The organism is Jannaschia helgolandensis (assembly GCF_900109285.1).
GTDB classification, from domain to species: domain Bacteria; phylum Pseudomonadota; class Alphaproteobacteria; order Rhodobacterales; family Rhodobacteraceae; genus Jannaschia; species Jannaschia helgolandensis.
Genome location: NZ_FNZQ01000002.1, coordinates 228,166 through 340,724 on the forward strand (window position 1 = coordinate 228,166; position 112,559 = coordinate 340,724).

The window sequence follows — 112,559 nt, forward strand, 5'->3', positions numbered from 1 at the left end:
TCAGCTGTGTCTCAAGGAAGGGCTGACGGTGTTTCGCGATCAACAGTTCAGTCAGGACGCGCGCGGTTTTGCGACGCAGCGTATCGGCGATGTGCTGAACCTGCGCGCACGCCAATTTCGCGAAGATGCCGGGCCGCTGGCCCATCCTGTCCGGCCTGAAAGCTTTGTCGAGATCAATAATTTCTACACCGCCACCATCTATGAGAAAGGTGCCGAGCTTATCGGCATGCTGCGCACGCTGGTGGGGGCCGAAGGATATGCTGCCGGATGCGCGCTTTATTTCGAACGGCACGACGGGCAGGCTTGCACCATCGAAGACTGGCTGGCCTGTTTCGAGGCGGCGACGGGTCGTGATCTGACACAGTTCAAGCTGTGGTATACGCAGGCTGGAACACCAGTCGTGAAGGTGACAGAACACTTTAACGACGGCACGTATCGTATTGACCTGGAACAGGTCATCCCCGACACACCGGGTCAGGCAAACAAGAAACCGATGCCGATTCCACTGGCCTTCGGACTACTGGCTCAGGACGGGTCGGAAGTTGTCGGAACGCAGATCCACGAGCTGACGTCCGAGACCGACCACCTGTCGTTCGATTTGGACGCAAAGCCGGTTCTGTCAATTCTGCGGGGCTTCTCCGCGCCCGTCATCCTCGACTTCGTCCAACCCGACGCGGAGCGGCTTACCCTGCTTGCGCATGATACCGATCCGTTCAACCGATGGGAGGCCGGTCGGGCGCTGGCCAAGGACCGGCTGATGCGTGCGGTAACGGACGATGCTGACTTCGACGCGCCATGGCTGGACGCGATGACAACCCTTGCGACTGATACCGATGCCGATCCGGCGTTCCGGGCACTGGCGCTTGCCCTTCCGTCCGAAGACGATCTGGCACAGTCGCTGCACAATGCCGATGTCGTCCCCGACCCGGATCGGATCTATGCCGTCCGCCGCGCCGCACAGCTTGCGATGGCCGAGCATCTCCGAGACGACCTGTCCGACCTGCGTGAGAGCAATGCCACCCCCGGCAGTTACGACCCGAAAGCCGAGGACGCCGGCAAACGGGCGCTTTCCGCTACCCTGCTGCGGTTGCAGACGATGCTCGATGGCGGCAAGGCGGCGCGTGCGGCTTATGACGTGGCCAACAACATGACCGATCGCATGGCGGCCTTCGCCTGCCTTCTGGATGCAGGCGACGAGACGGTCGCCCACAGCTTCGAACAGGATTGGCAGGATGATCGCCTGGTGATGGACAAGTGGTTCATGGCGCAGGTCGCCCATGCCGCGCCGCGCGATGCGGTGGGTGTGGCCGATCGCTTGACCCGACACAGGGATTTCGACGCGTCGAACCCCAACAGATTCCGGTCCCTGATCGCGGGGCTGACGGGCGGCAATCCGGCAGGATTTCATAATCCCGATGGTACAGGCTATGAATTCCTGGCGTCATGGCTGTTGCACCTTGATAAATCGAACCCCCAGACTTCGGCTCGCCTGTCGACGGCATTCGACGGCTGGACCCGCTACGATGCCGACCGTCAAGCCATGATGAAGGCACAACTGGAGCGAATTTTGGGAACAACAGGTCTCAGCCGTGACCTGTCGGAGATGGTGATCCGGATGCTGAAAGCATGACACGTCCGGATTATCGGGTATCGTCGGGCAATGGGGATCATGCCGACGCGGCTGATTGATTTAGGTGGGTGTTACGGCGCGGCTCATGAGGTCACGCAAGCCATCATTCGGGTGCAGAGCGGGCAGGCTTCTTATTTCACCGATATAATGATTAGCGTGCCGCAGGAGCGATGCGTGAAACCCCACGACAGCGGGTTTTTGCGTTCACCACCAATACGCAGTGGAATTGCTGGCCACGCAGGACTATTTGTCTCATAATCTGACAGGGCTATCATGGACCTGACACTTAGAATGCTGAGGAAGCGCCATGCGCGACCGTCTAGATCCAATGATTGCTGAACGGGCCCCATGGTTGTTCGAACCGGGTGTTTCCTCCCGAGCCGCGCGCGGCATCCTTGACCGTCTTCTGGCCTATGAACGCTCGGTCGAAATCGGCACACATTATATCGATTTGCCCGTCCCCGACATCATGGCGGACCTTGCCCGCCGCATCGCCCGTCGCGTCACCGCAACGGGCATTGAAAACGTCCCGACGACCGGTCCCGCCCTTGTCGTGACGAACCATCCCACCGGCATCGCCGACGGCATCATCCTGCACGATCAGCTGATGCAGCGGCGGTCCGATGCATTCTACTATGCCAACAGCGATATCCTTCGCGTCTTACCGCAGTTTTCGGACATCATCGTTCCCGTCGAATGGCGCGAGGACAAGCGCACTGTCAGCAAGACACGTGAAACGATGCAACTGACGCGTAAGGCGCTGGAAGCCGGGCGTCTGGGCGTTATCTTTCCCAGCGGACGACTGGCCAAGCGGCGCGGCCTTCGCCTGCACGAACGTCCGTGGATGGCCTCGGCCGCCATGATCGCGCGCAAGTTCGAATTGCCGGTCATTCCTCTGCACATCCGGGCGCGCAATTCGGCGATGTTCTATGCCTTCGATGCAATCCACCCGACATTGCGCGATATAACCTTGTTTCATGAAACGCTTAACAAGGACGTGCAGCCGTATCACCTGACGTTCGGACGGCCACTGGACGGTGCATTGCTGCCAAAGGATGCGAATGTCGGTATCGAAATTCTGCGCGAAGCGACGCTGCGCCTGGGGTCCGAGCGTCACGGCGAGATCAGTTTGACCGACACCCGCCCGGCATGGCGCGGCTGGGGCACACGGACGGCCTGACCTGCCCCGGTTCACGTGCGTTTCGAAATGCAAAAACGCCGACCCGATGAAGGGACGGCGTTTTGGCATTTCTGGCTGGTGCGGTCGGGGGGACTCGAACCCCCACGAGTGTTACCTCACAGCGACCTCAACGCTGCGCGTCTACCAATTCCGCCACGACCGCAAAGCCAGTTCAGCGTGGCGCGGGGATAGCCGCGCCGTACGGGAAAGGAAAGAGGGTTTGTCGGGCGATAGCGCGAAAAGCGCCGTGTCGCGAATGGCCTTTGGGTCGGACCCCAGACCGTGGGCGCGACTTGCGGCGCGGCGGTCTCCGACCTAGTCACCGATCATGCAACCCGACTGGATCACTTCGGACGCGCCCGTCCCTTATCCCGACGCCCTGACCGCGATGCAGGACCGGGTCGCGTCGATCCGCAACGGCACGGCGAACGAGGCGATCTGGTTGCTGGAACATCCAGCGCTGTACACGGCAGGAACCTCGGCCAGACCGGCGGACCTGACCGACCCGGCCCGGTTTCCCGTCTACGAGGCCCGGCGCGGCGGACAATATACCTACCACGGGCCGGGGCAGCGGGTCGTCTATACGATGCTGGACGTCGGGGCGCGGGGTCGCGACGTGCGCGCCTTCGTGCAGACGCTGGAAACCTGGGTCATCGCCGCACTGGCCGAATTCGGACTGACCGGGCATATCCGCGAAGGTCGGGTCGGCGTCTGGATCGAACGGCCCGATAAACCGCCCCTGCCCGACGGCACCCCGCGCGAAGACAAGATCGCCGCCATCGGCATCCGCCTGTCGAAATGGGTCAGCTTTCATGGCCTGTCGATCAACGTTGAGCCAAATCTGTCGCATTTCAATGGTATCGTGCCCTGTGGCATCACCGGACATGGAATCACGTCGCTGGTCGACCTGGGGCTGCCGGTGACGATGGACGATCTGGACGCGGCTTTGAAGCGGACGTTCGGGCATGCTTTTCCGAATGTCAGCGACGCATAGGCGGCATCAAACCGGGTTCGTCAAACTGACGTATCCAGCCCTTCGACACAGACCAGTCGAGCAGAACTGCAGGCATCCCTGATCGTTTTGAGTCCTTGGTAGGTTGGTCCGTTGTAGAACCCCTCCCACGCGGCGACGGATGGGAACTCGATCAAGACGATCCGTCGCGGTTCCCAATCGCCCTCGTGCACCCTGTGCGGGCCGCCGCGCGCCAGATATTTCGCCCCTGCCTCGGCCAGGGCTGGCTTCACGCGCGTCATGAAGATCTGATACTCATCCGCATCGCGGATATCGACGTCGAAGATTACGTAAGCCTTCATATCGATTGGCCTCCTGATATTCGGCAGATACGTCGTCCCACCGCTCAGGCGAATCTACAGGCTGTCGTGACGTGGCGTAAACGGTCGAATGCCGATTTTGTGTTCGATGAGCGTTTGACGCGACTCTGCGGCGATCCATGTTGTCGCGAACGGCGGTCTTAATCCGCTCTCGGGATAATTGGCCCATGACTGTTATGCTTCACGGGCTGGCGACCGTATTGCCGCCACACGACCTGCCACAGGATCTGGTTCAGGCCCGTGCCGAAAAGATCCTTGGTCCGCGGTATCCTCAATTCGCCCGTCTCCTGACAACCTTTTCGCAGTCCGGCATCGAACGCAGACGCTCGGTCGCACCGCTGGAATGGTTCGACGATGCCGCCCATGGGTGGGAAGAGCGCAACCGCATCTGGCACGATGGCTGCGCCGCGATGGTCCGCGATGCCGCTTCGGCCGCATTGGATGACGCGGGTTGGACCGCGAAAACGGTTGACGTGGTCGTGACCGTCACGTCAACAGGCATCGCCACACCGACGCTGGAGGCAGTGGTCTGGAGCGATATGGGATTCCGCCAGGATGTGATGCGAGTGCCGGTTTTCGGGCTGGGGTGTGCGGGCGGCGCCTCCGGTCTGTCGATCGCCGCACAGCTTGCCAAGGGGCGTCCCGGCGCGCGTGTCCTGCTGATCGTAGTCGAGGCCTGCACCCCATCGTTCCGCACGGATCGGCTGCAAAAGTCAGATATCATCGCCACCGTTCTGTTCGGTGACGGCGCTGCGGCGGCCTGTCTGTCGACCAATGGCGCGGCTGCCATCACGCTGGACGCGGGCGTTCAGCACATCTGGCCCGACACATTGGAGATCATGGGCTGGGACGTGGACGATTCCGGCCTTGGCGTGATCTTCGACAGGTCCATTCCCGCCTTTGCCATGGCGCATATGGCAGGGGCGGTCGACGCGGCCCTGACCGCCATGGGTCGGACGCGGGCCGAATTCGATGGCATGATCTGTCACCCCGGAGGAGCAAAGGTCATCACCGCGCTGGAAACCGCGCTGGACCTGCCCGACGGCACGCTCGACCTGGAGCGCGAAGTGCTCCGCGACCATGGCAACATGAGCGCGCCGACCGTCCTGTTCGTGCTGGATGCCGCCCGAAAAGCCGGGCGCACGGGCCGGTTCCTGATGATGGCGCTCGGCCCGGGCTTCACCGCGTCCTTCGTTCCGCTGGAGATTTCCGCATGATCGGCCCGGTCCTGTTCCTGACCTTCGTGATCGTGCAGCGATTGGTCGAACTGGCGATCGCGCGGCACAATACCGCCCGCTTGCTCGCACGCGGGGCAGTGGAACATGGCGCGGCGCACTATCCGGCCATCGTCGTCCTGCACATTGCGTGGATCGGGGCGATGGTCGTCTGGGGCTGGGATGAGCCGCTTCGCCTGCCCTGGTTAGCGGCCTTCGTCATCTTGCAAGTCCTGCGGGTCTGGGTTCTGGTCACGCTGGGCGAGCGATGGACCACCCGCATCATCGTCCTGAACGAACCGCTGGAGTCACGCGGGCCGTTCCGCATAATCCCCCATCCGAATTATGCGGTCGTCATTGCAGAAATCGCCGTGACGCCCATGGTTCTGGGACTGACCTGGGTTGCGCTCCTTTTCACGGCCCTGAACGCCGCATTGCTGTTCGGCGTTCGCATTCCTGCGGAAAACCGGGCTCTGGCGCAGTACCGAACCTGAGACAGGACCGATAAAACAACCCCTGCGGCAATTTTCCCGCCCTCCGCGACCTCTTGTGCCGTTGCCCCAGCGGGATACGAGGGCTAGAACGCCCTGTATCACGGAAGGGTGTCCGCATCCCGCCGCAGAATCGATTTTCACGTCACGGGAGCGACCGCATGGCCGACGCCGCACAGACCGGACACGACACGCACGAGAAGCCGGGCTTCTTCACGCGCTGGTTCATGTCTACAAATCACAAGGATATCGGGATCCTTTACCTGTTCGTTTCCGGACTTGCGGGTTTCATCTCGGTGTCGTTCACCATCTACATGCGGCTCGAACTTATGGAGCCGGGTGTTCAGTTCATGTGCCTCGAAGGGGCGCGGCTGTTTGCGAACGCCGCGGAAACCTGCACGCCGAACGGTCACCTGTGGAACGTGCTGATTACCGGCCACGGCATCCTTATGATGTTCTTCGTGGTGATCCCGGCCCTGTTCGGCGGTTTCGGCAATTATTTCATGCCCCTGCACATCGGTGCGCCGGACATGGCCTTTCCGCGCCTCAACAACCTGTCTTTCTGGCTGTTCGTGGCAGGCACTTCGCTGGCCATCCTGTCGGTGCTGGTGCCCGGTGGCAACGGTCAGAACGGGTCCGGCATCGGGTGGGTGCTGTATCCGCCGCTGTCCACGACCGAAGCGGGCATGTCGACCGATATCGCCATCTTCGCCGTCCACGTATCGGGCGCGTCGTCCATTCTGGGCGCGATCAACATCATCACGACCTTTCTGAACATGCGCGCACCGGGCATGACGCTGCACAAGGTGCCGCTGTTCGCGTGGTCGATCTTCGTGACGGCCTGGCTGATCCTGCTGGCACTGCCGGTTCTGGCCGGAGCGATCACCATGTTGCTGACGGACCGGAACTTCGGAACGACGTTCTTCGATCCGGCAGGAGGCGGTGACCCGGTGCTCTATCAGAACATCCTGTGGTTCTTCGGTCACCCCGAGGTCTACATCGTGATTCTGCCCGCATTCGGCATCGTGTCTCATGTCATCAGCACCTTTTCAAAAAAACCGATCTTCGGTTACCTGCCCATGGTCTATGCGATGGTCGCAATCGGCGGTCTGGGCTTCGTCGTCTGGGCGCACCACATGTACACGGTCGGCATGTCGCTGACACAGCAGTCCTACTTCATGGTCGCGACGATGATCATCGCGGTTCCGACGGGGGTGAAGATCTTCTCCTGGATCGCGACGATGTGGGGCGGCTCGGTCAGCTTCGAGACCCCGATGCTGTTCGCGGTCGGGTTTATCTTCCTCTTCACCGTCGGCGGCGTGACCGGCATCGTGCTAAGCCAGGCCGGGATCGACCGGGTCTATCACGATACCTATTACGTGGTCGCGCACTTCCACTATGTGATGTCTCTGGGTGCGGTATTCGGCATCTTTGCGGGCATATATTACTGGATCGGCAAGATGTCCGGTCGCCAATATCCCGAATGGGCCGGAAAGCTGCACTTCTGGACCTTCTTCATCGGCGCGAACCTGACGTTCTTCCCGCAGCACTTCCTGGGCCGCCAGGGCATGCCACGCCGCTACATCGACTATCCGGATGCCTTCGCGCTCTGGAACTATGTGTCGAGCTGGGGTGCCTTCCTGTCCTTCGCCTCGTTCCTGTTCTTCATCGGTGTGGTGTTCTACACCATCCTCGCGGGTCGCAAGGTCACCGAACCGGCCTATTGGGGCGAGCATGCGGACACGCTGGAATGGACCCTGTCAAACCCGCCGCCGGCGCACACGTTCGAACAGCTTCCCACGCGCGACATGTGGGACAAGCAACCGGGACACTGATGCCCTACGAGGTCACCGTAGACCGACAGCAGGCCCCGGCATCGTCCGGGGCCTTGTTGTATGAAGTGCGGCTCTGGCCGCATCAGTCACTAACCGGGACCGGCTTTGTCTGGATCATGGGCGGCACCTCCGTCATGGCGATGTTGCCGCTGGTCGCGCTTCTGGGAACAGTCGCCCTCTGGGGTATCCTGCCCTTTGCGATGTTATCGGTCGTCGCTCTGTGGTGGTCGCTAAATCGCAGCTGGAAAGACCGCGATATTCTGGAAGTGTTTTCCGTGACGGCAGATACCGCTACCCTGACCCGGACAGACCCCGATGGTTCCACCCGCGACTGGCTGGCGAATTCGCATTGGGCGCGCGTGAAATGGCACGCGAAAGTGGGCCGGGTCGAGGATTACCTGACACTGGAAGGCGGTCCGCGCGCGGTCGAGATCGGATCGTTCCTGACACCGGGCGAAAGACGCGCGTTGCTGCCGGGCCTCGAAGCCGCGTTGCATCGCGCGCGCTAACTTCCGCCCCCCACGTCCGATCGCGCCACGCCGCTGGTCTTGAGGACGGCCCAGACCTTCTGCCCCACGCCCAACCCCAGCCTGTCGAACGACCGTCGGGTCAGCCTTGCCAGCAATACCCCATCTCCGGCCTGTAACCGCAGCATGACGCCCGGCCCCTGCCCGGCCTGCACTGCTTCGATCACGGCAGGCAGGGTATTGAGCGCGGACAAGCCCTGCGGCTCCTGGGTAGCGACGATAACGTCTTCGGCCCGGATGCGGATGCGCACGCGGCCCCCGGTCACGCCCGCGACGTGCAAGACGCCCGCCGGGGTCCGGATTGCGGCCAAGCCATCGGCGACCTCGATCACATCACCCTCCAGCACCGCGCCCGCCTGGCTCGGTCCCATCAGCGCGGCAGCCTCGGGGTCGGAGAGGATTTCGGTCAACGGCCCGGCCCGCACCACGCGCCCCTCCCGCAGCAGAACCAGGGTGTCCGCCAATCGCGCGACCTCCTCGATGGCGTGCGAAATATAGAGGATCGGCACGCCAGCCCCCCTCAACCGCTCCAGCCATGGAAGGATCGTCTCGCGCCGCCGGGCATCCAGCGCCGCCAACGGCTCGTCCATGATCAACAGTTTCGGCTGCCGCAGCAGGGCGCGTCCGATAGCGACCCGTGCCCCCTCGCCACCCGAGAGACCGCCGGGGCGCCGGTCCAGCAGATCGGCAATACCCAGCATATTTGCCACATCGGTCGGGTCCATGTCGCGCCGCGCGCCATACATCAGGTTGGCCCGGACGCTCAGATGCGGGAACAACCGCGCCTCCTGAAACACATATCCTATGTCGCGCCGATGCGGCGGCAGGTCCGTATCGCCATCGAACACGACCCGCCCGTCCACTGCGATCCGCCCGGTATCCGGTCGCGTCAAACCGGCGACGCAACGTGCCAGCGTGGTCTTGCCCGCACCCGACGGGCCGAAGACCGCCGTGACGCCGGATGCGGTCTGCAAATCGACGTCCAGCGTGAACGCCCCGACCCGGTGCTGAACTGACACGTCCAACATCAGCGACCCGCCACGCGGGCAGCGATGCGCGGCGCCAGCCAGTTCGAAACCAGGACTGCTCCCACTGCGACCACAACCGCAATCGCCACCAGTCCGCGCAGGCCCGCCCCGCCATCCGGGACTTGCAAAAAGGCATAGATCGCCGAGGGCAAGGTCCGCGTCTCGCCGGGGATGGAGGCGACGAAGGTGATCGTCGCGCCGAATTCGCCGAAGGCCTTGGCGAAGCCCAGCGTCGCCCCCGCCAAAACGCCCGGTGCGGCCAGCGGCAACGTGACCGTCCGCCAGACCCGCCAGGGCGATGCACCAAGTGTTGCCGCCGCCTCCTCCAGTTTGGGATCGACCGCTTCGAACGCCAGCCGGATCGCGCGTACGATCAAGGGGAATCCCATAATCGCCGCTGCCAGCGCAGCCCCCGTCCAGCGGAAGGCAAGGCCGAGGCCTAACGGCTCCAGCACCGCGCCCAGAGGCCCGGAGCGCGAGAACAGCAAAAGCAGGGCGTATCCGGTTACGACCGGCGGCAGCACCAGTGGCAGGTGGACAAGGGCATCCAGCAAACCCCGACCGCGAAATCGGCCCCGCGCCAGAATGTGCGCCACCCAGATCGCCACGGGCAGCGACAGGACGGTCGCCACGATGGATACCTTCAGAGACAGGCGCAGCGCCTCCCATGCCTCGGGCGGCAGCTCAATCATTCGGTCGGTGCGGCGGTGAAGCCGTAAGCCGCGAGGATGTCACCGGAGGCGCGGAGATGCGACAGGAACTCCGCCGCCTCGGGCCGGGCCGTCACGCAGGCGGCCAGATAGAGGATCGGCGCATGGCTGTCCGCAGGAAAGGTTGCCGCGACCTCTACTCCGGTGCCGACAGCATCGGACTTGTAGACCACACCCAAAGGCACATCGCCGCGCGCAACATAGGCCAGCGCGGCGCGCACATCGGTGGTCAGCAGCAGACGATCCGAGAGACCGGTCCACAGGCCCAGCGTCTCCAGCGCCTGTTGGGCATAGCGCCCTGCGGGCACCGACATCGGATCGCCCATTGCCAGCCGTCCTGGCCCGAGCGCCGCCGATATGCCCCTTCCAGAAAGCATGACGCGACCGACACCGGCGGGTCCCACCAGAACAAGCCGGTTGCCCGCCACAGGGACCGGATCGCCGACCAGCACATTCTGTCCGGCCAGCCAGTTCATCCAGTCCGTCGCCGCAAGCAACACGACATCGGCTGGCGCGCCGGCAGCGACCTGACGTGCAAGGGTGCCGCTTCCCGCATATGATAGCGTCACGTCCCACCCCGCAGCGATTTCATCCAGAGCGGGCTTGAGGCTGGCGGCTGCGAAGACGGACACCTGTGCATTGGCCAACACCGGCCCTGTAAAAGCCAGCGCCGCACCCGAGGCCAGAGCGGCCCGTCTGGTGATATCAGACAGGATGAGGCGTCCCATCATAGGTTTCGAATGCACCGGTCTGTGCAAGGGTCAACGCCTCGAATCGATCCCATAATCCATTGGCCGAGGTCTCGACCGAGATCGCAGCCGAGTTGCCACCCATATCGGTTCGGACCCAACCCGGATGATAGATACCGACCGCGATGCCCCGCTCCCGCAGGGCATCCGCCAGGCCGAGTCCCAGATTGATCGCCGCCGCCTTGGACGCGCGATAGGCGAAACTGTTGCCGCTGGCCTGTGACGAAGACCCCATCTGCGATGAGATAATGGCAATCCGGCCCCCTTCGGACAGATTTTCAAGCTGCGCCTGCACGGTCAGGAACACGCCGGTCGCATTGGTCGCGAAACTGTCGTTCAGCGCCTCGGCGGTCAGGGTCTCCAGCGTCGCGCCTCGATCGAGGAAGACGCCTGCATTGCAGACAAGCAGGTCAATCGCGCCGATTTCTGCCGCGACACGGGCCTGCGCACTCGTATCAGTTACGTCAAGGGTCGGCGCATCGCCCGAACGGGTCGTACCGATCACTTCGTGCCCGCGCGCGCGGCCCTCGTCGACCAATGCAGCACCTATGCCGCGCGACGTGCCGGTAATCAGGGCACGCATGTCAGTTCGCCTTCGATTTCGGCAAAAACGGCAACGGCGCGATGGGCACGCCATCTTCCAGCAGCGACTTCACTTCTGCCGCATTCGCTTCGCCGTAGATCGCCTTGTCGCCTTGTGTGCCATGGATCGCCCGCGCTTCTTCGGCGAAGCGACCGCCGACATAGGTGGCTTCGGATTCAACCTTGCGACGCAGGGCCGCGATTTTCTTCTCGATGTCAGACGCGGGTACGGCAAGGCTTCCGACCTTGGGCGCCATGAGCGCCTTTTCCACGCGATCACTACCGCATGCGGCACAGGTCACCAGCCCCTTGGCCGCCAAAGCGTCGAAGGCGTCGGCGGACTGGAACCAGCTGTCGAAGGCATGGCCATCCGTGCATTTCAGCGAATAGCGGATCATAGGATCCCCGATGTCGTTACCCCTTTCAATCTAGGAGGTTTTGCGTCCCGCGCAAGCCGTAGCCCCTTGATTGCAGGCGCGGTCCGGCTAGCCTCGGGGGGATGTACCATGACATCGCCCCCCCATGCTGACCCATACCGACATCGGGTTCGTGTTCGGCGCGCGCGAAGGCGGAACCATCGGCCTCGACACCCAGAAGGATTGCATGGTTTTGATGGTGCGCACCGCATCGCTGTGCGGGTTCACCGATCAATACGCGGATCGGCGGACCTTGCAGAAGATATATGGCGAAAGGCCTGACTGGAACTTCAACAAGATGCGGCTGAATCCATCGGGCGGGATTGACGCTGCCGGGCGGGTGGGCACCCGATCGATGTCGCCGCAGATGACGCGCGCCATCGAAGCCATCCTGCCGAAAAAGAGCCCAATCCCGTGACACCGCTTCTGCTCGGGTCGGACATCTATCGCGGGTCGAGTTATGGCACGTGGCACCCTCTGCGCGTACCCCGCGTTTCGACGGTGCTGGACCTGACGCGCGCAATGGGATGGCTGCCTGCATCGCAATTCCGAACCTCGCCCCGCGCCAAACCCGCCGCCCTGTCCGTCTGGCATACGCCTGCCTATCTTGCTGCCTTGCAACATGCCGAGGTCTCCGGCGCAGTGGACAAAGATGCCCGCGCGCGACATGGCCTCGGCACAGTTTCGAACCCGGTCTTCCCCGAGATGTTTCGCCGTCCCGCAACCGGAGCGGGCGCATCTTTGCTGGCCGGAGAACTGCTGCGCGACGGCGGCCGCATCCATAACCCCGGCGGTGGGACGCACCATGGGATGCCGGATCGGGCGAACGGGTTCTGCTATCTGAATGATGCCGTGCTGGGCATCCTGTCGCTGAAACGCGCGGGTGCTGTCCGCGTGGCCTATGTCGATATCGACGCGCATCACATGGATGGGGTCGAATACGCCTTCGCCGATGACCCCGACACGCTGCTGATTTCGACGCACGAGGAAAAACGCTGGCCGTTTACCGGACTGATCGGGGATGCGGGCGTCGGCCAGACCTTCAACCTGCCCCTGCCGCGCGGTTTGAACGACAGCGAGATGGCGCTGGCCCGAGATCGCCTGATGCTGCCGGCAGTCGAACTTTTCGCGCCCGACGCCATCGTCCTGCAATGCGGGGCCGATGCGGTCGACGAAGATCCGCTGTCCCGGCTTGCCCTGTCGAACAATGCGCATTGGGATCTGCTGGCGGCACTGATACAACTGGCCCCGCGATTCCTGCTGCTGGGGGGCGGAGGGTATAATCCCTGGTCGGTCGGGCGGCTCTGGTCGGGGAACTGGGCGGTGCTGTCGGGTCAGGACATACCGGACCGCCTGCCCCCCGAAGCCGAAGCCGTGCTGCGGGGCCTGCGTTTTGACGGCAATTCGCGCGGGCGCAACCCGCCGGAGCACTGGTTTACCACCCTGCGCGATGCGCCGCATATCGGCCCGGTGCGGACCGAAGTGTCGGATCGGGTGACCTATCTGGCGGGGCGGATCGTTGACATGCCGGGCCTTAGCGTCTGAGGGCGGAGCTAGGGACTTCCCTTCGCGCCCCCGGAGTATTTACAGAGCAAAGAAAGAGCGGCCCTGCATGAAGCCGCCCTGATCTTCGTCAAAGATCACGACACTCCGGCACCGGGGTCTTGACCGTGCCGTCCTTGAGCCATTGCGTCAGATTTCCCACTGCAAGATCGCCCATCGCCTGCCGCGTCTCGTGGGTGCCGGACGCGACATGAGGGGTCAGCACGACGTTGTCCATCGACTTGAGTGCATCGGGGATTTTCGGCTCCTCCGCGAACACGTCGAGGCCTGCACCTGCGATCACGCCATCCTGCAAGGCCTTCACCAAGGCCCGCTCATCCACGACGGACCCGCGCGCGACGTTGAAGAACAGACCGTCGGAGCCAAGCGCCTGCAACACTTCGGCATTGACCATGTGCTGCGTCGACGGGCCGCCGGGTGTGATGGCGACCAGAACCTCGACCGCTTCGGCGCAGGATTTCGCCGTATCATGGTAAGTGTAGGCCACGTCCTTTTTCGACCGGGAGTGATAGTGGATCTCGGCCCCGAAGGCCTCGCACCGGTCGGCGATGGTCTGGCCGATGCGACCCAGGCCGAGAATACCCACACGCCGGTTCTGCACGGTGCGGGTCAATGGATAATTCCCCTCCGTCTCCCATTTGCCCGAACGCGCATGACGATCCGACGGGATCAGCGACCGTGAGACCGCCAGCCAGAGCATGACGAAAGTATCCGCTACCTCGTCATTCAAAACGTCGGGTGTGTGCGCGACCTTCACGCCACGGCGCGCATAGGCGTCGGCGTCGATGGCATCATAGCCCACGCCATAGCTGCTGACGACCTTGAGATTCGGGGTCGCAGCGGCGACGTCGTCGGGCACCCCCCAGTGCCCGTTGGTCAGAATCGCCGGGTATTCAGCGCCGTTTTTCGTCAGAAATACTGCGCGGTCGTCCTGATCGAATAGAACGTCAATGTCGAAATGCTCTGACAGGGCATCGCGCATCCGGTCGGTAATGTCCCCGATCTGGAGGAGGCGCGTCTTAGTCATCGATCTTTACCTCCTGACGCTGCGATCCCAGCTTGTCGATCGACAGCTCCATCACATCGCCGACTTTCAGATAGACCGGGTTCGGCTTGATCCCCATTCCGACGCCCGGAGGGGTGCCTGTGGTGATGACGTCGCCCGGATGCAGGGTCATCAGCCCGCTCAGGTGGCTGATACATTGCGCGACCGTGAAGATCATGGTGTTTGTGTTGCCGGTCTGCATCCGCTTGCCATTCACTTCGCAGGACATGGCCAGATTCTGCGGATCGCCCAACTCGTCCCGTGTGACCAGCCATGGGCCGATCGGCCCGAAGGTGTCGCAGGATTTACCCTTGGTCCACTGCCCGGACAGCTGCGTCTGGAAATGCCGTTCGGACACGTCGTTGACGATGCAATAGCCCGCAACGTGGTTCAGCGCGTCATCTTCGCTGACGTATTTGGCGGTCGTGCCAATCACTACACCCAGCTCCACCTCCCAGTCGGAACGGGTCGATCCGCGCGGCATGACGACATCGTCGTTCGCGCCGATGATCGAGCTGGTGGCCTTGTGGAACACAATCGGATGTTCGGGAATTGCCGCGCCGGTTTCGGCGGCATGATCGGAAAAGTTGAGGCCGATGCAGAGGAACTTGCCCACGTTGGCGACACAGGGGCCGTATCGGACCGGGCCTTCGACCAGCGGCAGTTGCATCGCATCGACCTTGGACAGGATGTCGAGCGACATGTCCGACAGGGCTTCGTTCCCGATATCGGCGACTTCGTTCGACAGATCGCGCAGATCGCCATTGTGGTCGATCAGACCGGGCTTTTCGGCACCCGGTTCCCCAAAGCGGCACAGTTTCATGTTGTATCTCCTAGAAAAGTATTAATATTTTATGACTCAGTGGTTGTCGCGAGCGACACCCTTTTGCGCCGTTCCACGATAGGCATCTGCTCCGCGCAGGGTCATGCCTTCGGACAGCGGGCCTACGCGGTCGCGGAATATCTCCTGCCACGGCGTCTCGCTGTCGGGTGTGAAAGGATGCGGCGGCAAGGCGGCACGACGTTTGGCCAGCGTTTCCTCGTCCACCAGCATGTCTGCGGTCCCTTTTCCAAGATCGATGCGCAGGCGATCACCCGTCGCGACCAGTGCAAGACCTCCGCCGACTGCCGCTTCGGGACTGGCGTTCAGAATCGAGGGACTTCCCGATGTGCCGGATTGTCGGCCGTCCCCGATGCAGGGCAGCGTATGAATGTCGCGTTTCAGCAGATACGAAGGGGGACGCATGTTCACGACCTCGGCCGCTCCGGGATAACCGATTGGCCCAACTCCACGCATGATAAGGATGCAGTCTTCATCTATTTCAAGGGCTTCGTCGTCGATCTTCAAGTGATAGTCTTCAGGTCCGTCGAATACGATGGCCCGACCCTCGAAGGCCTCCGGATCATCGGGATTGGACAAGTAGCGTTTACGGAACTCCGGCGAAATGACCGAGGTTTTCATGATTGCACTGTCGAACAGATTGCCCTTCAGATTGAGAAACCCTGCATCCTTCAGCATCGGCGCGTCGATAGGCAGAATCACGTCCGGCAGTTCAGAGGTATGCCCTCCGCAATTATCCTGCATCGTCTTGCCGTTCGCGGTAAGCGCATCCGGATAGGGCAACATTCCTGCGGCCAGAAGCTGTCCGATCACGGCTGGGACGCCGCCTGCATGATAGTAATCCTCGCCAAGATATTTCCCGGCAGGCTGGAGATTTACCAGCAGGGGAACCTTGTGCCCGATGTCTTGCCAGTCGTCGTTGTCCAGCGGCACACCAAGATGTCGCGCGATGGCATTCAGATGGATCGGCGCATTGGTCGACCCACCGATGGCGGAGTTGACGACGACAGCGTTTTCAAAGGCATCGCGCGTCATGATGTCTGACGGTTTCAGATCGTCATGGACCATCTGCACGATGCGCTGGCCAGTTTCATAGCTGATTTGGCCCCGCTGACGATAGGGCGCTGGAATCGCCGCGGCTCCGGGCAGCTGCATTCCAAGGGCTTCGGCCAGCGAATTCATCGTCGTGGCGGTGCCCATCGTGTTGCAGTACCCGACGGACGGCGTTGACGAAGCGACAATCTCCATGAACCCGGCGTCGTCGATCTCGCCCGCGGCATGCATCTCCCGCGCTTTCCAGACAATGGTACCAGACCCTGTGCGAGTGCCCTTGAACCAGCCGTTCAGCATGGGGCCGACGGACAGGGCGATGGCGGGAATGTTGACCGTCGCGGCCGCCATCAGAAGCGCGGGCGTCGTCTTGTCGCAGCCGATCATCAGGACCACGCCGTCGAGGGGATAGCCGTTCAGCGTTTCGGACAGCGAAAGATAGGCGAGGTTGCGGTCCAGCGACGCGGTGGGGCGTTTTCCGGTTTCCTGAATGGGATGGACCGGCACCTCCAGCGGCACCCCCCCGGCAGAGATGATGCCGTCGCGGACCCGTTTGGCCAGTTCGATATGGTGGCGATTGCAGGGGCTGAGATCACTGCCGGTCTGGGCGATGGCGATGATCGGTTTGTTGCCCTGCAACTCTTCCCGCGTCAGACCGTAGTTGAGATAGCGCTCAAGATAGAGGGCGGTCATCTCGCGGTTGTCGGGGTTGTTGAACCACAGGCGTGAGCGAAGTTTCGACATGAAGGTCGCCTCGTAAGATATTGTTATTGTCCGGACCAGCCGCCGTCGATGACATGCGGATGGCCCGTCGTGAACCCGGATTCGTCGGACGCCAGATAAGTTACAAGCGAAGCGATTTCCCTGGCGGTCGCGACACGCCCCATCGGCTGGCGAGAGACGAATTGTTCCAGCGCCGTGTCGTAGCTGCCCAATTCTTCGCCCAAGGCTTTCACCCGGTCGTGCCAGGATGGCGATTCCACGGTGCCGGGGCAGATCGCGTTACAGCGGATGCCCTGCTTGATGTAATCGACCGCGACCGATTTCGTCAGGCCGATCACGGCGGCCTTTGTGGTGCCGTAGATGAAGCGGTTCGGCGCGCCGATGACCGATGAACAGGCCGATGACATGTTGACGATCGACCCGCCGCCCCGTTCGATCATGCCCGGCAAGGCGGTCCGTATGGTGCGGAACATGCTGCGGACGTTCAGATCGAAGCCAAAGTCCCAGTCCGCGTCTGTCGCGTCGAGGGCATTGCCGTGATGCACGAAGCCCGCGCAGTTGAACAATACGTCCGGTTTCGCTGTCGCGACCCCGGCCTGGACACTTGAATCATTGCGGGCGTCGATCATCAGGGTTTCGCAATCGAGGCCCGCCAGAAGATCGGTATTCACATCCGAGGCGAAGACCTCTGCCCCTTCCGCAATGAACATCTCGGCGGTGGCGCGGCCAATGCCTTGTCCGGCCGCGGTGATCAGGGCGCGTTTGCCCTTGAGACGGTCCGTCATGTGAATCTCCTGATTGTAAATTGGGCTAGTGAGTTTCTAGTGTAAGCGCAAACAGGGGACCTGATATGACCAAGCTCACCCTTCTGGGAACCGGCCTGATGGGCGGCCCGATGGCCCGTAACCTCTTGGCGAAAAAGCACGATCTTACGGTTTGGAACCGATCCGCCGACAAGGCTGCGCCGCTGGCCGGTCTGGGTGCAACGGTGGCCGAAACGCCCGAAGACGCGGTTGCGGGTGCCGGTATCGTGATCTCGATGCTGTCCGACGGACCGGCCTCGAACGCCGTGCAGCAGGCTGTCTGGGACAGCTTTGCCATAGGCACGACCTGGGTCGAAATGGCGTCGATCAGACCCGAGGAAGCCCGCGCCCACGCCGCGCGGTTTGCAGGCATTGGAATGGGATACATCGACGCGCCGGTGTCCGGCGGCACCAAGGGGGCGCAGGGCGCGACCCTGGCAATCATGGCAGGCGGCGACGCCGATACTTTCGCGAAAATCCAGCCGGTCCTGTCCGCAATGGGCCGCCCGGTGCATGTCGGGCCGGTGGGTGCGGGACAACTGGCGAAACTGGCCAACCAGGCCATTGTCGCCTGCACTATCGGTGCCGTGGCCGAGGCGATGCTTCTGCTGGAACAGGGGGGCGCCGACCCCGCCGCCGTGCGCGACGCGCTGAAGGGCGGGTTCGCAGACAGTGTGATCCTGCAGCAGCATGGTGCACGAATGACAAATCGCGATTTCGTTCCGGGCGGGCTGACCAAGTTCCAGATCAAGGATCTGGACAACGTGCTGAGCGAGGCTGATTCGCTCAACCTGACGCTGCCCACGGTGAGCGCCGTCAACGACCGGTTCAAGCACTTGCGCGACGCGATGGACGGCGGCGAAATGGATCATTCCGCCCTGTATCTGGAACTGAGGGCGCGCAACGGACTCTGATTGAGTGGAATGGTGCATCATCCAAAGTGCCGCCGTTGATGATGGCGAATTGCGGCACGCAGGGCATCTTCGTCGCGCGACAGTGCGGCGTCGAGAATCGCCTGGTGTTCAGCGACGATGTGATGAAGGAATTCGGGCGAATAAGCCTCTTCCAGCCCGGTGATCTGCTGGCGGAACTGTTTGTAGATTGACGCGAACGTCTCGATCAGTACAGGCATTTCACACGCCGAGATCAGCGTTTCATGGAACGTCAGTTCGGCATCCGACCACAGGCCCAGAAGCGATCCCATCTTGCCCTGCCGCTCGATCTCACGCTCGATATGGCTCAGGGAATGATGCGCGGCTGTCAGGCGCGCTTCCCATGCAAGTCCCCCCTGGCGCATTGACCCGACCGCCCCCTCCTGTTCCAGCAGGATGCGAAAACGGGCGATATCGCTGCGCCGCGCAGCCGAAATCCGGCGCGCACGAAAGCCGCGCTGCATCTCGAAATCGACCAGCCCGACCTTGGACAGCTGCAACAGCACGTCGCGCACGGTATTGGCTGAACAGCCATACTCATGCTGCAGCGCCGATGGCATCAGCTTGGCCCCTGACGCAAAGCCCGCCGTCATCAGACGACGCTCCAGATCGGCATAGATATCGGGCGTTCCGGTTCGTTCGGCAGGCATTCGTGTCCCTCCCGAACTCGATTGCATGGAATTTTGATATTCCAGAAAATAATGCAATGTCCATATATTTTCATTTTCCTTGTTGCGCCACGCAAAATCCCCGCTAGGCTTTGGCGGCGCCCCGAGGGAGGCCCGCTGCGGGCACGGGGATAGCCATCGAAAACCGGGAGGATAAAAATGAAAACGTTCACGCTGGCCGCGCTCGCTGCTGCCACCACTGCTCTGACAGGTACCGCCGCACTGGCCGACGCCCATGCCACCACGACGCTTCGTATCCAGACGCACTATGCACCAGAGACCGAATCGGGACGCCTTGCAGCGGCGTTCGTTGACAACGTTCAGACCATGTCCAACGGCGAAATCGCGATCGAGATGTTTTATTCGGCATCCGTGGTGAAACCGACGGAAACTTTCGACGCCGCCGCGTCCGGCATCCTTGACTGCGACATGACGGGCGGAGCCTATCAGACCGGCAAGAACCCTGCGTTCCAGTTCGTTGGCGACATCATGGGTGGCTATGCAACCCCGTACCAGCAGCTGTCCTGGCTGTATTACGGGGGGGGGCTTGAAGCCGCGCAGAAGCTTTACAATGCCTATGACATGCAGCTGGTCGGCTGGTGGATCTACGGTCAGGAGAGCTTTGCCTCGACCAAGCCGATCGCCCAGATCAGCGACTTGCAGAACTGGAAGTTCCGCTCGCCTCCGGGGATGGAAACCAAGATTTTCGAAAAGCTTGGCGCGACACCGATTGTGATGGATTTCACCGAGATCTTCACCGCGCTGGAAACCGGCATCATCGACGGGGCCGACGCATCCGGTTTGGCCAACAATGTCGGTCTGGGTCTGTATGATATCGCCAAATTCGCAAACTACCCCGGCTTCCACTCGATGCCGTCGGATCACCTGGCGTGCAACAAGTCGGTCTGGGACGGCATGCCCGAAGCCCATCAGCGGATCATGTCCGTGTCGATGGAAAGCCTTGCGCTTCGGACGGCCCTGACGTTCGAGAAGAAAAACGCCGAGGCCGCAGCGCAACTGCGCGAAGAAGGTGTCACCCTGTCGGAATGGTCTGCGGCGGACCTGCAGGAATTCCGCAACGCCGCGCAGTCCACCTGGCCCGAGTTCGCAACGACGCCGGAAGCCGAGGCGCTGGTGGAATCGCACCTGGCGTATCTGAAGCAGCTGGGCCTCGTGCAGGAGTGATCCGCACCTGACCCGACCCGGATGCGGCCCGCTTGCAGGGCCGCATCCCACCCTTGACCATGCACCATTCCCGAAAGAACGGTGCAATCCCTTTTCGACAGCCCAAGGCCCGCGCCCGGCGCGCCGTGCCCGAGGACCGACTCTCATGGCCACACCACGCAACATCACACCGATCGAAACCAGCGCGGACGCCGGAAGCGTGATCTACAAGCCCCGCGCCATCGAGGTGTTCGTGCCGCTGTTGTTTGTAGGCAGCATGGCCTGGACGATCTGGAATTTCCCCGGCTTCATTATACTCCTGCGTGAACCCGGTCCTGAAGTGGACCGTTTGGCACGCGAGTGGTCCGTGCTTGGGCCGATAGACTGGGGCATGGCACTGGCCGTGATCGTGTTGTTCGTCATCGGCGTCATGACGGTGCGCCGCGCTCCGATGGAATGGCAGGACTGGGGCCTGTTCGACCGAATTTCCTGTTTCCTGGGCCGCGCAACGATGGCGCTGATCGCGATCCTGGTCTGTGTGATGCTATTCGAGGTTCTGGCGCGATACGTGTTCGAGAAACCGACGCTCTGGGCCAACGAAGTGTCGCTCTGGCTGGCGGGATTCACGTTCCTGCTGTCGGGCCTCTACGCGATGCAGCAGCGCAGCCATATCCGCATCTACATCCTGTATGACCTGTTCCCGCGCTGGTTGCAGCGGGTCTGTGACGTTATCTCGACTGTGCTGATCGTAACCTTCGCATTCTTTCTGTTCTACGGCGCATACGGCGAAGCCACGCAGAAATTCCTGCGGTGGGAGCTCTATGGCACGGCCTTCAATCCACCGATCCCGGCGACGATCAAGCCGATGATCATCGTGGTGGTCATTCTGGTCGCGGCTCAGGCCATCGCCAATCTGTTCCGGGACTGGAACATGGTGCCGGTGATCCATACCGCCGCCGATGACATCGACGAAGACGAGCTGGAGCGGTTGCGCCGCGCGGTTTCCGACGACTGACGCCCACAGGGGGCTGGTAAATACGGCACCCGAAAACGGGGCCACAAGGGGGAAGACATGGACGTCGGAACGATTTCTCTGGTTCTGTTGATCGGCCTGATGCTGTTGCTGGCTATAGGGATGCCACTGGGCCTCGCGTCGGCGGTGCTTGCGGTTTTGGTGCTTGTCATGAAGTTCGAGCCTGCGCTGCTGACCGCGCCGTGGGACTTCGGCGAAGGCCTGCTGACGGGCCGGTTCGGATCGGGGCCGTTGAACATTCTCAGTCAGAAGATCTTCGGATTGCTGACGGATTACGTGCTTATCTCGATCCCGCTGTTCATTTTCATGGCCTCGCTGCTGGAACGCTCCGGCATCGCCAAGTCGATGTATTCCTCGCTCAATGTCTGGCTGTCGCGCACACGCGGCGGCATTGCCATCGTCACGTCGATCATGGCGGTTATCATGGCGGCGATGTCGGGCATCATCGGCGGAGAAGTCGTGTTGCTGGGCCTGATCGCGCTGCCGCAGATGTTGCGGCTGGGCTATGACCAGAACCTTGCCATCGGTACGATCTGCGCGTCCGGCAGCCTGGGCACGATGATCCCGCCGTCGATCGTGCTGATCATTTTCGGCCTGATCACGGAAACGTCCATCAAGGCGCTGTTCACCGCGGCCTTCCTGCCCGGTTTCATGCTGGCGTCGTTCATTATCATCTACATCATCATCCGCACGCAGATGAACCCGGCGCTGGCCCCCCTGCCCGCCGATGACCCGAACGATCCGAGAGGCGCCGAAAAAGCCAAGCTCTTCGGCGCATTCCTTGCAATTCTGGCGGCCGGGTTCTCGACCGCGTTGTTCTTGCGGGCGCTGTTCTTCACCGTTACCGGCCAGAATGCGGTCATCGCAAACGTCGATCCGATCACCATGGGACAGCCGCAACACGTCTGGATCACGGCCATCGCGGTCGCCATATCGCTGGCGCTGATCTTCTTCGTTTTCAAGACCCACCGGGCCAAGCGAGGCTGGGCGATGGGCAAGGGACTGGTCGCGCCCATCGTGGTCATCGGCGTGGTGCTGGGGTCGATCTACGGTGGCATTTCGGGCATTACCGAGGCGGCGGCAATGGGCGTCATCGCGGTGTTCCTGATCTCGCTGTTCCGGGGTGAGGCCTCGGTCGAGCTGGTCTGGGACAGCCTGATGCGCACCCTGAAATCGACGGGCACGATCATCTGGGTCACCATCGGCGCGGCAACGCTGGCCGGTGCATACACCATCGCGGGCGGCCCGACCTATGTGGCGAACCTGATCGTGTCCGCAGACCTGCCGACAATGGGCATCTTGCTGGTAATGATGCTGATCCTTTTGTTCATGGGTGCTTTCATGGATTGGGTCGGCATCGTCCTGCTGATCATTCCGGTGTTCCTGCCCATCGTTCAGCGTCTGCCCATCGAAGAGATCGGCCTGTTCGGCACGCTGCAGCCGAAATATCTGTCGGTCTGGTTCGGTGTATTGTTTACCATGAACATGCAGGTCAGTTTCCTGTCGCCACCGTTCGGTCCCGCCGCGTTCTATCTGAAATCGGTCGCGCCTCCGCACATCAGCCTGACCGACATCTTCAAGGGCTTCCTGCCGTTCATCTGCATTCAGCTTGCGGCGCTGTCGGTCCTTTTGATCTATCCTCCGATCGTCGAGATCCTGTTGGAGTGATCGCCCGACTTCGACCCTATCAGGGTCGACAGGTCTTCCATCTGGTCGCATGGCGCGGCCCAGCCTTTTCGTGAGTCCCATGCATACTACCATCCGCCTGCACACCAGCGACACCGTCGTCACCGCAACCCGCGCGCTGGAGGTCGGCGCCCCGGTCGAGGAGACAGTGACCGCAGACCTTATCCCTTCGGGTCACAAGATTGCCACCGCCGCGATGGACGTCGGCGAGCCGATTCGCAAATATGGCCAGATTATCGGTTATGCCAGCCAAGCCATCGCACCGGGCGATCACGTCCATACCCATAACTGCGCCTTCGCCGCGACCGATCACGCCTATGAATTCGGGACTGACCTGCAACCGGTCGCGCCTGCCACCGGCGATACATTCATGGGCTATCGACGCGAAAATGGTGGCATTGGCACCCGGAATTACATTGCCATCGTCACCTCGGTGAATTGCTCGGCCACGGCGGCACGGCGGATCGCCGATTCTTTCGGGCCGGAGGAACTGGCCGACTATCCGAACGTCGACGGTGTCTGCGCCTTCGTCCACGGCACAGGCTGCGGCATGGCGTCAGACGGCGACGGGTTCGAAGCGTTGCAGCGCGTAATGTGGGGATACGCCAAGCATCCGAACCATGCGGGCGTCGTAATGGTGGGCCTGGGGTGCGAGATGAACCAGATCGACTGGCTGTTGGAAGCCTGGGGGCTGAAGCACACACCGACATTCCAGACGATGAACATTCAGAATGTCGCGGGCCTGCGTCGGACGGTCGAACTTGGGGTCGCAAAGGTGCGTGCGATGCTGCCCATCGCGAACCAGGCGCGGCGCACGCCCTGCCCTGCGTCCGAATTGAAGGTGGCACTGCAATGCGGCGGATCGGACGCATGGTCGGGGATCACGGCGAACCCCGCCTTGGGACATGCCTGCGACTTGCTGGTGGCGCAGGGCGGCACTGGCGTGCTGGCCGAGACGCCGGAAATCTATGGTGCCGAACACCTTCTGACCCGCCGGGCCGTGACACGGGCGGTGGGTGACCGGCTGGTCGGCCTGATCGACTGGTGGGAAGATTATACCGCCCGCAACAAGGGTTCGATGGACAACAACCCCAGCCCCGGCAACAAGAAGGGCGGCTTGACGACCATTCTCGAAAAGTCACTGGGCGCGGCGGCCAAGGGCGGGACGACGCCGCTGACGGGTGTCTACAAATATGCGGAGCAGGTAACGGCCAAGGGGTTCACCTTCATGGACAGCCCTGGATACGACCCTGCGTCGGTCACCGGCCAGATCGCGGGTGGATGCCAGTTGGTATGCTTTACCACCGGACGCGGATCGGCCTTCGGGTCGAAACCAGCGCCGACGATCAAGGTGGCGACGAACCAGTCGCTGTTCGACCGGATGCCCGAGGACATGGACATCAACGCGGGCGACATTCTGGACGGGCGGTCGTCGGTCGAAGCCAAGGGGCGCGAGATCTATGAGATGTTCCTGCGCGTGGCCAGCGGAGAGGCCAGCAAATCCGAGACGCAGGGTTTGGGCGATTATGAATTCGTGCCATGGCAGATCGGGGCGGTGATGTGACCCGACTTCTGCTGGCCGGAACGGGGCTGATAGGCGCACGGCATCTGGCGCATATCGAAGCGCATCCCGATCTGATATTAGCAGGCATCATCGACCCTGACGTGGCACGGCGGGCGCATGCCACTGCCCCCGGTTTCGCAAACATCGACGCCGTAGATGTCGCCGCCGACGGCATCGTCATTGCGACCCCGACCTGCAGCCATGCGCCCCTGACGATCGCTGCCGTAAAACGAGGCTGGCACGTACTGGTCGAAAAGCCGGTGGCGGACACGCTTGGAAACGCCGACGCCATGATCGCGGCGGCCGATGCCGCAGGTGTCAAGATACTGGTCGGGCATCACCGGCGGCACCATCCTCGCGTTGCCAAGCTGCACGAGATCATCACGTCAGGCAGGCTGGGCCATCCGGTCGCGGCGAACATGATGTGGCTGATGCGCAAGCCGGACGAATACTTCGACGCAGACTGGCGCGCAGGAATCGACGGTGCGCCGATCAAGCAGAACCTGATCCACGACGTCGACATCTTGCGGTGGCTCTTCGGTGAGGTCACGGATGTCTTGGGACTTGCATCAAATGCGATCCGGGGTGCCAAGCGGCCCGAATCCGGTGGCGCGGTCTTGCGGTTCAACAGCGGCGTGATCGCGACATTGACCTATTCCGACACTACGCCGACGCCCTGGGGCTTCGAGGCCGGAACCGGCGAAAACCCCCACATTCCCTGTACCGCTCAAGACAGTTTGCGGATCGCCTGCACCGGCGGTGGAGTGGAGTTCCCCTCCCTACGCGTCTGGTCCGGGTCCACGCATTGGAATGAGAAGCCGCGCCCGTCCGAAACCCCGGTGGACGAAGGCGTTCCCCTGATCCGTCAGTTGGAGCATTTCGCAAAGGTGATCGCCGGTCGGGTCAAACCTTTGGTCGATGCCGCCTCGGCCCGTGCCACCCTGGATGTCATCTTGCGGATCGAACGGACAGCGAGCGTGACATGACCCTGCTCTGTGGCCTGATCGGTGAGAATATCGGCAACTCGCGTCTGTCTAAAGCCCTGGACATCATGGCTGCGGACGTCGGGATCGAGGTCGCCTTCACCTCGATAGACACCCTGGAGATCGAGGGTTTCGATTTCGATGACCAGATCGATCTGTTGCGTTCGGATGGCTGGACCGGCGTAACCGTGACCCACCCGTGGAAAACCCATGCCGCGACGTGGGCGGACGGCGCGATGGTGCCCGGCACTGCGCACCTCGGCGCGGCAAACACGCTGATTTTCGACCCGGTGACAGGGCACAATACCGATTATACCGGCTTTCTGTCAGCCTTTCCCAATGTCCTGAACCGTTCCCCCGGAAGCGTTGCAGTCGCCGGGGCGGGCGGCGTCGCGCGGGCCGTGGTTCCGGCGCTGATCGCTTTGGGCGCGGGGCCGGTGCATATCTGGGACCTGGACGCCGACATGGCCCACGAACTGGCGGCGCGCACCGGGGCCATTGCTGTCGACATCGCGGACTCTACGGATGCCATTCGCGATGCAGACGGACTGGCGAATTGCACGCCCTTGGGCATGGCCCCCTATGGCGGCACGGCCTTCGATCCGTTACTTCTGGGCCACCAGAAATGGGCATTTGACGCAGTCTATACCCCGACCGACACACCGTTCGCATTGGCGGCGAAATCGGCCGGGCTGGATGTTCTGACCGGGTTCGACCTGTTCCGCTTCATGGCCATGCAGAGCTTCGAAGCCTATACCGGGATCACGCCCGACCCGGTCATGACCCTGCCGAAACTGGCCGCGCTGAGACCACGGGAGTGATGCGATGGAAGTCCTGACCCAAGACCAGAAAGCCGCCTATGACCGGGACGGATACCTTGTGCTGGAACGTCGGCTGACCACGGATCAGCTGTCCATTCTGCATGCCGAGATCGACCGCTACACCGCCAAGGCGCGGGGCCTGACCGAAGGCACAGAGGAACTGGACCTGGAGGACAGCCATACGCCGGACGCGCCCCGCCTGCGGCGGATCAAGCTGCCGCACAGGCATTCCGACGTATTCCGCGACCTGATGTTCTCGGACACGATTCTGGCCCCGGCCCGCGACCTGATCGGCCCGGACCTGCGGTTGCACACAACCAAGCTGAACATGAAGGAGGCCGGATACGGCGCGGCCGTCGAATGGCATCAGGACTTCGCCTTCTACCCGCATACCAACGATGCCGTGCTGGCCGTTGGCGTCATTCTGGACGACATGGGGCCGGAAAACGGGCCGCTGATGGTCTTTCCCGGCAGCCACAAGGGCCCGATCAACGACCACCATGCGGGCGGATATTTCGTCGGTGCAATGGATCTGGAGCGCGACGGATTCGACATGGCCGATGCGGTGCCGTTGATGGGACCGGCCGGTTCGATATCGCTGCATCACGGGCGGATCGTGCATGGATCGGCGCTGAACACATCGACCAGATCGCGGCGCATTCTGTTCTACGAAATGATGGCGGCGGACGCCTGGCCGATCATGGGGTCGATGACGAAGTTCTCGGACCTCGCGGATTATGACGCTCGGATGCTGTGTGGCACATCGCGGCAGCCCAGATTGGCCGACACACCCGTCCGCATCCCCCTGCCCGCTCCGCCTATCGGCAAAACGATCTACGAGATTCAAAAGGGATTGCAGACGCGATCCTTCGCGACAGCAAGGGACTGACTGACATGGCAAAAATCGGATTTATCGGGCTTGGCCTCATGGGCTCCGCAATGGTGCAGCGGCTTTTGGACCAGGGTCACGACCTGATTGTGCTGGGAAACCGAGACCGCACAGGCCTTGATGCGGCGACTTCTCGCGGCGCTCAGGAGGCCAGAACGGCCCGCGCTGTGGCCGAAGAATCCGATATCGTGATGCTCTGCATGGGCACGTCGGATCACGTCGAAGGCCGGATGCGCGGCGACGACGGTGTGATCGCCGGGTTGACCAAGGGCGCGGTGGTTATCGATTTCGGCACATCGCTGCCCGGCTCAACCAAGACGCTGGGCGCGGAGGTCGCGGCGGCGGGCGGAACCTATCTGGATGCCCCCATCGGGCGGACCCCCAGCCACGGCCGCGACGGCAAACTGAACCTGATGTGTTCGGGCGACAAGGCAGCCTTCGACAAAGTGCGCCCGGTGCTGGACGATCTGGGCGAGAATGTCTTTCACCTGGGCGATCTGGGCAACGGACATACGATCAAGCTGATCAACAACTTCTTCGCCATGACCACCGCCAACGCAATGGCCGAAGCCTTTGCCATGGCCGATCGCGCCGGGGTAGCGCGCAAGGATGTCTACGACGTCATGGCGGCAGGCCCGTTACGGTCGGGAATGATGGATTTCATCAAGGCTTACGCAGTGGACGACAATGCTGAAATGCTGGCCTTTTCGGTGCGCAATGCGGCCAAGGACGTCGGATACTACAAGCAGATGGCGGACGATCTGGGTGCGGCCACAGTGATGTCGAACTGCGCCCGCGAAGCGCTGACCATGGCGGTCGAGCAGGGGCGCGGCGAAGACCTGGTGCCGCAGATGGTCGATTTCTACGTTGACCGGTTCAGGGGCTAGACCTGCGTGGCTTCGCCCGCCCCGGTCTCGCATCTGGCCCGCGCCCGGCAAGACGATCCGGGTCGTGGCATCGCATTGATGTTGCTGGCGTATGTTTTGTTCGCCTTCACCGACACCTCGGTCAAATGGCTGTCGCTGGCGAGTATCCCGGCGATGCAATTGGCATTCATGCGGTTCGGGGTGCATCTGGCCTTGTCGACTGGTCCGATGCTGGGGGCGGATCATTCCGGCTGGACCGCGCCGCGCGCACAGGCCCTGGCCATGCTGGCGCGTGGCGGGCTGTTGCTGATATCGACGACAACGAACTTCGTTGCACTCCGTTATCTGGATCTGACGGTGTCGGCGGCAATCATGTTCTCCTCCCCTATACTGGTATCGGCATTGTCGGTACCGCTTCTGGGTGAAAGGGTCGGGCCATGGCGGTGGGGCGCGATCCTGCTGGGGTTTGTGGGCGTGCTGATCGTTGTGCGCCCCTGGTCTGCGGAGTTTCACTGGGCCGTCATATTCAGCCTGATCTCGGCGACGTCGCTGGCGTTGTTCTCGATCCTGACCCGCAGGCTGGCGGGAGTTGCAGCGCCCCGAACGATGCAGCTGTATGCCGGACTGGTCGGCACGGTCGTCCTGCTACCGGTCGCGATCTGGGTCTGGAGCAGCCCGACAACCCCGCTTGACTGGATACTACTGTTCGCCATTGGCGGCTTTGCCTGGACCGGGCATCATTTTTTCAGCCAGGCGCACGGTTATGCCCCCGCCAGCGTGTTGATGCCGTTCAGCTATTCCTTTCTGATCTACCTCGCGATCAGCGGATATATCGTCTTCGGCACGGTGCCCGACGTGATGACCATGTCGGGGGCAGCGGTCATCGCCGTTGCCGGATTGGTCATCTGGTGGCGCGAACGCGTGGCGCGGGGTGAATGACTTGCTGACCTACGCCCTGGCCGTCTTCTTCCTGATAGTAACGCCTGGACCTGGCGTTCTGTCGACGGCCGGTGTCGGATCGGCTTTCGGCGCGCGCGCGGGCCTGCGCTACGTGACGGGCCTTTTTATCGGAACCAACCTTGTGTCGTTCGCAGTGATTTCGGGCGTTGCGGCGACGCTGCTGGCGTGGCCGCCGTTGCGTGTCATGCTGTTTCTGGCGTCAACAGGATATCTTCTGTATCTGGCGTTCCGCATCGCCACCGCCGGCTCGAAAATCGCCATCATCCCTGCAATACGCCAACCGGGCATCCGCGACGGCCTCGCCCTGCAAGCCATCAATCCCAAGGCATACGCGGTCAACACGGCGCTGTTTTCAGGTTTCGCTTTCCTGCCTGACTCGCCGCTGGTCGAGGTCACGGCAAAACTGCTGATAATGAACGCCATCTGGCTGCCGCTGCATTTCGCCTGGCTGGGTCTGGGGGTCTGGCTGCGACGTCTGGATCTGAGCGGCCCGGCCCAACGCGCCATCAACATTGCGATGGCAGCATCCATGCTGCTGGTCGTCGGTCTGGCCTTGCTGAGCCTGCGCTAGATCTTGGAGGCGAGTACCGGAATCGAACCGGTGTACACGGATTTGCAATCCGCTGCGTAACCACTCCGCCAACTCGCCGCAGTGCCTTGTTTCCTTACGTCTGCCGATGCAGGGCCGCAAGCCTTGATCAGCTTTTTACACATCGTTTTACAGGTTTTCTGTTCGTTCATGGTCCGTCTCGCTGAGACAAAGCCCCGTGGATGAGACCACGATTTTCGTGTTCTTCAGTCTCACAACTGTCCACACACCGTTCGGCTTGAAAAGCAGAAAACGGAAGTATCGACTCCAATCTTTCAGCTTTTCTCGATGTTGAAATATCCCCGTCTTTGTCGCGAAACGCCAACGTGGCCCTCCCTAGTGACAGTTCGACAACTCCTTGGTTCCAAAGCTGAAAGTTGCGGCTCGTACAGCGGAGTAGTCGCTGGCTGACAAGACCTAGGCCAAAAACGGTCGTTTTTGACCTTAACGATGTTGACCGCACTTTGAGAGCGAAAGAGAAAGGGCAGCCAAAAGCCGCCCTAACTCACTTGGTCTAACCCTGATGCATGCGCATCAGGTGAGGTCGAACTCACCGTCTTTAGCGCCAATCAGAAAGGCACCCCATTCGCTGTGCGTGAAGCTCAGCGTGGGGCCGCCCTTGTCTTTGGAATCGCGAACAAGGATGCCGTTAGGGGCCCGCTTGATCTCGACGCAGGCGGTGGTGTTCAAGAGGCTGGATGCCGAGGACTTCAAGAAGTCCTGGTCAGTCTTTGTCTTCATATTTTTAGTCCTTTCGGGATTTGCCACAGACAGCTTGGCATTGAGCCATACGGATCAGGTGAGGTCGAACTCACCGCCCTTGGCGGCAGCTAGGAAGGCACCCCATTCGCTGTGCGTGAAGCTCAGCGTCGGGCCGCCCTTATCTTTGGAATCGCGAACAAAGATGCCTTCAGGGCCTCGCTTGATCTCAACGCACCAAGGTGAGTCAGCCGGGGACAGCGACGACTTGAAGAAGTCTTGATCGATCTTTAAACTCATGTTTTCATTCCTTTTTCCATCGTTTTCAAGTAGGGGCAGATTTTGACGAGCGGGACATCTCATGACACCCCGATCCAGAATGTTTGAACCGTTCTTACTTGCTACGCTCGGTACGCGTGATCTGGCTGTGTGGCGCAGACTGACGTAGCCTGCACCACACGATTGCTTACTTAGGATTGTTACTTACTTCTGGCTGTTCGCGTGATCGCGCCCAAACTGATAGTCACTGAGCTTTTCATTGACCTCTTTGAGGCCGTCTGAGGTCCACGTGAAAGCTTCTTCAGTGTGGCTGACAGGTCGATTGTGCTCGCCATTCGACGCATCCGTCTGGCCGTTGTTATGGTCTTTCTGGCTCATCGTACTCTCCCTTTGTGCATATGAGCTACACTGACCTGATTTATTTCAAGTCTTCGAATAGCTCCTGTTTAAGTTCATCACCACAAGCGGTGACATCACCTTTATACACGGCACATTTCCACAAAGCATCGAAGCCGGATCGAGACGTTCATTCATACAAGCGATTTACAAGTTGATTTTACGGCAACACCTGCGATGCTGAAAGCCAACAGTACATCGAGAGGGCGCCATGAATTCAAGGTTTTCTGCAGCAATAAGGGGAGGGCTTTCTTTCCGGAGTGTCTCTCAGGCTACTTTCGCTGAAGATATTGACGTCTCAAATAATACAGTAACATCTTGGGTTACGGACAAGACACTTCCCAATAAAAGATCTATGCCCTTGGTCCAAACATACTTTGAGTGGTCAGATGCAAAACTTCTCATGTTGTTAGAAGACTGGCATCTTAACGTCCGCAGTGAGAAGGCCTGCCACATTGCTGGAACAGATTTCGTTACGTGGAAATATGGGGGGGATTATGTCCGCTTCTTAGAAGAACTGATTGCTCTTGATCAAGAGACTATCGATGGTGCCGTTGGAGAGCATGAAGGAACGCCTGATCAATGGGCACCTATATTCAAAAACAACCCTGACACTTGGAAATTACTTGTAAAAGGGGATAAGGTTGTCGGTTACTGGCAGTTCCATTGTCTCAAAAGAGAAGCTTATGACTTAGTTGTCAATGGTGATATTACCGATGCCGATATCACTTTAGACATGGTAACTTACCCAGAAATAGCGGGGAACTATTTTGCACATTTGCCAGTTATTACCACCCGCAAAGAAATACGAGGTATCAGAACAATCAAACTTATTATAGATTCACTCTGCGCAAGCATAAGGCAGTTCGCATCGGATGATGTCTATTTTGAGTCGTTTGCAGCAGTTGCATTCACAGACCAAGGCAAGCAATTATGTGAGCGACTTGGCTTAAGGTATAAAATTGACCACCCGAGAACGAACATAAGCGGGATTTCAAAGATCTACGAAATAAACGGTATTGATGTGCCTGCATCATATTTTGGTAGAGACCCACTAATCAGGGAAAAGTATATCAAAGCCTTCCAATGACATGGAATGAATTACAGTTCATATATACTGACCTAAAAGTTGATCAGATCTTCTCTGCATTTCCTTGCCAGTGTTAGGTTCTGCCCAGGGTTTGTGGCCAAGACACAAGCGGCCGTTATCGCCGTCCCGCCCTGCCCCACACCAGATCAATCGCTTAGGTTGGACAAAAACCTACGGCAAAACCTTTGCGGTTTTGGCAGGTTTTTGGCACAGTGAGGCATGATCATTGGATATGCTCGCGTCAGCACTGACGACCAGAACCTTGACGCACAGACTGACGCGCTGACAGCGGCTGGAGCTGGCAGACTCTTTGCCGACAAGATCAGTGGGTCGAAGCGCGAGCGGCCCGAGCTGGACAGGATGCTGGACCAGCTCCGCGACGGCGACGTTGTAATCGTCACCAAGTACGACCGCCTCGCCCGATCACTGAAAGACCTCCTAGAAATCGTGGAGGCGATCCGTGAGCGCGGTGCCGGGTTCCGGTCCCTGGCCGAGGACATCGACACAACCACGCCAGCTGGCCGGCTTGTGTTTCACGTCTTTGCATCCATCGCACAGTTCGAGCGGGAGCGGATTTCCGAGCGGACAAAAGAAGGGCTCGCATCAGCGCGCAAACGCGGGCGCATCGGAGGCAGGCCCCCTGCCCTGTCAACCGCCCAGAAGGACGAAGTGCGGCGTATGAGGGACCAGGAACTTCGCGCGATCCCAGAGATCGCGCGCCTGTTTAAAGTCAGTGAGCGGACGGTTCGCAGAGCGTAACATATAGCTTATACTTGACACATTCAATATATGTTACTACCTGATGCGAAATATTTGGCGGAATGTGATGCGGGACAAACATGCGAAATTCAAGAAGCTGGCGGAATCGCGTGTAAATCGCGCGATCAAGGACCTGCGTCTGATCGGCAATCTCTCCAACAAGAGTGCCTATGCCTTTGAGGATGACGACATCCGAAAGATTTTCAGAGTGCTTCACAAAGAGCTTGAAGACGCCAAAGGCCGTTTCGGTGGTGCCCGTAACGCCAAAGAAGAGGATTTTCGTCTGTGATGAATATTGCAAGCGCTCAAACCTGGAACTGGATTTGGCCACACGTTGGGGCCACGCCGATCAATCAGGGGCTGGATTCGGAGATGTTCGACCGAACAGACTATCCGTATTCCGAGACCTTTGTCCGGGAAGCCATACAAAATAGTCTTGATGCACGGCTGGACCCTACAAAGCCGGTGGTAATGAACTTTACCTTTCATTCTACGGGGATAGGGCCGAGACGAGCTTTTCTTGAACCGGTCATGACCCATCGTAAGAAGGCAGAGCTGGAGGTTCCCGAAGAATGGGCAAATGGCCATGTCAGGTGGCTTGTTGTGGAGGACTTCAACACTAAAGGCCTCAGTGGAAGCCTTACCAGCCGCACGAGTGATTTCTGGAACTATTGGCTCAGCCTGACCGTCAGATTGGCTTTGACAATTCCTTCGTCGTCGTCTCGCTGAAGTCCTACACCGATGTTCTCCAGAGCCTTTGGAAGGCTTTGTAATTGGCGAACTTGTTCAGGTGACTTCAGCTTTCCCGCCAGGGTTCTGAGACCCATTATCTGATCCGGCGCTAACTTGATGTTAGAACAAAAAGCGAACAATTGCCATAAACAGGGTTCCCAAAACTTCTGTGACGGATTATGACATGTTGTCAATAATCAACACAGAGCAGGGGCAGGTACATGAACGCGCATCCACGGACGGAATTTGCGGAACTGATGGAGCGTGCCGGTCTCGACATCGACACCGCAGCCGAGCTTCTGGGGGTCAGTGACCGCACGGTCCGACGCAACATGAAGGGCGAGGGCAAGCGGATCGACCGGCTGCGGCTGGAGAAGCTGCGCCATACAGCGGATGCGCGCTGCACGGGCGAGCGACCCGAGGGCTTCCGGTTCATTGACCTCTTCGCGGGGATCGGCGGATTGCGCCTGCCCTTCGAGGCCATCGGCGGACGTTGCGTTTTCACTGCGGAGTGGGACCGGTTCAGCCGGGAGACCTACAGTGCCAATTTCCCCGAGCCTGCCGACAGCGAACATATCTTTGCCGAGGACGTGCGCCCCTATGCGAACGCACCGGAGACAATCCCGGCCCATGACGTGCTTCTGGCCGGGTTTCCCTGTCAGCCGTTCTCGATCGCGGGTGTGAGCAAGAAGAACGCCCTTGGCCGTCCGCATGGTTTCCTCTGCGACACGCAGGGAACGCTTTTCTACGATCTGGCCAAAATCATCGACCATCACAAACCGCCCGCGTTCCTTCTGGAGAACGTGAAAAACCTTGAGCGCCATGACGGTGGCAAGACCTTCGCCACGATCATCCACGTGCTGGAGAAGGAGCTTGGCTATCGCGTCTTTCACAGGGTCATCAGCTCGACTCCGTGGGTGCCGCAGAAGCGCGAGCGTATCTTCATCGTCGGTTTCAAGGATCACAGCGTGGAGTTCGACTTCGACCGGCTCGCCGTGCCGGAAGGCGACGGGCCAAAGCTGGGCTCGATCCTCGATAAGGACGTCGATTCGAAATACACGCTTACGGAACACATGTGGAATTACCTTCAGGGCTACAAGGAGAAGCACCGCAGCGCCGGTAACGGGTTCGGGTTTTCCCTTTTCGGCCCGAAGGACGTGGCCCGCACCCTGTCCGCCCGCTACTACAAGGACGGCTCCGAAATCCTGATCGAGCAGAAAGGCGACCGCCCGCGCCGCCTGACACCGCGTGAGTGCGCGCGCCTGATGGGGTTCGAGAAGCCCGGAAGGACGGACTGGAAGATCCCCGTGTCCGACACGCAGGGCTATCGCCAGTTCGGCAACGCGGTTGTCGTGCCGGTTGTGAACGCGGTCGCGCAGCTCATGCAGCCGCGCATCATCGAGGCGATGGAGCTGGACGGGCGGCAGGTGCCTGCCACTGTGCAGGTCCAGCTTCCCCTGCCCGAGCCCGGTATCGCAGCGGAGTAATGCCTGCGGATACCGTCACGCCCGCAACCCGAAGCCGGATGATGGCAGGCATCAAGGGCAAGAACACCAGACCGGAGCTGATAATCAGGTCAGCGCTGCACAGGCGCGGTTTCCGGTTTCGACTGCACCGCAAGGACCTGCCCGGCAAACCCGACCTTGTGTTCGCGGGACGGGGCGCGGTGATCTTCGTTCATGGCTGTTTCTGGCACGGGCACGACTGCCATCTATTTCGCTGGCCGAAGAGCCGCGAGGAGTTCTGGCGCGACAAGATCGGCAGGAACATCGAGCGCGACCGGCAGCAGTATCAGGCCCTGACCGAGGCGGGCTGGCGCATCGGAACGGTCCGGGAGTGCGCCCTGAAGGGCAAGACCCGCCTGCCCTTCGACAGCGTTGTCGATCAATGCGCCATATGGTTGAAATCCGATACAAAAACGCTGGAGGTGAGCGGTGATACAACGCGGGCAACTGTCTGACTATTTCGAGGGTGTCGGGGTCAAGCGCCTGTCCGCCGTCGATGCCGAGCCTAAACGGTCCAACCAGCACGAAGTGAATACGACGCCCCAAATGCGGGACGAATTTCTGGGGGACACACAGCACCAGAAGTTTCCCGCAATCTACATCTGGCTTGGCGGCGATCAGGAGGGTTTCACCGAGGAGAGCTGGGCCACGCACTACGACACCCGCCTCAATAATCCGGATCGCTCGCCTGAATGGCGGCTCTACTACCCCTCCAACCCCGTCACGGAGGCCATGAAGGCCGGGGACACCCTGTTCCTCGCCAAGGACCAGGGCGGCGTCCTGTGGTTTATCGTTGCCCCCGAGGGGTCCACCAGTGAGCAGCAGCTCTTCTGGCTGTTCGGTCTGCGCCCCGAAGGCAAATCCTTCGTGTCGCGCGAGTTCTCCGACGAGGAACCGGAGCTGGACTTCGCCGCGCGCTTCATCCTGGACGAGATCGGCGTTGAGTTCGAGGAACCCGAAGCCGACAAGCTGGACAGCATCATCGAGAGGTTCGGCACCACGTTCCCGAAGACGGCCGAGTTCTCCCATCTGGCCCGTCTCACGCTGCCCGAGGTCCGCGCCGAGGACGACCCGGACGCGGCGCTCATTGCTTGGCTGGATCACGAAGAGGCCCTGTTCCGGCGGCTGGAGCGCAAGGTCGTATCGTCGCGGATCGAGGCCGGGTTCGTGGACGACAGCGGCACGGACGTTGACGGCTTCATCAGCTTTTCGCTGAGCGTCCAGAACCGGCGCAAGTCCCGCATGGGGCATTCGCTGGAAAACCACCTTGCCGCCGTTCTCGGGGCGCATGACATCCGGCATGTCCGGGGCGCGGTTACGGAACACAACCACAAGCCCGACTTCCTCTTTCCCGATCTGGAGACCTACCAGGCTGCCCCGGCCGGGGGAGACCCCCGCCTGACAATGCTGGGGGCCAAGTCCACCTGCAAGGATCGCTGGCGACAGGTTCTGGCCGAGGCCGAGAAGATCAGCCGCAAGCACCTGCTGACGCTGGAGCCGGGGATTTCCGAGCCGCAGACCAACCAGATGGAGGCGTCCAGTCTTCAGCTCGTCGTCCCTGCCCCGGTTCACGGCAGCTACACCGATGCGCAGCGCGGCTGGCTCTGGTCGGTCGGTGATTTTATTAAGAAAGTTCGTGCGCGCCAAGCCTGAAGCACTTTCTAATGACGCAAAACTATCCGAGAGTTTGACGAAGTGACCGTCAAGCTAGCGGATTATTTTCCGCCCTGTCGATGCTTTTACGACTCAGTATCGACTGCGGCAGATACCTCGTGGATGGACGATAGAACATGTGTTGCCTACCCTAGCTAGGGACGCGCAGATCCTGCTGCACAAAATTAGCTCTGGTGCTGATAAACGCGCGGGGAACCTTCCTGCGGGTCGGCGGTGACGAGGTTATTGGGGGTGGCCCCTCCCAGTCAACGTCGATGCCGCAGCGCAAGCCGAATTCTAAATGACTAACGCCTATATCAAGCACCCGCCGTCCGGGCAGAGAGAAGCCGTAGCGGGAACGTGACACAAGGGTATTCAAGAAAGCGCCACGTTGACGAGGATCATGATCGAAGCAATGGTCTGCCAAAGCGAAATGCAGTCAGCAATGGCCACATCACGCGGCCCGAAATCAAACACGCCCGCAAGATCCCATTTTACAGATTCACCCCCTGTTCCGGGTCTGTCCGGTAAAATATTTGGGGTTATGCGATTGACTACAAACGCGAAATCCACGGATTTGCAATCCGCTGCGTAACCACTCCGCCAACTCGCCGCAGGGTGCGCCTGCATTAGCGCTCCTGATCCCGGCCTGCAAGCGCCTGTGGCGAACCCAAAGGGGCTTTCACGTTGCAGCGAACTGGAAGACATGCTTTTTGGGCGTGAGACGAAATCATACCCGTGGGCTTAGATTATGATTGCCGCAACGCAGACACTCCGAACGATCATGGTTGATACGCAGGTTCGCCCGTCGGATGTGACCAAGTTTCCGATCATCTCCGCCATGCTCGACGTCGAACGCGAGGCCTTCGTTCCACAAGCTGCGCAGCCCGTCGCCTATATGGACGGCCCCGTGCAGCTGGCCGACGGGCGCGAGATGCCGGAAGCCCGCGTCTTTGCCAAGATGCTGGATGCGCTGGACATTCAGGCGTCCGATCAGGTTCTGATCATTGGCGGAGGCCTGGGTTATTCCGCCGCCGTTCTGGCCCGGATGGCCGAGTCGGTTGTCATGGTCGAAGAGGATGTCCAGCTTGCGACGGATGCCGAAGCCGCATTGGCCCAGGCCGAAGTCGACAACGCTGTCGTGCTCCAGGGCGCGCTGTCCGAAGGGGCCGCAAAACCCGGTCCTTTCGACGTCATTCTGATCGAAGGCGCAGTTCAGAAAATCCCCGACGCCATACTGGGGCAATTGGGCGAAGGCGGACGGATTGCTGCCATCTTCATGGACGGGGCCAATGGCGAAGTCCGCGTCGGACGCTTGGTGGACGGTCATCTGGGGTGGCGGTTCGCCTTTAATGCGGGGGGCCCGATCCTGCCTGGCTTCGCAGAAGCCGCGGAGTTCGTTCTGTGATGCTGCGACGCCCGGATCGGGCGTTTCGCGGGGCGGTAGCCACGGCGCTGGCGATTCTTCTGACGCTTCCTGCCGCTGCCGATACGTTGAGCGATGCCCTGATTGAAGCCTATCGCAACTCGCCCCTGCTGGAGCAGCAGCGCTACCTGTTGCGCGCCACCGACGAGGATGTTGCAATTGCCGTTTCGGCCCTTCGCCCGGTTGTGAATTTTCAGGCAAGTTACGGGAAAACTGCGACATTTTCTGATTTCGGTGGTCAACTGACGTCGACGAGCGGATCGTTGTCGCTGGTCCTTGAATATACGCTCGCCGATGGCGGGCAGCGGAACCTGCGGATCGGGGCGGCCAAGGAAGCTGTTCTGAGTGCGCGCTATGGTCTGATCCAGACAGAACAGGGCGTTTTGCTGGATGCCATCAATGCCTATCTGAACCTTCGACTGGCTGCGCGGATTGTCGACGTTCGTGAAAGCAACGTCGGCTTGATCACGCAGCAGTTGCGCGCAGCACAGGACCGGTTCGAGGTCGGTGAAGTGACACGGACTGACGTGGCCATCGCGCAATCGCGCCTCGCGGCATCGCAATCTCAGCTGGCTGCATCCCGGGGCCAGGTCGACGTTGCGCGGGAACAATATCGCCTGACGGTCGGGCGCCTGCCTGTCGGTGCCCTGCAATCCCCGCCGACGCCCCCGACCCTGCCCCCCTCGGTCGAGCGTGCGCAGGCTCTGGCGCTGCAGGTCCATCCTCTGATCGCCGCCGCTCAGTATGACATCACGGCCCTGACTCTCCTGGCGGACGCACGGGCAGCGGACCGTCGTCCGTCCGTCGGCCTTCAGGCCAGCGCCGGGCGGACACGTCTGAACACTGACAGTGTAAGCATAGGTGTGACAGGCAATATCCCGATCTATACCGGTGGTCGCCTGCCCGCGCTGCAACGGCAGGCTATAGCACAGGCGCAGGCTTCACGGTCCAATCTTGGTCAGGTTAGCCGCACGATCGTCGACGGGGTGGGTCAGGCATGGGCCGGGCTAGAGGTCGCACGGGCGCAGATCACGGCAAGCCGGCAAGGCGTACGATCGGCGCAACTGGCCTTCGACGGCTTCCGCGAGGAGGCTCAACTGGGTGCGCGAACGACGCTGGACGTTCTGAACTCCGAGCAGGAACTCCTCGACGCCCGCACCTCACTGATCACGGCAGAGACGGATGCGCAATTCGCCGTCTACAACGTGCTGGCCGCGATTGGTCTTTTGACGACCGAGCATCTGGGCCTGTCTGTCGAACGCTATGACCCGACGGATTATTACAACACAGTGTCCAACGCGCCGCGCGCGGTCCCGGGCGCGCGCCCATCGACACAAGGCAATCGACTGGATTCGGTGTTGCGGCGTTTCGGTCGCAACTGACGGCGCAATTAACACTTTAAGGCAGTTGTTCGTGGACGGCCCCCCTGCGGCGCGTGCTACGATTGCCGGACCAGCAGAACGGGACGAGGGCAATGGCACAGACACATGATATCGAAGACGTGTTGTCGTCCATTCGGCGACTGGTCGCGAATGAACCAGGCGCTGCACGAACATCGGCACCCGATGGCCCGACCCTCGTCCTGGACGCCTCGCAACGTGTAACGGAACCCGAAGACCCGTTTCAGATGATCCGCACACTCGCACAGGAAGAACGGGACGGGCGAGACGCGGAACATCTGACGGACGCGCTGCCGGATGATGTGGCGGCGATCACCGGCGATCTGGTGAATGTGCCCGACGACGATGCCCAGACGCCCGACGCGGGTCGGACCGTGATCTGGGCCGACGACGAAACCCCGCCGGAAGCGGTAGACCCCATTGCATTTGTTCACACCAAATCCGCCGTCGAAGCGCAGGTTGAGGATGGTTCCGCAACAGTGGATCTGTCTGATGACTATGCCGAAGACACGGATTACGAGGTCGAAATGCCGACCGATGCGAGCCCTGTCGAGCGGGACATGGACATCGCATCCCCCGAGACGGAGGCGAATACCGCCCCTGATCGGGACGCGCTAGCCGATCTGTCATCGGCGTTGAACGGGGACGATGCCCTGCGTGACCTGATTTCCGAGATCGTCCGGCAGGAATTATCCGGCGAACTGGGCGAGCGCATCACCCGCAACGTTCGCAAGCTGGTCCGTCGCGAAATACGACAGTTGCTGGCGTCCGAAGAATTCGATTGAATGTCGTCTCGTAACAGGCTGGCAAACAACAAAAAGACGTCGGATATATCCGACGTCTTTTCCAATTTCAGACGGTGATTTTCAGGCGGCTTCGGCGGCCTCGGCCAGTTCGGCGGCCTGACGACGTTCGCTTTCTTCGCGCGAGAGGGCGACGGACGTACGAACACCCCGGCTGACAAATTCCATCAGACCCGAAACCACACGCTCGTTCGGGTCTATGCCAGCGCAGGACAGCACTTCGCGACCATCGCGGGAGCGGGCCCAGCGAGCAATCTGCTCAGGGCCGTTGCCGAATTTCTTGTCGTCGGAGATGGCGTCATCCAACGCGGCCAGCACCACCGCGGCAAACAACTTGCGTGCCCGTTGTCCCTGTTCGAAATTGAACGCTGTCGCGTCGACAAAGTCAGTCATCCCGCTCTCTCCATATTGTTCTTGCATCTTCCCCGGTGCGTCGTCCTAGCACAGCAACTTGATTCGAGCTATGCGATATCAGAATACCTCGCATGCGAAATACTCATGGCAATCGCGGCCCGATACCAAGTTTTGGTCCTGCACATGGTGTATTCGAACAATATATGGCCCTTGCCGTTAATCAATCAAGGTTTTGTCACTTTTCTGACGCATTCGACTGAGGCATCGGGATTCGTCCCTCTCGACATTTCGAAACTACCGTGTGACCGGCACTGCAGGCCCACGCCGTCGCTTGTCTGCACCCGCTCCGGCGGATAAGGACGCCGGTGACACAAGGTCCAACCGAAAGCGCGTCCCATGCCCAAGATCAACGGCAACGAAATCCGTCCCGGCAACATTCTCGAACATGACGGACACCTGTGGTCGGCGGTCAAGGTCGATCATGTAAAGCCCGGCAAGGGCGGCGCCTTCGCGCAGGTCGAGATGCGTAATTTGCGCAACGGGTCCAAGCTGAATGAACGGTTTCGCAGCGCCGACAAGGTGGAGCGGGTGCGGCTGGAGCAGAAGGACCAGCAGTTTCTGTACGAGACCGATGGTCGCCTCGTCTTCATGGATACCACGACCTACGATCAGGTCGAAATCGATGCCGATATTCTGGGCGAACGCCGCCCGTTCCTGCAGGATGGCATGATGGTGAAGGTCGAATACTACGACGATGAGCCGCTGTCCGCCGAAGTGCCGCAAAAAGTGACATGCAAGATCGTCGAGACCGAGCCTGTGGTCAAAGGTCAGACCGCCGCCAATAGCTTCAAGCCCGCGCTTCTGGACAATGGCGTCCGCGTCATGGTTCCGCCCTTCGTCGGCCAGGACGAGGACATCATCGTGAACACAGAGACGATGGAATATTCGGAACGCGCCTGAGGCGATCAGCCAACGCCGACCATGCCGCGCGCCATATTGGCATAGATTTCCTCGACGGCGGTGCGGTCCAAACGCCCGCCGTCGCGATACCATGTATTCACGCCGGTCAGCATCGCAATCAACGCCATTGCGCCCAGCTTGACGTCACCGACCTGCATTCTGCCAGCTGCAACACCATCGCGCAAAATCCCTTCGGGAACGGCTTCATATCTGCGACGCAGAGTTTCCACTGCGGCGAAAGATCCGGGCTCCAGCGACCGCAACTCCATATAGGCGATGAAAACGGCATCCGGGCGGTCCAGGTGAAATCGGATATGAAACCGCGCGAAGGCCTCCAACCGCGCGACAGTGTCGCCGCCGGGGTCCACCGCGTCCCATGCATCTAAAAGCTCCTCCAGGTGATCGCGCATCAGGCGGCTCAGCAGGGTCTGCTTGTCGGGCGTATAATGATACAGCGCGCCGGCCCCGATCCCGACGTCGGCGGCGATCTGGCGCATAGACACGGCGGCATATCCGAACTTTGCGAACAATCGTTCCGCCGCCGCGCGCACGCGGGGTCCGGTCACGCCTGCATCTGATCCGCTGGGTCTGGCCATGCCAAGGAATAAACCGAACGGGCGTTCAATTCCAAGCCATCTTGTCGCTTCCATCCGACCGTCCTAGGGTCGCGGCGATGATACGCACCCTGCCCCTGATGCTGCTGCTGGCGGCCTGCGACCCGAACCTGCCGCCCGTTGACGCCGCCATCTCGGCCAAGGCGCGGGCGCAGACCTTTCCGGTTCTCGTGCCGCTGGACGCGATTCTGGCCGAGGGCAGCCGCGCTTCGCGAGCCGCCGCGGCACAGTCTGAATTGCAGGGCCGCGCTGCCGCTCTGTCGCGTACCACGATTGCATCGCCCGGCACCGGAGATCTGGCCGCCCGCGGCAGGCGCCTGCGGGAACGGGCCGAGAGGTTGCGCGCAATTCCCCTCTGACCTCGGAGCCGATCCGGTCAGACCTCCTCCGGTCGCCGGACCGTTGCACCCCCTGCCCTCAGCCGCTACCCAAAGCGAATTCTACACATTTTCCCGGAGCAATGCGCATGACGATCCAACCCCTTCGCCTCGGCATAGCAGGGCTCGGCACCGTAGGCGTGGGCGTCGTACGGATCGTACAGGAACATGCAGCTTTGCTGACCGCACGCACGGGACGCGCTGTTTCGATCACCGCGGTATCGGCCCGGTCACGCAACAGGGATCGTGGCGTCGATCTGTCGGGATATGGCTGGGAAGACGACCCCGTGACGTTGGCTCGGCGCGAAGATGTGGACCTGTTTGTCGAATTGATGGGCGGATCGGATGGTCCGGCGAAAGCCGCGACCGAGGCGGCGCTGGCAGCAGGCAAACCGGTCGTCACGGCCAACAAGGCGATGCTGGCACTGCACGGTCAGGCGCTGGCTGAACTGGCCGAGGCGAATGACGCCGCCCTGCGGTTCGAAGCCGCGGTCGCAGGCGGCATTCCGGTCGTGAAGACGCTTGTCGAAGGACTGGCGGGCAATGCAATCACCCGCGTGTCGGGCGTGATGAACGGCACCTGCAATTATATCCTGACGCGCATGGAATCGTCCGGCCTTCCCTATGCCGACGTGTTCAAGGAAGCGGACGCCCTGGGCTATCTGGAAGCCGACCCGAACCTCGATGTCGGCGGTATCGACGCCGGGCACAAGCTGGCGATCCTGTCGGCCATTGCCTTCGGCACACAGGTCGATTTCGACGGCGTGCAGTTGCAGGGGATCGAACGGGTCAGCATCGACGACATCCACCGTGCCCGCGACATGGGTTATCGCATCAAGCTGCTGGGCGAGGCGAGGATCACCGCCGCCGGGGTCGAACAGTCGATGCGACCGACACTGGTGCCCGCCGATAGTCCATTAGGTCAGTTAGAGGGCGGTACAAACATGGTCGTCATAGAAGGCGACGCCGTGGGGCAGATTGTCCTGCGTGGCGCGGGCGCGGGCGAGGGCCCAACGGCAAGCGCGGTGATGGGCGACGTCTGCGACATTGCGCGTGGATTCACCCTGCCCCCTTTCGGGCAGCCCGCCGCCACGCTGACCAAGCCCGTCCGTGCCAATGCCGCAACCGAATGTGCGCATTACCTGCGCATGTCGCTGCGGGACGAGCCCGGAGCACTCGCCCGTGTTGCGACAGTGTTGGGCCAATCCGGCATTTCCATCGACCGGATGCGCCAATACGATCATCCCGGCGACGACGCCCCTGTCCTGATCGTCACGCATCCCTGCGCGCCGTCGGACCTGAGTGCGGCGTTGCAAGGCGTCGTGGCCACGGGCGTCGTGAATGGCGACCCCATCGCCCTGCAAATCCAGATCCCCTGAGGTATCCGACATGACTTATACACCCTCCGACACACGTTACGATACGATGTCCTATCGCCGCTGCGGCAAGTCCGGGCTGAAGCTGCCTGCCGTATCGCTGGGCCTGTGGCACAACTTCGGCGACGACACACCGCATCAGGTCAAGCGCGACATCTGCCGTACGGCCTTCGACCAGGGCATCACGCACTTCGATCTTGCAAATAACTACGGCCCGATGCCCGGCAGCGCGGAACTGGCCTTCGGTCAGATCCTACGGGAAGATTTCACGGGCTATCGGGACGAGTTGATTATTTCCTCCAAGGCCGGATACCTGATGTGGCCTGGCCCCTATGGACAGTGGGGTAGCCGCAAGTACCTGATTGCCTCCTGCGACCAATCGCTGAAGCGGCTGGGCTTGGATTACGTCGATATTTTCTATTCGCATCGTTTCGACCCCGACACTCCGATGGAAGAAACCATGGGCGCACTGGATCACATCGTCCGCTCGGGTCGCGCGCTTTATGCCGGGATCAGCAGCTATAACTCAGAGCGCACGCGCGAGGCGGCAGCGATCCTGCGCGACCTCGGCACACCCTGCCTGATTCACCAGCCCAGCTATAACATGTTGAACCGCTGGGTCGAACGCGACGGGTTGCTTGAGACGCTGGACGAGGAAGGCATCGCCTTCACGCCGCTGGCGCAGGGCCTGCTGACGCGCAAGTACCTGTCCGGCGTCCCCGAAGGCAGCCGTGCGACACAAGGCAAATCGCTGAACCCCGATGCCGTTACACCCGAAATGGTGAAGGCGCTGAACGGTCTGAACGACATCGCGCAATCACGCGGTCAGACCCTGGCGCAAATGGCCATCGCCTGGGTGCTGCGCGGTGGCGTAACGACGGCCCTGATCGGCGCGTCAAAGCCGGAGCAGGTGGTCGACTGCGCGGGTGCCGTGGACAATCTGGCGTTCACCGACGACGAACTCTCGCGCATCGATGAGCTGTCAGGCGAAAAGGGGCTGAACCTCTGGGCCGCGTCTTCCGAGGGTGTCTGACGCGCGTTTCCGCATGTTAGCGCCCACAGTCCAGTCCGCTTGCCTTGCCCCGGTGAACAAGGCGACCTAAGCCGGTCGCGACATCAAATTCAGGATATTTCCCATGGCCCAGCCCGATTTCAACGACCGGATGCTCTCCCTCGGGCTTGCCCGTGTGTCCGAGGCGGCAGCTCTTGCTTCGGCGCGCCTGATCGGGCGCGGCGATGAAAAGGCCGCCGATCAGGCCGCCGTCAATGCCATGCGCGATCAGCTGAACCTGCTTGATATCGCTGGCACCGTCGTCATCGGCGAAGGTGAGCGGGATGAAGCACCCATGCTCTATATCGGGGAAGAGGTGGGCACCGGCAAAGGGCCCGAAGTGGATATCGCCCTGGATCCGTTGGAAGGCACCACGCTGACCGCCAAGGACATGCCCAACGCCCTGACAGTCATTGCGATGGGCCCGCGCGGGTCGATGCTACACGCACCCGACGTCTATATGGACAAGCTGGCGATCGGTCCAGGCTACCGCACCGGCGTCGTGACGATGGATATGTCACCTGCCGAACGCGTCAATGCGCTGGCCGCCGCCAAGGGGTGTTCGACCGAGGATATCACCGTCTGCGTTCTGGAACGTCCCCGGCACGAAGACATGATCGCGGAACTGCGTTCGACCGGTTGCGCCATCAGTCTGATCACCGATGGCGACGTTGCTGGCATCATCCACTGCGCCGAAGCCGACAAGACCGGCATCGACATGTATATGGGATCGGGGGGCGCGCCCGAGGGCGTTCTGGCGGCAGCCGCCCTGAAATGCATGGGCGGGCAGATGTTCGGCCGCCTGACCTTCCGCAACGACGACGAACGGGCGCGCGCGGCGAAGGCCGGCATCACCAACCTCGACCGGGTCTATACACGCGACGATCTGGTGACCAAGGACGTTATCTTCGCCGCGACCGGCGTCACCGACGGATCGATCGTCGCAGGCATCAAGCGGGAGGTCGGGTATCTTACCGCCGAGACGATCCTGATGCGGTCCAAAACCGGCTCGGTCCGGCGCATGATCTATCGGAACCCGGTCTGACCGGCCATTTCACGTGGGCTGGCTTGGCGTCACCTCCTCGGCCACAGGCCGTCGCTGGGTCGGCCTGACGCCCGAACAGGAGCGTTTTGCCGAAGCCATAGCCCAGACCGGCCAGCCCCTTGCCCTGTCGCGCCATCTTGCGCGGCGCGGTGTGCCGCCCGATGAGGTCGCCAGCTTTCTTGAACCACGGCTGCGCGACCTGCTGCCCGACCCGCTGACATTGCGCGATATGGGAACCGCTGCCGACCGCATACTGGTTGCCGTTGAAAATCGTCAGCGGATTGCGATTTTCGCCGACTACGATGTAGACGGTGGGACATCTGCGGCCCTTCTGGTCTGGTGGTTGCGCGGCCTGGGGCGGGTGGCCACAACCTATGTCCCTGACCGCATCGACGAAGGATATGGCCCCAACGCACCCGCCATCGCCGCCTTGGCCCGTGACCACGATCTGATCATATGCGTCGATTGCGGCACCCTGTCCCACGAGGCGCTGGCCGCCGCCGACGGCCTGGCCGACGTTATCGTCCTGGACCACCATCTGGGCGGCGAGACCCTGCCCCCCGCAGTGGCCGTTGTGAACCCGAACCGGCAGGACGAGGATGGCACGCTTGCCCATCTCTGTGCTGCCGCCGTCGTTTTTCTGTGCCTGGTCGAGGCGAACCGACGCCTGAAAGCCGACGGCACAACCGGGCCGGACCTGATGGCTATGCTCGATCTCGTAGGCCTTGCCACCGTGGCCGATGTCGCGCCGCTGGTCGGGGTGAATCGCGCCTTGGTGCAGCAGGGGCTGAAGGTGCTGCGCGACCGCCGTCGACCCGGCCTGCGTGCCTTGGCCGACGTCGCCCGCATGGACGGCCCGCCGACGCCCTACCACCTTGGCTATCTGCTGGGGCCGCGTATCAACGCGGGCGGGCGTGTCGGCGCGTCGGATCTGGGCGCGCGCCTTCTGTCGACCGACGACGATGCCGAGGCGGCAGCTCTGGCCGAACGGCTGGACGCTTTGAATGGCGAACGCCGCGCGATCGAGGCGCGGGTGACCGAGACCGCGCTGGAACAGGCGCTGGACCGACTGGCCGATGGCGGCGCGCTGGCCTGGGCCTCGGGCGACGGCTGGCATCCCGGCGTTGTGGGCATTGTGGCGTCTCGTCTGAAGGAGGCGAGCAACCGCCCCTCTGTCGTGATCGGCATCCGCGAGGACGGCTTCGGTCAAGGTTCGGCCCGGTCCATCGCGGGCGTCGACATCGGTGCAGCCGTGCAGCGACTGGCCGCCGAGGGCCTGTTGGTGAAAGGCGGGGGCCACCGCATGGCGGCCGGGTTGACGGTGGCTGGCGACAAGATCGACGCAGCGATGGCCCGCCTGTCGGACCTGCTGGCGCGTCAGGGGGCCGACCGCACCGGCCCCCGTGACCTGATCATCGACGCGACCCTGATGCCCGGAGCCGCGACCCGCGATCTGATCGCGAAGCTGGAACAGGCCGGGCCATTCGGCCAGGGCGCATCGGCACCACGTTTCGCCTTCCCGGACCTGCGCGTGGCCCACGCCCGACCTGTGGGTGACGGGCATCTAAAGATTACCTTCACCGGTGGCGGACCGGGCCGTCTGGACGCCATCGCCTTCCGTGCCAGTGCCAGTGGAATCGCCGCCGCAATCGACCGCGCCGCCGGTGCGCCGCTTCATGTCGCCGGTCGATTGGAAGTGAACCGTTGGCAGGGCCGCGAGGACGTGCAGCTGAAGCTGGAGGATGTGGCTTTGGTCGCGGAAACAGACCGTTGAAGACACCCGTACCTCGGACGCAAATTCCGTCGACCAGACTGCCAAAAACCGCTTGCAGGCTCAGGACCCCTCGCCTAAGAACCCCTCACGCCAGAGAATGGCCCGTTCGTCTATCGGTTAGGACGCCAGGTTTTCAACCTGGAAAGAGGGGTTCGATTCCCCTACGGGCTGCCACTTATTCTTACAGGTAATTGATTTTACTTCGGACCGGCGTTTTTTCACAACTTTGACTTTGGACGCTTCATGTCGTGAATTCATGCGGGTGCATGAACAATTATGACCAGAGCCTCGTCCGCAGAAAGCGCGGACCGACCCGGCCCAGCCATAGCGCAGCGTTGCGTTAACGCGGCGTACGGCTGAACTGGGTGGACAATGGAAGGACATGGCACGCACCGCATCAAGGTCGTCCCGACCTCCGCCGGTCCTCTCGGATGCTGCCCCTTCAGGTCCGCCTATCGCTCAAAGTGCTATCCTGAGCTTTCTTGTGGCAGATTGCTTCGACTGGAAGGCTGCACCACAGAACAGGTTGGCGTGATGATGTCTCCTTGCCGAGCCCGCCTCATACAAACAATTGAAATAAAGTAATTATTTCAAAATCTCTTTGATATCAGGTCGTGACTGCGGTGGCTTGTTGTTGTCAGGTCGCACGACACCTGTTTAAGTCGATGCAGTCACTGGGGGGGTGCTCGCAAAGATATGAAAGACACTGGACCGGAAACCTTCCTGCGTTTCGACAACGTCAAGAAAAGCTATGACCAGAAAAACCTCGTGGTTAAGGGCTTTGACATGGACGTACGAGATGGTGAGTTTATCACGCTTCTCGGGCCGTCGGGGTCAGGCAAAACCACCGTATTGATGATGCTTGCCGGGTTCGAAAGCGTCACTTCGGGCGATATCGCCATTGCCGGCAAGTCGATCAACAAGACAGCGCCGAACAAGCGCAACATCGGCATGGTCTTTCAGAACTATGCCTTGTTTCCACATATGACAGTGGCCGAAAACCTGGCCTATCCGCTGAAGGTGCGCAAATTGCCCAAGGCCCAGGTTAGGGACAGGGTGGCGGAATACCTCGATCTGGTTGAGTTATCGGAGTTTGGAGACCGGCGTCCGGGGCAACTGTCGGGGGGGCAACGGCAGCGCGTGGCCCTGGCGCGGGCGATGATATTCGAGCCGACGTTGATCCTGATGGACGAACCGCTTGGCGCGCTGGACAAGAACCTGCGTGAACAGATGCAGTTCGAGATTACCCGTCTGCACAAACAAATGGGATTCACTGTAATCTACGTGACCCACGATCAGACCGAGGCTCTGTCGATGTCCAGTCGGATCGCTGTCTTCAACGATGGGATTGTACAACAATGCGCCCCACCGGCCGAGCTTTACGAGCATCCGGCGAACGCTTTTGTTGCGGAATTTATCGGTGAGAACAATTTTATCCCCGGCACGGTCATTACGCGCGATGCAACGAGCGCGAAGGTCCAGACTGACGGCGGCACGATTGTCGCGCAGGCAGCGGAAGGCTTGACCGAGGGCAGCGCATGCCGGGTGTCGATCCGGCCTGAAAAGCTGTTCATCCCGCCCACAAACCACGACTATGACAACGCCCTGACTGTACGGTTCAATACCCGAATCTACGTCGGCGATTTCATACGTTATTACTTCAAGCTGACTGACGGCACAGATATTATCGTCAAGGTTTTGAATGACTTATCCGCGCCAGATTTCGACAATGGCGCAGAGGCCCAGCTGCTTTGGCTGGCATCCGATTGCATCGCCTTCCCTGCCGGGTAGGTGACACAGGACAAACCGGGGTCCTGCAAAACGCCCGGACTGACAAGGAGAAACCGATGAAAAAACATCTAACGTTACTTGCCACCTTGGCGCTGACTGCCAGCCCCGTCGTGGCACAGGATCTGACAGTGACCTCCTTCGGCGGGGCCTATGGCGCCGCACAGAAGGAGCATATGATCGATCCTTTCGTGGCCGAGACCGGCACGAATATCCTGTTTGAAGATTATGGCGGCGGCATCGCCGAGATGAAGGCGCAGGTCGAAGCCGGCAATATCCAATGGGACGTCGTTGATATCGAGGTGATCGACCTCGAACGTGCGTGCGCCGAGGGATATCTCGAGGTCATCGATCAAAGCACCCTGCCCGACGGTGACGACGGCACCCCTGCGGCGGACGATTTCATTGAAGACGCTTTGGCCAATGAATGCGGCGTCGGTAATATCGTCTGGTCGGTCGTCTTTGCGGTGAACACCGAAAACGGTCCCGGTCCGCAAACCATTGCAGAGTTCTTTGACACCGAAGCCTTCCCCGGCAAGCGAGGCCTGCGCAAGCGTCCGCAGGTCAACATGGAATGGGCCCTGATCGCCGATGGCGTCGCTCGCGAAGATGTCTATGATCTGCTGTCGACCGAAGAAGGGCAGGCTCGGGCCTTCGAAAAGCTGGATACGATCAAGGAAGACATCGTCTGGTACGATAGCTGGTCGCAGGCTCCCGTTCTGCTGAACGATGGCGGTGCGCAGATGGTGCAATCCGCCAACGGTCGCATCTTCGCGGCCATTCAGGACGACGGCGCGCCGTTCAGCATCGTCTGGGACAGCCACGTCTACGACCTTGACGTCTGGGCGATCATGAAGGGCACACCCAACAAGGACAAGGCGATGGAGTTCATCCAGTTCGCCACCCGGACTGTGCCGCTGTCGGGGATGCAGGATGTTGCCTATGGCCCCACACGTCGCTCGGCCCAGGCGCTCCTGCCCGAAAGCGTAAAGCAGGATTTGCCGACGGCCCACCTTGAGGAAGGTCTGAAAGCCGACGGTATCTTCTGGGCCGACTTCGGCGAAAGCCTTGGCGAGAAGTTCAACGAATGGCTGCTGCAATGAGCCGCTGCCCCCTGCGCCGTCCTGAGGTGCGGGGGGCGTCAGAAATTATATCATGACCACAGCACCACACCGATTGGATCCCGCCGACGCCCGCAATGCGGCGCGCGAAGTGCGCAAGCGCAGGCTACAGGCGTTCCTGTTCGTGGTGCCTTTGCTGATTTTTATCGTCTTTGCCTTTGTGGCCCCGATCACGACGATGCTGTTCCGCAGTGTGCACAATCCGACCGTCGCAAATCTCGTGCCCGACACATTGGCCGCACTTGACGACTGGTCTGGCGAAACCACACCGGACGAGACTGTTCTGATCCAGTTCGCGTCAGACATGAAACGGATGGCGAACGATCGCACGTCCGGTCAGCTTGCAGATGAAATCAACCGGGCGCTGCCTGGTATGTCGAGCGTCGTCAAATCCACAGCGCGAAGTCTGCGCCGGGTGGAGGATACCGAGATCGCCGCAAACGGTGCATCCCTTCTGCTGGAGGCCAACGACCGCTGGGCAGATCCGGCCACATGGCATGCCTTGAGATCCGCAGGGCAGGTCTATTCCTCAAGCTATTACCTGACATCTGTCGACCTTGAACGAAAGGCTGACGGCAGCATCGCCCAACGCGATACGCAGATTTACGTGAAACTCTATATCAAGACTTTGCGTATGGCCCTCATCATCACGGTCCTGACAATTGTGCTGGGCTATCCGCTTGCCTTCTTCATGGCGCAGGCGTCGGACGGGCTGGCTAATTTCCTGATGGTCTTTGTACTTCTTCCATTCTGGACCTCGCTATTGGTACGGACCACGGCATGGATCGCACTGCTGCAAACAAACGGCGTCGTGAACTCCACATTGATGGCTATAGGGGTCATCGATCAACCGCTCGAATTACTTTACACCGAATTTTCGACCATCATTGCAATGACGCATATCCTTCTGCCGTTCATGGTCCTCCCGCTTTATGCGGTCATGCGCGGGATTGATCAGAGTTTCATGCGGGCTGCCATTTCGATGGGAAGCCGACCGCTTGGAGCCTGGTATCGGATCTTTCTGCCCATGAGCCTGCCAGGCTTATCGGCAGGGGCGCTTTTGGTGTTCATCATATCGGTGGGCTACTACATCACGCCTGCTTTGGTTGGCGGGACCGACGGGCAGATGATTTCCAACATTATTGCATTCCATATGCAGCAATCCAACAATTGGGAGCTGGCCGCCGCACTGGGGTCGCTCCTGCTGGTGCTCATCTTGTTGCTCTACTGGTTGTTTGATCGCCTTGTCGGTGCCGATAACATCAAACTGGGATAGATAATGAAACGGTTTCCCGAATATTACTCTTTCTGGCATTATTCAGGCCACTACGCGTTGCGGGTGGTCGCGTTTCTGGTGCTGGTCTTCCTGATGCTGCCGATCCTCGTGATCATGCCACTGTCTTTCAACTCCGAGCCATTCTTCACCTTCACCGAAGGCATGTTGTCGCTGGACCCCGATGCCTATTCGCTGCGCTGGTATCAGGAGATCCTGGACGATCAGAAATGGCAGTTGGCGATCCGGAACAGCTTTGCGGTCGGGATCGCGGCGGCGTTGATCGCCACGACCCTTGGAACACTGGCCGCAGTCGGCTTGTCCTCGCCCTGGATGCCATACAAGCGCTTGATCACAGCGCTTTTGCTGTCCCCTATGATCGTGCCTCTGATCATCATCGCAGCGGGCATGTTCTTTTTCTATACCAGGTTCAATCTGGTCGGCACCTTTACGGGCTTGATCATCGCCCATGCCGCCCTGGGGGTCCCTTTTGTCATCATCACTGTCACGGCCACGCTGAGCGGGTTTGACAGGTCCCTGTTCAGTGCGGGCCTGAGCCTTGGTGCACAACCGGTCAAGGTATTCTGGGACATCGTCATCCCGTTGATCCGGCCCGGCGTCATCGCGGGCGGACTGTTTGCCTTTGTGACGTCATTCGATGAGGTCGTACTGGTGCTGTTTCTGGCAGGACCAGAACAGCGCACAATTCCAAGGCAGATGTTTTCGGGTCTGCGAGAACAGATCAATCCGACAATTCTTGCCGTGGCGACCCTGCTTGTCGTCCTGTCCGCTACATTGCTTTTCACGCTTGAAGCCCTGCGCAGGCGATCGGCGCGTCTGAGCGGGTCAGCCTGACCTTCAGGCCCATCCATTTCGGATTTTGCAGTCTAGGGTCAGGACCCATTGATACTGGCTCGAACTTCTGACTCACTGCTCCGAAAAAGGAGTGGTGACATGAGTGATCTCTATTGGCTTACCAACGCGCAGATGGCGCGGCTTGAGACCTTCTTTCCGAAGTCACACGGCAAGGAGCGGCATCAAATCGCGACAGTTCCAGATCCCCTTCTTGCGAGATGCGACGATCTTGTCGTGGATGCGCCCGCCGATGCCCGAGATTCGAACCGGCCTCTTCCACATGACGCGATCAGGTAGAGTGTGGCGGTTCGGGTTCGGGGTTTCCTCATTCGTCGGCGGCATCGATTGACAGCTCCCGCTTGCGCCGCGATGGTTCCGATATTGATGGAACCATGGATCGTCGCCATGCCGCTCCCCCGAACTCCCCTGCAAGCGCTGGAGGCCTTCGAGAAGGTCGCCCTGTCAGGGTCGATGCGACAGGCGGCGCTCGAAATGAAGCTGTCGATATCCTCGGTATCGCATCACGTCGCGCGGCTGGAGGAGCAGCTCGGCACGGCTCTGCTCGATCGCTCGTCACGGCCGCTCGTCCTCACCCGCGAGGGCCGGGAAGTCCTCCACCACCTGTCCCAGGGCTTGGGCCATCTCCGACGGGCGACGAGCGCCACGGCCATCGGCGGGTTGCTGGGCGCGCGCGCCCTTCGCATCGGCATCATCGAGGATTTCGAGGCCCGCGTGACCCCAGGACTGGCCACGGCGCTCGCGGGCCAAATGCCGAACGCGAAGCTCTCGATCCGGAGTATCCTGAGCCATGACGTGCCTGGCCTTCTGAACCAAGACGAACTGGACGTCGCCATCGCATCCGAACCGGAGAGCCGGGCCGAGAGTCTTATCTGCGATCCGCTGCTGCGCGATCCGTTCGTTCTGGTTATGCAAAAGAACGCCGGTTTCGATCCGGTCGCCCTGCTCGATGGCAGCGATGCGCTACCGTTCCTGCGGTTCAATCGCGAACACCTGATCGGGATGCAGGTCGAGGCCCATCTCGCCCGCAACCGGATCACGTTGCCCGACCGCTATGCATTCGACAGCGTGCAGTCGATCCTGGCGATCGTCGCGGACGGGAACGGTTGGTCCATCATCACACCCCTCGGATTCGCGCGCGCGCAGCGCTTCGCCGAGCGCGTTGCCCTGCATCCGCTTCCGCTCCCCGTCTTCGCGCGGCGGATCTCGCTGATGTCGCGGAGCGATTCCGATCGGCCCGTCGCACATGCGATCGCCGCACTTCTACGCAGCATCGTCGCCCAGAGCGAGGTCGGCCCCATCATCGCCGCGTATCCCTGGCTCGCTGGCGTGTTCGCAACACTCGACCCGTCGGACTGAGACAGCACCGCTCCGGCAGGCAGTCGGTCTCGGAACAGAGTTCGCATCATTTCGAAACTGTCCGTTGGGACTTGCCTCGATTGAATTCCGGTCCTTGATGGATCTGAGACGGGGTCGTGGCCAATCGAGGAGCAAGGTACGCATGCGGGATCAAGCTAGGGTTGTGGTCATCGGTGGCGGGATCGCGGGGTGTTCGACGCTCTATCACCTCACTCAGGAAGGCTGGACGGACGTCATGCTGATCGAGCGCGACGAGCTGACCTCCGGGACAACCTGGCACTCGGCGGCGCAGGTCACGAACTTTGGCATGACGCAGACGATGGTGGGGCTGAAGAGTCATTCCATCGCGCTCTACAAGGAGTTGCGCGACGATCCGGATTATCCCGTCGGCTATAATCACGGCGATGGCGGTATCCGGCTTGCAAACACGCAGACGCAGATGGACGGGTATCGGCATTTCGCGTCGATGGCCGCCGGGATGGGTGTGGAACTCGAGGTCATCGACGCTATCGAGTGCGGCCGCCGCCACCCGCTGATCTCGACCGACAACCTGCTGGGCGGCCTCTGGGATCCGACCGACGGCCATATCGACCCGGCGCAACTCTGCCAGGCACTGGCCCGTCGCGCGCGTCTGGCCGGTGCCGAGGTCAACCGCCATACACCCGTCACCGGCCTGACGCAGCATCCCGACCACAGCTGGACCGTCCATACCGCCAAGGGCGATGTCCGGGCGGAAATCGTGGTGAACGCCGGCGGCTATCGCTGCAACGAGATTGGCGCGATGATGGGCGTGAGCCACCCGGTCGCCTCGATGGAGCACCAGTACTTCCTGACCGAGGACATCCCGGCCATCACCGACGCCCGCCATCGGATGCCGCTGCTGCGCTGCCCGATCAGCGACTATTATTGCCGCCAAGAGAAGGGCGGCCTGCTCATCGGCTTCTACGAGCAGGAGTGCCGGACCTGGGGCATGGACGGGATCGACCCGCATTTCTCGAACGCGCTCTGCCCCGACGACCTCGACCGTGTGACCGACGTGTTGGAAGGTGCCTTCGCGCGGATGCCCGCGCTAATGGAGACGGGGATCCGCGAGGTGGTCAACGGCCCGATCACCTACACGATCGACGGCGCGCCGCTGGTCGGGCCGATCCCCGGCAAGCGCAACGCGTTCTGCATCGTCGGCCTTCGTGCCGGATTGGGCGAGGGCGGCGGTCACGGCTGGCTCCTCGCGCAGCAGATCGTTCACGGCGAGGCGGAGTACGACACCTGGGTCATCGACCCACGCCGTTTCACCGGCCACGCAACGGTTGAACTGACGGCGCTGAAGGCGGTCGAGGATTACCAGAACGAATTCCGTTTCCACCTGCCCCACGAGCACCGCCCGGCGGGGCGTCCCATGAAGACGACGTCCCTGACGACCTTTCTGGCATCCGAGGGGGCGGAATTCGGCACTGTCAACGGGTGGGAACGCATCGACTACATCAAGCCATCGCCGGATTTCGAAGAAACGTTGAGCTTCCGGTTCAACGAGGTCCATGCCGTCGTCGCGAAAGAGGTGGAGGCCGTCGCGACAGGCGTCGGTCTCACCGAAGTGTCCGGCTTCAACCGGTTCGAGCTGACCGGTGCCGACACCCACGCCTTTCTCGACCGGATGGTCTGCGGCGCGGTCCCGCGCAAGCCGGGCCGCGTCGGGCTGGGCTATCTGCTGAACCACCACGGCCTGCTGAAGGCCGAGGCGACGCTGGCCAACATCCCCGCGTCCGACCGCGGGCCGGACCGGGTCTGGTACGGCTCGGCTGCGGCGTCGGAATATCACGACATGGACTGGCTGGTCTCGCACCTGCGTCCGGACGACGACGTCCGCATACGCTCCCTGACCAACGCTCAGACGATCCTTGTACTGGCCGGGCCGCGGGCGCGGGACGTCCTTTCCGCGGCTGCGCGCGGAGACTGGACGCGGGAGGCGTTTCCGTGGCTGTCCATAAGGGAAGCATATGTCGGCATCGCTCCGGCGACGGTCCTCGGCGTCAGCTTCTCGGGCGAACTCGCCTACGAGATCCATGTGCCCAACGAAAGCCTGCACGCGGCCTTTGCCGCGCTGCGCCGCGCCGGCGAGCCGCACGGCCTGCGCCTTTTCGGATCGCGCGCCATCGAATCTATGCGCCTTGAGAAGGGGTTTCTGCACTGGAAGGCCGATATCCTGACGGAGTTCGACCCGTTCGAGACGGGGCTGGATCGGTTCGTCCGGCTCCAGAAGCCCGATTTCGTCGGCAAACCGGCCTTGCTCGCGCGCTCCGAGACCGGACCGCGGCGGAAGCTCATCACGCTCGTCGTCGATACCAACGACGCCCCGGCACATGCAGGAACGTCGGTCCGGGCGGGCGCGGACATCGTCGGCACGGTGACATCCGGGGACTGGGGCCACCGGACCGGGCTCAACCTCGCCTACGCCTTCATCGAGCCGACCCTGGCCGCGACCGGCACATCCCTTGCCGTCGACATCCTCGGTCGAAGCGTGGCCGCAACGGTCATCGACTCCGGCCCTTACGATCCCTCCTTCGCGCGGATGCGATCGTGAGCCGTAGCGGTGTCGTGCCGCCGGCCTCAGATTGACGATATGCGTCGCGGTCGTCTTCACCCCTCGTTCGATGGGTAAAGATTGTCCGGCGGGCAAAGACGGTGCGGTAAATTGGCCCTGCAGCGGGCCAGTTCAGTGCACGCGGAACGGAACCGACGTTCCATTCAGACGGAAGCGAAGGCAATACGTATCTTCATGCGCTTCGATACGGCACCGAAGATAAGTTCATGACGGCCTTCAAGGTTTATCAGATGGTCAGCACCGTCGACCTTTTCGTGTCGAACCTATTCGACCCCGGAAAGTTACCACTGTCCGATTTAATCAGGCCGAAGCAGCCCCATAACCTGCGCGCCGCCCGAATACGGCGCCGGATGTCAGACCGGAGCCGCCCGGATAACCTGCGAAAAAGACACCGCCCACAATCTCACCACAAGCGAAGAGTCCGTCTATCGGATGCCCGGTCTCAGCAAGGACATTCCCAGAGTCGTCCACTTTCAACCCGCCATAGGTGAAGGTGATCCCCCCCGTGACAGGAAACGCGCGAAACGGGCCATGGTCGATGCGCTGTGCCCAGTGTGATTTGGCAAGCGAAAGCCCCTTCGTGCTTTTGCCATCGAGAATTGTCGGGTCGAAAGGCACGGCGTCGTCCACAGCGGCATTGTAGGCATGGAGTGTTTCGAGCGCGGCGGCCGCATCCACTCCTTTCAATTGTGTGACCAGTTGCTCCAGCGTATCGGCCTGAACGAAATGCGCATCGTGGAACCGGTATTCCGCATAAAGCAGATCGAAAACCTTGCTGTCGAAGACCTGCCACGCGAATTGTCCAGGCTCATTCAGAATTGCGGCACCGTATTGCGCATAGGTATAATTGCGAAAATTTGCGCCCTCGTCCACGAAGCGTTTGCCGTTCGCGTTCAGCATCACACCCAGGAAATACGAAATCTTGCGGTAATTCTTGCGCTCGCCCGGCGGCAAATCCAAACCTCCGAAATCCGCCATGTAAAGGTCCATCGGTGTGGCGTGGCATCCTGCATACAGACCGTATTCAGCCGCGCCCGCCGCGACGGCCATGCTCAGCCCATCGCCGGTATTGTGCGGGGTGCCGCGCACTTTCGCAGCCTTCCAGTTCGGTCCCATGTGCTTGACGCGTAACGCTTCATCAGCTTCGAAACCGCCGGATGCCAGGATCACCGCATCGGCGCGTATCTCTTCCTTACCCACTTTCACGCCTGTCACACGGTTCCCATCCTGGATCAGCCCTGTGACTGCGCTGTTGTAGCGCACGGTACCCCCCATTCGCCTGACCGCCGCCAATTCCATGTCGAACAGGCCAACCCCTTCATTCTGTGCAGCCAGCGTCAGCCCTCCCCAGAATATGTGACGCCCGTCCTTCTCGAAGCTTTGCCGGGTATAGATCGGTTCAAACCGAACGTCGTGCGACGCCAGCCATTGCATCGTTTCACCTGACAGGCACACAAGGCTTTGCTGCTCGGGCGAGAGCGGGCGACCGTCATTGAACCCCAAAAGGTCCTCCGAGAATTTGTCGACCGTATAGCTGCCGAAATCGGTTTGCGGCAGGCGCGGGTCATCCATGTCGCGCAACAGCGGCATGAGGTCGGCTTTGCCGTCATATGCAAAGCGCATGGCCCCCGCGGTATATTTCGTGTTGCCGCCAGCCAGCGCCTCATCGGCTTTTTCCAAAAGCAAAACCTCTGCCCCCTTTTCCAAAGCTGCGATGGCGGCGCACAGGGCGGCGTTTCCGGTTCCGACAACAATCACAGATCTGGGCATTGGCATTCCTTCATTTCGAACGTATTGTATCCGAGTGGATACAATACTTGGACTATTAGAATGACCAGCCTGGACCCGCAAGACCTTTCACAGGGAGAAGCCGCTTATCGGAGCCTGCACGCAGCCATCCGAAAAGGTCTCTACCAGCCCGGCGACCGGTTGAGAGAAGTGGAGGTGGCCGACCGATTGACGCTGTCGCGGACCCCCATCCGAGAGGCGCTGCGCAAATTGGAAAGCGACGGTATCGTCGAACATCGCGCCCGGATCGGCGCTGTCGTCCGGACCTTGTCCCAGACCGAAGTCGTCGAACTATACGAGATGCGCGTCGTTCTGGAACGCACAGCGGCCGAAATGGCCGCCAAGCATGCCAGCGACGCGGAAATCGATGCTTTGGAAGAGGTAAACCAGCAGATCAAAGCCGCCGGGGATGACGCGTTGGTAGCATCGGCCTTCAATCAGGATTTTCACCGCTGCGTCTATCTGGCGACGCGCAATCGCTTCTTGCTGGAATCCGCCCGCGCATTGAACAACGCGCTCATCTTGTTGGGCCCGACGACTTTGGCGGACGAGGCGCGGATCAAAGTCGTCTGCCAGCAGCACAATGACATCATCACAGCCATCCGCGCGGGTGAACCGGAAGCGGCCGGCGCCGCCGCCGAGACACATCTACAGACTTCGCTGCGCCAAAGGCTGAAGGTCATGCGCGCGTGATCGGATACGCATCGTCTCTTGCCATAGCGGCCCTGGGAGTGACTGCATTCAAGCTTTTGCAACTCCCCCTGCCCTTTCTGCTGGGCCCCATCGTGGCCTGTCTTGTGGCCGCGCTGATTGGAATGCCGATGCGGGGCAACAAGCTGATCGGGGACGCGATGCGAACCATCTTGGGGGTAGCGGTCGGTGCGACTTTCACGATCCCCCTTCTGATCTCGATGACCTCAATGTGGCCCACGCTGCTGATGATCCCCGTTATGGTCATCGTCATCGGAGCGATTGGTGTGCCGTATTTTCAACGCCTCTGGGGTTTTGACTTTCAAACCAGTTACTATGCATCCATGCCCGGCGGATTTCAGGACATGGTTTTGTTCGGGGAAGAGGCCGGTGCCAATCTGCGGATATTGTCGCTGGTCCATGCGACCCGGATCATGGTGGTGGTCGTGGTGCTGCCCTTTCTGCTGAGTTGGGTCTGGAACGCCGATCTCAGCAATGCACCCGGCGCGCCTGCGTCTACTATCGGCCTGCCCCAGTTGGCGCTGATGGCGTTCTGCGGGATCGCCGGTTGGCAGGTTGCACTGCGGCTGGGAATGTTCGGTGCCTCGATCCTGGGTCCCCTTCTGCTGGCTGCGATCTTCAGCCTTGCCGGCATTCTTCAGTATCGCCCCCCCGCCGAGGCGATCTGGGCCGCACAATTCTTCATCGGGATGAGTGTCGGCATCAAATACGCGGGCGTCACGATGTCCGAAATTCGCACATGCATTACCGCAGCCCTGGGATTTTGCGTCATCCTGTTGCTGCTTACAGTTGTGTTTGCCGAAGTGATCTTTTGGTTCGGGCTTGCCCCGGCAATGGAAACCATACTGGCATTCGCCCCCGGAGGTCAGGCGGAATTGACAGTATTGGCGCTGATCGTCGGGGCGGATATGGCGTTCGTCGTTGCCCATCATGTGCTAAGAATTTTCGTGGTCATTCTTGGTGCGCCGCTGTTTGCGCGGTTTTTCCGGAACCGGGCCGCAAAACGGCCCTGAAATGGAAATCGCGGCAGTCCAGAGCATCAGGGAAAGTGAGGCAGAAAGACATGGAATTGAAAGCACTGGCGCATGATGGCGTGCTGCGCACCGCCATCAATACCGGAAACCGCGCGCTGGTTCAGGGCGATGCGAACACTCTTGCGGGGATCAGCCCGGCGCTGGCGAGGAGACTGGCCGATGAGATCGGCGCAACGATGATGCCGGTCGTTTATCCAGGCGCGGGGCGGGTTTTCGCAGATGCGCAGCAAGATAAATGGGACGTCGGCTTTCTGGCGATCGACCCGCAACGCGCCCGCGCCATAGCCTTTACCCGCCCTTATCTGACAATCGAGGCGACATATGCCGTGCGGGCGGATTCAGACTTTCATGATGTGGACGACGTGGACCGTTCTGGTGTGCAGGTTCTGACCTCGGCCGGATCGGCGTATGACATGCACCTGACGTCTAGCCTGCAACACGCGAGGCTCCAGCGGTCGGGCACCCCGCCAGAAAGTTTCGCGGCGTTTCGCGATGGCCAATGCGACGCCGTGGCCGGTGTGAGGGCTTCGCTTGTCGAGGACTTCGAAAATGACCCCGCTATTCGCATCCTGCCGGGCGTCCTGACCTCGGTCAGACAAGCGATGGTCCTGCCGGATCCACAGGCTCCTCTGATCGCGGCCCTGGACGATTTTGTCGCAAGGGCGATCGGCGACGGATTCGTCGCGTCCATCATGGCTGAAACTGGGCACGACTGAATCACTACCCACAGTGTTCAGGCATCACCCTCTGCCCTGCTCCAGACGGATGGATTGATCATGTGGATCGGCTTGCCCTCAGAATAGGCATTGATCTGGTCGAAGATGTCAGAGAACTGCAGGTCGAATTCATCTTCCGTCACATATCCGATGTGCGGCGTCGCCAATACGTTCGGATGGGTCAGCAAGGGGTTCCGAATGTCGGTCAGGGGTTCCTGATCGAAAACATCGACCGCCGCATGGATACGTCCCCTAGCGATTTCGGCTTCCAAAGCACCTGGCTCGACCAGTCCCGAACGTGACGTGTTCACGAACAATGCGCGTGATTGCATCGCAGCCAGATCTTTCGCCGTAATGAGACCACGGGTTGCAGGCTTGAGACGCACATGAAGGCTGATGATATCCGAGGTCGCAAAGAACGCCTCGCGCGAGGGTGCAACGGTTTCGCCTGCCGCTTCGGCCCGCGCACGCCCGTCCGGCGACAACCACCATTGCACCTTCATCCCTATGGCCCTGGCGTAATCTGCCACGGCTCCGGCGATCCGACCATAACCATAAAGCCCCAATGTCCTGCCGCGCAATGTGCGCCCGACGCCAGACTGCCAGCTGCCCGCCTGCAACGACGCCGTCTGTTGCGGGATCTGGCGATAGCTGGCCAGTATCAGCGCAAGCGTATGCTCGGCCGCCGCATAGGATGGCGCATCGGAATGCATGTTCGAACAGAGCAACACGCCGTTGGCCGTGCAGGCTTCAACGTCGACATGCGGATAAACGCTGCGTTGCGAGATCAGTCTGAGGCTCGGCAAGCGCTCCAGAAGTTCCGCGCCGATCCTGGTGCGTTCGCGAAACAGAACGAGCGCTTCGGCGGTCTGCACCCGCGTGGCCAAGGCGGTGGGGTCGGGTTGGTGATCCGTCCAGACGGTGACATCGTGATCCGCAAGTTTGCCAAAACAGGGCAGACTGCGAAGCGTATCGAACCAGTCGTCGAGAATATGGACCTTCATGCATTCATTTCCCGGCCCAGACAGACCTCGGCACGAAGACATCACCCGCCGCCAATTTACGCGACGTGCGAACCAAACCGGCCGATTTGATGTCGAGGCCCTTTGCCGTTTTGTCGAAATCGACGACGACGTCGATTGTTCCGGAAGGATGTTCAAGCGTGATCCGGGCTGGCGATTTTTCCGGCTGCGAGGCCAAACCCTCGGCGACCGTTCCCGGTGTCAGCAGGCAGGACGACAGGCATTGCGCCCCTGTGACCGCCATCGTGGGGTGGCATTTCCACGGCATGAAATATCGAGCTGCGGCCGTGCCGCCTTGCGATGACGGGGCAAACAGTCCGAATTTTGGCATCACCGATTTGGAAACATCACCCATACCCATCAGTTCTCCGGCTTTCAGGCGGACAGCTTCCAGTCTGGCGAAAAACGCAGCATTATCGTCCAGTTCGGCGGCCGTCTCGTATCCCGTCAGACCGAAACTGTCTGCCCGCGCAATCACCATGGGCATGGCGACGTCCATGCAGGTCACCTCGATACCGTCAATGACGTCCTTCGCATTTCCCGTCGGAAGCAGCGATCCGGTCGCCCCGCCGATCGTATCCATGAATTTCAGGGCCACAGGGGCGGACGTGCCCGGCACGCCATCAATCTGCGTCCCGCCATCGTAACTGACCACCTTATCCGGTGTCTGAACCACGGCGGAGATCTTCGCCCCGGTGTTGACGGCGAGAATGTTGACAGTCGTCACGCCGTCATGCGGGTCGACCAGACCCATCTCGATGGCGGCAGGCCCCACACCAGACAGGATGTTTCCGCAGGTCGGTTTGAAGTCGACCAACCGGTCTTCAACGCTGACTTGCGCAAAGAAATAATCCACGTCGGCCCAAGCGTCATCCGAGCGTGACAGCATGGCAACCTTGGTGGTAACCGCCACGCCGCCCCCAATTCCATCGATATTCAGCGGATGGCCTGACCCGACAATGGCAATCAGCACATTCGCCAATGTTTCAAGGTCATCCGGCAGATCGGCGCGGTTCATATAGGGACCGCGTGAACTGCCCCCGCGCATAAAAAGAAATGGTATAGCCGTTTGGGTCATGTCGAATTCCTCAATTGAACGGCCAGGGCAGCTGGGTATATTCCTGCAACAGGCCAGGCGGGAAATCCCGGTTCAAAAGCCATGCCATCGTGCTCATGAAGGCGATGCCAAAACCAGTATAGACCAGTGCATAGACCGCGCTGATCCGGGCGCGCAGCTTCATGAAACTGAACAGGAACAGTCCCAGGGCCAGGATGAAGCCAAGCAATGCGGTCAGCCCAAGAAGTGCTGCGAACCATGCCAATGTGGGCCACAATCCATGAGTGGCGTCGGCGTCTTCGCCAACCAGCTCGCGGTCGGCAAAAATCGTATCCGTTTCCGGTTTGAGCATCATGCGGACAATCAGGGCGAGGCAGCCAAGTAGGCTCACCCCTGCGACGAACATCGGAAAATCTCGATCGCGGCTGAACGCGGGGATCGAGGCCGCGTCGTAAAATGCATAGGCGATGTAGCCGGTGATGATGAGTAGAAAAACGAAGGGCGCGCGTTTCGATCCCGATTTCACGTCGCCCTCGGCAAGTATGTTCTTGGCTTGCCGCAGCCCCACCACCACCGAGATGACAGTGATGACAAGCAGGATGATGACGATCGGAGTGAAGATGTAGTCGATCCCCTCGCCGACTCCCTTGCGGAACCGCGACTGCGCGATCTGCAGCGCTTGGTTCGCGTAAGTCTCGGCCGGATTAGACAGCACGAAACCAATCAGGAATGCGGGACGGGACCAGTCGAACCTGCGCATCATGATGCCCAAGAAGCCGATCCCGAGCAGAGCCGCAAGGTCCATCAGGTTCTGACCCGACTGGAAGGCCGCGAAACTGATGATCATGAAAAGAAATGGGGCCAGCAATGCGAACCGGATCGTGGTCAGCTTGGCGATCCCCCCAGACGCGGCGATGCAGATGATCGTTCCGACTACATTCGCAAGCGCCAGAAGCCAGACGATGGAATATGTGATGTCGAGGTTGTTTTTCAGCATTGCCGGTCCAACCTCGATCTGTCCGGACCCCAGAAGCGCGATTGCACCGATGAAAATCGCCATGGACCCCGAGCCGGGAATGCCGAACAGGAGGGTCGGAACAAGTCCCCCCCCTTCCTTGGCATTGTTCGAGCTTTCCGGCCCGATCACGCCGCGCACTTCACCCTTGCCGAAATTGGACTTGTCCCTGGTGGTCTGCACGGCGTGGCCGTAGGCAATCCAGTCGACGACCGATCCACCGAGACCGGGAATGACACCGACGATCACCCCGATGATGGAGCAGCGGACCGAAAGCCAGATATTGTCGAACCAGTCCTTGACGCCTTCCAGCCACCCCCCGCCGATCTGCGGCTCGGCCGAGATGGCGCGGTCCTGTCGCAGAAGAGAAATGATCTCGGGGATGGCGAATATGCCAAGTCCGACAATGACCAGTTTCAGTCCATCCGTAAGGTAGGGAAAATCATAGGACGACATGCGCAGATCGCCCGAAGACGCGCCTTCGCCGATCGTCCCGACCAGCATGCCCAGACCAGCGGCGACAACACCCTTTATGGCGATACGCCCCGCAAGAATGCCAACCATGGACAGACCGAAGATGGTAATCATCAGCAGTTCTGGCGTGCGGAATTCCAGAACAATTGGCCTGGCAACCAGAATGAACACGGTCAGAAAGCTGGCGCCGACAAGCCCACCGAACAGGGAAGAGGCGAAGGCCGCCGAAAGTGCGCGTGCGGCCTGACCCTTCTTGGCCATGGGGAAGCCGTCCAGCACGGTAGCCTGGCTGGCCGAAGACCCAGGTATTCCCATCAAGACCGATGCAAAGGTGTCTGATGTAGGAACAACCGCGACCATGCCTACCATAAGCGCAAGCCCGAGGATCGGGTCCATGCCGAACATGAATGGCAGAAGCAGAGATAGTCCCGCGATGCCACCCAGGCCCGGAAACACTCCGATACATAGACCCATCAGGACGCCCAGGACGAGATAGCCCAGGACGACAGGCTGCAATATCAAGCCCCACGCGCTGCCCAGTGCCGGCAGTGCCTCCATGATCACATCCATGAACTTCCCCCGCCTTGCTTGACGGAACGCCCCGCCACGATGGCGGGGCGTTCAAAAAGCAAGGCTCAGTTCAGCGACACGCCGTACTTTTCCTGCAGCCAGTTCACCACGAATTCCTTAGCTTCGGGCGAAACGCTGGTACCGCTTTCAAGCGCTTTTTGCGCCGCGGGCCCGGTCATTTGCGGATATTTCCCCAGACGGTTTTCGGAGATCTCCACAAAGTCGGGGCGCGCCTTGATGGCCTCGAAGGCATCCGTGAAGGTGGCGATTGCCGCATCGGATGCACCGTTGGGCAGGAACACCATCTTCTGGGCCGGGAATCCTGCGATGAAGAAGGCTTTCCATGCGTCCCACTTTTCGCCCGACGTCTCGCAGCCTTCGGTGGCTTCGCAGACTTCCTTGAAGGTCGGAATATCCGGGAATGTCGGATCGCGTACGATGTTGCCATCATCGTCAAGCGCACCCCAGGTCATCATCGGTACGGCAGTGCCCGCTTCGACCAGAGGCGTGACGCCCGACAGGTAGGATGATGACGTCTGATAATCGATATTCGCCTCGCCCCGCTCGAACATCAGCCGTCCGTCGCCGCGGCCCTTGATGCCCATGACGCTTTCGACGTTCAGGCCCAGCATTTCCCATGCCAGCGTAGGAACCAGATCAAGCCGGGTTGCGCCCTGATTACCGTAAATGAAATCGACGTCCTGCAAGGCGCTGGCGTCCATTCCATCCATTTGCGCAGCCAGTTCGGGCGGCAAATAGGCGACGCCACCTGTGCCGGACGCCAGAACCACATTCCAGTCGGCATAATCGTACTTTACCCGGGGATCACCCAGCAAAAACGGAAACTGGGTAGAGCCGCTGGACCCGAAAATCGTGGTGCCGTCCTCGAATTGCTGATCCTGGAAGAAATTCGCCCCCTTGGTCGATCCTGCACCGGGCATGAATTTCACGACGACCGTTGGCTGACCCGGCAAGGCTTCGGACAGAAGCGGAGCGTAAAAATTCGCCCATTTGGCCGAACCGCCGGTTTCCGAGAACGGAATGATCCATTCGACGGTCTTGCCTGCCATGTCCATGGCATGGCTTTCGGCCTGCGCCTGAAGCGAGAACGTCGCTGCGGCTGCGGCCACAAGGCCGACGGCCACGCGACGCGTGGTTTTCAAAGTGGACATATATTCCTCCCTAAAGCTCGGCCCTGACGTTAAGGGCCAAAATCGAATCGCCGGGGGGTGTCCGCCCCCTGTTGATGTCGCTTGTCTGACCTGCGAACCTTGCGTGAAACTTGCATGTCCGAGAAATCCTGCCGTGCGTATTACTCTGGTCGAAGACAATATCAGCCTCGCCAAGGGCATCTGCTATCGTCTGGAAGACGCAGGTCACGCTGTGACTGTACTTGGAAACGGAAGCGATGCGGAAAGCCATCTGACGGGCGACGGCGCGGACCTTATCATTCTGGACGTCAACCTGCCCGGAACGGACGGGCTGACGCTTCTCAAACGGATGCGCAAGCGTGGCGACACCCGCCCCGTGATCCTGTTGACGGCGCGCGCCCAAACCGAAGATCGCGTTCTGGGTTTGGACGCGGGCGCAGACGATTATTTGATCAAGCCCTTCGAAATGGCCGAGCTTGAGGCACGCGTCAGGGCGTTGTTGCGTCGGCGCGCGACACCGCAGCAGCAGATTCTCCGGATCGGTGCGCTCAACTATGATGCAGTCTCCCGGCAGTTATTTGCGGACGGGGTCGAAATTGACATTCCCCGCCGGGAGTTTTCCGTATTCGAATGCCTGTTCGCCGCGGCTGGTCGCCTGGTGTCGAAAAGCGTGGTCCTCGACCATGTCTACGGGGTGGGTGCGGATGTCGAAGACACTGTCGTAGAAGTCTATGTCTCGCGTTTGCGCCGCCGTCTCAGCCCCTACGGCTTGCAAATCAAGTCGCAGCGCGGTCTTGGCTACCAATTGCTGGCCGATGCATCGCAATGAGGTCCCATTCGCTCAGATCCCGGTTGATCCTGATTATCCTCGCACCCCTGCTGGTCATCTCGCTCGTGGCTGGCGCATGGCAATTTCGAACCACAACCCTTCGCGCGGAAAGCATATTTGATCGCGGCCTTCTGTCTGCGGCGTTGGCCATCTCGCGCGACATTGCGGTTTCTGACGGCGACGCACTAAGTCCCGCGACGCGGCGATTGATCAACGACACCTCGGGCGGGGAACTGTTCTACCATGTCTTCGCCCCGGACGGAGTTTTCGTGACCGGTTATTCGACCCCGCCCATATTGCCGAAAGCTGCACCCCTGCGACAGACAGAGCCTTACTACTTCAATGCACGGTATCAGGGTCAGGATGTTCGCGTGCTGCGCTTTCAGGATGGCACTACCGTCAGCGGCATTGCCGGCATCTTCAACATTACCGTCTGGCAGAACGCCGATGTCCGCAGCAGTTTCGTCCGCGAAGTGGTTTCACGATCGTTCGCGGTGATTGCCCTTCTGATCCTATCGGTTGCCTTGGTTGTGTGGTTCGGTGTGGGACTGGGTTTGCGGCCCCTGCTTGATCTGGAAAAGGCGATCGCGAAAAGATCTCCGACCGAGTTGGAACCTATTCGCCGTGCCGTCCCTATCGAGGCGCGGGGACTGGTCGACACGTTGAACCGGCTTCTTGATCGGATTTCGCGGCGGATCAGTTCCAAGGACGAATTCATATCGAACGCCGCGCATCAGCTCAGGAATCCTGTGGCGGGCGTCCTTGCCCTTGCCGAGGCGGTTCACAACGCGCCGAATGTCCAAGCCGCCAAACAACGCAGTGCTGAACTGGTACAAGCGGCGCGGCAGACCAGTATTTTGACCAACCAGCTGCTTTCCTTCGAGAGGGCTGGAGGAAAGGAACTCGATCAATCCGGTGAGCCACTGGACCTGAAAGCTTTGGTCGAGCAGGTCGTCGACAGCTTTCGCCAACAGAACTCCGATACGAAGATCGAGATTTTTTTGGGTCTGCCAGAGGCGGATGTGCGCATTCAGGGCGATGCCGTCATGCTACAGGAAGCAATCCTGAATATTCTGACCAATTCGGTCGTTCACGGCGGATCGCGTGTGTCAAAGATCAGCCTCGACCTGTCTTGCGCCCGCGGACAAGCTGTTCTTTCAATTCGGGATGATGGCGTCGGTATCCCCGCCAAGGATCATGTTGAAGCTGTAAGCCGCTTTGGACAGACGCGAGGCGGACCTGGCAGCGGGTTGGGTCTGCCGATTGCTGCCCGTGTCATGAAAAACCATGGTGGCGCGCTACGGATTGAAGACGTTTCCAGCGGTACGATGATTGTCCTTATATTTCCGATAGAAGGTGATTGATCACCCGTTGAATTGATTGCACCTGATAGCGTGGGCCGTCCCTACTGGCCTTTCAGACAGCCATCATCGACGTTGGTTCTCCTATGCCCACGGGCTTCGAGAGGTTGCCTGAGGCTCAGTGGCCCTTTTTTGAATGTTAATTGCTTCAATCGCCACTGTTGGGCGCAGCAGCAACGACTTCCGCTACATTTTGTATGTAAATCCACTTAACTTTTTCGCCCCAAGCCCTTGCAGTACGTGTTTCGCCTCCCCATTTCTGATCATGTGAAAGACATTCACATCGTAATGATCCACAAGGAGTGACCCTGATGAATACCGCTGCCGCATATGCCACCTCCGCCGCACAGGGCGGCTGGTTCACCCGAACGACCGATTGGCTCGATGCCCGCGGCAAGGGTGCCTGGATCGCATTGATGATCCTGGGTTTCATCTTATTCTGGCCCGTTGGCCTTGCCATTCTGGCCTACACGATCTGGAGCAAACGCATGTTCAACGGCAACAAATCCATCTCATCCTGCAAGTCTCGCCGTATGGCACCGACCCGCTTCCGCAACACCGGAAACCAGGCCTTCGACAGCTATAAGGCCGATATGCTGCGCCGTCTCGAGGACGAACAGGAAGCGTTCGAGACCTTCCTTCAGCGTCTGCGTGAAGCCAAGGACAAGGCCGAGTTCGACCAGTTCATGGAAGATCGCGCCAAGCCCTCGACCGCCGACAATGGTGATACCGCAGAGGCCTGATCTCCCCTTCCCTGCGCCTCCTCCCGGCGCGGGGATTGTCCATTCCCATCCAAGCGGAGCCCCATAAAGTGACCCATTGGACCGATATGACCAATCGAGACAACAGCGGCTTGCCCGACCCGGACCAAACGCCGGAATTCTATGAAGGCGTACTGACCAAACGCGCTCTGGCGTGGGTTGTCGACATGGCGGTCATTACCGCGCTGACCCTTGTCGCAGCCATCGTCACATTGACCGTAGGCTTTTTTCTCTGGCCGCTGTTCTTCCTCGCCATCGGTGCCCTCTACCGCGTGACGACACTGGCGCGCGGCTCGGCGACATGGGGCATGCGACTGATGGGAGTCGAACTGCGCAGCCACGGCGGCGACCGTTTCGATACACCGCAGGCCATTTTGCATGTCTCGGGTTACTATGTTTCGATGATGTTCGTACTGCCTGCGCTGGTGTCGATCGGTGCCATGCTGCTCACCGACCGGCGACAGGGTCTGACCGATCTGATCCTGGGATCGGCTGCGATCAATCGTCCGTCCTGATCAAATCGCAGCGTCCCCAACCTTGCCGGCAGGTCTTTTTAATTGACCTGCCGGGTCTTGCGTCTAGGCTGCGCCATGGAACCAACGCCTTACTTGCATTATCGGGAAACCCTGTCTTCATGCGCCACAGCCTACCGCTGACGCCGCAGTTCTATGTGACGGCACCGCAGTCCTGCCCCTATATCGATGGGCGCCGGGAGCGGAAGCTCTTCACTGCACTACAGGGCTCCGGCGCGGCCGAGCTGAACGACAAGCTGTCCAAACAGGGTTTCCGGCGGTCGCAAAACGTCCTCTACCGGCCCAGTTGCGCCGATTGCACGGCCTGTCTTTCGGCGCGCATCCGCATCGCCGATTTCAAGGCATCCCGGTCCCAACGCAGGACCATGGCCCGCAATGCCCACCTGCGACGCGAGGTAACGTCGCCTTGGGCCACCGAAGAACAATATACCTTGTTCCGCCGTTATCTGACCGCGCGCCACGCCGACGGTGGCATGGCCGATATGGATATCTTCGAGTTTGCCGCGATGATCGAGGAAACCCCGATCCGCACCCGCGTCATCGAATATTGGGACGATCGGCCCAAAGCCTGCGGAGGGCAGCCCGCCTTGCGCGCTGTCTGCCTTACGGATGTCCTCGATGACGGGCTGTCGATGGTCTATTCCTTCTACGACCCCGATTGCCCGCAGGATTCGCTGGGCACACAGATCATCCTCGACCACATCGACATCGCCCATGACGGCAAACTGCCTTATGTCTATCTCGGATATTGGGTGCCTGGTTCACCCAAGATGGGCTACAAAGCACATTTCTCGGCTCTGGAAATCTTCAAGAACCGCGAATGGCAGGCCATCGGCGATGCCCTTGATCACGCTGACGAAACACATCCGCTGTCGGTCGAACCCATCGCGGAACAGGTGGCGCAGATCGACCTGCCGGGGGCGGCCTTCGGCTGACCACCATTCCCGGTCGGATCGGATGCAGCTCAATTTGCCGGAACAGTCAGCAACAGCACGGCCGACAAAGGCGCTGGCAGGATCTGGTCCGACCGATTGCCTGATCGCCATGAATACAATGCCGCAATGGTCTCGGGCGATGTCCGGCCGACCACCACGGCCATCCCTGTGGACGCCGCCTCAAAGGTCGCGCGGTCCAGATATCGGCTTATAACGGCGGCACGTTCGCCCTCTGCGTCCAGCACACGATACAGCGTCGCCGCCGGAATCCCGCCGCGCAAGGCCGCACTCACGCCACTGTTCAACCCGCCGGGATAGGCGACGAAACCCATGCCGGCCTCGGACAATGCGGGCAGCAGCGCCTCCAATGCGGTGCGATTGTCGGCAAATCCATTATCGGACAGATCCAGTACACCAATGGCCTGGGGTACTGCCATTCGCGCTCCGGTCATTGCCACCTCGATATCCTGCGGGGTCCCGTTCGGGGACAGGGCATCCGCCAGCCAGATGACTTCATGACCGGCCTGGCGATAGGCTGTGGCGGCTTCAGCCGATCCAGCGCGCGAGGGGTCAACGGCAAATGTGACCGGAAAGTCTATGCCGATCAGGCTTTCGCGATCAACGCCCGCATCCGGATCGTCGATCAGGACGACAGACAAAAGCGGCAATTCTTCCGGGTTCCGGAACCTCGCCGCGTTCGCCAGCAGCGCGCCACGGGCGGGAGATTCGACGACAGCGTCCTCCCCTGTCTCGTCGGCGCGTTCGCTGTCCAGAACCAGACGACGCGGCATGACGACGGGGGTATCCTCCTCCGGTTCCGGTTCCACGCGTTCGGGAACGATCGGGTCCAGCACTTCGGTAATGGGAGACGACGGGGCCTGCACCACATCGACGTCCCGCCCATCAACGGCGGCCTGTTCGGCTGCCGCATTCGTTGGATCGGTTGCCACCGTATCGCTGTCGGATGGCGCGGGCGTCTGGATGATGGCGGTCTGGGTCCCCTCGGGCATAGCGGTTTCATTCACGGGTTCGACGATCTCCACCGACCCGAACGTCTGCGGCGCGTTTTCGACCGGAACATTCGGTAAATTCGGCGCATCCCCGGCTTCGGGCGCGGCGGACAGACCAGCGATCGTTGTCGGTTGCGGCTGTGCGGCACTTTCGGTTCGCAAGTCCGGTGCGTCGACCCGAACCGCGCCGGCGTCGGGCCGGGTCGCAGAAATGACAGCACGCGTTGCGATATCCGCCTGCGGCGTGATCGCATCGCCGTCTTCGGGCGGACGGTTGAACTGGCTGCCCGCTGGCAGATCGACCGCAGGCCGGACGGTGGTCGTGACCGTCGCAGTCTGCGTCGTGGTTCGCGTGACACTTTGGGGCGTGCCCGTTTCGGCCGGAGAGGGCTGCGGCGTGATCTCCGCCGGGATGATCGGCACCGTGTCGACCGGCGGCTCGGGCACGCGGACGGCGACTTCTGATTGGTCGCGCAGGACAGGCGCGTCGGGACGCACCGCGACAGGACGGTCGGACACGAGCGAAGGCGGCGGCACCAGCAACGACACCGAAGCCACGAACAACGCCGCCAACGCCAGCGCACTTGCCCCCCCGAGCAACAGACCCTTGATCATATCCTGAAATACCCCTTGCCCAAAATGGACCCTCAACAACACCCTGCTAGGCCTTTCGCCGGGCCTTTCCTCCTGTATAACCCGAAGGCCGGACATTCACACCCCGCGCGATACCCGACAGGAGGGATTGGCTTGCTTCTGCTGATCGACAACTACGACAGCTTCACCTGGAACCTGGTGCACTATGTGGCCGAACAGGGTGCCGAAGTGAAAGTGGTGCGCAACGACGCCATGGACGTTCAGGCCGCTATGGCATTGAACCCGACCGGCGTGCTTTTGTCGCCTGGCCCCTGCGCCCCCGATCAGGCCGGGATCTGCCTTGCAATGGTCGCCGCCTGCGCCGAGACGCGCACCCCCCTTCTGGGCGTCTGTCTTGGCCATCAGGCGATCGGTCAGGCATTCGGCGGCAAGGTCGTCCGAGCGGGCGAAATCGTGCATGGCAAGCTGGGGCGGATGCTGAACGACGGCAGCGGAGTGTTCGCCGGGTTGCCCGATGCGTTCGATGCGACACGTTATCATTCGCTGACGGTCGATCGTGACAGCCTGCCCGACGATCTGATCGTCAATGCCGCTTTGGACAGCGGTATGATCATGGGCCTTCGACACCGCACGTTGCCGATCCACGGCGTGCAGTTCCATCCCGAAAGCATCGCCTCGGAACACGGTCATGCGCTGATCCGCAATTTCATCGAGATGATGCCCCCTCTCAACACCCGGACGGCTGCTGCATGATCGACATCAAGGCAATCCTGAACGTGGCTCCCGACCGTCCCCTGACCGATGCAGAGGCCGAAGCCGCCTTTGCTGCCTTCTTCGACGGCGATGCCACGCCCTCGCAGATCGCCGGGTTGCTGATGGCACTGCGCACACGGGGTGAAACGACCGGCGAAATCGCGGCTGCCGTCGCCGCCATGCGCGCCCGGATGAACCGTGTTTCGGCCCCCGATGGCGCGATGGACATCGTCGGCACCGGAGGCGACGGCAAAGGCACGCTGAATATCTCGACCGCCACGGCTTTCGTGGTGGCGGGTGCGGGCGTGCCGGTCGCCAAACACGGCAACCGCAACCTGTCGTCGAAATCCGGAGCGGCGGATGTGCTGACCCAGATGGGAATCGACGTGAACCACGGCGCGGAAATGGCTGAAAAGGCGCTGAAAGAGGTGGGCATCTGCTTCATGATGGCGCCAATGCACCACCCCGCAATACGCCATGTCATGCCCGTTCGCGGCGAACTGGGGACGCGGACGGTATTCAACATTCTCGGCCCTCTGACCAATCCGGCAGGCGTCAAGCGACAACTCACTGGCGCGTATTCTTCCTCCCTGATCCGTCCGATGGCCGAAGTTCTGGGCGCGCTCGGGTCCGAGGTAGCATGGCTGGTTCATGGCGAGGACGGCACCGACGAGGTTTCAATTGCCGGTCCTACTTCCGTTGCCGTTCTGGAGAATGGCGATGTCACAGAGCGTATCGTCACCCCCGACGATGCAGGTTTGCCGACCCATCCGTTCGAGGCGATCATGGGCGGCGATCCGGCCGAGAACGGTCGCGCCTTTCGCAAACTGCTCGATGGCGCGCCCAGTGCCTATCGAGATGCCGTCCTGCTGAACGCCGCAGCCGCGCTTATCGTGGCCGGTCGTGTGAAAACCTTATCGGATGGCGTTGAAATCGCCTCGAAATCAATCGATTCAGGCGCGGCTATGGCAAAGGTCGACGGGCTGGCAAAATTCACAACGGAGACCGCAGCATGAGCACGCCCACGATCCTCGAGAAGATCAAGGCCTACAAGCTGGAGGAGGTGGCTGCCCGCAAGGCCGAGCGTGATCAGGCGACGATCGAGGATGCCGCCCGCAACGCTCCGAAAGTTCGGCCTTTCGCGGATGCACTGCAAAAGGTGATCCTGGAAGGTTACGGGCTGATCGCAGAAATAAAGAAGGCCAGTCCGTCCAAAGGCTTGATCCGCCCCGATTTCGACCCGCCCGCGCTGGCCGAAGCCTATGAGGCGGGCGGCGCCACATGCCTGTCGGTCTTGACCGACGGTCCTTCGTTTCAGGGCGATGACAGCTATCTCGTCTCCGCGCGCGCGGCCGTCGACCTGCCGGTGCTGCGCAAGGATTTCCTGTATGACCCGTGGCAGGTCGCCGAAAGCCGCAGCCTGGGCGCGGATTGTATCCTGATCATCATGGCCAGCGTATCCGACGCACAGGCCGCTGAATTGGAGTCTGCGGCCACCGACTGGGGCATGGATTGTCTGGTCGAGGTCCACAACCGCGAGGAGCTTGAGCGGGCCGAAAATCTGTCCTCGCGTCTGTTGGGCATCAACAATCGCGACCTGAACACATTCGTCACCGATCTTGCCGTCAGCCGGGACCTTTCGCGCCACGTCCCCGTGAATCGCATCCTGGTGTCTGAATCGGGCCTGAACACCGCCGAAGACCTGGCGGATCTGGCCCGTTATGGCATGCGCTGTTTCCTGATCGGGGAAAGCCTGATGCGTCAGGACGATGTTGCCGCCGCAACCGCCCGGATCCTGACCGATCCGTTGGTGCCCGGACGATGAGCCGTCTGACACATTTCGACGATGCAGGGGCCGCCCATATGGTCGACGTGTCGGGCAAGGCCGAAACCGACCGGGTCGCCGTGGCCGAAGGTTGGGTGAAGATGTCAGCGGAAACACTTGATATCATTAAATCAGGCACGTCAAAAAAAGGCGATGTTATCGGTATCGCGCGGTTGGCCGGGATCATGGGGGCCAAACGCACCTCCGACCTGATCCCTCTCTGCCATCCTCTTCCGATCGCGCGTGTGGCGGTCGACCTGACCGTCGACGACGCGCTGCCGGGTCTTCGGGTCACGGCGACAGTCGGGACCGCCGGGCGCACAGGGGTGGAGATGGAGGCGCTTGTCGCCGTCAGCACAGCCTGCCTGACGGTCTATGACATGGCCAAGGCGGTGCAGAAGGACATGCAGATCGGAGGCATTCGCCTGCTATCCAAGACCGGCGGCAAGTCGGGCGACTGGAAAGCGTCACCGCCGTGATTTCGGTCGCCGAGGCTACGGCGCGACTGCTGTTGCTAGTCGATGTCCTGCCCTCCGAACAGGTTCCGCTGCGCGCCGCCTCCGGGCGGATCATGGCCGGGCCGCTGACGGCGCAGCACGATCAGCCGCCTTTCCCTGCCTCTGCCATGGACGGATATGCCATTGCGGGCAACGCAACCGCCGGAGACATGTTTCGTGTGATCGGCACCTCCGCCGCAGGCCACCCGTTCGGCAGGCCTGTCGCGGCAGGCGAGGCCGTGCGCATCTTCACCGGCGCGCCATTGCCCGACGGTGCGACCCGCGTCGTCATTCAGGAAGATATCGCGCGCAACGGCGACGAGATCCGCATCACGACTGACCCCGGACCGGCAACTCACATCAGGCCCGAAGCGGGAGATTTCGCCAAGGGTATGTCGTGGCATTCGAAGACCCCTCTGGGCAGCCGAGATGTGACACTTCTGGCCGCGATGGGCCACAATGCCGTGCCGGTCGTGCGTAAACCCGTCGTCGCGTTCATTATGACCGGGGATGAACTGCGGATGCCGGGCGAGACGCTGAACCCCGGACAGATCACTGCCTCCAACGGCTTCGGATTGGCGGCAATGGTCGAAGGGGCCGGGGCCGATGCCCGGCTTTTGCCCATCGCCCGCGACACAGTCGATAGCCTGGAGCAGGCCTTTGCACTGGCCCGCGATGCAGACCTGATTGTTACCATCGGCGGCGCGTCGGTCGGAGATCACGATCTTGTCGCAGGGTCGGCCAGGGATGCCGGTCTCGATATGGCATTCCACAAGGTTGCAATGCGCCCCGGAAAGCCATTGCTGGCAGGACGGATCGGATCTTCCACACTGATTGGCTTGCCCGGTAATCCTGTTTCATCAATGGTTTGTGGTGTAATCTTCATATTACCACTGATTCGGCGCATGCTTGGCCTTCCGCCCGAACTGACCGAGACGTCCCACGTGCTTGCCACATCTGTTCCAGCCAATGGCCCTCGTCAGCACTATATGCGGGGGCGTCTTTCGCCGGAAGGCGTGGTCGTGGAACCCCGTCAGGACAGCAGTTTGCTAAGCGTACTGGCGCGGGCCGATCTGCTTGTGGTGCGCCCGCCCGACGATCCTGCACTGCCGATCGGGCATCGCGTCCGCACCGTCATGCTGCCAAGTTGAAGCGTTCGTATCATGTCCGCAGAATTGCCAATCGTTCGAAAGCCACCAGTTGACACAAAACGGGAACCTTTCTAGAACATAAGGCGATTGCCCGATATTCCGGGCCGGATTTCAAGGGGAAACTAACCATGCTGACCCGCAAACAACGCGATCTTCTCGCTTTCATTCACAAGCGGGTGCAGCGCGATGGCGTGCCGCCGTCGTTCGACGAAATGAAAGACGCGTTGGACTTGCGATCGAAATCCGGCATCCATCGCCTGATAACAGCGCTGGAAGAACGTGGCTTCATCCGTCGGCTGGCCCATCGCGCCCGTGCCATCGAGATCACGCGCCTGCCGGAAGATCTTGGCGGGGCATCGACCTTCGTGCCGACCGTGATCGAAGGCAATGCCCGGCCGGCCAATTCGCACCCTGCCCGCGCCCTGCCGGTTCAGATCGACGCGACCGAATTGCCGGTGATGGGCCGCATCGCCGCCGGCGTTCCGATTGAGGCGATCAGCGAAGTCTCGCATCACGTCGCCGTGCCGGGTCAGATGCTTGATCGGGGCGGCGATCATTATGCCTTGGAGGTCAAGGGCGACTCGATGATCGACGCTGGAATCAACGACGGCGATGTCGTGGTCATCCGTGAACAGAACACTGCCGACAACGGCGATATCGTCGTGGCGCTTGTCGAAGGCCACGAGGCGACGTTGAAACGCTATCGCAGGGTCAAGGGTATGATCGCGCTGGAGGCGGCCAACCCCGCCTATGAGACGCGCCTGCTGAGGGATGACCAGGTCGAGGTTCAGGGGCGTCTGGTCGGTCTGATCCGAAGCTATTGATCGATGCGGATGCGCCGGTATCGGTGCAACCGCCCTTCTCATGTCGATCCTTAGACGCGCCGCTATCGGGTGTCAGTCGACCAGGGTCGGTCGCCTTGCAGAGTGCGGGCGGTTCTGACCTCGACGAGACCGTCATTCCCCTGAAACAATGCAATTGCCCCGGTCTTCCGCAAACGCTCCGGTTCCAGCAAATCGCAGCCGGGGGGGATAGTCTCGACCGTTTCTGGCAGGATCAGCCATCCGGGCCGAGCGGCACAGGCCGCGACCGCCTCGGGAATATCGCGCTTGCCCCGCGCATGATACAGTATGATGCCGCGCGCGCGCAGGTCGGGCCGGGCACGGCTGGCAGCTGCGATCTGATCCGCGATATCACCATCGTTTTCTAGCCATGACGCCGCGACGAACCCGGCGCCGCTCTCGCGGTTCAACCAGCGTCCGTCGCCCGACATGATGCCAATCAGACGCGCATCGTCCGAAATCAGAACGTCCGGGCGGGGGCTTTGCAGCCAGAGCGCGGCGGCAAGGATCAGGGCCGCCACGCCTCCGCCTCGCGATACACGTCCCCGTCCTGCCCCGAGCAAGCCGTATCCGATGCCGAGGATCGGCAGGACCGTCCAGTCTGGCGCGGACATGGCCCCGATGGCGCCGGGCAAGGCCGCAACCCGGTCGGCCACGAACAATATCCACTCGATTCCCCAACCCGCAACGCGCAACGGCACCATTTCCAGTCCGATGGGCCATAGGATCAGACCAATGAAAAGCAGCGGCATGACCGCCAACCCCATCATCGGCACTGCCAACATGTTGGCCAGCACACCGTATTGGCCGATCCGGTTGAAATGCAAAGCCGCGAATGGTCCTGTTGCCAGGCCGGCCACGACCGACGACAGCAGGAGTGAAATCACTGCGCCCCGCCAGCCCCGCATCCAGTCGGGCCGGTCGCTCCGCGCGAATGCACCGAAGGCCAGAACCAGGGCACCGGTCGCAGCAAAGGACATCTGAAATCCGGGGCCGGTCAGGCTTTCGGGTCGCCAGATCAACACGAGGATTGCGGCGATCGCCACGCTTCGGATCGACAGTGCGCGGCGGCCCAGTAAGATTGCACCCAACATTACGGCGGCCATGACGAAGGCACGCTGTGTCGCTACGCTGCCGCCCGAAAGAAACAGATAGGCGAGCGCGAAGGGCAAGGCTGCCGCCGCCGCCCAGGCCCGGGTCGGATGGCGTAACGCGATCGAGGGGATCAGGGCCAGACCGCCGCGAACGGCCCAAAAGACAAATCCGACAAGCAATCCCATGTGCAGTCCGGAAATCGCCAGAAGGTGGGCCAGATTCGAAGCGCGCAGGTCGGCGGTCACCGCGTCCGACAAACCCGCGCGGTCGCCGGTGGTGATCGCCGCCGCTACTTGCCCCGCCTGCCCGGGCATGCGGGCACGGAAACCGTCGCCTACGGCCGCGCGGATGCGTGCAACGACAAGGGACGCGCCACCTTTCGACGGCTGGGCCAAAAGCAGCGGCACCTGCGTATAGCCGACACCGCCCAGTTGCAGGAACCAGGCGTGACGCTGGAAATCGAAGCCCCCCGGTTCGGTCGGGCCCGAGGGGGCGAGCAGATGGCCAGTCGTCATGACGCGCAAGCCGGGCTGAGGGGTGACGCCGGTATCGTCCTGCAGCGAAATGCGGACGCGGCGCGGAGTGGCCGATGGCGCCATCCGGTCCAGCCGGACCCGATCCAGAGTCAGGCGCGTTGCACCCGAGGCGGAGCGGTCGATAAGGATTATCCGCCCCTCGACCGCACCGTAATAGCGATAGCCCAGGACAGGACCGGCTACCAACTGCGTGCGAGCCTGGGCGATGAGGACGCCCAGCACGGCACATGCCAACAGGAGTGGGATGAGGCCAAGGCCGCCGCGCCAGAGAAAGGCGGTGAACAGCAGGCAAGCTGCAACGAGGCCCATTATGATGGCAACGGTGTCCGATGGCTCCACCGGGAGAGCGAAATAAATGCCGACCCCGGCGCCAAAGGCCAGAGCCAGCCACGGAAGTCGGTGCCCGCGCAGTGACTGACACGCGCCGATAGCCCGCGCCAGCAGGCCGGGCGCGACAGGTGGCGCGACGTCGACGGGGTGCATCCTTGCCCTATCCCTCGGGGGTGCCTATCACCCACCCGATCATGCGCGCCGCCGGGTTTACAAATCGTTAACCATGCGCAGTCACACAGCCGTCAGACGAGGAACCCCACGCCATGTCCGAACCCCAGATCGCCCCCGTGGTGACCCGTATCGCCCCGTCCCCCACCGGCACGATGCACATCGGTACGGCGCGGACGGCGCTGTTCAACTGGCTGTTCGCGCGGCGTCATGGCGGGCAATTCCTGTTGCGGATCGAGGACACCGATCGCGAACGCTCTACCCCTGAAGCGACCGATACGATCTTTCAGGGTCTGAAATGGCTTGGTCTTGACCACGATGGCGAGGCCGTCAGCCAATTCGATCAGGTCCCGCGTCATGCCGAGGTGGCGCATGCGATGCTGGCCTCGGGCCATGCCTATCGCTGTTTCTCGACCCAGGAAGAGATCGAGACATTTCGGGAGGCCGCGCGCCAAGCCGGCACCACGACCCTGTTCCAGTCGCCCTGGCGCGATTCCGATCCATCCGATCATCCGGACACGCCATCGGTCATTCGTCTGAAAGCCCCGCGCGACGGCACGACCATAATCGCCGATGCTGTTCAGGGTAAGGTAACCTTCCGCAACGATCAGCTGGACGACATGGTGCTGCTGCGCTCCGATGGCACTCCGACCTATATGCTGGCGGTTGTGGTGGACGATCATGACATGGGTGTCACGCATGTGATCCGGGGCGACGATCATCTGAACAATGCCGCGCGTCAGGCGCAAATCTACGATGCGATGGGTTGGGCACAGCCGGTATGGGCGCATATTCCCCTGATCCACGGCGCCGATGGCAAGAAGCTGTCCAAACGGCATGGCGCGACTGGCGTCGAGGAATATGCCGCAATGGGATACCCGGCGCAGGCGCTGCGGAATTACCTTGCGCGGTTGGGGTGGAGCCATGGTGACGACGAGTTTTTTACCGACGAACAGGCCCGTGCCTGGTTCGATCTGGAAGGCATCGGTCGCGCTCCTGCCCGGCTGGACCTGAAAAAACTGGAAAACCTGTCCGGACAGCATCTCAGCGCGATGCCAGACAGCGATATTTTGGCTGCCGTACAAGATTGGATAGCCCGCGCAGACGTGCCCTCCGTTGACATCGACCGGCTTGCCCCTGCGATCCCAATCGTGAAGGACGCCAGCCGCACCCTGCCCCAGATTGTCGAGCGCGCGCATTTCGCATTGGTCGATCGTCCGGTAACGCCCGATGAAAAGGCCGCGAAAGCGCTTGATCCGGTATCCCGTGGCATACTGTCGGAATTGACGCCGCACCTGCAAACTGCTAGCTGGACACGCGATGTGCTGGAGGGTGTCGTGGGTGATCTGGCACAGTCCAGGGGACTGGGTCTGGGCAAGCTGGCTGCGCCACTCCGCGCAGCGCTTGCCGGTCGAACCGCCACCCCCAGCGTTTTCGATATGATGCTTGTTCTCGGACAGGACGAAACGCTTCTGCGGCTTCAGGATGCCGTTGGCGAACCGGAGTCCGGAGAGCATATTTGAGCCATTCGGGCGCGCTCAAATTCGCGCTCAACCGAACTAATGGTTCGGCAATACAACAGGATGCATCATGATCTTCATGTTGCATCATCTCGAAAGGACGGACATGGCTGACACTCGGAAAACTGCGACGCTGACGCTGGATGGAAAAACCTACGATTTGCCCATCCATTCCCCGACAGTCGGTCCCGACGTGGTCGATATCCGCAAGCTCTACGCACAGGCCGGGGTATTTACCTATGATCCGGGCTTCACGTCCACAGCGGCCTGCGACAGCGCGATCACCTTCATCGACGGCGAAGAGGGCGTTCTGCTGCACCGCGGCTATCCCATTGGCCAACTCGCCGCCGACTCTCACTATCTGGAAGTGTGCTACCTGTTACTCTATGGTGAGTTGCCGTCCGCCGAGCAGCTTGAGCTGTTCGAAACCACGGTGACCAAGCACACCATGATCCACGAGCAGATGCACAATTTTTTCCGCGGATTCCGCCGCGACGCGCATCCGATGGCAACGATGGTGGGCGTGGTGGGCGCGATGTCCGCTTTCTATCACGACAGCACCGATATCAACGACACATGGCAGCGCGAGGTCGCATCCTTTCGCCTGATCGCGAAGATGCCGACCATCGCGGCAATGGCCTATAAATATTCCATCGGACAGCCTTTCGTCTATCCAAGGAACGATCTGGATTACGCGTCGAACTTCCTGAACATGTGTTTCAGCGTGCCAGCCGAGGATTACGTCGTCGATCCGATCCTTGCCCGCGCCATGGACCGTATCTTCACCCTGCATGCCGACCACGAACAGAATGCCTCGACTTCGACCGTTCGCTTGGCCTCGTCATCCGGGGCGAACCCGTTTGCCTGCATCGCAGCTGGCATCGCCTGTCTTTGGGGCCCGGCGCATGGGGGTGCCAACCAGGCCTGTCTGGAAATGCTAAACGAGATCGGAACTGTGGACCGCATCCCGGAATTCATCGCGCGCGCCAAGGACAAGGACGATCCGTTTCGCCTGATGGGCTTCGGACACCGGGTCTACAAGAATTTCGACCCCCGTGCGACCGTAATGAAGCAAAGCGCCGACGAAGTGCTGGAACTTCTGGGCATTCACAACAATCCGATCCTTCAGGTCGCCAAGGAACTTGAGCGAGAGGCGTTGGAAGATCCGTATTTTGCAGAGAAGAAGCTGTTTCCGAATGTCGACTTCTATTCGGGCATAATCCTCGAAGCCATGGGCTTTCCGACCTCGATGTTTACGCCGATCTTCGCGCTGTCACGTACCGTCGGCTGGATCTCGCAGTGGAAGGAACAGTTGTCGGACCCGGACCTCAAGATCGGTCGTCCGCGCCAACTTTATACCGGCGCGACGGCCCGAGATTACGTGGAAGTCGAAGACCGCTGACTCTGAAATTGTCCTAACACGCCGCCTTGTGCCGGGCGGCGTGTTCATTTTCCGGCGAGCATGATGATCTAACGGTGCAGGCTGTCGTAGTGTCCGGCCAGTCGCTGCAATGCGATCCGCAGGACGATTTTGCCGGACCGCGCGGCCCATCCCATACGCTTTTCAGCTGTTTCCAGACCTTCCAGAAAACAGCACACCCGCAGCACCACATCAGCCAGACCTGGACCCAGGGCACGCAATGCCTGACTGACCCGTTCGCGTGCATCCCTGGGGCCTGAACAATTGCTGCCGGGGCCCATCTGTCCGCGCCCCCCCGCGGTTAGGAACCTCTCCCAGTTCTGGCCGACGCGCGGACCCATCTGCGCCCGTTCGAAATCTTCGCGCAGACGTTCGCCCGCAATGACCAGATCCATGCTCAGGAACGGTTTGCCATCGCGATCCTTCTTGCGGGCCAGGGCCCCCAGCGGAGATTCCGCCAGATTGATACGCATGACTTCATCGCCGCGCGGGCCAGGAACCGCCCGTTCGCCCATTTCCATATGCTGAGTCAGGAAAGGGCTGGGTGACTCGGCCATGCCCCGCGCTTCCTGTCGCGCGTTCAGCGTGTCGTTCAGAAGACGCTTCAAAGCGGCGCGCCCGGCCTCGGTGATGCGATAGCGGGTGACGCGACCAGCCTTGAAACAGCTTACCCAGTCTTTCAGCACGAAGGCCTGGGCCACGGATTTTTGCACCGTCGCGGTGCGAGTCGGCGTCTCGCCATTTTCGCGCAGGACGACGGCTTGCGGCATGCCCTGCCCGACCGCAAGGAAGGCATCGCCTTCACACAGGCGTCGCAGGACGCGCCGGGCCTCGCGGTTGAGGGTTTCGTCGTCGATCAGGGTTGCGCGTTGGGGAATGGCGGACATGGGGGATATATCCTTTGCTGCTGTGGAATCCGTACCGTCAATGGCGGCTTCTGCGAGCCGTTCGATAATGTCGTCCACAAGCGGGTCATCCCGGCGTTGCTCGATACGCCGCACCTGCCGCAACACGGTCGATGCCGCACAGCCCGACTCCTCGGCGACGGCACGCAGAGGGCGCCCCTCAAAGGCATGCGCGACATAGGCGCGGGCCGATCCGGGGACCCAGTCGGGCCACCTTTCCATGGAGCGATCTGCAAGGCGGGACGGCATTGAAAACTCCGAAACGGGTCCTGTGGAAAACTTGGCCCAGAACTCGCTCCGATTGGTTACCAAGACGTTAATCATCCACGGCCCGGCCACAATTGTTTCCAAAGTGTAAACGCAACAACGCATGCGAACGGTGCTTTTGGAAACCGCGCAACAATGCCGTCCGGTGGCGCAGGATCAGGGCAATCGCAACACAAGATGGACCTGCCCAAGATGTGCAAGATTTCTTCCGAACTCGCCGCCCTTCGTCGCCCCGGCCTGCTGGTCGATGCCGCCAACCACGGCTCAGCCCGATACGAACGCCGCCGCGATCTGCGTCGGATGCTACGCGTTGCGATCCCTGCATCGCCCCGCGCGGCGTTGGAAAAACTTCTACCGATCGAGGCCGCACTGGAGCGACGCCGCCAGACCTCAGACAAAAACTACAGCTTCGTCCGCCACGTCGACATCCTTGTCGCGCTGGTGTCCGAGGCACGGGCCTTCGGACGCGCCTGAAGCGGCACCGCCATTACATGAAGGCGTCGGGCATCCCGGATTTCTTCTCGGCCACATATGAGATCAGGGCCTCGCGTATTGCGGGGTCCAGAGCAGGTTGCTCATAAGTCGCTAATAACTTTTCTACCCGGGCCGAGGCCAACGCGCGGGTATCCCGCGACCCCTCGTCCGCCCATGTCTCATAGGGTTTGTAATCCAGTAATTGCGACTTCCAGAAGGCTTGTTTGTAGTTCGCCTGGGTATGCGCACAGCCCAGAAAATGCCCGCCGGGGCCTACTTCTCGCAGAGCATCCATCGCTTGCGCGTTCTCGTCGATCTCAACTCCGCGTGCCAACCCGTGCAAAACGCCCAACTGATCGGCGTCCATCACGAACTTTTCGAAATCGGCGACCAGACCCCCTTCCAGCCAGCCGCAGGCATGCAGCATGAAATTGACCCCCGACAGCAACCCTGTGTTCAGTGAATTCGCTGTCTCATAGGCCGCCTGTGCGTCCGGCAGTTTTGATCCGTTGAATGACCCGGCGCTGCGATACGGCAGACCCAGCCGTCGTGCAAGTTGCCCCGCACCATAGGTAATTTGCGCCGCTTCCGGTGTGCCGAACGTCGGCGCCCCCGAATTCATGTCGATCGACGTAACGAACGCCCCGAAAACCACGGGCGCGCCCGCACGTACCAACTGGCTATAGGCGACACCGGCCATCACTTCAGCCAGAACCTGCGTCAGTGTGCCTGCAACTGAAACCGGCGCCATCGCCCCGCCCACGATGAAGGGGCTGATTATGACGGCCTGATTGGCCTTCGCATAGACTTCCAACGCGCCCATCATGATCGAATCGAAGGTCAGCGGAGAGTTGATGTTGATCAGGCTGATCATCGCGGTGCGGTCGTTCAGGCCCGATCCGGTACCGTCGTCGAACAGGATGTCGCACATCTCGACCGAATCGGCGGCGCGGCTGGCTTCGGTCACCGAGCCCATGAAGGGTTTATCGGTCAGTGTCATATGCGCGAGCAACATATCGAAATGTCGTTTGTTGACCGGAATGTCCGTCGGCTCGCAGACCGTGCCGCCCGAATGGTGAAGCCACTTGGACATATGCCCCAGCTTCACAAACTTGTGGAAATCCTCCAGCGTGGCATAACGCCGACCGCCCGCATCGCGCACGAAAGGTGGGCCATAGACCGGAGCCAGCACCAGGTTACGTCCGCCGATCTCGACATTGCGGTCAGAGTTGCGGGCGATCTGGGTAAACCGAGAGGGTGCGGTGGCGCATAACTTGCGGGCCAATCCCTTGGGAATATGCACCCGGTCTCCGCGCACATCCGCCCCGGCCTGACGCCATAACTCAAGCGCAGTCTCGTTCTCGGGGAAGGCGACGCCGATTTCTTCCAGTACGACTTCGGCATTGGTCTCGATGATCTCAAGCGCTTCAGCCGTCAGAATCTCGAAGTCGGGGATGCCGCGGGTGATGTAGGCTGCCTGCTCGACCTTGGTGCTTGTGCGCTCCGCCCGCCGGGCCGCGCCACCGCCGCCCCGCCGTCCCCTTGCCGCTTCCGCCATGACAAACCCCTTCGGTTCCTTATCCTGAGCCGACTGCTACCCCGCGCCAAGCCGCCCTCACCCACCGTTTGCGTCCCGGCGGGGCCAAAGGCGACATCGCCTAATAGCGGGGTCCAATACTTGCCCCCCGCCCAGCCCCGGCGTAAGCCGCGCGGCATGGATATGCCCGATCATCAACGCCTTCTCATCGTGGACTTCGGATCGCAGGTTACGCAGCTTATCGCGCGGCGTCTGCGGGAACTGAATGTCTACTGCGAAATCCACCCGTTTCAGAACGTGACGCCCGACTTTCTGCGCGACTTCGCCCCCAGGGCGGTGATCCTGTCGGGCGGTCCGGCCAGCGTGCCCGACGCGGATAGCCCCCGTCCGCCTGCGGAAGTCTTCGACCTGGACGTGCCGGTTCTGGGTATTTGCTACGGCCAGCAGGTGATGATGCAGATGCTGGGCGGTCTGGTCATCCGCGGCGAGGGAACGGCGGAGTTCGGGCGCGCTTTTGTCACTCCATCACAACCGCTGGATCTGCTACAAGGCTGGTTCGACGGCCCCGAATCGACGGGCCGCGAACAGGTCTGGATGTCACACGGCGATCACGTCAGCCGCCTTGCCGACGGCTTCGAGGTCTATGCCACCTCGTCCGGCGCACCCTTCGCCGTGGTCGCCGACACCGACCGCCATTTTTATGGCATGCAGTTCCATCCCGAAGTTCACCACAGCCCCAAGGGCGCCAAGCTCTACGAGAATTTCGTAAGGCTGGCCGGGTTCACCGGCGACTGGACGATGGCCGGGTATCGCGAGCAGGCCATAACGGCGATCCGCGAACAGGTCGGGACTGACAAGGTAATCTGCGCCCTGTCCGGCGGCGTCGATTCTTCGGTCGCAGCGGTCCTGTTGCACGAAGCGATCGGCGATCAACTGACCTGCGTCTTCGTCGACCACGGGCTTTTGCGGCAGGGTGAAGGCGAGGAAGTCGCGAAGATGTTTCGCGACAACTATAACCTTCCCCTGATCCACGCCAATGAAGAGGAGCTGTTTCTGGGTCAGCTCGACGGTGTGTCCGACCCCGAAACCAAACGCAAGATCATCGGTAAGCTGTTTATCGACGTCTTCCAGAAGCATGCCGACGCAATCGAAGGCGTCAAGTTTCTGGCACAGGGCACCCTTTACCCCGATGTCATCGAATCGGTCAGCTTTTCCGGCGGCCCCTCGGTCACCATCAAATCGCATCACAACGTCGGCGGGCTGCCCGAAAAGATGGGCCTGAAACTGGTCGAACCCCTGCGCGAACTGTTCAAGGACGAGGTGCGCGCCCTGGGTCGCGAACTTGGTTTGCCGCCCAGTTTCATTGGTCGCCACCCCTTCCCCGGCCCCGGTCTGGCCATTCGGTGTCCCGGTGAAATCACCCGCGAAAAGCTGACGATTCTGCGCCGCGCCGATGCCGTCTACATCGATCAGATCCGCAAGCACGGTCTGTATGACGATATCTGGCAGGCCTTCGTGGCGATCCTGCCGGTCCGCACGGTCGGCGTCATGGGCGACGGGCGCACATATGATTTCGCCTGCGCCCTGCGGGCCGTCACCTCGGTTGATGGCATGACCGCCGATTATTACCCGTTCACCCATGACTTCCTGGGCGAAACCGCAACCCGCATCATCAATGAGGTGCCGGGCATCAATCGCGTGACCTACGACATCACGTCCAAGCCTCCGGGTACCATCGAATGGGAATGAACCTAGGATGTCTGATTATCCGCTTAAGTACGAATTGTTTGTTTAGTATATAGTGAAAAACAGTCCGCGCGTTTCATCAAACGCTATGGCGGTATAAGTATTTATATAAGGTGCTAATACATAAGCAAAGCTCAAGCGTGACACGCGCCGGATGCAACGTGATCGCAAGGCTTGCCGGTATATGGAAATGGGAATCGTCTGAATGGCCAAACGTTGTCGTGTCGGAGTCGTCGGATGTGGCTTCTTTTCTCAAAACCATCTCAACTCATGGCATTCCCTACACGCTCAGGGTGTCGACCTTGTGGCCGTTTGCGATTTGTCACGGGAGCAGGCCGAAAAAGCCGCGAAGGCCTTTTCAGTTCCCGGCATTCATACCGATATGGCTGCGATGATCGCCGAGGGTGACCTCGACATCGTCGATATTGTCACACAGGTGAACTCTCACAGGGCGCTGGTCTCGCAGTCACTTGATGCCGGGATTGCCACCATTGTTCAAAAACCCTTTGGTCGCTCGCTTGCTGAATGCGAGGGAATGCTTGCCAAGGCGCAGGCATCGGGACAGTTTCTGGCCGTGCATGAGAACTTTCGCTTTCAGCACCCGCACATGATGATCAGCGACATCCTGGCATCAGGCAAAATCGGCGATCCCACCTGGGGACGGATCAGTTTTCGAACCGGCTATGACATCTATTCAGGGCAACCCTATCTGAGGGAAGAGGAGCGGTTCATCCTGACCGACGTGGGCGTGCACGTCCTTGATCTTGCGCGCGTCTTTTTCGGAGAAGTCCACCACCTGTCTGCCGAATTGCAGCGCCGGGATCGTGACGTAAAGGGAGAAGATACGGCGACGATGATGCTGCGGCACCTGTCCGGCGCGGTCAGCGTGGTAGAGTGCACGTATGCTTCACAGCAGCTACCGGACCCCTTCCCCGCCACGCTCATTGAAATCGAAGGCACACGAGGCGCACTCCGCCTCGGTGCCGATATGAGCCTGACGGTCTCGTCCGGCGATCAGTCGACGACCATCAATGCCGACGCCGCCGTTCTTAGTTGGGCGGAGCGGCCTTGGCATGTGGTTCAGGACAGCGTGCGCAACACCTGCCAGCACATTTTGAATCGATGGAAGGAAGGGAAGCCGGCCTCAGTTTCCGCTGTCGACAATATCAAAACCTACGCGCTCTGCGATGCCGCATACGAAGCCGCCGGGAGCGGTAACGCAACGCGACCAAAGCACTGAAGCGCTGCCACCTGTATCCAGGCCCGAGGACATGGCTTCACATTCGGATGCAGGTTCATAAAATGCCTGGCGGAGAATGTCCGCGCCTGTTGGTTGCGCAATTGTCGTTCGGCACTCGCAGCGAATTCGGCTCGGCGCACATCGCGCCAATAGCAGAGTTGAACTTTCACACGCGCCGTAATTCTGGCACCGAACAGGATCTCTATCCTGTTGTGCCGTTTGACTTGTTTGATAGGGTCTCCGTCCTTGGTCCGCCCGATCAGCCAAGCACGCTCCCTTTTCAACCGCAGTCTGGACGCCGTGCAATGCGCCTGAGGCAGATCACATCCACTGCCCGGGTTCCTGACAGGCTGAAACAGGAAATATCCCAACTGCGACCACTGAAAACGCGTTCACCCGATCAACTTGCAACAGAACTGACGAAGCGTCGCGATACGCGCTTCCGCTTCAGCCGACCGGAAAACGGACCGGGTCGAACGGCGTGCCGGTCGATATCCATTAACCTTGGCATGGGACCAGGGGAAAGAACGGCAGAGGGCAGTCGATGGACAATCGCAGGCTACTCCCCCCCACTAACTGCAAGGTTCCACACCCTGTTACATCCGATGCCGGTCAGATCAGCCGGTATTGTGCCGCCTTGTTACGCAAGAACGGCAGGCCCCGTTCCAGTACGACATCGCGACTCTCGGCAACCGGGCGCCACACGGCGAGGCCATTGGCAATCTCGGGCGGCATATCAATGAAGCTTTCCATGGCAAGACCACCGCTGAACCCTACTGCCGCCAGTGCGCCATAGACCTCGTCCCACCGCACGTTGCCCGCACCCGGCGTGCCCCGGTCCGACTCCGACAGGTGGATATAGGCCAGATGGTCCCGTCCCTCCAGAATGCCCATCGCAATGCCACGCTCCTCGATATTCATGTGATAGGTATCGAGATGCAGGAACATGTTCTCCGCGCCGATCCGCTCGATCATCTCGATGCCTTGGCGGGCCGTGTTGATCAAATGGCTCTCGTAGCGGTTCACCGGCTCGATGCCGAAGCGCATCCCAAGACGCGCGGCATGGGCTGCGGCACGATCCAACGTGATGGCGACATGGTCCAGTTCCTCCGTTGTGGGCGGCGTGCCGGTGGTCTCGCCGATACCGCCATATGTCACGCCCGACAGCGCTTCGGCCCCGATCGCATGGGCCACGTCGAGCGCGCCCGTCAGGAATGCGACGGCGTCGTCAGGCCCGTGCCGTGACGGCCAGACCGCTTCCGGCAGGCCCAACGAACAGACGGCCGGCAACTCAGCCGCCTCCAGCAGCTCGCGGGAGGCGGTAGGATCGACCGCATCGGGCGATAGCAGCGCGATCTCGATGAAGTCGAAGCCATGGGTCGTCGCGGCTGCGACCGCTCGTTCCGACCCCGCCTTGTCCCAGGTCATCGTCCACATGCTCGTGTGGACCCCAAATCCTTTCATGCTTCATCCTCCTTCAGTATGATCGCCAGCGCCTCATCCACCACGATCCGGTCCACCAGACCGGCGCGCAGCAGGGCGCGCGTCGCCCGCGCCTTGGACGTGCCCGCCGCCAGCAGCGTCACCTCGGCCCGCTTCATGTCATTCAGCCCGATGGCCGGCGTCCGGTCGTTCAGATCGACGGGGGCAAGGGTTCCATCTGCGCGCAGGAACTTGCCCGTCGTATCGGCCACCACTTCCGCCGCCTCCAGCGCGTCCAGATCCGCCGCGTCCAGAACGCCCGATGTGGTCAGCAGCGCGTCGCGCCCACCTTCGCCCACCGACACGATCATATGGGTTGCCGACCGCGCCACTTCCAACGCCTCGCGGACCAGACGCTGGCGCATCAGGACCGCGGCATCCTCGGACGTGTCGGCCAGAAATGGTGCGGGGAGGAACAGGGCCTGCCCCCTCGCGACGGCGGCGATCCGGGCGCAAACGTCGATCGGCCCTTCGGGGCCGGTTCGCACCATCGCCCCCATCAGGGAAACGACGCGCAGGTCCGGGTTTTGCAGACCGGTCAGCGCGTCGGCCATCGCCGACAACGTGCGCCCCCAACCGACGCCAACGGTCAGCGCCCCGGTCGCGGCGACACGGCGAAGCCATCCGGCGGCGACCATCCCGACCGCGTGTCGCGCCGCGCCCTCCGCGCCACCGACGTCCGGAGCGACCAGCGCGTCCTTCAGTCCGAACCGCAGCCGCAACGCCTCGGCCAATGCCAGCGTTCCGCCACTGCGATGGTCCAGCGACACGACGACCTCGCCTGCCGAGCGCGCGTCCGACAACAGGCGTAGCACCTTGAACCGCGACAGCCCCAGCCGCTGTCCCACCTCATCCTGACTCAGCCCACCGACGTGATACAGCCAGGCCGCGCGGATCCGAATATCGTCGTCCATGTTCACTCCAAACCCGAACTTGACCCAACGTCCACAGCATTTTACACATGTGCTTGCAGATTGCACAATTGTGCAAATCAGCGTGTAACGGTGGGAGGGGCGCAACATGACCACGTACGTCCTCGGCATCGATGGTGGCACCGAAAGCCTTCGGGCGCGAGTGTTCGATCTCTCCGGACGATCACTCGGCGATCATGCCGCGCCCTATGCGACCGATTTTCCCGCCCCCGGCCATGCCGAGCAGGACCCCGAGGCATGGTGGGCCGCCGCCGGGATTGCCACACGGGGTGCCATCGTGTCTTCGGGTGTGGACCCGGCGGACATCGCGGCGCTGGCTTGCGACACGACAAGCTGCACCGTCGTGGCGCTTGATGTGGCTGGAACCCCTGTCCGCCCTTGTCTTTTGTGGATGGACGTCCGCGGCCATCGGCAGGCAGCAGACGTTCTGGCCACCGGCGATCCCGCCCTGCGTATAAACGGCGGCGGTGCCGGGCCGGTCAGTCCGGAATGGATGCTGCCCAAGGCGCTCTGGATCAAACAGCACCAGCCCGATGTCTGGGCGCGTGCCGCGAAGGTGGGCGAATATCAAGACTTTCTGACACTGCGTATGACGGGGCGATGGGTCGCCTCGCTCAACAACATGACGATGCGATGGCATTATCAGACGCGCCATGGCGGCTGGCCCGACGCCCTGCTTGCGCAGATCGACCTGTCAGATCTGCGCGACCGTTGGCCCGCTGAATTTGCCGCTCCGGGCGAAGTGATCGGCCCCCTCACCCGCGAGGCCGCCGTCCATCTGGGCCTGCCCCAGACCTGTCAGGTCGTGCAAGGCGGGGCCGATGCTTTCATCGGCATGATCGGCCTGGGCGTGACACAGCCTGGCGATCTGGCGCTGATCACCGGGTCGTCGCACCTGCAACTGGGCGTCGCGATGCGAGAAACCCACGCGGGAGGCGTCTGGGGCACCTATGCGGATTGCGTTTATCCCAGGCGCCACATCATCGAGGGCGGCCAGACCTCTACCGGTTCAGTCATCGCCTGGTACAAGCGCAATTTCGCTCCCGATACCGCCTACGAGGATCTGAACGCCGCCGCCGCCGCCCTGCCGCCCGGGGCCGAGGGCTTGCTGGCAGTGGACCATTTCCAAGGCAACCGGACACCTCATACCGACGCGCTGGCCCGCGGGGCCGTCACCGGCTTGACGCTCAAGCACACCTCCGCACATGTCTATCGCGCGCTGATCGAAGGCATCTGCTTTGGCACCCGCTCCATCATCAGTGCCTTCGGCGGCGCATTCGAGGCGCGGCGCATCGTGGTTGCAGGCGGGGCCGTTAACGCGCCCTTCTGGCTGCAAACCCACGCCGATACGCTGGGCTTGCCGCTGGAGGTCACCGAACAGCCCGAGGCACCTTGTCTGGGTGCCGCTATCCTCGCCGCCGTCGGCGCCGGTGCTTATCCCGACATCGACGCGGGTTGCGCCGCCATGGTCCGCACGTCGCGCGTAATCGTGCCAGACATGGACGCACATGCTGCCTACGCCCCCATCTTTGACCGCTACCAAGCCGCCTTTGGCGCATTGAAGAAACTTCGTGAATGACCTTTGCAAACGACGCTCCCCTCGCCCGCTATCGTACGATGCGCCGGATCCGAACCTTCGAGGAGCGGGTGGGGGAATTGTTCCTCAAAGGCGAATCCGCAGGATCCATGCTGCATCTGTCCATCGGAGAGGAGGCCGTCGTCGGCCTGACTGACCACATGGCCGAAGGCGATACGTTCACCACCCACCACCGCGGCCACGGCATATTTCTGGCGCGCGGGGCCGATCCGATGCGGATGCTGGCCGAAATCGCTGGACGCGAGGCCGGGTATTGTCGTGGCAAGGGTGGCTCCATGCATATCGCAGATCGAGGTCTGGGTCATCTGGGCGCGAACGCCATCGTCGGTGGCGGCATCCCGCATGTGGTGGGAGCCGGGATCACAGCGCGCAACACCGGCACGCGGGTCGTATCAGTGGCTTTCTTCGGCGACGGTGGCATGGGTCAGGGTATTCTGTACGAGGCGATGAACATGGCCGCGCTCTGGAAGCTTCCGGTCGTGTTCTGCTGCATCAACAACCAGTACGGCATGGGAACGCGGGTCGACCGCTCTGCCGGACGACAGGATTTCCCCGCACGGGCCGAGGCGTTCGGACTGCGGGCCGCCCGCGCCGACGGATCGGACGTCGAGGCGGTGCATGACGCGGCGCAGGCCATCGTCGAGGGGGCCCGCGACGGACAGCCCGGCTTCATGGAGATCGACGCCTACCGCTTCCACGGTCATGCACGCATGGACAAATCACCCTATCGCACCCCGGAGGAGGAGGAGGAGGGCCGCGCCCGCGACCCGCTTGCCACTGCCCGCACGTCTCTGGCCGACGACACCTTGCTCGACACCATCGACGCCGAGGCGGAGGCTGAGATGGATACCGCCATGAAGACCGCCATCGCCGCCACCCCTCCGGCATCGGACACGATGTTCCAGGACGTCTACGACCCGTCCACCCCCGCGCCGCGTCCGCAGCGCGCCCGCCTCGCCGATGTTCTGGAGGAACGAGCATGACCCAGACCACATATCGCGACGCCCTGCTTCAGGCCCTGCTGGATGCGATGGATGCCGACGAGACAGTTATTCTGATGGGCGAGGAGGTCGGGCTTTACGGCGGGGCTTACGGTGTGACCAAGGGTATGCTCGACCGGTTCGGGGCCAACCGCGTGATCGACACGCCCATTTCCGAGCCTGCAATCGTCGGGGCTGCCATTGGCGCAGCGATGACCGGGCTGCGCCCCGTGGCCGAGATCATGTACGTGGATTTCGCGGGTATGGTCATGGACCAGCTCGCCAATCAGGCGGCCAAGTCGCGCTATATGTTCGGCGGTCAGATCGGCGTACCGATGGTTCTGCGCACCCAGGGCGGCACCGGCCGGTCGGCGGCGGCCCAGCACTCCCAGTCGCTGGAGGCCTGGATGATGCACACCCCCGGATTGCGCCTGTGCATGCCCGGCACGGTGTCGGATGCCTATCACCTTTTGCGCGACGCCATGCGACAGCCGGACCCGGTGGTCTTCATCGAGCACAAGGGGCTGTATACGATGAAGGGCGAGATCGGGGATGTGCCTGATGCGCCATGGGGCCAACCTGCGATCCGCCGCCGGGGCGGCGACCTGACCATCGCCAGCTATTCGCGCATGTTGCAGGAAACGCTGACTGCCGCCGAGGCCCTTGCCCCCGAAATCGAGACCGAAGTCGTCGATCTTCGCTGCCTCAACCCGCTGGACGACGGCCCCTTGATGGACAGCGTGCGCCGTACCGGACGCTGCCTGATCGTGACCGAAGCCGTGACCACATGCTCCGTCGCATCCGAGATCGCGGCGCGTGTCAGCGAACAGTGTTTCGACTGGTTGGAAGAGCCGCCCCTGCGTTTGGGCGGCGAGGATATTCCCATCCCCGTCTCGCCCGCCCTGGAACGCGCCTCGATCCCCGACGCGCGTCTGATCGAAGACGTCGCGCGCTGGCTTGTCGCGCGGGAGGCACCGTCATGGGCCGCGTAATCCTCACCCTGCCCCGTCTGGGCGAGACGATGGAGGAGGCGAAGGTCACCGAATGGCTCGTCGTCATCGGCGCAGTCTATGCACGCGGGGACGTCCTGCTGGAGGTGGAAACCGACAAGACCGTCGTCGAAGTGCCCGCGCTGGCCGCAGGCACTCTGCTGAAACAGCTTGTGGCCCCCGGCGACATGGTTGAACTCGACGCACCCATCGCCGAGGTCGAGCAGGAAGGTGATGTTTCGGTCGCCGGTCCCGAGCCTACGGCACCGATTCCGACCGCCGATATGCCGGCCCCGACGAAACCTGCACCGACGCCGCCGTCCGCACCACGAGACGCCAGCGGCCGCATCGCCGCTTCTCCCGCCGCGCGGGCCGAGGCACGCAGACGCGGGGTGTCGCTTTCAGGTATGTCCGGCAGCGGGCGGCGCGGGCGCATTACCGCCGATGACGTCGGGGGCGATGATGACGGAACCGTTGTCCTGATCCACGGCCTGTTCGACAATTCGACCGGCTGGCGCGGCTTGCCGCAGCGCCTGGCGCGACGCGGCCTCGCCTGTATCACGCTTGACCTGCCTGGCCACGGTACCGACACCACGTCTGCCGACACATTTGATCAGGCAGCGGCCCTGCTGGCCGACCGCCTCCCCATTGGTCCTCTGCACCTCGTCGGCCATTCGCTCGGGGCCGCCCTTGCCGCGCGCCTTGCCACCCGGATCGGTGCGCGTGCGCGGTCCCTGACACTTTTCGCACCTGCCGGTCTAGGGGCTGCGATCTCGGCAGACTTTCTGACAGGTATGGCACAAGCCAGTTCCGCAGAGGCATTGAAGACAGTGCTGGCCCTTCTGGACGGCGGACCGATCTCCGACGCAGCCATTGCACAGCAACTGCCCCAGCATCTCGCGGGCCTCGCCGTACGGTCCCGGCTGGCCGAAGCGGTCGCGCGGGATGGCAGGCAACAGATCGACGCCACGGCCGACATTGCAGCCGCGCCCTGCCCCGTCACGGTCGTCTTCGGAACCGCCGATCGGATCCTTGACTGGCGCGATGTAGCCCATCTGCCGGCCGAGACGCGCATCCACCTCATCCCGAACGCGGGGCACCTGCCCCATCTTGTTCGGCCCGATCTTGCCGCAGCGCTCATCGCGCCCCGGCATGACCCTGCGGAAACTGCTTGATCGAGCTGCTCCGCTGTTTACCGTGCGTAGGCATAACCCCGGTTGAGACCGGGATAACTTCTGGGAGGAAGACAATGAAACACCTGATCACCACCGCCGCTGCGTTGATGGCGACAACGATGCTGGCCACACCCGTTCTGGCGGACGCCCATAGCAAGCAGATGGCCACCGTCGTCAAGATCGATGGCATCGCCTGGTTCAACCGCATGCGTCTGGGCGTGGATGAGTACGCCGCCGAGACCGGCAATAACGCCTATCTGGTAGGTCCGGCCCAGGCCGACCCGCAGCAGCAGGTCGCGCTGATCGAGGACATGATCGCGCAGGGTGTCGATGCCCTTCTGGTCGTGCCTATGTCGCCAGAAGCGATCGAGCCTGTGCTGGGCCGTGCGATGGACGCTGGCATCACCGTCATCACCCACGAGGCGGCGAGCCAGGAAAACACCCTGTATGACATCGAGGCCTTCAAGAACGAGGACTTCGGCGCCAACCTGATGGATCGCATGGCCGCCTGCATGGAGGAGGAGGGCGAATATGCCGTATTTGTCGGTTCGCTGGGCAGCCAGACCCACAATCAGTGGGTCGACGGCGCGATCGCCCGACAGCAGGAAGCCTATCCAAACATGACTCTCGTCGGCGATAAGAACGAGACCGCCGACGATCAGCAGCAGGCCTATGCCAAGGCCCAGGAAGTGCTGCGGGCCTTCCCGAACATCAAGGGCTTGCAAGGATCTGCCTCGACCGACGTGGCCGGTATCGGCCTCGCCATCGAGGAGCGCGGGATGGAGGACGCGACCTGCGTCTTCGGCACGTCACTGCCGTCCATCGCGGGTCAGTACATGGAGACGGGAGCCGTCGACGGCATCGGCTTCTGGGATCCCAAGATTGCGGGCATCGCGATGAACAAGGTCGCGATGATGGTGATGAACGGCGAAGAGATCACCGACGGCATGGACCTCGGGCTTGAAGGCTACGAGGCCGTGACGCTGGAAGGCAAGGTCATAACCGGCAAGGCCTTCGTCGACGTCGATGCGTCCAATATGGGCGAATACGACTTCTGATCGTCCCGATCCTCTCCTTGGCGCGCCCCCCAAATCGTGGGGGCGCGTCCACAACAGGGACGTACCATGGCCAAGAACCCAGAGACGATGCCGCTCGTGACGCTGGAGTCGGTTACGAAACGCTACGCCGCGATCACCGCGCTGGACGGCGTCGACCTGAACATCCACGCCGGAGAGGCCGTGTGCCTTGCCGGTGAGAACGGATCGGGCAAATCGACGCTCATCAAGGTGCTGGTGGGGGTGGAACAACCCTCGGCGGGTCGTGTCCTGTTCGACGGCGTGCCCCAGACCCGGCTGACCCCGACGACCGCGACCTCCGCCGGGGTCCAGGTCATTTTTCAGGATTTCAGCCTGTTCCCGAACCTGTCCGTCGCCGAGAACATCTCGATGACCGCCGAACGGGCAACCGGCACGCTTATGGTGCGTCGAGCCCGCGCCCGCGCCCGCGCCGCTGAAGTGCTGGCGCGCGTCGGCGTGGACCTAGACCTCGACGCCCGCGTCGAACGCCTGCCCGTCGCGCACAAGCAACTGGTCGCGATCTGCCGTGCGCTTGCCGCTGATGCGCGCCTCATCATCATGGACGAGCCGACGACCGCCCTGACCGAACGCGAGGTCGCGCGCCTGCTGGACCTTATACGCAGGCTCAAGGCCGATGGCGTGGCCGTCCTTTTCGTGTCCCACAAGCTGGCCGAAGTGCTGGAGGTTTGCGAGACTGTCGTCGTCTTGCGCAACGGGGCCAAGGTCGCCGAAGGACCCGCTGCCGACTTCGACTCCGCCTCGCTGACGCGGGCGATGACCGGGCGAGACGTGGCTTCCGGCCCGCCGACCCCTCTGGATGCCGCTGCACCACCATTGCTCCGCGTCGATGGGCTGTGCCGCGCCGGGGCCTTCGAAGACGTTTCGTTATCTTTGCGCGCAGGCGAGGTTCTGGGGGTGGCGGGCCTGCTGGGTTCGGGGCGCACGACGCTGGCCAAGGCGCTGTTCGGACTGGCCCGACCCGACCGGGGCCAAGTGACATTGAACGGCGCGGCCATTCCGCTGGGCGATCCCATCGCGGCGGCGGCGGCAGGCATCGGCTACGTCCCTGAAGACCGCCTGACTGAAGGCCTGTTTCTGGAACAGAGCATCGCCCACAACATCGCCGTCGGTCGTTTCGACGCCCATTCGCACAGCGGTGTGCTCAACCTGAAAAACCTTTGGGAGGAGGCCACAGTCTGGCTGAAACGCCTGTCGGTCAAGGCCCCCGACCCGACCGCCCCGGTCCGCTCCTTGTCTGGCGGAAATCAACAGCGCGTGGTGCTGGCCCGCTGGATGGCCCGCAAGCCGCGCGTCCTGATCCTGAACGGTCCCAGCGTCGGCGTCGACGTCGGGTCCAAGGCGGAAATCCACGGCATCATGGCCGATCTGGCCGCCAAAGGTCTGGGCGTCATCGTCATCTCCGACGACCTGCCCGAGTTGCTGGCCACCTGTCACCGCATTCTAGTGATGAAGGACGGCATCATCACCGAAGAAGTTTCGGGCGGTGCAGGCGTCACCGAGTCCGAACTGAGCCACAGGCTCGCGTCATGACGGTACAGACAGACTTGACCACAGGCGCAACACAACACAGGCGAAACAGGATGAAATCCATCGACTGGGCCCGCAACGAAACCCTCGTCTTCGTCGTTATCGTCGCGTTCTGTGCGCTGGCGGCCATCAGCGACCCGAACTTCCTGTCGATCCCGACACTGACCGACCTGATGCGCAATTCGATCGTGCTTGGCATCTTTGCCGTAGGCGCGATGGTTGTGCTGGTATCAGGCGGCATCGACGTCAGCTTCACCGCCGTCGCCGCCTTCGCGATGTATGCCACGACGGTCCTGTTGCGCGACCTTGCCCCCGACCTGCCCTGGCCGCTGGCGTTTGCGATTGCCACGATGATCGGTGCCGTTCTGGGGTCGATCAACGGCGTGCTTATCGCATTCTGCGGTTTGCCGACGCTGATCGTTACACTGGGCACGCTGTCGGTGTTCCGTGGGTCCCTGCTGACTTTTGTCGGCACGCTGCAAATCTCGAACCTTCCGCCGGGGATGCGTGATTTCAGTCGCTGGATGATGGTTCGCGGTACCAATTCGGACGGCTCGTTCTATTCGCTGCCATGGGCCTTCGCGGCGCTGGTCATCATCGTGGCTGCGACTTGGTTCATCCTGAACCGCACCATGTTGGGCCGTGCGATCTATGCCATTGGGGGCGCGCCCGAAAGCGCGCGACGGATCGGCATAAACGTGCGCCGGACGCAGTTTTTCATCTATGTCTTCGTCGGTGCGTTGGCAGGCCTTGCAGGCATCATCCACGCATCGATGGCCCGCATCTCGAATCCGTTCGACCTGGTCGGTCTGGAACTTAGCGTGATCGCCGCCGTCGTGCTGGGTGGCGCGCGTCTGACCGGGGGTGTCGGCACGCTGACCGGTACGTTGCTGGGCGTTGCGCTGATCGTGCTTGTGCGCAATTCGCTGATCGTGATCGGCATTCCCTCGACCTGGCAATCGGTCGCGATCGGCGTCCTGATCATTGTCGGCACCGGCCTGCCCGCGTGGCAGGCGAAACGTGCGGAGGCGCGGGAAACATGATGGGCCGCATCCTGCAGTCGACCGAAGGTCGGTTGGCGATCATAACTCTGGTCGTTTTCATCACCATGTCGATCCTGGCACCCGAGAGGTTCCTGTCGCCCGCCAACCTGACATCCATGGCCTTCCAATTCCCCGAATTCGCGATCCTGGCGCTGGCCGTCGCGGTCGCCATGCTGACCGGGGGGATCGACTTGTCCGTCGTCGGCGCCGCCAACCTCTCCGCCGTGGTCGCGGCCTTGTTCATGAGCCAGTTCGCAGGCACGGTAGCGGATGGCGGCACAGGCACCGGCATCCTGCTGGCGGCCATAGCCTTGTCGCTGGCCGTGGGTCTGGTGACGGGTCTGTTCAACGGTATCCTCGTGGCGACCTTCGGGCTGCCGCCGATCCTTGCGACTCTGGGCACAGGCCTGATTTACACAGGACTTGCCATCGCCATGACCGGGGGCAGCGCGGTGATGGGCCTGCCGCCCGCCGTGGCCTGGGTCGGCAACGGCACGCTGCTTGATATCCCGGTGCCGCTGGTCATTTTCTCCGCTCTTGCCATCGCCCTGGGCTGGGTTCTGAAACGCACTGCCTTCGGGCTCAAGACCCGCATGTTCGGTGCAAACCCCCTTGCCGCGCGCTACGCCGCGATGGACACGGGCCGCGTCCTGCTCAAGGTCTATGCCCTGTGTGGCGTGCTGTCGGCCATCGCGGGACTAATCGTCATGTCGCGCGCCAATTCGGCCAAGGCCGATTACGGCAGCAGCTATCTGCTGCTGGCCGTCCTCATCGCGGTGCTAGGCGGGGTGAATCCTTATGGCGGATACGGTCGGATTGTCGGCGTTGTCCTCGCCGTTCTGTCGATGCAATTCCTGTCTTCGGGCCTGAACCTGCTGCAAGTCACCAACTTCGCGCGCGAAATGATCTGGGGCGTTTTGCTGATCGGCGTGATGCTTATCAACCTTCTCACCTTCCGGAGGAAATCATGAAAAAGATCCTCAACGATCCCGAGGCCTACGTCGACGAAACTCTCGCCGGCCTTTGCGCTGCGCACCCCGAGACCTATCGTCTTGTGGGCGAAGAGGGACGCGCCGTCGCCCGCACCACGCCAGGCCGGGACGGCAAGGTCGGCATCGTGTCGGGCGGCGGATCGGGTCACCTGCCGGTCTTCACCGGCTATGTCGGCGCGGGTTTGCTGGATGCCTGCGCCATCGGCGACGTTTTCGCCTCGCCCACGTCCGAACAGATGGCCGACGCCATCCGTGTCGCCGACCGGGGCGCGGGGGTGCTGCGGCTGTATGGAAACTACGGCGGCGATGTGATGAATTTCGACATGGCCGGCGATCTGGTCGAGATAGAGGATATCGAGACCACCACCGTCCTCTTGGCCGACGACGTCGCCTCCGCCCCGCCCGAGGAGGCCGAGAAGCGGCGCGGCGTGGCAGGCATGGTCTATGCATTCAAGATCGCTGGGGCCGCCGCCGAGGCCGGTCTGGATCTGGCCGGGGTCACACGCGTCGCACAGAAGACCGCCGATGCCTGCCGGTCGGTCGGGGCGGCGCTGTCCTCCTGCACCGTGCCGCAGGCAGGTAAACCCACCTTCGAGATCGGCGAGGACGAGATGGAGATGGGCATGGGTATCCACGGCGAGCCGGGCGTCTGGCGCGACACGCTGCGCCCCGCCGATGCCATTGCCGAAGAGATGTTGGACCGCCTGCTGGCCGATATCGAGATCGGTGGTGGCGACCGCGTGTCGGTCCTCGTGAACTCGCTGGGCGCGACACCGCATGAGGAGCTGTATATCCTCTACCGCAATGTCCACGCCCGGCTGAAAGCGGCGGGTGCCGAGGTCGTAATGCCGCTGGTCGGACGCTATGCGACGTCGATGGAGATGACGGGCGTGTCTTTCACCCTCTGCAAGCTGGACGCGGAATTGGAGGGGTATCTCAAGGCACCCTGCGACTGTGCCTTCTGGATCGTCAAATGATTACCGTCGCCGACCTTCGTGCCGCGTCCCTGCGCCTGCGGGATGCGATGGAGGCGGAGGCCGATGCGCTCAACGCCGCAGACGGCGCGTTGGGTGACGGCGACCTGGGGGTGACGATGCGGCGTGGGTCGCGGGCCGTGGCGGAAAAGGCAGAGGATTTGCCGGAGGATTTCGGCATGGCCCTGATGGCCTGCGCGCAGGCGTTCACCAAGGTGTCGGCGTCGTCCTATGGCACATTACTGGCGACCGGACTGATGGCGGCGGCGAAAGAGGCCAAGGGGCGCGAGGGCATCGACCCTGACGAGCTTCCCGCGCTGCTGGACGCGGCGGTGACCAAGATGATGGCGCGTGGCAAAGCGGAATTACGCGGCAAGACGGTGCTGGATTCGCTGGATGCAATGGCGCGGGCGCTGACACGCACGGACGACCCCGCCGCGACGGCGGTGCAGGCCGCCGAGGACGCGCAGGTCGCCTTTCGGAGCAAACCCGCCACTGTCGGTCGGGCACGCATCTTCGGCGAGAAATCAGTAGGCATGGACGATCCGGGCATGCTCGCCATGACGAAGATCGTGAAAGCGCTGACCGGACGTTAGGACCGGCCAGCTTTTCACGAACTTCAACTATGGCTTGTAACCCTCTAGCCCGTCTACCTTTTGCCCTTTGTGAAGCGCCCAGTCCGCCTCAGAGAAACGCGGCTTGGCGAACTGGTGTTGATGCCAGTGCGGATAAATCAGCGGCGGGCGCGACACTGCATCCAGACGCTGGATTTCCTCGGGTGTCAGCGTCAGATCAACCGCGCCGAGCGTCTCGGAAAACTGCGCCTCGGTCCGCCCGCCCACGACCAGAGTCGCCACCGCAGGTCGCTGCAACAACCAGGCCAACGCCACCTGAGCGACGGAACGGTCTGCTGCCACTTCGCGCAGCGCATCCACGATATTCCACAACCGGTCCCAGTCTCGGATCGGCGGCTCCGACCAGCCCTGCGCCTGACGCGAATCCTCGGCGAACCCTTCGCGGGTATGTTTGCCGGTCAGCAATCCGGCAACCAGCGGCGACCAGATCATCACACCAAGGCCCTGATCGACCGAAAGTGGCAGCAGCTCGTACTCCGCCTCCCGCGCCTCCAGAGTGTAGTGAATCTCCTGCGCTGTGAACCGTTCAAGCCCGCCTGCGCCGCTGGCCATGAGCCCCTTCATCACCTGCCAGGCAGACCAGTTGGAACAGCCGAAATACCGGACCTTGCCGTGCTTCACGAGGATATCCAACGCGGCCATGACCTCCTCCATCGGGGTCTGACCGTCCCATTCGTGCATCAGGTAGATATCGATGTGATCGCGCCCCAGCCGCTTCAGCGAGCGTTCGCATTCGCGGATCAGATGCCAACGGCTAAGCCCTTCATCGTTGGGCCCATCTCCGATCCGCATCCGCGCTTTGGAACAGATCAATACATCCGGATCGCGATCCTTCATCACAGCGCCGACAATTTCTTCTGAGAGACCGATGGAATACATATTGGCCGTATCGATCAGGTTAACGCCCCGGTCGAGACAGGTGTCGACCAGACGCGAAGCATCGGCCACGTCTTGCGCGCCAGTCATGCCGAAATCGCCACGTCCACCGAAGGTGAATGTGCCCATGGTGAGGGCCGAAACCTTTAAGCCGCTCCGTCCAAGATACCTGTACTCCATCCTGCAATCCTCCTGATTTTCACGCTGCCGCGCCAGAACGCCGCTGTCCACAGATGCGTCACTGACAAAATGTTAGTCGAGGCCACGAAGGTGCAGATGACAACAAACAACGAGCGCATTTCGAAAGACGTCACTATACCAATCGACGGTCGGACATCTGCGGTGCCTTCATAGAGTGGTTCGGTACGAATGTTAAGTTTCAGGCCCACTGATTCAACTACAATCGCTTACACTGGACTGATGCACCAAGGAAGTATGGCCCGCCATAAGCTTCACCATACCAAGAACGGGCAAGTTCTCATCCGATCGTTGCCAAAAATGGAAAGGTGCCCAGCATCCAGTAGGACAAGCGCGACAGCTGCCCGGTCATCACCGCGATGCCCATCAGCACCATGACACCGCCCGCCCCTTTGTAGAGAATGCGGCCTGATCGTCCGATGCGTCGGGTTCGCGCGGCAATCGCGTCGGTAAAGAGCGCTGCGAGCAGAAACGGAACTGCCAGTCCGAGCGAATAGATCGACAACAGCCAGATGCCGCTGCTGAGGTTGGCAGAACTGGCACTGAGCGTCAGGATCGCACCCAGGACCGGGCCGATGCAGGGGGTCCAGCCAAAGGCGAAGGCCAGGCCAAGCGCATAAGCCCCCAGCGGACGTCCGCCCGGTATATCAAGGTTGAACCGGCTGTCTCGGGTCATGATATCAAGCCGGAATAGTCCCATCATCACGAGACCGAACAATACTATGATGGCCCCGCCGATCAGGTTCAGCTCGGTCCGCCAGGACAAAAGCAGCGATCCCAACATGCTGGCCCCGGCACCCATCGCCACAAATACCGATGAAAAGCCCAGAATGAAGCAAGTGCTTAGCCCCAGTGCTCCAAGGCGCGCGCGAATTCCGACGCGGCGCTTGCGCATCAGGTTCGGCTGACCTGCGATGTAGGACACATAGCCAGGCACCAGCGGTAAAACGCAGGGCGAGAGGAACGAGATCGCGCCGGCCAGAAACGCGGCAAGAATGCCGATGCCCGAGATATCCGGCATCAGCGATGCCCCTCTGGCCGGGCAAGGGTCAAGATCGACAAACAGTCTTGAATATACGGATATCGGTTTGAATCACCCAAAGCACCCTTCCCGTTCATCTAAACATGTCCACAGCCCGAACCCAGAGCCCGCGCGGACTGGCATTATGCGGCTTGCCATAATCGTTGACCAAAGCGTTGACAAATAACACCATGTTGACTGAATCGAATTCGAGTCCGTAGAAATTCCCGCGCCAGCGTCCCGTCTTGTCGATCACGTGGGTCACGACGCCGTGGGTCTGTGTTCCGTCCTGCGCGACTGCAAACTTGTGGCCGAAGTCCTGCGCCAGATCGCGAGTTGTTTCCGGGGGCTGACCGGGTGCGATGGTCAGAAAGGCCCAGTTCGCCGGATCCATTCCATGGATCGCTCCGTAGTCCCGCAGCACTACAGGCGTATCATTCTCAGGGTCGGAGGTGATCGAGACAAATTGCACGCGGTCTTTCATCTGCGTCTGATTGATCCGAGCCTGCACATCGGCCAGCTTTTCTGTGTGAAGCGGGCAGGCATCGGGACATTGGGTATAGACGAAATGCAAGATGACAACCTTGCCCGCAAAGTCTGCTAACCTGAACAGCGTGCCATCGGCATCGCTCAGCAAAAAGTCGGGCGCATCCTTGTCGAGCGCCTGAAAATAAGGCTCTTTGCTGCCGAACTCCTGTTCGAGTTCCTGCACCGAGTGGGCGCGGAGCGGCGTTGCGGCCAGAGCCAGCATCCCGGTCAGTGCCGCGCGTCTGTTTACAACAGTCATCCGATCTCTCCTGTCGGCACCATCCGCGCCCTCTTATGGAAGCGGGACGTGCATGCCTTAGCCCTTGTTTTCGGGCTAAACCGGCATGGTGCCGCTTTCATCCATCGGCATCGTGCCGTTATTCATCGCGGTCATCATCTGGTTCATCTGCGCCAATTTCATGGCCGTTCTCCTTGGGTCGTCGTCATTAATATTTCCGGTCGCCAGGTCTTAACTTCTCGTGCCATCATCTTTGGCACAGGTCTTTCCCGCTCCACCTTTCATGCAAAGTCCAAGCCCGCACATTACCGCGCAGGGTGCCAGTGCAAGGATCAGGGGGGCCGCCCCGACAGCCGCCAGCCAACCCCAATTAAGCGCCATGCCGCCGCCGATCAGCATCATCGCGCCCAGTATCAAAAGTCGCCGCCGCGTGAACCAAACCGTCAGCGCGGATAGCGACGCGCGAGTTTCGGGCAGTGTTGTGGATGTAGTGGATGTAGTGGATGTGTCTGACATTTTTCTCTTTCGTTGCAGAGCGTTATAATATTCAGATGCAAAGCTGGATCACGGGAAGTTACTTCACGTATTGCCTCAGAAAGGCGATCATCTCCGGGTCGTCCCATTCTGCCGGACCGACCAGCCGACCGATTTCACGACCATTCCGGTCGATCAGCAGCGTTGTAGGTAACCCGAAAGCGCGCAGCGCCGTTGCCGACAGCATGGTGGTATCGACATACATTTTCAGTTTGCTGATACCGATCTCATCATAGAACCGCTGAACCACGCCTGCGCCTGCCCGGTCGATCGACAGCGCCAGAACCTCGAATCCCGGCCCGCCAAGCTCTGCCTGAAGTGCATCAAGCGTCGGCATCTCCTCGCGGCAGGGAACGCACCAGGTCGCCCATATATTCAGAAGAACGACCCGACCCTGGAAATCCTCCAGATCCATGCGGCTTCCGTCCCTGGTAACGAAGCGGACATTGGGCACAATTTGCGGAGTGTCATGGATAGCGAAACCCTGTGGAACGGCGGCTGCGGCCATCGCGGAAAACAACCACGCCGCGAACGCCAGAATTGTCTGTTTCATTGCGTCATACTCCCTGAATTTTCCGCATTCAGACGCCGCACGACCGGCATCACCTGATTTTCAAGGATCGGTCGCGTCAGCTGCCCGATCACTTTGTAGGCAATGGTACCATCCGCCGCGACGACAAAGGTTTCGGGAATCCCGTAGACCCCCCAGTCGATCGCTACCCGTCCGTTCAGGTCGGCGCCGACCCGAGTATAAGGATTGCCGAGTTCTTCGAGCCAGGCTTCGGCCTCGTCGGGCAGGTCCTTGTAGTTGATCCCGTAAAGCTTCACCTCGCCGCTCTGAGCGAGTTCCATGAACAGCGGGTGTTCCGCCCGGCAGGGCACGCACCATGAAGCGAAGAAATTCACCAGCGACACCTGCCCCCGCAGGTCAGCGGTTGCCAGACCGTCGGTCTGACCCTGAACCGGCGCCAGTGCAAATTCGGGCACTGGCTTGTCGATCAGCGGGGACGGCAGATCCCTGCTGCTAAAGAACAGACCCCAGCCAAACAGACCCATCAGCGCGAAGGCGATCAGCGGCGCAATCATCAGCGCAAAACCTCGGCGCGGTTTGGCTGCCATCGCCTCAGAATTGTCGACAGTCGTACTGTTTTCCCCGTCAGGCGTCATGTGCCATTGTCCGATCTGAGATATTTCAGCAATGCCATTGCGGCCAATACCAACACAACGATCACGAGAAGCCAGACCAGTCCCGCCACTGCCATCATGCCGCCGCCGCACAGTTCAAACATCATACTCATCATCCTTTCATATGTATTTCTCCGGTCCGGCGGCTCCCATCCGCCGGACCGGAGACGTCGTTCACTCGACGGCGTAAACCGTCGGTGTTTGCCCTGCTTCGACCGCATAGACCTTCAGTGGCTCCATCTTCTCGCCACCCATGCCCGGCGACCCCATCGGCATGCCCGGCACGGTCAGCCCGATCATCTCCGGACGTTCGGTCAGGAACTTGGTCAGGGTCGCCAGCGGAATATGACCGCTGAAGGCATAATCGCCGATGTTGAAGATGTGGCAGCCGGCAAAGTCAGCCGGGATCTCGGCATCGGCAGTTATCTGCTCCAGATCGTCGGTCGGGATGACCTCGACCTCGAAACCGTTTGCCGTGAGGAATTCAGCATAGCCCTGGCAACATCCGCAATACGGATCCTTGTAGAGCGTCACCTTTTCGGCGGTGACAGATGGTGAAAGGGACGTCTGTGCGTATCCGGGCGCGGCGGCAAATCCGGCAATCACCGTCGCCGCCCCGGCAAGCAGTGTTCTGCGCGTAAATGAGTTGATCGTTTTCATGTTCGAAGTCCTAGGATGATAGATGTCAGGATATGAAATCGGCACCGCTGACACTGAGTTCCCAAGGGCGGATACCGATAGAAACGACGCCTTCGGGCGCAGTCTTCAAGAGTCGGAATAAAGTCGGTGGGAATGTCATGCAGTTGCCTTGATCTGATAATCCGGTGTGGAAAAATCAGCGTCGGCTGCAGTCCCGAACTGGGATCACGCCGTTCAGGCCACCCATCGCGGAGGCGAGAGATCGGGCGGCGGACCCACACCCGCCAGAAAGCTTGCATCCGCAAAACTGGGCGCCAGCGAAACCCGCAATGACCAGTTCACTGCCGCTGCCGCGGGCATGACCGCAGACCCGATAGAAAAAGCGCAAGGCACAGGGCATCCGCCTTCGCAGGCAAGAACGTCACGTTCGGTCTGGTCCATGCAATCCGGGCAGTCCGTATCACCAACTATCGAGGAAATTGCCGCCATCTCCGTTACCGAAGCGGCACCAAGCGTCGGAACAGCATCGGTAACATCCGCGACCGACACGGAAGTTCCGAATGATAGAGCTGCCACGAAGGCTATAATCAGGGCTTTGATCATGGCACCATTTACGACCCTGTCCTGGGGATAAGGTCAATAGCTGTCACATCACCTTGCGGTGACATTGCGCCGCATGTGGAAGTCAGCTTGAATCCTCGACGAAGCAAGGCAGTCCCCGTGCTGCGACAAAGTGCTCCTCCCGCGGTTCGCGGTCTGGAATTCGACGGATCGTCCAGATAGCCAGCGCCGCATGAACATACGAAACGTTTCAGTCAAAGTCGGATTGGTCGCGTCATATTCGGCACTTGCCTTCCTGATGTCTGCACCACGAACAATGGCTCATGGCGGAGAGGGCCTGACCGAGGAAACTGTCTGGTCGGCCTGGAATTTCACTCCCGAGGTAAGCGGTCTCATCGTCTTTGCGCTTGTGATCTATCTGCGCGGCGCGGTGCGGCGGCGAACCAGCTCTGGACCGCAACGCCCGCTGCGACATCTGATGTTCATTGCCGGGACCCTGACTCTGTTTCTGGCGCTGCAATCCCCGATTGATGCGATGGCGGAACGCATGTTCCTGGCGCACCAGATCCAGCACATACTTTTGCGCATGGTCGGGCCGATGCTGATCGTGTTGTCCTATCCCGAAGCAGTACTGATCGCAGGTCTGCCACGACAGGTTCGAAAGCGGCTAATTGCACCGGTTTTGACGAACCGGAGACTATCGACCGTTTTTTCGACACTCACCCGGCCTTGGGCCGCGTTCTGGCTGTTCATACTATCGCTTTATGTCTGGCAGATACCTTCAGTTCACAACGCCGCTTTGACGAATTCGGCGATCCACTATGCGATGCACATCACCATGTTGATCGCGGGATTTCTTTTCTTTGCCATGATCTTTTCCCGACGTGACACCAAGGCCAGTCATGGCCACGGACTTCGGATTTTTCTGTTATTTGCAACGATTGTTTCAAACATTCTTCTGGGCGCCCTTACGACACTGAAGGAAGTTGTGCTCTACACTGCCTACGATATCGAGGGGCGGCTTTTTGGCATCTTGCCGCTGGTCGACGAAACTGGCGGCGGCTACATTATCTGGGTACCCTCCAGCATGATGATCATAATAGCGATCATCGCGACGTTTCGCGGCTGGAATGCCGCCGAAGAGAGACGCTTCGCACGGCGCTATGAATGGACCGGGTCCAACAGCGCCGCGCTCGAATTCCCCGAAACAGCGGCAGAGTTGCGAATTAAGGTTGCTGGTCCGAACCGGCGAATGGGGCAAAGTCTGGCTCTGGGCAGTTTGGCGCTGTTCAGTATCGTCATGGCAACCGCGATCACCGTTCTGCAGTTGTAGCGACCCGACTGCGTCGCACGCACCCATCAGTCATCACCCGTGACCGTAGCGCTTGGCATCTTCATGCGCCAGATCGGATCTTTCGAATTCCAGTGTCGAATGGTTGATTCCGAAGACATCCTTCAGCTCCGACTTTATCGTGCGCTTTATCTCTTCCAGGTCACCCCAGCGGGCGACGTCGATCACGACATGGGTATCCAGCGCGGCAGCGTGTTCCTCCATCTGCCAGAAATGCGCGTGATGCACGCCGACGACGCCATCGATTTCCGCAACCGCGTCCAGAACCTCGTCGGTGTCGATGTCCGGCGGACTGCCCAGCATCAGGGTGCGGATCGTGCCGCCGATCTCGGTAAAGGCAAGGTAAAGGATATAGACCGCAATTAGGATTGTGATTGCCGGATCGACCCATCGAATATCATACAGCAGGATCAGCACACCGCCGACGATTACCGCGACCGAAGCCAGTGCGTCGGACAAGTTGTGAATGAACAAGGCCCTGATATTCACGCTGCCCTTCTGCATCGAATAGGTCAACAGCGCGGTCGCGGTATCCACGACCAGCGCAACTCCACCCAGCCAGACCACCCACCAGCCCTTGACCTCGGGCGGGTCGATCATCCGCATCCCGCCTTCATAAATCAGGTAAAGTCCGATCACGATCAGCGTCGTGTAGTTTATCAGGGCTGCCACGATCTCAATCCGGCCGTAACCGAATGTCATCCGTGCGTCGGCCGGGCGGCGGGCAATCTTGCGCGCTCCAAAGGCGATCACCAGCGACGCCATGTCGGAAAAGTTGTGCAGCGCATCGGCGATGAGTGCGAGGCTGCCAGCAAAGATTCCGCCGGCAATCTGGGCCACAGTCAGGATGCCATTCGCCCAGATAGCGATGCCGACGCGTCGGTCGCCGGCGTCAGGGTCCAGATGGGCATGGTCGTGATTGTGTGGCATCCGTTTCCCCTTCAGGATCGCGCGTCAGGGCCATCGTGAACAGCCAGATGATGTTCGCGGTGTGCATCCCGCAAAATGTTGATCCCTCCCCATACCGCTATGCCCGCAACTGCAATTCCGACCGCCAGATCGGGCCAGCTTGTTCCAAGCCACCAGACCAGTCCGCCCGCCACAAGGATGCCACCGTTCGAAGCAAAATCATTGATGCTGAAGGTATTCGCCGCCCGGATGTTCACGTCCGGGTCCTTGATCCTTGCAAGAAGCCAGACGCAGACGAGATTCACCACAGCCGCAATCAATGCCATTGTAATCATCAGAGGTCCCAGCGGCTCGGAGCCTGCGTAGTAGCGTCGTACAGCGTCGATCACGATGCCGATTGCAAACAGAAGAAGCACCGTTCCCGATACATTTGCCGCGATGCGCTGCCATTTGTCGGATCGGGTCATGGCAAACAGGCTGATTGCGTAGACCATGCTGTCGGATGTGTTATCGAGCCCGTTCGCGATCAGCGCACTGGAATCACCGAGTGCGCCAGTCGCAAAGAAGCCAAGTGATATGGCAACATTGAGCAGGAGTACGATCCATAGCGTTTTGCGTTGTTGGCTCTGCATTTCGGTCATTCGATTATTTCCTCAAACAGCAACAGCAGCACAAAACCGACATAGAAAATTGCCGCGACACAGGGTTGTGTCTGGCATTTCGCGAGCCTCGACCAATAATTCTTTGGTCACGAGATACAGCAATGCGACAAGACCGAACGCCAGAAAACCCGTGATGACTGGGTCGCACTTACCCACATCGGGCCGGGATGGGCACTGACGGCGATCCATGAAGCGATCACTGCCAGAATGGCGGGCGCTGATGTGTAAATCCAGGGTGAGGTCACACCGTTCCGTTCTTAACTGTTCCCGCTCAAACGACCCGGACGGTAGAAGGGTTCCCGTAACTTGCGGTCAAGATCCGATATCGTCATGCGCGGTCAGGCATTCGGAGTGATCCCGCAACACTTCCAGCACACGACAATCTGCCACCTGGCCGCCGCTGCATTCAACAATCATCCGCTTCAGTTCTTTTTGTAGGGCCTGAAGCCGTAAAAGCCGCTGTTCAACCTGTTTCAGCTGGCGTCGGGCAATCGAATCCGCATCCGCACAGGATTGCTGCGGATGATCCGATAATTCCAGCAATTCGCGGATCGCATCGAGTGAAAAACCAAGTTGCCGCGCGTGGCGGATAAATGCGAGCCGGTCCAGGTCGGCTTCTTCATATCGGCGCTGGCCGCCTTCGGTGCGACCCGGTTCACGCAACAGGCCGATCTGCTCGTAATACCGCACGGTCTGGACCTTGGTTCCGGTCTTGCGCGATAGTGTTCCGATGGTCAGCATCTTGTCCTCGTCTCTACAATGACTAGAGTAATATAGGCGCGGTGCAGACAGTTCGAGCGTCTGCGTCAAAGAAGTTCGCGTAACATCCCGGTACCAGAAGATTTCGCTTGAAGCTCTAGCAGCTGAAGCTTGTAAAGCGTCCGTCAATCGTCATTTGCGGCAAGACCTTGCCACATATCGTAAATAAAGGCACCACAATGAAGCGAAGGTTTGCACAAGGCGCCCTGATCCTGCAACTGGCACTCTGGCCTTTGGCGGCGCTGTCGCAGCAGGCGACCGGGGATGGCGATATAATCGTCGAGAAACTCTGGGCCCGCGCCACGACGCCGGGCAACAAGGCTGCAGCCGTATATCTCACCATCAGAAATACCGGACAGAACCAGATCGACCTGATCGGTGTGCGCACTGACCGGGCTTCCATCGAGACCCTGCATAAAACTACGACAGACGCGCAGGGTTCGGTCCGTATGAGTGCTCTGGCGAATTTATGGATCGCTCCGGGTGAGTCTGTCACCTTAGAACCCGGAGGTCTGCATGTCATGCTCCTTGACCTGGATACACCTCTCATCGAAGGCGAAACCCTGCCCTTGCGGCTCAAGTTCTACGATGGCGACGATCTGACCGTCATTGTGCCGATCCTTCC

112 protein-coding genes, 3 tRNA genes and 1 pseudogene (2 of these 116 only partly in view) are annotated in these 112,559 nt (G+C 61.1%); 75 read left to right on the forward strand and 41 right to left on the reverse strand.

The genetic code is table 11. From position 1 onward, the window contains the following. Both pepN and BMY38_RS08100 read left to right on the forward strand, forming a co-directional pair. Positions 1 to 1,630: the 3' portion of an aminopeptidase N gene (gene pepN, locus BMY38_RS08095; protein ID WP_092761683.1), read on the forward strand. 917 nt of this gene lie to the left of the window's left edge; the window shows 1,630 of its 2,547 coding nt (coding positions 918-2,547); its start codon lies beyond the left edge, outside the window; it ends in the stop codon at positions 1,628 to 1,630. Positions 1,631 to 1,937: 307 nt separating this feature from the next. After that, positions 1,938 to 2,810 carry a 1-acyl-sn-glycerol-3-phosphate acyltransferase gene (locus tag BMY38_RS08100; RefSeq protein WP_092761685.1) on the forward strand — a complete coding sequence of 291 codons (873 nt, stop codon included), beginning with the start codon at positions 1,938 to 1,940 and terminating at the stop codon, positions 2,808 to 2,810. Positions 2,811 to 2,886: 76 nt separating this feature from the next. On the opposite strand, the gene BMY38_RS08105 is transcribed toward BMY38_RS08100, so the two are convergent. Beyond that, positions 2,887 to 2,973, reverse strand: a tRNA-Leu gene (locus BMY38_RS08105). A gap of 165 nt (positions 2,974 to 3,138) precedes the next feature. Between BMY38_RS08105 and lipB the strand changes: the two genes are divergently transcribed. Further along, positions 3,139 to 3,804, forward strand: coding sequence for a lipoyl(octanoyl) transferase LipB (gene lipB, locus BMY38_RS08110; RefSeq protein WP_092761687.1), 666 nt, complete (start codon positions 3,139 to 3,141; stop codon positions 3,802 to 3,804). A 20-nt stretch (positions 3,805 to 3,824) separates the two neighbouring features. Here lipB and BMY38_RS08115 read toward each other — a convergent pair whose 3' ends face one another. Beyond that, the gene (locus tag BMY38_RS08115) at positions 3,825 to 4,124 is read right to left on the reverse strand and encodes a DUF1330 domain-containing protein (RefSeq protein ID WP_092761689.1); all 300 of its coding nucleotides are present in this window, start codon (positions 4,122 to 4,124) and stop codon (positions 3,825 to 3,827) included. A 185-nt stretch (positions 4,125 to 4,309) separates the two neighbouring features. Here BMY38_RS08115 and BMY38_RS08120 point away from each other — a divergent pair, with 185 nt between their 5' ends. From BMY38_RS08120 to BMY38_RS08135, 4 genes are all read left to right on the forward strand, one after another. After that, the gene (locus tag BMY38_RS08120) at positions 4,310 to 5,359 is read left to right on the forward strand and encodes a type III polyketide synthase (RefSeq protein ID WP_092761691.1); all 1,050 of its coding nucleotides are present in this window, start codon (positions 4,310 to 4,312) and stop codon (positions 5,357 to 5,359) included. Then, entirely contained in the window at positions 5,356 to 5,850 is a 495-nt protein-coding gene (locus BMY38_RS08125; protein WP_092761693.1) for an isoprenylcysteine carboxyl methyltransferase family protein, read from the forward strand. Before BMY38_RS08120 ends, BMY38_RS08125 begins: the two co-directional genes overlap by 4 nt. 158 nt (positions 5,851 to 6,008) lie before the next feature. After that, positions 6,009 to 7,682, forward strand: coding sequence for a cytochrome c oxidase subunit I (locus BMY38_RS08130; protein WP_092761695.1), 1,674 nt, complete (start codon positions 6,009 to 6,011; stop codon positions 7,680 to 7,682). Further along, positions 7,682 to 8,191 carry a DUF2244 domain-containing protein gene (locus BMY38_RS08135; protein WP_092761697.1) on the forward strand — a complete coding sequence of 170 codons (510 nt, stop codon included), beginning with the start codon at positions 7,682 to 7,684 and terminating at the stop codon, positions 8,189 to 8,191. Before BMY38_RS08130 ends, BMY38_RS08135 begins: the two co-directional genes overlap by 1 nt. Here BMY38_RS08135 and modC read toward each other — a convergent pair. Genes modC through BMY38_RS08160 form a run of 5 tightly spaced genes read right to left on the reverse strand, consistent with a single transcriptional unit; the run spans position 8,188 to position 11,676 of the window. Beyond that, positions 8,188 to 9,237, reverse strand: coding sequence for a molybdenum ABC transporter ATP-binding protein (modC, locus tag BMY38_RS08140; protein WP_342707749.1), 1,050 nt, complete (start codon positions 9,235 to 9,237; stop codon positions 8,188 to 8,190). The genes BMY38_RS08135 and modC overlap by 4 nt on opposite strands. Next, positions 9,237 to 9,929, reverse strand: coding sequence for a molybdate ABC transporter permease subunit (gene modB, locus BMY38_RS08145; protein ID WP_092761699.1), 693 nt, complete (start codon positions 9,927 to 9,929; stop codon positions 9,237 to 9,239). The genes modC and modB overlap by 1 nt, the downstream gene beginning before the upstream one ends. Further along, on the reverse strand, positions 9,926 to 10,675 hold the full coding sequence (gene modA / locus BMY38_RS08150) for a molybdate ABC transporter substrate-binding protein (protein WP_092762013.1): 750 nt from the start codon (positions 10,673 to 10,675) through the stop codon (positions 9,926 to 9,928). The genes modB and modA overlap by 4 nt, the downstream gene beginning before the upstream one ends. Further along, entirely contained in the window at positions 10,653 to 11,279 is a 627-nt protein-coding gene (locus BMY38_RS08155; protein ID WP_092761701.1) for an SDR family NAD(P)-dependent oxidoreductase, read from the reverse strand. The genes modA and BMY38_RS08155 overlap by 23 nt, the downstream gene beginning before the upstream one ends. A 1-nt stretch (position 11,280) precedes the next feature. Further along, entirely contained in the window at positions 11,281 to 11,676 is a 396-nt protein-coding gene (locus tag BMY38_RS08160; RefSeq protein WP_092761703.1) for a DUF1178 family protein, read from the reverse strand. Between the two features lie 124 nt (positions 11,677 to 11,800). On the opposite strand from BMY38_RS08160, the gene BMY38_RS08165 reads away from it, so the two are divergent. Both BMY38_RS08165 and BMY38_RS08170 read left to right on the forward strand, forming a co-directional pair. Continuing rightward, entirely contained in the window at positions 11,801 to 12,112 is a 312-nt protein-coding gene (locus BMY38_RS08165) for a thioredoxin domain-containing protein (protein WP_092761705.1), read from the forward strand. Then, positions 12,109 to 13,239: an acetoin utilization protein AcuC gene (locus BMY38_RS08170; protein ID WP_092761707.1), complete on the forward strand. Its 1,131-nt coding sequence runs from the start codon at positions 12,109 to 12,111 to the stop codon at positions 13,237 to 13,239. Before BMY38_RS08165 ends, BMY38_RS08170 begins: the two co-directional genes overlap by 4 nt. An 88-nt stretch (positions 13,240 to 13,327) precedes the next feature. Here BMY38_RS08170 and BMY38_RS08175 read toward each other — a convergent pair whose 3' ends face one another. The 4 genes from BMY38_RS08175 to BMY38_RS08190 are packed head-to-tail and all read right to left on the reverse strand — an operon-like array spanning position 13,328 to position 17,701. Next, complete coding sequence (locus tag BMY38_RS08175) at positions 13,328 to 14,284, reverse strand: 2-hydroxyacid dehydrogenase (RefSeq protein WP_092761709.1); 957 nt, start codon at positions 14,282 to 14,284, stop codon at positions 13,328 to 13,330. Next, positions 14,277 to 15,125: a fumarylacetoacetate hydrolase family protein gene (locus tag BMY38_RS08180; RefSeq protein WP_092761711.1), complete on the reverse strand. Its 849-nt coding sequence runs from the start codon at positions 15,123 to 15,125 to the stop codon at positions 14,277 to 14,279. Before BMY38_RS08180 ends, BMY38_RS08175 begins: the two co-directional genes overlap by 8 nt. 36 nt (positions 15,126 to 15,161) lie before the next feature. Next, positions 15,162 to 16,937 (reverse strand): IlvD/Edd family dehydratase, encoded by a 1,776-nt coding sequence (locus BMY38_RS08185; RefSeq protein ID WP_092761713.1) that lies wholly within the window; start codon positions 16,935 to 16,937, stop codon positions 15,162 to 15,164. Positions 16,938 to 16,960: 23 nt separating this feature from the next. After that, a complete protein-coding gene (locus tag BMY38_RS08190; protein ID WP_092761715.1) occupies positions 16,961 to 17,701 on the reverse strand; it encodes an SDR family oxidoreductase in 741 nt (246 codons plus the stop codon). A 65-nt stretch (positions 17,702 to 17,766) separates the two neighbouring features. Here BMY38_RS08190 and BMY38_RS08195 point away from each other — a divergent pair, with 65 nt between their 5' ends. Then, positions 17,767 to 18,633: an NAD(P)-dependent oxidoreductase gene (locus BMY38_RS08195; protein ID WP_092761717.1), complete on the forward strand. Its 867-nt coding sequence runs from the start codon at positions 17,767 to 17,769 to the stop codon at positions 18,631 to 18,633. Between the two features lie 17 nt (positions 18,634 to 18,650). Here the strand turns inward: BMY38_RS08195 and BMY38_RS17905 are convergent, their stop codons facing one another. Further along, positions 18,651 to 19,301, reverse strand: a complete 651-nt coding sequence (locus tag BMY38_RS17905; protein ID WP_175495809.1) for a GntR family transcriptional regulator — start codon at positions 19,299 to 19,301, stop codon at positions 18,651 to 18,653. A 177-nt stretch (positions 19,302 to 19,478) separates the two neighbouring features. Here BMY38_RS17905 and BMY38_RS08205 point away from each other — a divergent pair, with 177 nt between their 5' ends. The 10 genes from BMY38_RS08205 (at position 19,479) to BMY38_RS08255 (ending at position 29,856) form a co-directional block, all read left to right on the forward strand. Further along, positions 19,479 to 20,504, forward strand: coding sequence for a TRAP transporter substrate-binding protein (locus tag BMY38_RS08205; RefSeq protein ID WP_092761719.1), 1,026 nt, complete (start codon positions 19,479 to 19,481; stop codon positions 20,502 to 20,504). Positions 20,505 to 20,649: 145 nt separating this feature from the next. Beyond that, positions 20,650 to 21,498, forward strand: coding sequence for a TRAP transporter small permease subunit (locus BMY38_RS08210; protein ID WP_245737546.1), 849 nt, complete (start codon positions 20,650 to 20,652; stop codon positions 21,496 to 21,498). A gap of 57 nt (positions 21,499 to 21,555) precedes the next feature. After that, entirely contained in the window at positions 21,556 to 23,184 is a 1,629-nt protein-coding gene (locus BMY38_RS08215) for a TRAP transporter large permease (RefSeq protein ID WP_092761721.1), read from the forward strand. Positions 23,185 to 23,263: 79 nt separating this feature from the next. After that, positions 23,264 to 24,766, forward strand: coding sequence for a D-arabinonate dehydratase (locus BMY38_RS08220; RefSeq protein ID WP_092762019.1), 1,503 nt, complete (start codon positions 23,264 to 23,266; stop codon positions 24,764 to 24,766). Beyond that, positions 24,763 to 25,752, forward strand: coding sequence for a Gfo/Idh/MocA family protein (locus BMY38_RS08230; protein WP_175495810.1), 990 nt, complete (start codon positions 24,763 to 24,765; stop codon positions 25,750 to 25,752). The genes BMY38_RS08220 and BMY38_RS08230 overlap by 4 nt, the downstream gene beginning before the upstream one ends. Further along, entirely contained in the window at positions 25,749 to 26,570 is an 822-nt protein-coding gene (locus BMY38_RS08235) for a shikimate dehydrogenase family protein (protein ID WP_092761725.1), read from the forward strand. The genes BMY38_RS08230 and BMY38_RS08235 overlap by 4 nt, the downstream gene beginning before the upstream one ends. 4 nt (positions 26,571 to 26,574) lie before the next feature. Continuing rightward, a complete protein-coding gene (locus tag BMY38_RS08240) occupies positions 26,575 to 27,459 on the forward strand; it encodes a phytanoyl-CoA dioxygenase family protein (RefSeq protein WP_092761727.1) in 885 nt (294 codons plus the stop codon). A gap of 5 nt (positions 27,460 to 27,464) precedes the next feature. After that, positions 27,465 to 28,346: an NAD(P)-dependent oxidoreductase gene (locus BMY38_RS08245; protein ID WP_092761729.1), complete on the forward strand. Its 882-nt coding sequence runs from the start codon at positions 27,465 to 27,467 to the stop codon at positions 28,344 to 28,346. Positions 28,347 to 28,352: 6 nt separating this feature from the next. Then, positions 28,353 to 29,264, forward strand: coding sequence for a DMT family transporter (locus BMY38_RS08250; RefSeq protein ID WP_245737547.1), 912 nt, complete (start codon positions 28,353 to 28,355; stop codon positions 29,262 to 29,264). Then, complete coding sequence (locus tag BMY38_RS08255) at positions 29,257 to 29,856, forward strand: LysE family translocator (RefSeq protein ID WP_424338181.1); 600 nt, start codon at positions 29,257 to 29,259, stop codon at positions 29,854 to 29,856. Before BMY38_RS08250 ends, BMY38_RS08255 begins: the two co-directional genes overlap by 8 nt. A gap of 4 nt (positions 29,857 to 29,860) precedes the next feature. Here the strand turns inward: BMY38_RS08255 and BMY38_RS08260 are convergent. The 4 genes from BMY38_RS08260 to BMY38_RS18085 form a co-directional block, all read right to left on the reverse strand. Then, positions 29,861 to 29,934: transfer RNA gene (locus tag BMY38_RS08260), tRNA-Cys, on the reverse strand. A gap of 474 nt (positions 29,935 to 30,408) precedes the next feature. Beyond that, positions 30,409 to 30,615 carry a DUF397 domain-containing protein gene (locus BMY38_RS08265; protein WP_092761733.1) on the reverse strand — a complete coding sequence of 69 codons (207 nt, stop codon included), beginning with the start codon at positions 30,613 to 30,615 and terminating at the stop codon, positions 30,409 to 30,411. Between the two features lie 54 nt (positions 30,616 to 30,669). Beyond that, positions 30,670 to 30,873, reverse strand: a complete 204-nt coding sequence (locus tag BMY38_RS08270) for a DUF397 domain-containing protein (RefSeq protein WP_092761735.1) — start codon at positions 30,871 to 30,873, stop codon at positions 30,670 to 30,672. A 183-nt stretch (positions 30,874 to 31,056) separates the two neighbouring features. Next, positions 31,057 to 31,230, reverse strand: coding sequence for a hypothetical protein (locus BMY38_RS18085; RefSeq protein ID WP_175495811.1), 174 nt, complete (start codon positions 31,228 to 31,230; stop codon positions 31,057 to 31,059). A 229-nt stretch (positions 31,231 to 31,459) separates the two neighbouring features. Here BMY38_RS18085 and BMY38_RS08275 point away from each other — a divergent pair, with 229 nt between their 5' ends. From BMY38_RS08275 to BMY38_RS08305, 7 genes are all read left to right on the forward strand, one after another. Then, the gene (locus tag BMY38_RS08275; protein WP_139204680.1) at positions 31,460 to 32,338 is read left to right on the forward strand and encodes a hypothetical protein; all 879 of its coding nucleotides are present in this window, start codon (positions 31,460 to 31,462) and stop codon (positions 32,336 to 32,338) included. 219 nt (positions 32,339 to 32,557) lie between these two features. Continuing rightward, positions 32,558 to 33,097, forward strand: coding sequence for a recombinase family protein (locus BMY38_RS08280; protein WP_092761739.1), 540 nt, complete (start codon positions 32,558 to 32,560; stop codon positions 33,095 to 33,097). A 67-nt stretch (positions 33,098 to 33,164) separates the two neighbouring features. Beyond that, entirely contained in the window at positions 33,165 to 33,386 is a 222-nt protein-coding gene (locus tag BMY38_RS08285) for a hypothetical protein (RefSeq protein ID WP_092761741.1), read from the forward strand. Next, complete coding sequence (locus tag BMY38_RS08290) at positions 33,386 to 33,826, forward strand: hypothetical protein (protein WP_092761742.1); 441 nt, start codon at positions 33,386 to 33,388, stop codon at positions 33,824 to 33,826. The genes BMY38_RS08285 and BMY38_RS08290 overlap by 1 nt, the downstream gene beginning before the upstream one ends. 224 nt (positions 33,827 to 34,050) lie before the next feature. Further along, positions 34,051 to 35,316, forward strand: coding sequence for a DNA (cytosine-5-)-methyltransferase (gene dcm, locus BMY38_RS08295; protein ID WP_092761744.1), 1,266 nt, complete (start codon positions 34,051 to 34,053; stop codon positions 35,314 to 35,316). Further along, complete coding sequence (locus tag BMY38_RS08300; RefSeq protein ID WP_092761746.1) at positions 35,316 to 35,789, forward strand: very short patch repair endonuclease; 474 nt, start codon at positions 35,316 to 35,318, stop codon at positions 35,787 to 35,789. The genes dcm and BMY38_RS08300 overlap by 1 nt, the downstream gene beginning before the upstream one ends. Beyond that, positions 35,764 to 36,987: a type II restriction endonuclease gene (locus BMY38_RS08305; protein ID WP_245737548.1), complete on the forward strand. Its 1,224-nt coding sequence runs from the start codon at positions 35,764 to 35,766 to the stop codon at positions 36,985 to 36,987. Before BMY38_RS08300 ends, BMY38_RS08305 begins: the two co-directional genes overlap by 26 nt. A gap of 375 nt (positions 36,988 to 37,362) precedes the next feature. Here BMY38_RS08305 and BMY38_RS17910 read toward each other — a convergent pair whose 3' ends face one another. Beyond that, entirely contained in the window at positions 37,363 to 37,560 is a 198-nt protein-coding gene (locus tag BMY38_RS17910; RefSeq protein ID WP_139204681.1) for a hypothetical protein, read from the reverse strand. A gap of 211 nt (positions 37,561 to 37,771) precedes the next feature. On the opposite strand from BMY38_RS17910, the gene BMY38_RS08310 reads away from it, so the two are divergent. The 3 genes from BMY38_RS08310 (at position 37,772) to BMY38_RS08320 (ending at position 40,598) form a co-directional block, all read left to right on the forward strand. After that, the gene (locus tag BMY38_RS08310; protein ID WP_245737549.1) at positions 37,772 to 38,395 is read left to right on the forward strand and encodes a protein-L-isoaspartate O-methyltransferase family protein; all 624 of its coding nucleotides are present in this window, start codon (positions 37,772 to 37,774) and stop codon (positions 38,393 to 38,395) included. Next, positions 38,395 to 39,795, forward strand: a complete 1,401-nt coding sequence (locus tag BMY38_RS08315; protein WP_092761749.1) for a TolC family outer membrane protein — start codon at positions 38,395 to 38,397, stop codon at positions 39,793 to 39,795. Before BMY38_RS08310 ends, BMY38_RS08315 begins: the two co-directional genes overlap by 1 nt. A gap of 92 nt (positions 39,796 to 39,887) precedes the next feature. After that, complete coding sequence (locus BMY38_RS08320; protein ID WP_092761751.1) at positions 39,888 to 40,598, forward strand: hypothetical protein; 711 nt, start codon at positions 39,888 to 39,890, stop codon at positions 40,596 to 40,598. Positions 40,599 to 40,679: 81 nt separating this feature from the next. On the opposite strand, the gene BMY38_RS08325 is transcribed toward BMY38_RS08320, so the two are convergent. Further along, positions 40,680 to 41,009 carry a DUF6280 family protein gene (locus tag BMY38_RS08325; protein WP_092761752.1) on the reverse strand — a complete coding sequence of 110 codons (330 nt, stop codon included), beginning with the start codon at positions 41,007 to 41,009 and terminating at the stop codon, positions 40,680 to 40,682. Positions 41,010 to 41,366: 357 nt separating this feature from the next. Here BMY38_RS08325 and efp point away from each other — a divergent pair, with 357 nt between their 5' ends. After that, complete coding sequence (efp, locus tag BMY38_RS08330) at positions 41,367 to 41,930, forward strand: elongation factor P (protein ID WP_092761754.1); 564 nt, start codon at positions 41,367 to 41,369, stop codon at positions 41,928 to 41,930. A gap of 5 nt (positions 41,931 to 41,935) precedes the next feature. Here efp and BMY38_RS08335 read toward each other — a convergent pair whose 3' ends face one another. Continuing rightward, positions 41,936 to 42,526, reverse strand: coding sequence for a TetR/AcrR family transcriptional regulator (locus BMY38_RS08335; RefSeq protein WP_092762027.1), 591 nt, complete (start codon positions 42,524 to 42,526; stop codon positions 41,936 to 41,938). Between the two features lie 77 nt (positions 42,527 to 42,603). Here BMY38_RS08335 and BMY38_RS08340 point away from each other — a divergent pair, with 77 nt between their 5' ends. The 13 genes and pseudogenes from BMY38_RS08340 to BMY38_RS08400 all read left to right on the forward strand — a co-directional run bounded on the left by BMY38_RS08340 (position 42,604) and on the right by BMY38_RS08400 (position 57,159). Next, positions 42,604 to 42,903 carry a hypothetical protein gene (locus BMY38_RS08340; protein WP_092761756.1) on the forward strand — a complete coding sequence of 100 codons (300 nt, stop codon included), beginning with the start codon at positions 42,604 to 42,606 and terminating at the stop codon, positions 42,901 to 42,903. Between the two features lie 107 nt (positions 42,904 to 43,010). Further along, complete coding sequence (locus BMY38_RS08345; RefSeq protein WP_092761758.1) at positions 43,011 to 44,300, forward strand: homoserine dehydrogenase; 1,290 nt, start codon at positions 43,011 to 43,013, stop codon at positions 44,298 to 44,300. Positions 44,301 to 44,310: 10 nt separating this feature from the next. Then, positions 44,311 to 45,330 carry an L-glyceraldehyde 3-phosphate reductase gene (gene mgrA, locus BMY38_RS08350; RefSeq protein WP_092761760.1) on the forward strand — a complete coding sequence of 340 codons (1,020 nt, stop codon included), beginning with the start codon at positions 44,311 to 44,313 and terminating at the stop codon, positions 45,328 to 45,330. A 103-nt stretch (positions 45,331 to 45,433) separates the two neighbouring features. After that, a complete protein-coding gene (gene glpX, locus BMY38_RS08355) occupies positions 45,434 to 46,393 on the forward strand; it encodes a class II fructose-bisphosphatase (protein ID WP_092761762.1) in 960 nt (319 codons plus the stop codon). A gap of 13 nt (positions 46,394 to 46,406) precedes the next feature. After that, the gene (recJ, locus tag BMY38_RS08360) at positions 46,407 to 48,167 is read left to right on the forward strand and encodes a single-stranded-DNA-specific exonuclease RecJ (protein WP_092761764.1); all 1,761 of its coding nucleotides are present in this window, start codon (positions 46,407 to 46,409) and stop codon (positions 48,165 to 48,167) included. Positions 48,168 to 48,266: 99 nt separating this feature from the next. Then, a tRNA-Glu gene (locus tag BMY38_RS08365) sits at positions 48,267 to 48,341 on the forward strand. Between the two features lie 522 nt (positions 48,342 to 48,863). After that, entirely contained in the window at positions 48,864 to 49,958 is a 1,095-nt protein-coding gene (locus tag BMY38_RS08370) for an ABC transporter ATP-binding protein (protein ID WP_092761766.1), read from the forward strand. Positions 49,959 to 50,014: 56 nt separating this feature from the next. Next, positions 50,015 to 51,058 carry an ABC transporter substrate-binding protein gene (locus BMY38_RS08375; protein WP_092761768.1) on the forward strand — a complete coding sequence of 348 codons (1,044 nt, stop codon included), beginning with the start codon at positions 50,015 to 50,017 and terminating at the stop codon, positions 51,056 to 51,058. 52 nt (positions 51,059 to 51,110) lie between these two features. Then, positions 51,111 to 52,352 (forward strand): ABC transporter permease, encoded by a 1,242-nt coding sequence (locus BMY38_RS08380; protein ID WP_092761770.1) that lies wholly within the window; start codon positions 51,111 to 51,113, stop codon positions 52,350 to 52,352. Between the two features lie 3 nt (positions 52,353 to 52,355). After that, positions 52,356 to 53,204 (forward strand): ABC transporter permease, encoded by an 849-nt coding sequence (locus BMY38_RS08385; protein ID WP_092761772.1) that lies wholly within the window; start codon positions 52,356 to 52,358, stop codon positions 53,202 to 53,204. Between the two features lie 99 nt (positions 53,205 to 53,303). After that, positions 53,304 to 53,384: pseudogene (locus tag BMY38_RS17915) on the forward strand (IS5/IS1182 family transposase); the annotation flags it as partial. Positions 53,385 to 53,609: 225 nt separating this feature from the next. Continuing rightward, positions 53,610 to 54,581, forward strand: coding sequence for a LysR family transcriptional regulator (locus tag BMY38_RS08395; RefSeq protein ID WP_175495812.1), 972 nt, complete (start codon positions 53,610 to 53,612; stop codon positions 54,579 to 54,581). A 142-nt stretch (positions 54,582 to 54,723) separates the two neighbouring features. Further along, entirely contained in the window at positions 54,724 to 57,159 is a 2,436-nt protein-coding gene (locus tag BMY38_RS08400; protein ID WP_092761778.1) for a GcvT family protein, read from the forward strand. Positions 57,160 to 57,480: 321 nt separating this feature from the next. On the opposite strand, the gene tcuA is transcribed toward BMY38_RS08400, so the two are convergent. After that, complete coding sequence (gene tcuA, locus BMY38_RS08405) at positions 57,481 to 58,950, reverse strand: FAD-dependent tricarballylate dehydrogenase TcuA (RefSeq protein WP_092761780.1); 1,470 nt, start codon at positions 58,948 to 58,950, stop codon at positions 57,481 to 57,483. 60 nt (positions 58,951 to 59,010) lie between these two features. Here tcuA and BMY38_RS08410 point away from each other — a divergent pair, with 60 nt between their 5' ends. From BMY38_RS08410 to BMY38_RS08420, 3 genes are read left to right on the forward strand one after another with little or no spacing between them, the layout of a single operon-like run. Beyond that, positions 59,011 to 59,661 (forward strand): GntR family transcriptional regulator, encoded by a 651-nt coding sequence (locus BMY38_RS08410; RefSeq protein ID WP_092761782.1) that lies wholly within the window; start codon positions 59,011 to 59,013, stop codon positions 59,659 to 59,661. Next, on the forward strand, positions 59,658 to 60,692 hold the full coding sequence (locus BMY38_RS08415; protein ID WP_092761784.1) for an AbrB family protein: 1,035 nt from the start codon (positions 59,658 to 59,660) through the stop codon (positions 60,690 to 60,692). Before BMY38_RS08410 ends, BMY38_RS08415 begins: the two co-directional genes overlap by 4 nt. A 50-nt stretch (positions 60,693 to 60,742) precedes the next feature. Beyond that, a complete protein-coding gene (locus BMY38_RS08420) occupies positions 60,743 to 61,429 on the forward strand; it encodes a transporter substrate-binding domain-containing protein (RefSeq protein WP_092761786.1) in 687 nt (228 codons plus the stop codon). 17 nt (positions 61,430 to 61,446) lie between these two features. Here BMY38_RS08420 and BMY38_RS08425 read toward each other — a convergent pair whose 3' ends face one another. The 4 genes from BMY38_RS08425 to BMY38_RS08440 form a co-directional block, all read right to left on the reverse strand. Continuing rightward, a complete protein-coding gene (locus tag BMY38_RS08425; protein ID WP_092761788.1) occupies positions 61,447 to 62,433 on the reverse strand; it encodes a D-2-hydroxyacid dehydrogenase family protein in 987 nt (328 codons plus the stop codon). Between the two features lie 4 nt (positions 62,434 to 62,437). Then, positions 62,438 to 63,529 (reverse strand): 4-oxalomesaconate tautomerase, encoded by a 1,092-nt coding sequence (locus BMY38_RS08430; protein ID WP_092761790.1) that lies wholly within the window; start codon positions 63,527 to 63,529, stop codon positions 62,438 to 62,440. Between the two features lie 10 nt (positions 63,530 to 63,539). Next, positions 63,540 to 65,567 (reverse strand): tripartite tricarboxylate transporter permease, encoded by a 2,028-nt coding sequence (locus BMY38_RS08435; RefSeq protein WP_092761792.1) that lies wholly within the window; start codon positions 65,565 to 65,567, stop codon positions 63,540 to 63,542. A 65-nt stretch (positions 65,568 to 65,632) separates the two neighbouring features. Beyond that, complete coding sequence (locus BMY38_RS08440) at positions 65,633 to 66,712, reverse strand: tricarboxylate transporter (protein WP_424338169.1); 1,080 nt, start codon at positions 66,710 to 66,712, stop codon at positions 65,633 to 65,635. A gap of 160 nt (positions 66,713 to 66,872) precedes the next feature. Between BMY38_RS08440 and BMY38_RS08445 the strand changes: the two genes are divergently transcribed. From BMY38_RS08445 to BMY38_RS08465, 5 genes are all read left to right on the forward strand, one after another. Further along, positions 66,873 to 67,547: a response regulator transcription factor gene (locus BMY38_RS08445; RefSeq protein ID WP_092761796.1), complete on the forward strand. Its 675-nt coding sequence runs from the start codon at positions 66,873 to 66,875 to the stop codon at positions 67,545 to 67,547. A gap of 23 nt (positions 67,548 to 67,570) precedes the next feature. Then, entirely contained in the window at positions 67,571 to 68,911 is a 1,341-nt protein-coding gene (locus tag BMY38_RS08450) for a sensor histidine kinase (RefSeq protein WP_175495813.1), read from the forward strand. A 308-nt stretch (positions 68,912 to 69,219) separates the two neighbouring features. Further along, a complete protein-coding gene (locus BMY38_RS08455; RefSeq protein WP_092761800.1) occupies positions 69,220 to 69,651 on the forward strand; it encodes a DUF2852 domain-containing protein in 432 nt (143 codons plus the stop codon). A 68-nt stretch (positions 69,652 to 69,719) separates the two neighbouring features. Then, entirely contained in the window at positions 69,720 to 70,184 is a 465-nt protein-coding gene (locus BMY38_RS08460; protein WP_342707754.1) for an RDD family protein, read from the forward strand. Positions 70,185 to 70,303: 119 nt separating this feature from the next. Beyond that, positions 70,304 to 71,137, forward strand: a complete 834-nt coding sequence (locus BMY38_RS08465) for an arginyltransferase (RefSeq protein ID WP_092761804.1) — start codon at positions 70,304 to 70,306, stop codon at positions 71,135 to 71,137. 29 nt (positions 71,138 to 71,166) lie between these two features. Here BMY38_RS08465 and BMY38_RS08470 read toward each other — a convergent pair whose 3' ends face one another. Then, on the reverse strand, positions 71,167 to 72,762 hold the full coding sequence (locus BMY38_RS08470) for a divergent polysaccharide deacteylase family protein (protein WP_175495814.1): 1,596 nt from the start codon (positions 72,760 to 72,762) through the stop codon (positions 71,167 to 71,169). Positions 72,763 to 72,894: 132 nt separating this feature from the next. Between BMY38_RS08470 and BMY38_RS08475 the strand changes: the two genes are divergently transcribed. From BMY38_RS08475 to lexA, 6 genes are all read left to right on the forward strand, one after another. Then, positions 72,895 to 73,494: an anthranilate synthase component II gene (locus tag BMY38_RS08475; protein ID WP_092761808.1), complete on the forward strand. Its 600-nt coding sequence runs from the start codon at positions 72,895 to 72,897 to the stop codon at positions 73,492 to 73,494. Further along, positions 73,491 to 74,510: an anthranilate phosphoribosyltransferase gene (gene trpD, locus BMY38_RS08480; RefSeq protein WP_092761809.1), complete on the forward strand. Its 1,020-nt coding sequence runs from the start codon at positions 73,491 to 73,493 to the stop codon at positions 74,508 to 74,510. The genes BMY38_RS08475 and trpD overlap by 4 nt, the downstream gene beginning before the upstream one ends. Then, positions 74,507 to 75,319 carry an indole-3-glycerol phosphate synthase TrpC gene (trpC, locus tag BMY38_RS08485; RefSeq protein ID WP_092761811.1) on the forward strand — a complete coding sequence of 271 codons (813 nt, stop codon included), beginning with the start codon at positions 74,507 to 74,509 and terminating at the stop codon, positions 75,317 to 75,319. Before trpD ends, trpC begins: the two co-directional genes overlap by 4 nt. Beyond that, positions 75,316 to 75,798: a cyclic pyranopterin monophosphate synthase MoaC gene (gene moaC, locus BMY38_RS08490; protein ID WP_092761813.1), complete on the forward strand. Its 483-nt coding sequence runs from the start codon at positions 75,316 to 75,318 to the stop codon at positions 75,796 to 75,798. The genes trpC and moaC overlap by 4 nt, the downstream gene beginning before the upstream one ends. After that, a complete protein-coding gene (locus BMY38_RS08495; protein ID WP_092761815.1) occupies positions 75,795 to 76,967 on the forward strand; it encodes a molybdopterin molybdotransferase MoeA in 1,173 nt (390 codons plus the stop codon). The genes moaC and BMY38_RS08495 overlap by 4 nt, the downstream gene beginning before the upstream one ends. A 128-nt stretch (positions 76,968 to 77,095) precedes the next feature. Then, entirely contained in the window at positions 77,096 to 77,791 is a 696-nt protein-coding gene (lexA, locus tag BMY38_RS08500) for a transcriptional repressor LexA (RefSeq protein ID WP_092761817.1), read from the forward strand. Between the two features lie 62 nt (positions 77,792 to 77,853). Here the strand turns inward: lexA and BMY38_RS08505 are convergent, their stop codons facing one another. Beyond that, positions 77,854 to 79,923 (reverse strand): ComEC/Rec2 family competence protein, encoded by a 2,070-nt coding sequence (locus BMY38_RS08505; protein ID WP_092761819.1) that lies wholly within the window; start codon positions 79,921 to 79,923, stop codon positions 77,854 to 77,856. Positions 79,924 to 80,036: 113 nt separating this feature from the next. Between BMY38_RS08505 and gltX the strand changes: the two genes are divergently transcribed. Next, positions 80,037 to 81,464 (forward strand): glutamate--tRNA ligase, encoded by a 1,428-nt coding sequence (gene gltX / locus BMY38_RS08510; RefSeq protein WP_092761821.1) that lies wholly within the window; start codon positions 80,037 to 80,039, stop codon positions 81,462 to 81,464. A gap of 103 nt (positions 81,465 to 81,567) precedes the next feature. After that, positions 81,568 to 82,863: a citrate synthase gene (gene gltA / locus BMY38_RS08515; protein WP_092762029.1), complete on the forward strand. Its 1,296-nt coding sequence runs from the start codon at positions 81,568 to 81,570 to the stop codon at positions 82,861 to 82,863. Positions 82,864 to 82,931: 68 nt separating this feature from the next. Here the strand turns inward: gltA and BMY38_RS08520 are convergent, their stop codons facing one another. After that, complete coding sequence (locus tag BMY38_RS08520; RefSeq protein ID WP_092762031.1) at positions 82,932 to 84,008, reverse strand: DUF6456 domain-containing protein; 1,077 nt, start codon at positions 84,006 to 84,008, stop codon at positions 82,932 to 82,934. Positions 84,009 to 84,230: 222 nt separating this feature from the next. Between BMY38_RS08520 and BMY38_RS08525 the strand changes: the two genes are divergently transcribed. Continuing rightward, positions 84,231 to 84,527 carry a DUF6477 family protein gene (locus BMY38_RS08525; RefSeq protein WP_245737550.1) on the forward strand — a complete coding sequence of 99 codons (297 nt, stop codon included), beginning with the start codon at positions 84,231 to 84,233 and terminating at the stop codon, positions 84,525 to 84,527. 13 nt (positions 84,528 to 84,540) lie between these two features. On the opposite strand, the gene BMY38_RS08530 is transcribed toward BMY38_RS08525, so the two are convergent. Continuing rightward, the gene (locus BMY38_RS08530; protein WP_092761822.1) at positions 84,541 to 86,085 is read right to left on the reverse strand and encodes a trimethylamine methyltransferase family protein; all 1,545 of its coding nucleotides are present in this window, start codon (positions 86,083 to 86,085) and stop codon (positions 84,541 to 84,543) included. A gap of 156 nt (positions 86,086 to 86,241) precedes the next feature. Between BMY38_RS08530 and guaA the strand changes: the two genes are divergently transcribed. Together guaA and BMY38_RS08540 are read left to right on the forward strand one after the other, a co-directional pair. Then, entirely contained in the window at positions 86,242 to 87,813 is a 1,572-nt protein-coding gene (gene guaA, locus BMY38_RS08535; RefSeq protein ID WP_092761824.1) for a glutamine-hydrolyzing GMP synthase, read from the forward strand. A 202-nt stretch (positions 87,814 to 88,015) separates the two neighbouring features. Then, a complete protein-coding gene (locus tag BMY38_RS08540; RefSeq protein ID WP_092761826.1) occupies positions 88,016 to 89,050 on the forward strand; it encodes a Gfo/Idh/MocA family protein in 1,035 nt (344 codons plus the stop codon). Positions 89,051 to 89,662: 612 nt separating this feature from the next. Here BMY38_RS08540 and BMY38_RS08545 read toward each other — a convergent pair. Beyond that, positions 89,663 to 90,514: a sugar phosphate isomerase/epimerase family protein gene (locus tag BMY38_RS08545; RefSeq protein ID WP_092761828.1), complete on the reverse strand. Its 852-nt coding sequence runs from the start codon at positions 90,512 to 90,514 to the stop codon at positions 89,663 to 89,665. Beyond that, positions 90,511 to 91,446, reverse strand: a complete 936-nt coding sequence (locus BMY38_RS08550; RefSeq protein ID WP_092761830.1) for a sugar-binding transcriptional regulator — start codon at positions 91,444 to 91,446, stop codon at positions 90,511 to 90,513. The genes BMY38_RS08545 and BMY38_RS08550 overlap by 4 nt, the downstream gene beginning before the upstream one ends. 106 nt (positions 91,447 to 91,552) lie before the next feature. On the opposite strand from BMY38_RS08550, the gene BMY38_RS08555 reads away from it, so the two are divergent. From BMY38_RS08555 to BMY38_RS08600, 10 genes are all read left to right on the forward strand, one after another. Further along, entirely contained in the window at positions 91,553 to 93,043 is a 1,491-nt protein-coding gene (locus tag BMY38_RS08555; RefSeq protein WP_092761832.1) for an FGGY-family carbohydrate kinase, read from the forward strand. Further along, positions 93,040 to 94,044, forward strand: a complete 1,005-nt coding sequence (locus BMY38_RS08560; RefSeq protein WP_092761834.1) for a thiamine pyrophosphate-dependent dehydrogenase E1 component subunit alpha — start codon at positions 93,040 to 93,042, stop codon at positions 94,042 to 94,044. The genes BMY38_RS08555 and BMY38_RS08560 overlap by 4 nt, the downstream gene beginning before the upstream one ends. Beyond that, positions 94,041 to 95,033 carry an alpha-ketoacid dehydrogenase subunit beta gene (locus tag BMY38_RS08565; RefSeq protein WP_092761836.1) on the forward strand — a complete coding sequence of 331 codons (993 nt, stop codon included), beginning with the start codon at positions 94,041 to 94,043 and terminating at the stop codon, positions 95,031 to 95,033. The genes BMY38_RS08560 and BMY38_RS08565 overlap by 4 nt, the downstream gene beginning before the upstream one ends. Next, a complete protein-coding gene (locus BMY38_RS08570; RefSeq protein WP_092761838.1) occupies positions 95,021 to 96,205 on the forward strand; it encodes an alpha/beta fold hydrolase in 1,185 nt (394 codons plus the stop codon). The genes BMY38_RS08565 and BMY38_RS08570 overlap by 13 nt, the downstream gene beginning before the upstream one ends. 74 nt (positions 96,206 to 96,279) lie before the next feature. After that, the gene (locus BMY38_RS08575; protein WP_092761840.1) at positions 96,280 to 97,263 is read left to right on the forward strand and encodes an autoinducer 2 ABC transporter substrate-binding protein; all 984 of its coding nucleotides are present in this window, start codon (positions 96,280 to 96,282) and stop codon (positions 97,261 to 97,263) included. Between the two features lie 66 nt (positions 97,264 to 97,329). Continuing rightward, entirely contained in the window at positions 97,330 to 98,832 is a 1,503-nt protein-coding gene (locus BMY38_RS08580; protein ID WP_092761842.1) for a sugar ABC transporter ATP-binding protein, read from the forward strand. 50 nt (positions 98,833 to 98,882) lie between these two features. After that, positions 98,883 to 99,872 (forward strand): ABC transporter permease, encoded by a 990-nt coding sequence (locus BMY38_RS08585; RefSeq protein WP_092761844.1) that lies wholly within the window; start codon positions 98,883 to 98,885, stop codon positions 99,870 to 99,872. Next, positions 99,869 to 100,843 carry an ABC transporter permease gene (locus BMY38_RS08590; protein WP_092761846.1) on the forward strand — a complete coding sequence of 325 codons (975 nt, stop codon included), beginning with the start codon at positions 99,869 to 99,871 and terminating at the stop codon, positions 100,841 to 100,843. The genes BMY38_RS08585 and BMY38_RS08590 overlap by 4 nt, the downstream gene beginning before the upstream one ends. Continuing rightward, positions 100,840 to 101,841 carry a dihydroxyacetone kinase subunit DhaK gene (locus BMY38_RS08595; protein ID WP_092761848.1) on the forward strand — a complete coding sequence of 334 codons (1,002 nt, stop codon included), beginning with the start codon at positions 100,840 to 100,842 and terminating at the stop codon, positions 101,839 to 101,841. The genes BMY38_RS08590 and BMY38_RS08595 overlap by 4 nt, the downstream gene beginning before the upstream one ends. Then, entirely contained in the window at positions 101,838 to 102,434 is a 597-nt protein-coding gene (locus BMY38_RS08600) for a dihydroxyacetone kinase subunit L (protein WP_092761850.1), read from the forward strand. Before BMY38_RS08595 ends, BMY38_RS08600 begins: the two co-directional genes overlap by 4 nt. A 27-nt stretch (positions 102,435 to 102,461) precedes the next feature. On the opposite strand, the gene BMY38_RS08605 is transcribed toward BMY38_RS08600, so the two are convergent. From BMY38_RS08605 to BMY38_RS08635, 8 genes are all read right to left on the reverse strand, one after another. Next, positions 102,462 to 103,529 (reverse strand): aldo/keto reductase, encoded by a 1,068-nt coding sequence (locus BMY38_RS08605; protein ID WP_092761851.1) that lies wholly within the window; start codon positions 103,527 to 103,529, stop codon positions 102,462 to 102,464. A gap of 298 nt (positions 103,530 to 103,827) precedes the next feature. Continuing rightward, positions 103,828 to 104,568: a cytochrome c biogenesis CcdA family protein gene (locus BMY38_RS08610; protein WP_092761853.1), complete on the reverse strand. Its 741-nt coding sequence runs from the start codon at positions 104,566 to 104,568 to the stop codon at positions 103,828 to 103,830. 94 nt (positions 104,569 to 104,662) lie between these two features. Further along, complete coding sequence (locus tag BMY38_RS08615) at positions 104,663 to 105,319, reverse strand: SCO family protein (protein ID WP_217638794.1); 657 nt, start codon at positions 105,317 to 105,319, stop codon at positions 104,663 to 104,665. A gap of 246 nt (positions 105,320 to 105,565) precedes the next feature. Continuing rightward, positions 105,566 to 105,850, reverse strand: a complete 285-nt coding sequence (locus BMY38_RS08620) for a hypothetical protein (protein WP_092761856.1) — start codon at positions 105,848 to 105,850, stop codon at positions 105,566 to 105,568. A 58-nt stretch (positions 105,851 to 105,908) separates the two neighbouring features. Further along, a complete protein-coding gene (locus BMY38_RS08625; RefSeq protein ID WP_092761857.1) occupies positions 105,909 to 106,421 on the reverse strand; it encodes a TlpA family protein disulfide reductase in 513 nt (170 codons plus the stop codon). Then, entirely contained in the window at positions 106,418 to 106,954 is a 537-nt protein-coding gene (locus BMY38_RS08630; RefSeq protein WP_092762035.1) for a DsbE family thiol:disulfide interchange protein, read from the reverse strand. The genes BMY38_RS08625 and BMY38_RS08630 overlap by 4 nt, the downstream gene beginning before the upstream one ends. Positions 106,955 to 107,031: 77 nt before the next feature. Then, positions 107,032 to 107,160 carry a hypothetical protein gene (locus BMY38_RS18555; protein WP_281243212.1) on the reverse strand — a complete coding sequence of 43 codons (129 nt, stop codon included), beginning with the start codon at positions 107,158 to 107,160 and terminating at the stop codon, positions 107,032 to 107,034. A 67-nt stretch (positions 107,161 to 107,227) separates the two neighbouring features. After that, a complete protein-coding gene (locus BMY38_RS08635) occupies positions 107,228 to 107,713 on the reverse strand; it encodes a DUF411 domain-containing protein (protein WP_092761859.1) in 486 nt (161 codons plus the stop codon). An 856-nt stretch (positions 107,714 to 108,569) separates the two neighbouring features. Between BMY38_RS08635 and BMY38_RS08645 the strand changes: the two genes are divergently transcribed. Further along, positions 108,570 to 109,586: a cytochrome c oxidase assembly protein gene (locus BMY38_RS08645; RefSeq protein WP_175495815.1), complete on the forward strand. Its 1,017-nt coding sequence runs from the start codon at positions 108,570 to 108,572 to the stop codon at positions 109,584 to 109,586. A gap of 33 nt (positions 109,587 to 109,619) precedes the next feature. Here the strand turns inward: BMY38_RS08645 and BMY38_RS08650 are convergent, their stop codons facing one another. From BMY38_RS08650 to BMY38_RS08665, 3 genes are all read right to left on the reverse strand, one after another. Further along, positions 109,620 to 110,534 (reverse strand): cation diffusion facilitator family transporter, encoded by a 915-nt coding sequence (locus tag BMY38_RS08650; RefSeq protein WP_092761865.1) that lies wholly within the window; start codon positions 110,532 to 110,534, stop codon positions 109,620 to 109,622. Positions 110,535 to 110,545: 11 nt separating this feature from the next. Further along, positions 110,546 to 111,154 (reverse strand): cation diffusion facilitator family transporter, encoded by a 609-nt coding sequence (locus BMY38_RS08655; RefSeq protein WP_092761867.1) that lies wholly within the window; start codon positions 111,152 to 111,154, stop codon positions 110,546 to 110,548. A 333-nt stretch (positions 111,155 to 111,487) separates the two neighbouring features. Then, complete coding sequence (locus BMY38_RS08665; protein WP_092761869.1) at positions 111,488 to 111,916, reverse strand: MerR family transcriptional regulator; 429 nt, start codon at positions 111,914 to 111,916, stop codon at positions 111,488 to 111,490. 197 nt (positions 111,917 to 112,113) lie between these two features. Between BMY38_RS08665 and BMY38_RS08670 the strand changes: the two genes are divergently transcribed. After that, positions 112,114 to 112,559, forward strand: the 5' portion of a protein-coding gene (locus BMY38_RS08670) for a copper chaperone PCu(A)C (RefSeq protein ID WP_092761871.1). Its footprint extends 28 nt past the window's final position; only the first 446 of its 474 coding nucleotides appear in the window; it begins with the start codon at positions 112,114 to 112,116; its stop codon lies off the right edge, out of view.

Excerpts from the sequence above, each read along its gene's own strand:
- BMY38_RS08120 (WP_092761691.1), top strand. The coding sequence starts at position 4,310 with ATGACTGTTATGCTTCACGGGCTGGCGACCGTATTGCCGCCACACGAC.
- moaC (WP_092761813.1), top strand. The coding sequence starts at position 75,316 with ATGAGCCGTCTGACACATTTCGACGATGCAGGGGCCGCCCATATGGTC.
- BMY38_RS08285 (WP_092761741.1), top strand. The coding sequence starts at position 33,165 with ATGCGGGACAAACATGCGAAATTCAAGAAGCTGGCGGAATCGCGTGTA.
- BMY38_RS08385 (WP_092761772.1), top strand. The coding sequence starts at position 52,356 with ATGAAACGGTTTCCCGAATATTACTCTTTCTGGCATTATTCAGGCCAC.
- BMY38_RS08240 (WP_092761727.1), top strand. The coding sequence starts at position 26,575 with ATGGAAGTCCTGACCCAAGACCAGAAAGCCGCCTATGACCGGGACGGA.
- BMY38_RS08290 (WP_092761742.1), top strand. The coding sequence starts at position 33,386 with ATGAATATTGCAAGCGCTCAAACCTGGAACTGGATTTGGCCACACGTT.
- BMY38_RS08210 (WP_245737546.1), top strand. The coding sequence starts at position 20,650 with ATGGCCACACCACGCAACATCACACCGATCGAAACCAGCGCGGACGCC.
- BMY38_RS08650 (WP_092761865.1), bottom strand. The coding sequence starts at position 110,534 with ATGCCACACAATCACGACCATGCCCATCTGGACCCTGACGCCGGCGAC.
- BMY38_RS18085 (WP_175495811.1), bottom strand. The coding sequence starts at position 31,230 with ATGAGCCAGAAAGACCATAACAACGGCCAGACGGATGCGTCGAATGGC.
- BMY38_RS08190 (WP_092761715.1), bottom strand. The coding sequence starts at position 17,701 with ATGACGGACCGTCTCAAGGGCAAACGCGCCCTGATCACCGCGGCCGGA.
- efp (WP_092761754.1), top strand. The coding sequence starts at position 41,367 with ATGCCCAAGATCAACGGCAACGAAATCCGTCCCGGCAACATTCTCGAA.
- BMY38_RS08280 (WP_092761739.1), top strand. The coding sequence starts at position 32,558 with ATGATCATTGGATATGCTCGCGTCAGCACTGACGACCAGAACCTTGAC.
- BMY38_RS17905 (WP_175495809.1), bottom strand. The coding sequence starts at position 19,301 with ATGCCTGCCGAACGAACCGGAACGCCCGATATCTATGCCGATCTGGAG.
- lexA (WP_092761817.1), top strand. The coding sequence starts at position 77,096 with ATGCTGACCCGCAAACAACGCGATCTTCTCGCTTTCATTCACAAGCGG.
- BMY38_RS08135 (WP_092761697.1), top strand. The coding sequence starts at position 7,682 with ATGCCCTACGAGGTCACCGTAGACCGACAGCAGGCCCCGGCATCGTCC.
- BMY38_RS08235 (WP_092761725.1), top strand. The coding sequence starts at position 25,749 with ATGACCCTGCTCTGTGGCCTGATCGGTGAGAATATCGGCAACTCGCGT.
- BMY38_RS08245 (WP_092761729.1), top strand. The coding sequence starts at position 27,465 with ATGGCAAAAATCGGATTTATCGGGCTTGGCCTCATGGGCTCCGCAATG.
- BMY38_RS08410 (WP_092761782.1), top strand. The coding sequence starts at position 59,011 with ATGACCAGCCTGGACCCGCAAGACCTTTCACAGGGAGAAGCCGCTTAT.
- BMY38_RS08455 (WP_092761800.1), top strand. The coding sequence starts at position 69,220 with ATGAATACCGCTGCCGCATATGCCACCTCCGCCGCACAGGGCGGCTGG.
- BMY38_RS08655 (WP_092761867.1), bottom strand. The coding sequence starts at position 111,154 with ATGACCGAAATGCAGAGCCAACAACGCAAAACGCTATGGATCGTACTC.
- BMY38_RS08160 (WP_092761703.1), bottom strand. The coding sequence starts at position 11,676 with ATGATCCGCTATTCGCTGAAATGCACGGATGGCCATGCCTTCGACAGC.
- BMY38_RS08610 (WP_092761853.1), bottom strand. The coding sequence starts at position 104,568 with ATGCCGGATATCTCGGGCATCGGCATTCTTGCCGCGTTTCTGGCCGGC.
- BMY38_RS08570 (WP_092761838.1), top strand. The coding sequence starts at position 95,021 with ATGGGCCGCGTAATCCTCACCCTGCCCCGTCTGGGCGAGACGATGGAG.
- BMY38_RS08125 (WP_092761693.1), top strand. The coding sequence starts at position 5,356 with ATGATCGGCCCGGTCCTGTTCCTGACCTTCGTGATCGTGCAGCGATTG.
- BMY38_RS08605 (WP_092761851.1), bottom strand. The coding sequence starts at position 103,529 with ATGGAGTACAGGTATCTTGGACGGAGCGGCTTAAAGGTTTCGGCCCTC.
- BMY38_RS08625 (WP_092761857.1), bottom strand. The coding sequence starts at position 106,421 with ATGAAACAGACAATTCTGGCGTTCGCGGCGTGGTTGTTTTCCGCGATG.
- BMY38_RS08560 (WP_092761834.1), top strand. The coding sequence starts at position 93,040 with ATGACCTTTGCAAACGACGCTCCCCTCGCCCGCTATCGTACGATGCGC.
- BMY38_RS08565 (WP_092761836.1), top strand. The coding sequence starts at position 94,041 with ATGACCCAGACCACATATCGCGACGCCCTGCTTCAGGCCCTGCTGGAT.
- BMY38_RS08550 (WP_092761830.1), bottom strand. The coding sequence starts at position 91,446 with ATGGACGACGATATTCGGATCCGCGCGGCCTGGCTGTATCACGTCGGT.
- BMY38_RS08270 (WP_092761735.1), bottom strand. The coding sequence starts at position 30,873 with ATGAGTTTAAAGATCGATCAAGACTTCTTCAAGTCGTCGCTGTCCCCG.
- BMY38_RS08220 (WP_092762019.1), top strand. The coding sequence starts at position 23,264 with ATGCATACTACCATCCGCCTGCACACCAGCGACACCGTCGTCACCGCA.
- BMY38_RS18555 (WP_281243212.1), bottom strand. The coding sequence starts at position 107,160 with ATGATGTTTGAACTGTGCGGCGGCGGCATGATGGCAGTGGCGGGACTG.
- BMY38_RS08645 (WP_175495815.1), top strand. The coding sequence starts at position 108,570 with ATGGCTCATGGCGGAGAGGGCCTGACCGAGGAAACTGTCTGGTCGGCC.
- BMY38_RS08300 (WP_092761746.1), top strand. The coding sequence starts at position 35,316 with ATGCCTGCGGATACCGTCACGCCCGCAACCCGAAGCCGGATGATGGCA.
- BMY38_RS08265 (WP_092761733.1), bottom strand. The coding sequence starts at position 30,615 with ATGAAGACAAAGACTGACCAGGACTTCTTGAAGTCCTCGGCATCCAGC.
- trpD (WP_092761809.1), top strand. The coding sequence starts at position 73,491 with ATGATCGACATCAAGGCAATCCTGAACGTGGCTCCCGACCGTCCCCTG.
- BMY38_RS08590 (WP_092761846.1), top strand. The coding sequence starts at position 99,869 with ATGATGGGCCGCATCCTGCAGTCGACCGAAGGTCGGTTGGCGATCATA.
- gltX (WP_092761821.1), top strand. The coding sequence starts at position 80,037 with ATGTCCGAACCCCAGATCGCCCCCGTGGTGACCCGTATCGCCCCGTCC.
- trpC (WP_092761811.1), top strand. The coding sequence starts at position 74,507 with ATGAGCACGCCCACGATCCTCGAGAAGATCAAGGCCTACAAGCTGGAG.
- BMY38_RS08600 (WP_092761850.1), top strand. The coding sequence starts at position 101,838 with ATGATTACCGTCGCCGACCTTCGTGCCGCGTCCCTGCGCCTGCGGGAT.
- mgrA (WP_092761760.1), top strand. The coding sequence starts at position 44,311 with ATGACTTATACACCCTCCGACACACGTTACGATACGATGTCCTATCGC.
- BMY38_RS08545 (WP_092761828.1), bottom strand. The coding sequence starts at position 90,514 with ATGAAAGGATTTGGGGTCCACACGAGCATGTGGACGATGACCTGGGAC.
- BMY38_RS08335 (WP_092762027.1), bottom strand. The coding sequence starts at position 42,526 with ATGGCCAGACCCAGCGGATCAGATGCAGGCGTGACCGGACCCCGCGTG.
- BMY38_RS08470 (WP_175495814.1), bottom strand. The coding sequence starts at position 72,762 with ATGATCAAGGGTCTGTTGCTCGGGGGGGCAAGTGCGCTGGCGTTGGCG.
- BMY38_RS08465 (WP_092761804.1), top strand. The coding sequence starts at position 70,304 with ATGCGCCACAGCCTACCGCTGACGCCGCAGTTCTATGTGACGGCACCG.
- gltA (WP_092762029.1), top strand. The coding sequence starts at position 81,568 with ATGGCTGACACTCGGAAAACTGCGACGCTGACGCTGGATGGAAAAACC.
- BMY38_RS08380 (WP_092761770.1), top strand. The coding sequence starts at position 51,111 with ATGACCACAGCACCACACCGATTGGATCCCGCCGACGCCCGCAATGCG.
- BMY38_RS08370 (WP_092761766.1), top strand. The coding sequence starts at position 48,864 with ATGAAAGACACTGGACCGGAAACCTTCCTGCGTTTCGACAACGTCAAG.
- BMY38_RS08525 (WP_245737550.1), top strand. The coding sequence starts at position 84,231 with ATGGACCTGCCCAAGATGTGCAAGATTTCTTCCGAACTCGCCGCCCTT.
- BMY38_RS08115 (WP_092761689.1), bottom strand. The coding sequence starts at position 4,124 with ATGAAGGCTTACGTAATCTTCGACGTCGATATCCGCGATGCGGATGAG.
- BMY38_RS08430 (WP_092761790.1), bottom strand. The coding sequence starts at position 63,529 with ATGACCCAAACGGCTATACCATTTCTTTTTATGCGCGGGGGCAGTTCA.
- BMY38_RS08310 (WP_245737549.1), top strand. The coding sequence starts at position 37,772 with ATGGTTGATACGCAGGTTCGCCCGTCGGATGTGACCAAGTTTCCGATC.
- lipB (WP_092761687.1), top strand. The coding sequence starts at position 3,139 with ATGCAACCCGACTGGATCACTTCGGACGCGCCCGTCCCTTATCCCGAC.
- modA (WP_092762013.1), bottom strand. The coding sequence starts at position 10,675 with ATGGGACGCCTCATCCTGTCTGATATCACCAGACGGGCCGCTCTGGCC.
- BMY38_RS08435 (WP_092761792.1), bottom strand. The coding sequence starts at position 65,567 with ATGGATGTGATCATGGAGGCACTGCCGGCACTGGGCAGCGCGTGGGGC.
- BMY38_RS08585 (WP_092761844.1), top strand. The coding sequence starts at position 98,883 with ATGAAATCCATCGACTGGGCCCGCAACGAAACCCTCGTCTTCGTCGTT.
- BMY38_RS08630 (WP_092762035.1), bottom strand. The coding sequence starts at position 106,954 with ATGATTGCGCCGCTGATCGCCTTCGCGCTGATGGGTCTGTTTGGCTGG.
- guaA (WP_092761824.1), top strand. The coding sequence starts at position 86,242 with ATGGATATGCCCGATCATCAACGCCTTCTCATCGTGGACTTCGGATCG.
- BMY38_RS08275 (WP_139204680.1), top strand. The coding sequence starts at position 31,460 with ATGAATTCAAGGTTTTCTGCAGCAATAAGGGGAGGGCTTTCTTTCCGG.
- dcm (WP_092761744.1), top strand. The coding sequence starts at position 34,051 with ATGAACGCGCATCCACGGACGGAATTTGCGGAACTGATGGAGCGTGCC.
- BMY38_RS08175 (WP_092761709.1), bottom strand. The coding sequence starts at position 14,284 with ATGACTAAGACGCGCCTCCTCCAGATCGGGGACATTACCGACCGGATG.
- BMY38_RS08205 (WP_092761719.1), top strand. The coding sequence starts at position 19,479 with ATGAAAACGTTCACGCTGGCCGCGCTCGCTGCTGCCACCACTGCTCTG.
- BMY38_RS08520 (WP_092762031.1), bottom strand. The coding sequence starts at position 84,008 with ATGGAAAGGTGGCCCGACTGGGTCCCCGGATCGGCCCGCGCCTATGTC.
- BMY38_RS08580 (WP_092761842.1), top strand. The coding sequence starts at position 97,330 with ATGGCCAAGAACCCAGAGACGATGCCGCTCGTGACGCTGGAGTCGGTT.
- modC (WP_342707749.1), bottom strand. The coding sequence starts at position 9,237 with ATGTTGGACGTGTCAGTTCAGCACCGGGTCGGGGCGTTCACGCTGGAC.
- BMY38_RS08185 (WP_092761713.1), bottom strand. The coding sequence starts at position 16,937 with ATGTCGAAACTTCGCTCACGCCTGTGGTTCAACAACCCCGACAACCGC.
- BMY38_RS08555 (WP_092761832.1), top strand. The coding sequence starts at position 91,553 with ATGACCACGTACGTCCTCGGCATCGATGGTGGCACCGAAAGCCTTCGG.
- BMY38_RS08595 (WP_092761848.1), top strand. The coding sequence starts at position 100,840 with ATGAAAAAGATCCTCAACGATCCCGAGGCCTACGTCGACGAAACTCTC.
- BMY38_RS08315 (WP_092761749.1), top strand. The coding sequence starts at position 38,395 with ATGCTGCGACGCCCGGATCGGGCGTTTCGCGGGGCGGTAGCCACGGCG.
- BMY38_RS08325 (WP_092761752.1), bottom strand. The coding sequence starts at position 41,009 with ATGACTGACTTTGTCGACGCGACAGCGTTCAATTTCGAACAGGGACAA.
- BMY38_RS08320 (WP_092761751.1), top strand. The coding sequence starts at position 39,888 with ATGGCACAGACACATGATATCGAAGACGTGTTGTCGTCCATTCGGCGA.
- BMY38_RS08340 (WP_092761756.1), top strand. The coding sequence starts at position 42,604 with ATGATACGCACCCTGCCCCTGATGCTGCTGCTGGCGGCCTGCGACCCG.
- BMY38_RS08180 (WP_092761711.1), bottom strand. The coding sequence starts at position 15,125 with ATGAAACTGTGCCGCTTTGGGGAACCGGGTGCCGAAAAGCCCGGTCTG.
- BMY38_RS08615 (WP_217638794.1), bottom strand. The coding sequence starts at position 105,319 with ATGCTGGCTCTGGCCGCAACGCCGCTCCGCGCCCACTCGGTGCAGGAA.
- BMY38_RS08100 (WP_092761685.1), top strand. The coding sequence starts at position 1,938 with ATGCGCGACCGTCTAGATCCAATGATTGCTGAACGGGCCCCATGGTTG.
- BMY38_RS08420 (WP_092761786.1), top strand. The coding sequence starts at position 60,743 with ATGGAATTGAAAGCACTGGCGCATGATGGCGTGCTGCGCACCGCCATC.
- glpX (WP_092761762.1), top strand. The coding sequence starts at position 45,434 with ATGGCCCAGCCCGATTTCAACGACCGGATGCTCTCCCTCGGGCTTGCC.
- BMY38_RS08155 (WP_092761701.1), bottom strand. The coding sequence starts at position 11,279 with ATGCGTGCCCTGATTACCGGCACGTCGCGCGGCATAGGTGCTGCATTG.
- BMY38_RS08345 (WP_092761758.1), top strand. The coding sequence starts at position 43,011 with ATGACGATCCAACCCCTTCGCCTCGGCATAGCAGGGCTCGGCACCGTA.
- BMY38_RS08575 (WP_092761840.1), top strand. The coding sequence starts at position 96,280 with ATGAAACACCTGATCACCACCGCCGCTGCGTTGATGGCGACAACGATG.
- BMY38_RS08400 (WP_092761778.1), top strand. The coding sequence starts at position 54,724 with ATGCGGGATCAAGCTAGGGTTGTGGTCATCGGTGGCGGGATCGCGGGG.
- BMY38_RS08620 (WP_092761856.1), bottom strand. The coding sequence starts at position 105,850 with ATGTCAGACACATCCACTACATCCACTACATCCACAACACTGCCCGAA.
- BMY38_RS08130 (WP_092761695.1), top strand. The coding sequence starts at position 6,009 with ATGGCCGACGCCGCACAGACCGGACACGACACGCACGAGAAGCCGGGC.
- BMY38_RS08540 (WP_092761826.1), top strand. The coding sequence starts at position 88,016 with ATGGCCAAACGTTGTCGTGTCGGAGTCGTCGGATGTGGCTTCTTTTCT.
- BMY38_RS08215 (WP_092761721.1), top strand. The coding sequence starts at position 21,556 with ATGGACGTCGGAACGATTTCTCTGGTTCTGTTGATCGGCCTGATGCTG.
- BMY38_RS08530 (WP_092761822.1), bottom strand. The coding sequence starts at position 86,085 with ATGGCGGAAGCGGCAAGGGGACGGCGGGGCGGCGGTGGCGCGGCCCGG.
- modB (WP_092761699.1), bottom strand. The coding sequence starts at position 9,929 with ATGATTGAGCTGCCGCCCGAGGCATGGGAGGCGCTGCGCCTGTCTCTG.
- BMY38_RS08195 (WP_092761717.1), top strand. The coding sequence starts at position 17,767 with ATGACCAAGCTCACCCTTCTGGGAACCGGCCTGATGGGCGGCCCGATG.
- BMY38_RS08665 (WP_092761869.1), bottom strand. The coding sequence starts at position 111,916 with ATGCTGACCATCGGAACACTATCGCGCAAGACCGGAACCAAGGTCCAG.
- BMY38_RS08425 (WP_092761788.1), bottom strand. The coding sequence starts at position 62,433 with ATGAAGGTCCATATTCTCGACGACTGGTTCGATACGCTTCGCAGTCTG.
- BMY38_RS08165 (WP_092761705.1), top strand. The coding sequence starts at position 11,801 with ATGCTGACCCATACCGACATCGGGTTCGTGTTCGGCGCGCGCGAAGGC.
- tcuA (WP_092761780.1), bottom strand. The coding sequence starts at position 58,950 with ATGCCCAGATCTGTGATTGTTGTCGGAACCGGAAACGCCGCCCTGTGC.
- BMY38_RS08635 (WP_092761859.1), bottom strand. The coding sequence starts at position 107,713 with ATGAAAACGATCAACTCATTTACGCGCAGAACACTGCTTGCCGGGGCG.
- BMY38_RS08505 (WP_092761819.1), bottom strand. The coding sequence starts at position 79,923 with ATGCACCCCGTCGACGTCGCGCCACCTGTCGCGCCCGGCCTGCTGGCG.
- BMY38_RS08395 (WP_175495812.1), top strand. The coding sequence starts at position 53,610 with ATGCCGCTCCCCCGAACTCCCCTGCAAGCGCTGGAGGCCTTCGAGAAG.
- BMY38_RS08375 (WP_092761768.1), top strand. The coding sequence starts at position 50,015 with ATGAAAAAACATCTAACGTTACTTGCCACCTTGGCGCTGACTGCCAGC.